103 protein-coding genes, 4 tRNA genes, 3 rRNA genes and 2 pseudogenes (2 of these 112 running past the window's edge) are annotated in these 115,343 nt (G+C 41.3%); 64 read left to right on the top strand and 48 right to left on the bottom strand.

Features of this window, described 5'->3' with window-relative positions; translation table 11 throughout:
* The 8 genes from HH214_RS01900 to HH214_RS01865 all read right to left on the bottom strand — a co-directional run.
* A protein-coding gene (locus tag HH214_RS01900) for an aspartate aminotransferase family protein (protein WP_169605729.1) crosses the window boundary here: on the bottom strand, window positions 1-628 show its 5' portion. 563 nt of this gene lie to the left of the window's left edge; 628 of the gene's 1,191 nt are visible here — the first part of the coding sequence; it begins with the start codon at window positions 626-628; the stop codon falls past the left edge of the window.
* Window positions 629-690: 62 nt separating this feature from the next.
* A complete protein-coding gene (locus HH214_RS01895; protein WP_169605728.1) occupies window positions 691-1,218 on the bottom strand; it encodes a hypothetical protein in 528 nt (175 codons plus the stop codon).
* The gene (locus HH214_RS01890) at window positions 1,199-1,933 is read right to left on the bottom strand and encodes a hypothetical protein (protein WP_169605727.1); all 735 of its coding nucleotides are present in this window, start codon (window positions 1,931-1,933) and stop codon (window positions 1,199-1,201) included. Before HH214_RS01890 ends, HH214_RS01895 begins: the two co-directional genes overlap by 20 nt.
* Window positions 1,934-1,988: 55 nt before the next feature.
* Complete coding sequence (locus tag HH214_RS01885; protein ID WP_169605726.1) at window positions 1,989-2,543, bottom strand: RNA polymerase sigma factor; 555 nt, start codon at window positions 2,541-2,543, stop codon at window positions 1,989-1,991.
* Between the two features lie 91 nt (window positions 2,544-2,634).
* Window positions 2,635-3,102: a thioredoxin-dependent thiol peroxidase gene (gene bcp / locus HH214_RS01880; RefSeq protein WP_169605725.1), complete on the bottom strand. Its 468-nt coding sequence runs from the start codon at window positions 3,100-3,102 to the stop codon at window positions 2,635-2,637.
* A 5-nt stretch (window positions 3,103-3,107) separates the two neighbouring features.
* Entirely contained in the window at window positions 3,108-4,823 is a 1,716-nt protein-coding gene (locus HH214_RS01875) for a M23 family metallopeptidase (RefSeq protein WP_169605724.1), read from the bottom strand.
* Window positions 4,824-4,827: 4 nt separating this feature from the next.
* On the bottom strand, window positions 4,828-5,439 hold the full coding sequence (locus tag HH214_RS01870; protein ID WP_169605723.1) for a fumarylacetoacetate hydrolase family protein: 612 nt from the start codon (window positions 5,437-5,439) through the stop codon (window positions 4,828-4,830).
* 76 nt (window positions 5,440-5,515) lie between these two features.
* A complete protein-coding gene (locus HH214_RS01865) occupies window positions 5,516-6,037 on the bottom strand; it encodes a T9SS type A sorting domain-containing protein (RefSeq protein WP_169605722.1) in 522 nt (173 codons plus the stop codon).
* Window positions 6,038-6,240: 203 nt separating this feature from the next.
* Here HH214_RS01865 and HH214_RS01860 point away from each other — a divergent pair, with 203 nt between their 5' ends.
* Window positions 6,241-8,184, top strand: coding sequence for a KUP/HAK/KT family potassium transporter (locus tag HH214_RS01860; RefSeq protein ID WP_169605721.1), 1,944 nt, complete (start codon window positions 6,241-6,243; stop codon window positions 8,182-8,184).
* A gap of 3 nt (window positions 8,185-8,187) precedes the next feature.
* On the top strand, window positions 8,188-8,817 hold the full coding sequence (locus HH214_RS01855) for a phosphatase PAP2 family protein (RefSeq protein ID WP_169605720.1): 630 nt from the start codon (window positions 8,188-8,190) through the stop codon (window positions 8,815-8,817).
* On the opposite strand, the gene HH214_RS01850 is transcribed toward HH214_RS01855, so the two are convergent.
* Window positions 8,811-9,305 carry a VOC family protein gene (locus HH214_RS01850; RefSeq protein ID WP_169605719.1) on the bottom strand — a complete coding sequence of 165 codons (495 nt, stop codon included), beginning with the start codon at window positions 9,303-9,305 and terminating at the stop codon, window positions 8,811-8,813. The genes HH214_RS01855 and HH214_RS01850 overlap by 7 nt on opposite strands.
* Before the next feature lie 57 nt (window positions 9,306-9,362).
* Between HH214_RS01850 and yihA the strand changes: the two genes are divergently transcribed.
* The 5 genes from yihA to HH214_RS01825 all read left to right on the top strand — a co-directional run bounded on the left by yihA (window position 9,363) and on the right by HH214_RS01825 (window position 14,327).
* The gene (yihA, locus tag HH214_RS01845) at window positions 9,363-9,965 is read left to right on the top strand and encodes a ribosome biogenesis GTP-binding protein YihA/YsxC (RefSeq protein ID WP_169605718.1); all 603 of its coding nucleotides are present in this window, start codon (window positions 9,363-9,365) and stop codon (window positions 9,963-9,965) included.
* A 94-nt stretch (window positions 9,966-10,059) separates the two neighbouring features.
* Window positions 10,060-10,914, top strand: coding sequence for a UbiA-like polyprenyltransferase (locus HH214_RS01840; protein ID WP_169605717.1), 855 nt, complete (start codon window positions 10,060-10,062; stop codon window positions 10,912-10,914).
* The gene (locus HH214_RS01835) at window positions 10,902-11,507 is read left to right on the top strand and encodes a Crp/Fnr family transcriptional regulator (RefSeq protein WP_169605716.1); all 606 of its coding nucleotides are present in this window, start codon (window positions 10,902-10,904) and stop codon (window positions 11,505-11,507) included. The genes HH214_RS01840 and HH214_RS01835 overlap by 13 nt, the downstream gene beginning before the upstream one ends.
* An 84-nt stretch (window positions 11,508-11,591) precedes the next feature.
* The gene (locus HH214_RS01830; protein ID WP_169605715.1) at window positions 11,592-12,524 is read left to right on the top strand and encodes an NAD-dependent epimerase/dehydratase family protein; all 933 of its coding nucleotides are present in this window, start codon (window positions 11,592-11,594) and stop codon (window positions 12,522-12,524) included.
* Between the two features lie 102 nt (window positions 12,525-12,626).
* Entirely contained in the window at window positions 12,627-14,327 is a 1,701-nt protein-coding gene (locus tag HH214_RS01825; protein ID WP_169605714.1) for a M3 family oligoendopeptidase, read from the top strand.
* 148 nt (window positions 14,328-14,475) lie between these two features.
* On the opposite strand, the gene HH214_RS01820 is transcribed toward HH214_RS01825, so the two are convergent.
* Complete coding sequence (locus HH214_RS01820; protein WP_169605713.1) at window positions 14,476-15,132, bottom strand: phosphatase PAP2 family protein; 657 nt, start codon at window positions 15,130-15,132, stop codon at window positions 14,476-14,478.
* Window positions 15,133-15,212: 80 nt separating this feature from the next.
* Between HH214_RS01820 and HH214_RS01815 the strand changes: the two genes are divergently transcribed.
* From HH214_RS01815 to HH214_RS01790, 6 genes are all read left to right on the top strand, one after another.
* Window positions 15,213-16,928 (top strand): amino acid permease, encoded by a 1,716-nt coding sequence (locus HH214_RS01815; RefSeq protein WP_169605712.1) that lies wholly within the window; start codon window positions 15,213-15,215, stop codon window positions 16,926-16,928.
* Between the two features lie 40 nt (window positions 16,929-16,968).
* On the top strand, window positions 16,969-17,307 hold the full coding sequence (locus tag HH214_RS01810) for a cupin domain-containing protein (RefSeq protein ID WP_211166289.1): 339 nt from the start codon (window positions 16,969-16,971) through the stop codon (window positions 17,305-17,307).
* A 131-nt stretch (window positions 17,308-17,438) separates the two neighbouring features.
* Window positions 17,439-17,651, top strand: a complete 213-nt coding sequence (locus HH214_RS01805; protein WP_169605711.1) for a hypothetical protein — start codon at window positions 17,439-17,441, stop codon at window positions 17,649-17,651.
* A 111-nt stretch (window positions 17,652-17,762) separates the two neighbouring features.
* On the top strand, window positions 17,763-18,566 hold the full coding sequence (locus tag HH214_RS01800; protein ID WP_169605710.1) for an SDR family NAD(P)-dependent oxidoreductase: 804 nt from the start codon (window positions 17,763-17,765) through the stop codon (window positions 18,564-18,566).
* A 105-nt stretch (window positions 18,567-18,671) separates the two neighbouring features.
* The gene (locus tag HH214_RS01795) at window positions 18,672-19,544 is read left to right on the top strand and encodes a flavin reductase family protein (protein ID WP_169605709.1); all 873 of its coding nucleotides are present in this window, start codon (window positions 18,672-18,674) and stop codon (window positions 19,542-19,544) included.
* Window positions 19,545-19,613: 69 nt separating this feature from the next.
* Complete coding sequence (locus HH214_RS01790; protein WP_169605708.1) at window positions 19,614-20,129, top strand: GNAT family N-acetyltransferase; 516 nt, start codon at window positions 19,614-19,616, stop codon at window positions 20,127-20,129.
* A gap of 44 nt (window positions 20,130-20,173) precedes the next feature.
* Here the strand turns inward: HH214_RS01790 and HH214_RS01785 are convergent, their stop codons facing one another.
* The 3 genes from HH214_RS01785 to HH214_RS01775 form a co-directional block, all read right to left on the bottom strand.
* Window positions 20,174-20,482: a response regulator gene (locus HH214_RS01785; protein ID WP_169605707.1), complete on the bottom strand. Its 309-nt coding sequence runs from the start codon at window positions 20,480-20,482 to the stop codon at window positions 20,174-20,176.
* 4 nt (window positions 20,483-20,486) lie between these two features.
* Entirely contained in the window at window positions 20,487-21,206 is a 720-nt protein-coding gene (locus HH214_RS01780; RefSeq protein WP_169605706.1) for a pirin family protein, read from the bottom strand.
* Window positions 21,207-21,496: 290 nt separating this feature from the next.
* On the bottom strand, window positions 21,497-22,078 hold the full coding sequence (locus HH214_RS01775) for a Crp/Fnr family transcriptional regulator (protein WP_169605705.1): 582 nt from the start codon (window positions 22,076-22,078) through the stop codon (window positions 21,497-21,499).
* A gap of 325 nt (window positions 22,079-22,403) precedes the next feature.
* Here HH214_RS01775 and HH214_RS01770 point away from each other — a divergent pair, with 325 nt between their 5' ends.
* Both HH214_RS01770 and HH214_RS01765 read left to right on the top strand, forming a co-directional pair.
* Window positions 22,404-22,775, top strand: coding sequence for a response regulator (locus tag HH214_RS01770; protein WP_169605704.1), 372 nt, complete (start codon window positions 22,404-22,406; stop codon window positions 22,773-22,775).
* A gap of 134 nt (window positions 22,776-22,909) precedes the next feature.
* Window positions 22,910-23,326, top strand: a complete 417-nt coding sequence (locus tag HH214_RS01765; protein ID WP_169605703.1) for a BLUF domain-containing protein — start codon at window positions 22,910-22,912, stop codon at window positions 23,324-23,326.
* A 109-nt stretch (window positions 23,327-23,435) separates the two neighbouring features.
* Here the strand turns inward: HH214_RS01765 and HH214_RS01760 are convergent, their stop codons facing one another.
* Window positions 23,436-23,720, bottom strand: coding sequence for a DUF3072 domain-containing protein (locus HH214_RS01760; protein WP_169605702.1), 285 nt, complete (start codon window positions 23,718-23,720; stop codon window positions 23,436-23,438).
* A gap of 176 nt (window positions 23,721-23,896) precedes the next feature.
* On the opposite strand from HH214_RS01760, the gene ubiE reads away from it, so the two are divergent.
* From ubiE to HH214_RS01645, 23 genes are all read left to right on the top strand, one after another.
* Window positions 23,897-24,628 carry a bifunctional demethylmenaquinone methyltransferase/2-methoxy-6-polyprenyl-1,4-benzoquinol methylase UbiE gene (gene ubiE / locus HH214_RS01755; RefSeq protein WP_169605701.1) on the top strand — a complete coding sequence of 244 codons (732 nt, stop codon included), beginning with the start codon at window positions 23,897-23,899 and terminating at the stop codon, window positions 24,626-24,628.
* Between the two features lie 4 nt (window positions 24,629-24,632).
* The gene (gene porT, locus HH214_RS01750; RefSeq protein ID WP_449288822.1) at window positions 24,633-25,367 is read left to right on the top strand and encodes a type IX secretion/gliding motility protein PorT/SprT; all 735 of its coding nucleotides are present in this window, start codon (window positions 24,633-24,635) and stop codon (window positions 25,365-25,367) included.
* Window positions 25,368-25,478: 111 nt separating this feature from the next.
* Window positions 25,479-26,243 (top strand): SDR family oxidoreductase, encoded by a 765-nt coding sequence (locus HH214_RS01745; RefSeq protein WP_169605699.1) that lies wholly within the window; start codon window positions 25,479-25,481, stop codon window positions 26,241-26,243.
* Between the two features lie 108 nt (window positions 26,244-26,351).
* Window positions 26,352-26,801: a GatB/YqeY domain-containing protein gene (locus tag HH214_RS01740; protein WP_169605698.1), complete on the top strand. Its 450-nt coding sequence runs from the start codon at window positions 26,352-26,354 to the stop codon at window positions 26,799-26,801.
* Window positions 26,802-26,928: 127 nt separating this feature from the next.
* Complete coding sequence (locus HH214_RS01735) at window positions 26,929-27,696, top strand: alpha/beta fold hydrolase (protein ID WP_169605697.1); 768 nt, start codon at window positions 26,929-26,931, stop codon at window positions 27,694-27,696.
* A gap of 1 nt (window position 27,697) precedes the next feature.
* Window positions 27,698-28,357 (top strand): CBS domain-containing protein, encoded by a 660-nt coding sequence (locus HH214_RS01730; protein WP_169605696.1) that lies wholly within the window; start codon window positions 27,698-27,700, stop codon window positions 28,355-28,357.
* Window positions 28,358-28,362: 5 nt separating this feature from the next.
* On the top strand, window positions 28,363-29,241 hold the full coding sequence (locus HH214_RS01725) for an NAD kinase (RefSeq protein ID WP_169605695.1): 879 nt from the start codon (window positions 28,363-28,365) through the stop codon (window positions 29,239-29,241).
* 9 nt (window positions 29,242-29,250) lie between these two features.
* The gene (gene porG / locus HH214_RS01720) at window positions 29,251-30,048 is read left to right on the top strand and encodes a type IX secretion system protein PorG (protein WP_169605694.1); all 798 of its coding nucleotides are present in this window, start codon (window positions 29,251-29,253) and stop codon (window positions 30,046-30,048) included.
* Window positions 30,049-30,188: 140 nt separating this feature from the next.
* The gene (locus HH214_RS01715) at window positions 30,189-30,713 is read left to right on the top strand and encodes an ExbD/TolR family protein (protein ID WP_169605693.1); all 525 of its coding nucleotides are present in this window, start codon (window positions 30,189-30,191) and stop codon (window positions 30,711-30,713) included.
* A 301-nt stretch (window positions 30,714-31,014) separates the two neighbouring features.
* The gene (locus HH214_RS01710) at window positions 31,015-31,755 is read left to right on the top strand and encodes an isoprenyl transferase (protein ID WP_169605692.1); all 741 of its coding nucleotides are present in this window, start codon (window positions 31,015-31,017) and stop codon (window positions 31,753-31,755) included.
* 61 nt (window positions 31,756-31,816) lie between these two features.
* The gene (gene bamA / locus HH214_RS01705) at window positions 31,817-34,369 is read left to right on the top strand and encodes an outer membrane protein assembly factor BamA (RefSeq protein ID WP_169605691.1); all 2,553 of its coding nucleotides are present in this window, start codon (window positions 31,817-31,819) and stop codon (window positions 34,367-34,369) included.
* A 9-nt stretch (window positions 34,370-34,378) separates the two neighbouring features.
* Window positions 34,379-34,909, top strand: a complete 531-nt coding sequence (locus HH214_RS01700; protein ID WP_169605690.1) for an OmpH family outer membrane protein — start codon at window positions 34,379-34,381, stop codon at window positions 34,907-34,909.
* A 53-nt stretch (window positions 34,910-34,962) separates the two neighbouring features.
* On the top strand, window positions 34,963-35,475 hold the full coding sequence (locus tag HH214_RS01695) for an OmpH family outer membrane protein (protein ID WP_169605689.1): 513 nt from the start codon (window positions 34,963-34,965) through the stop codon (window positions 35,473-35,475).
* Between the two features lie 66 nt (window positions 35,476-35,541).
* Window positions 35,542-36,372 (top strand): glutamate racemase, encoded by an 831-nt coding sequence (murI, locus tag HH214_RS01690; protein WP_169605688.1) that lies wholly within the window; start codon window positions 35,542-35,544, stop codon window positions 36,370-36,372.
* A 139-nt stretch (window positions 36,373-36,511) separates the two neighbouring features.
* Entirely contained in the window at window positions 36,512-37,582 is a 1,071-nt protein-coding gene (gene nuoH / locus HH214_RS01685; protein WP_169605687.1) for an NADH-quinone oxidoreductase subunit NuoH, read from the top strand.
* Between the two features lie 139 nt (window positions 37,583-37,721).
* Window positions 37,722-38,255 carry a 4Fe-4S binding protein gene (locus tag HH214_RS01680; RefSeq protein ID WP_248282263.1) on the top strand — a complete coding sequence of 178 codons (534 nt, stop codon included), beginning with the start codon at window positions 37,722-37,724 and terminating at the stop codon, window positions 38,253-38,255.
* The gene (locus HH214_RS01675) at window positions 38,252-38,800 is read left to right on the top strand and encodes an NADH-quinone oxidoreductase subunit J family protein (RefSeq protein ID WP_169605685.1); all 549 of its coding nucleotides are present in this window, start codon (window positions 38,252-38,254) and stop codon (window positions 38,798-38,800) included. Before HH214_RS01680 ends, HH214_RS01675 begins: the two co-directional genes overlap by 4 nt.
* Complete coding sequence (gene nuoK, locus HH214_RS01670) at window positions 38,797-39,102, top strand: NADH-quinone oxidoreductase subunit NuoK (RefSeq protein ID WP_169605684.1); 306 nt, start codon at window positions 38,797-38,799, stop codon at window positions 39,100-39,102. The genes HH214_RS01675 and nuoK overlap by 4 nt, the downstream gene beginning before the upstream one ends.
* 16 nt (window positions 39,103-39,118) lie before the next feature.
* Complete coding sequence (locus HH214_RS01665; protein WP_248282181.1) at window positions 39,119-41,176, top strand: NADH-quinone oxidoreductase subunit 5 family protein; 2,058 nt, start codon at window positions 39,119-39,121, stop codon at window positions 41,174-41,176.
* 5 nt (window positions 41,177-41,181) lie between these two features.
* The gene (locus HH214_RS01660; RefSeq protein ID WP_169605683.1) at window positions 41,182-42,780 is read left to right on the top strand and encodes a complex I subunit 4 family protein; all 1,599 of its coding nucleotides are present in this window, start codon (window positions 41,182-41,184) and stop codon (window positions 42,778-42,780) included.
* A gap of 3 nt (window positions 42,781-42,783) precedes the next feature.
* The gene (locus tag HH214_RS01655; RefSeq protein WP_169605682.1) at window positions 42,784-44,280 is read left to right on the top strand and encodes an NADH-quinone oxidoreductase subunit N; all 1,497 of its coding nucleotides are present in this window, start codon (window positions 42,784-42,786) and stop codon (window positions 44,278-44,280) included.
* Between the two features lie 113 nt (window positions 44,281-44,393).
* Window positions 44,394-45,713 (top strand): ammonium transporter, encoded by a 1,320-nt coding sequence (locus tag HH214_RS01650; RefSeq protein WP_169605681.1) that lies wholly within the window; start codon window positions 44,394-44,396, stop codon window positions 45,711-45,713.
* A gap of 154 nt (window positions 45,714-45,867) precedes the next feature.
* Window positions 45,868-47,775 (top strand): amidophosphoribosyltransferase, encoded by a 1,908-nt coding sequence (locus HH214_RS01645; RefSeq protein ID WP_169605680.1) that lies wholly within the window; start codon window positions 45,868-45,870, stop codon window positions 47,773-47,775.
* A 319-nt stretch (window positions 47,776-48,094) separates the two neighbouring features.
* On the opposite strand, the gene HH214_RS01640 is transcribed toward HH214_RS01645, so the two are convergent.
* From HH214_RS01640 to HH214_RS01625, 4 genes are all read right to left on the bottom strand, one after another.
* The gene (locus tag HH214_RS01640) at window positions 48,095-49,069 is read right to left on the bottom strand and encodes a polyprenyl synthetase family protein (protein WP_169605679.1); all 975 of its coding nucleotides are present in this window, start codon (window positions 49,067-49,069) and stop codon (window positions 48,095-48,097) included.
* A 26-nt stretch (window positions 49,070-49,095) separates the two neighbouring features.
* Entirely contained in the window at window positions 49,096-51,234 is a 2,139-nt protein-coding gene (gene rnr / locus HH214_RS01635) for a ribonuclease R (protein WP_169605678.1), read from the bottom strand.
* A gap of 180 nt (window positions 51,235-51,414) precedes the next feature.
* Entirely contained in the window at window positions 51,415-53,139 is a 1,725-nt protein-coding gene (locus tag HH214_RS01630) for an ABC transporter ATP-binding protein (protein WP_169605677.1), read from the bottom strand.
* 54 nt (window positions 53,140-53,193) lie between these two features.
* A complete protein-coding gene (locus tag HH214_RS01625) occupies window positions 53,194-53,898 on the bottom strand; it encodes a 3'-5' exonuclease (RefSeq protein WP_169605676.1) in 705 nt (234 codons plus the stop codon).
* A gap of 170 nt (window positions 53,899-54,068) precedes the next feature.
* Here HH214_RS01625 and HH214_RS01620 point away from each other — a divergent pair, with 170 nt between their 5' ends.
* On the top strand, window positions 54,069-54,794 hold the full coding sequence (locus HH214_RS01620; protein ID WP_169605675.1) for a glycosyltransferase family 2 protein: 726 nt from the start codon (window positions 54,069-54,071) through the stop codon (window positions 54,792-54,794).
* Window positions 54,795-54,909: 115 nt separating this feature from the next.
* On the opposite strand, the gene HH214_RS01615 is transcribed toward HH214_RS01620, so the two are convergent.
* From HH214_RS01615 to kdsA, 7 genes are all read right to left on the bottom strand, one after another.
* Window positions 54,910-55,314, bottom strand: a complete 405-nt coding sequence (locus tag HH214_RS01615; RefSeq protein WP_169605674.1) for a hypothetical protein — start codon at window positions 55,312-55,314, stop codon at window positions 54,910-54,912.
* Window positions 55,315-55,348: 34 nt separating this feature from the next.
* Complete coding sequence (gene topA, locus HH214_RS01610) at window positions 55,349-57,727, bottom strand: type I DNA topoisomerase (RefSeq protein WP_169605673.1); 2,379 nt, start codon at window positions 57,725-57,727, stop codon at window positions 55,349-55,351.
* A gap of 132 nt (window positions 57,728-57,859) precedes the next feature.
* On the bottom strand, window positions 57,860-58,948 hold the full coding sequence (gene mnmA / locus HH214_RS01605; protein WP_169605672.1) for a tRNA 2-thiouridine(34) synthase MnmA: 1,089 nt from the start codon (window positions 58,946-58,948) through the stop codon (window positions 57,860-57,862).
* A 180-nt stretch (window positions 58,949-59,128) separates the two neighbouring features.
* Window positions 59,129-60,496 carry an NAD-dependent succinate-semialdehyde dehydrogenase gene (locus tag HH214_RS01600; protein WP_169605671.1) on the bottom strand — a complete coding sequence of 456 codons (1,368 nt, stop codon included), beginning with the start codon at window positions 60,494-60,496 and terminating at the stop codon, window positions 59,129-59,131.
* A 222-nt stretch (window positions 60,497-60,718) separates the two neighbouring features.
* Entirely contained in the window at window positions 60,719-61,063 is a 345-nt protein-coding gene (locus HH214_RS01595; protein ID WP_169605670.1) for a DUF3140 domain-containing protein, read from the bottom strand.
* A 78-nt stretch (window positions 61,064-61,141) separates the two neighbouring features.
* Window positions 61,142-62,077, bottom strand: coding sequence for a KpsF/GutQ family sugar-phosphate isomerase (locus tag HH214_RS01590; protein WP_169605669.1), 936 nt, complete (start codon window positions 62,075-62,077; stop codon window positions 61,142-61,144).
* A gap of 3 nt (window positions 62,078-62,080) precedes the next feature.
* Window positions 62,081-62,860 (bottom strand): 3-deoxy-8-phosphooctulonate synthase, encoded by a 780-nt coding sequence (kdsA, locus tag HH214_RS01585; RefSeq protein WP_169605668.1) that lies wholly within the window; start codon window positions 62,858-62,860, stop codon window positions 62,081-62,083.
* A gap of 257 nt (window positions 62,861-63,117) precedes the next feature.
* Here kdsA and hscB point away from each other — a divergent pair, with 257 nt between their 5' ends.
* Window positions 63,118-63,645 carry a Fe-S protein assembly co-chaperone HscB gene (gene hscB, locus HH214_RS01580; protein WP_169605667.1) on the top strand — a complete coding sequence of 176 codons (528 nt, stop codon included), beginning with the start codon at window positions 63,118-63,120 and terminating at the stop codon, window positions 63,643-63,645.
* A gap of 17 nt (window positions 63,646-63,662) precedes the next feature.
* Window positions 63,663-63,746: transfer RNA gene (locus HH214_RS01575), tRNA-Leu, on the top strand.
* A 55-nt stretch (window positions 63,747-63,801) separates the two neighbouring features.
* On the opposite strand, the gene HH214_RS01570 is transcribed toward HH214_RS01575, so the two are convergent.
* The 5 genes and pseudogenes from HH214_RS01570 to HH214_RS01550 all read right to left on the bottom strand — a co-directional run bounded on the left by HH214_RS01570 (window position 63,802) and on the right by HH214_RS01550 (window position 66,370).
* Window positions 63,802-63,990 carry a hypothetical protein gene (locus HH214_RS01570; RefSeq protein WP_169605666.1) on the bottom strand — a complete coding sequence of 63 codons (189 nt, stop codon included), beginning with the start codon at window positions 63,988-63,990 and terminating at the stop codon, window positions 63,802-63,804.
* 214 nt (window positions 63,991-64,204) lie between these two features.
* A complete protein-coding gene (locus HH214_RS01565) occupies window positions 64,205-64,819 on the bottom strand; it encodes a hypothetical protein (protein WP_169605665.1) in 615 nt (204 codons plus the stop codon).
* Window positions 64,820-64,832: 13 nt separating this feature from the next.
* Window positions 64,833-65,390 (bottom strand): annotated as a pseudogene (locus HH214_RS22200) (recombinase family protein).
* Between the two features lie 165 nt (window positions 65,391-65,555).
* Window positions 65,556-66,032, bottom strand: a complete 477-nt coding sequence (locus tag HH214_RS01555) for a hypothetical protein (protein WP_169605664.1) — start codon at window positions 66,030-66,032, stop codon at window positions 65,556-65,558.
* Between the two features lie 23 nt (window positions 66,033-66,055).
* Window positions 66,056-66,370: a hypothetical protein gene (locus tag HH214_RS01550; RefSeq protein WP_169605663.1), complete on the bottom strand. Its 315-nt coding sequence runs from the start codon at window positions 66,368-66,370 to the stop codon at window positions 66,056-66,058.
* A 644-nt stretch (window positions 66,371-67,014) separates the two neighbouring features.
* Here HH214_RS01550 and HH214_RS01545 point away from each other — a divergent pair.
* From HH214_RS01545 to HH214_RS01525, 5 genes are all read left to right on the top strand, one after another.
* On the top strand, window positions 67,015-67,701 hold the full coding sequence (locus tag HH214_RS01545) for a DUF421 domain-containing protein (RefSeq protein WP_169605662.1): 687 nt from the start codon (window positions 67,015-67,017) through the stop codon (window positions 67,699-67,701).
* Between the two features lie 11 nt (window positions 67,702-67,712).
* Window positions 67,713-68,624 (top strand): glutamate--tRNA ligase family protein, encoded by a 912-nt coding sequence (locus HH214_RS01540; protein WP_169605661.1) that lies wholly within the window; start codon window positions 67,713-67,715, stop codon window positions 68,622-68,624.
* A gap of 528 nt (window positions 68,625-69,152) precedes the next feature.
* On the top strand, window positions 69,153-72,200 hold the full coding sequence (locus tag HH214_RS01535; RefSeq protein WP_169605660.1) for a SusC/RagA family TonB-linked outer membrane protein: 3,048 nt from the start codon (window positions 69,153-69,155) through the stop codon (window positions 72,198-72,200).
* A gap of 21 nt (window positions 72,201-72,221) precedes the next feature.
* The gene (locus HH214_RS01530) at window positions 72,222-73,982 is read left to right on the top strand and encodes a RagB/SusD family nutrient uptake outer membrane protein (protein ID WP_169605659.1); all 1,761 of its coding nucleotides are present in this window, start codon (window positions 72,222-72,224) and stop codon (window positions 73,980-73,982) included.
* A gap of 328 nt (window positions 73,983-74,310) precedes the next feature.
* Complete coding sequence (locus tag HH214_RS01525) at window positions 74,311-75,936, top strand: amidase (protein ID WP_169605658.1); 1,626 nt, start codon at window positions 74,311-74,313, stop codon at window positions 75,934-75,936.
* 58 nt (window positions 75,937-75,994) lie between these two features.
* On the opposite strand, the gene HH214_RS01520 is transcribed toward HH214_RS01525, so the two are convergent.
* Entirely contained in the window at window positions 75,995-76,423 is a 429-nt protein-coding gene (locus tag HH214_RS01520) for a VOC family protein (protein ID WP_169605657.1), read from the bottom strand.
* Window positions 76,424-76,781: 358 nt separating this feature from the next.
* Between HH214_RS01520 and HH214_RS01515 the strand changes: the two genes are divergently transcribed.
* Both HH214_RS01515 and HH214_RS01510 read left to right on the top strand, forming a co-directional pair.
* Window positions 76,782-76,855 (top strand) — tRNA-Arg (locus HH214_RS01515).
* Between the two features lie 130 nt (window positions 76,856-76,985).
* On the top strand, window positions 76,986-78,206 hold the full coding sequence (locus HH214_RS01510; RefSeq protein ID WP_169605656.1) for a site-specific integrase: 1,221 nt from the start codon (window positions 76,986-76,988) through the stop codon (window positions 78,204-78,206).
* On the opposite strand, the gene HH214_RS01505 is transcribed toward HH214_RS01510, so the two are convergent.
* Window positions 78,203-81,382 (bottom strand): phage tail tape measure protein, encoded by a 3,180-nt coding sequence (locus HH214_RS01505; protein WP_169605655.1) that lies wholly within the window; start codon window positions 81,380-81,382, stop codon window positions 78,203-78,205. The two genes, HH214_RS01510 and HH214_RS01505, sit on opposite strands and share 4 nt — an antisense overlap.
* A gap of 16 nt (window positions 81,383-81,398) precedes the next feature.
* Window positions 81,399-81,557, bottom strand: coding sequence for a hypothetical protein (locus tag HH214_RS01500; RefSeq protein WP_169605654.1), 159 nt, complete (start codon window positions 81,555-81,557; stop codon window positions 81,399-81,401).
* A gap of 49 nt (window positions 81,558-81,606) precedes the next feature.
* Between HH214_RS01500 and istA the strand changes: the two genes are divergently transcribed.
* The 4 genes from istA (at window position 81,607) to HH214_RS01480 (ending at window position 87,087) form a co-directional block, all read left to right on the top strand.
* On the top strand, window positions 81,607-83,136 hold the full coding sequence (gene istA, locus HH214_RS01495) for an IS21 family transposase (RefSeq protein ID WP_248282179.1): 1,530 nt from the start codon (window positions 81,607-81,609) through the stop codon (window positions 83,134-83,136).
* Window positions 83,137-83,152: 16 nt separating this feature from the next.
* A complete protein-coding gene (gene istB / locus HH214_RS01490) occupies window positions 83,153-83,905 on the top strand; it encodes an IS21-like element helper ATPase IstB (RefSeq protein ID WP_169605652.1) in 753 nt (250 codons plus the stop codon).
* A 1,421-nt stretch (window positions 83,906-85,326) separates the two neighbouring features.
* Window positions 85,327-85,560, top strand: a complete 234-nt coding sequence (locus tag HH214_RS22285) for an IS3 family transposase (RefSeq protein WP_169605651.1) — start codon at window positions 85,327-85,329, stop codon at window positions 85,558-85,560.
* Between the two features lie 225 nt (window positions 85,561-85,785).
* Complete coding sequence (locus tag HH214_RS01480) at window positions 85,786-87,087, top strand: outer membrane protein assembly factor BamB family protein (protein WP_169605650.1); 1,302 nt, start codon at window positions 85,786-85,788, stop codon at window positions 87,085-87,087.
* Between the two features lie 518 nt (window positions 87,088-87,605).
* Here the strand turns inward: HH214_RS01480 and HH214_RS01475 are convergent.
* On the bottom strand, window positions 87,606-87,854 hold the full coding sequence (locus HH214_RS01475; RefSeq protein ID WP_169605649.1) for a hypothetical protein: 249 nt from the start codon (window positions 87,852-87,854) through the stop codon (window positions 87,606-87,608).
* Between the two features lie 115 nt (window positions 87,855-87,969).
* Between HH214_RS01475 and HH214_RS01470 the strand changes: the two genes are divergently transcribed.
* Complete coding sequence (locus tag HH214_RS01470) at window positions 87,970-88,386, top strand: ubiquitin-activating E1 family protein (protein ID WP_169605648.1); 417 nt, start codon at window positions 87,970-87,972, stop codon at window positions 88,384-88,386.
* Between the two features lie 280 nt (window positions 88,387-88,666).
* On the opposite strand, the gene fucP is transcribed toward HH214_RS01470, so the two are convergent.
* The 9 genes from fucP to HH214_RS01425 all read right to left on the bottom strand — a co-directional run bounded on the left by fucP (window position 88,667) and on the right by HH214_RS01425 (window position 98,835).
* A complete protein-coding gene (gene fucP / locus HH214_RS01465; RefSeq protein WP_169605647.1) occupies window positions 88,667-89,977 on the bottom strand; it encodes an L-fucose:H+ symporter permease in 1,311 nt (436 codons plus the stop codon).
* 1 nt (window position 89,978) lies between these two features.
* Window positions 89,979-90,425, bottom strand: coding sequence for a MaoC family dehydratase (locus HH214_RS01460; RefSeq protein ID WP_169605646.1), 447 nt, complete (start codon window positions 90,423-90,425; stop codon window positions 89,979-89,981).
* Between the two features lie 209 nt (window positions 90,426-90,634).
* A complete protein-coding gene (locus HH214_RS01455; RefSeq protein WP_169605645.1) occupies window positions 90,635-91,717 on the bottom strand; it encodes a Gfo/Idh/MocA family protein in 1,083 nt (360 codons plus the stop codon).
* Window positions 91,718-91,721: 4 nt separating this feature from the next.
* Complete coding sequence (locus tag HH214_RS01450; RefSeq protein ID WP_169605644.1) at window positions 91,722-92,957, bottom strand: extracellular solute-binding protein; 1,236 nt, start codon at window positions 92,955-92,957, stop codon at window positions 91,722-91,724.
* An 11-nt stretch (window positions 92,958-92,968) separates the two neighbouring features.
* Window positions 92,969-94,105: a CaiB/BaiF CoA transferase family protein gene (locus HH214_RS01445; RefSeq protein ID WP_169605643.1), complete on the bottom strand. Its 1,137-nt coding sequence runs from the start codon at window positions 94,103-94,105 to the stop codon at window positions 92,969-92,971.
* Window positions 94,102-95,256, bottom strand: coding sequence for a CaiB/BaiF CoA transferase family protein (locus HH214_RS01440; RefSeq protein ID WP_169605642.1), 1,155 nt, complete (start codon window positions 95,254-95,256; stop codon window positions 94,102-94,104). Before HH214_RS01440 ends, HH214_RS01445 begins: the two co-directional genes overlap by 4 nt.
* Window positions 95,249-96,412 (bottom strand): ABC transporter substrate-binding protein, encoded by a 1,164-nt coding sequence (locus HH214_RS01435; protein WP_169605641.1) that lies wholly within the window; start codon window positions 96,410-96,412, stop codon window positions 95,249-95,251. The genes HH214_RS01440 and HH214_RS01435 overlap by 8 nt, the downstream gene beginning before the upstream one ends.
* Before the next feature lie 309 nt (window positions 96,413-96,721).
* Window positions 96,722-97,897 carry an FAD-dependent oxidoreductase gene (locus HH214_RS01430; RefSeq protein ID WP_169605640.1) on the bottom strand — a complete coding sequence of 392 codons (1,176 nt, stop codon included), beginning with the start codon at window positions 97,895-97,897 and terminating at the stop codon, window positions 96,722-96,724.
* Window positions 97,898-97,974: 77 nt separating this feature from the next.
* A complete protein-coding gene (locus tag HH214_RS01425) occupies window positions 97,975-98,835 on the bottom strand; it encodes an AraC family transcriptional regulator (protein WP_248282178.1) in 861 nt (286 codons plus the stop codon).
* 214 nt (window positions 98,836-99,049) lie between these two features.
* Here HH214_RS01425 and HH214_RS01420 point away from each other — a divergent pair, with 214 nt between their 5' ends.
* From HH214_RS01420 to HH214_RS01405, 4 genes and pseudogenes are all read left to right on the top strand, one after another.
* Complete coding sequence (locus tag HH214_RS01420) at window positions 99,050-99,262, top strand: hypothetical protein (RefSeq protein WP_169605639.1); 213 nt, start codon at window positions 99,050-99,052, stop codon at window positions 99,260-99,262.
* A gap of 26 nt (window positions 99,263-99,288) precedes the next feature.
* Window positions 99,289-99,507 (top strand): annotated as a pseudogene (locus tag HH214_RS22280) (transposase); the annotation flags it as partial.
* A 37-nt stretch (window positions 99,508-99,544) separates the two neighbouring features.
* A complete protein-coding gene (locus tag HH214_RS01410) occupies window positions 99,545-100,858 on the top strand; it encodes a hypothetical protein (RefSeq protein WP_169605638.1) in 1,314 nt (437 codons plus the stop codon).
* A gap of 356 nt (window positions 100,859-101,214) precedes the next feature.
* A complete protein-coding gene (locus HH214_RS01405) occupies window positions 101,215-102,585 on the top strand; it encodes a glycoside hydrolase family 28 protein (RefSeq protein WP_169605637.1) in 1,371 nt (456 codons plus the stop codon).
* A gap of 132 nt (window positions 102,586-102,717) precedes the next feature.
* Here HH214_RS01405 and HH214_RS01400 read toward each other — a convergent pair whose 3' ends face one another.
* Complete coding sequence (locus HH214_RS01400) at window positions 102,718-103,017, bottom strand: TIGR03643 family protein (RefSeq protein WP_169605636.1); 300 nt, start codon at window positions 103,015-103,017, stop codon at window positions 102,718-102,720.
* A 233-nt stretch (window positions 103,018-103,250) separates the two neighbouring features.
* On the opposite strand from HH214_RS01400, the gene HH214_RS01395 reads away from it, so the two are divergent.
* From HH214_RS01395 to rrf, 7 genes are all read left to right on the top strand, one after another.
* Window positions 103,251-104,042 (top strand): hypothetical protein, encoded by a 792-nt coding sequence (locus HH214_RS01395; protein ID WP_169605635.1) that lies wholly within the window; start codon window positions 103,251-103,253, stop codon window positions 104,040-104,042.
* A 273-nt stretch (window positions 104,043-104,315) separates the two neighbouring features.
* Window positions 104,316-104,519, top strand: a complete 204-nt coding sequence (locus HH214_RS01390) for a hypothetical protein (RefSeq protein WP_169605634.1) — start codon at window positions 104,316-104,318, stop codon at window positions 104,517-104,519.
* Between the two features lie 456 nt (window positions 104,520-104,975).
* A 16S ribosomal RNA gene (locus HH214_RS01385) occupies window positions 104,976-106,493 on the top strand.
* A 162-nt stretch (window positions 106,494-106,655) separates the two neighbouring features.
* Window positions 106,656-106,730, top strand: a tRNA-Ile gene (locus HH214_RS01380).
* 87 nt (window positions 106,731-106,817) lie between these two features.
* A tRNA-Ala gene (locus HH214_RS01375) sits at window positions 106,818-106,891 on the top strand.
* A 272-nt stretch (window positions 106,892-107,163) separates the two neighbouring features.
* Window positions 107,164-110,050, top strand: a 23S ribosomal RNA gene (locus HH214_RS01370).
* A 178-nt stretch (window positions 110,051-110,228) separates the two neighbouring features.
* A 5S ribosomal RNA gene (gene rrf, locus HH214_RS01365) occupies window positions 110,229-110,340 on the top strand.
* The 16S, 23S and 5S rRNA genes sit together here with 2 tRNA genes alongside, the layout of an rRNA operon.
* Window positions 110,341-110,878: 538 nt before the next feature.
* Here rrf and HH214_RS01360 read toward each other — a convergent pair.
* From HH214_RS01360 to ftsY, 4 genes are all read right to left on the bottom strand, one after another.
* Window positions 110,879-111,637: an outer membrane beta-barrel protein gene (locus HH214_RS01360; RefSeq protein WP_169605633.1), complete on the bottom strand. Its 759-nt coding sequence runs from the start codon at window positions 111,635-111,637 to the stop codon at window positions 110,879-110,881.
* An 87-nt stretch (window positions 111,638-111,724) separates the two neighbouring features.
* Window positions 111,725-113,326, bottom strand: a complete 1,602-nt coding sequence (bshC, locus tag HH214_RS01355) for a bacillithiol biosynthesis cysteine-adding enzyme BshC (RefSeq protein ID WP_169605632.1) — start codon at window positions 113,324-113,326, stop codon at window positions 111,725-111,727.
* A 47-nt stretch (window positions 113,327-113,373) separates the two neighbouring features.
* On the bottom strand, window positions 113,374-114,708 hold the full coding sequence (rimO, locus tag HH214_RS01350; protein ID WP_169605631.1) for a 30S ribosomal protein S12 methylthiotransferase RimO: 1,335 nt from the start codon (window positions 114,706-114,708) through the stop codon (window positions 113,374-113,376).
* Between the two features lie 48 nt (window positions 114,709-114,756).
* Window positions 114,757-115,343: the 3' portion of a signal recognition particle-docking protein FtsY gene (ftsY, locus tag HH214_RS01345; RefSeq protein ID WP_169605630.1), read on the bottom strand. It continues 379 nt past the right edge of the window; 587 of the gene's 966 nt are visible here — the last part of the coding sequence; its start codon lies off the right edge, out of view; its stop codon occupies window positions 114,757-114,759.

The raw sequence follows: 115,343 nt of genomic DNA, 5'->3' as shown, positions 1-115,343 counted from the left end.
AACAACGCTGACGTAAGGCTTGCAGGTAGTCAGTATCAGGTACACGTATGCCAGCTTCACCTTGTATGGTTTCTATAATCACACAGGCTGTTTGTCGGGTAATTTTACTTAAATCTTCTTGATTGTTGAAATGAACAAACTGTATGCCCGGCAATAAAGGGCGATAAGCCTGCTTAAAATCTTCATTGCCCATAATGCTCAAAGCGCCTTGCGTACTGCCATGATAAGCGTTATGACAAGCAATAATTTGTTGCCTTCCGGTAAAGCGCTTCGCCAGTTTCATAGCGCCTTCTACCGCTTCAGTGCCCGAGTTGGTAAAATAAACAGATTGCAGTGTTTCTGGTAGTAACGATACCAGCTTTTCAGCAAAGCGTACCTGTGGGGTTTGTACATATTCGCCATACACCATTAGGTGCATGTACTTATCCAACTGTTGTTTTATTGCATCAATTACAGCCGGGTTGCTGTGACCAATGTTGCTTACGCCAATGCCAGATATTAAATCAATATAGGCTTTCCCTTCTGTATTGTACAGGTTGATGCCTTCTGCTCGTTCAAATTCCAGCAAAAGCGGGAAATCAGTAGTTTGGGCATTGTTATTTAAAAAAAGCTGGCGTAAGGTTAACATGGTACAAAAATAAAAAAGGCTTGCCAGTATAAGGCAAGCCTTGTTCAAAATACTATCATATCTTAGTAGGGGTTACCAGAGTCAGGACGTTCACCCAACTGTCTGATCAGCTCATCTTTAAACTCCCGCTCGCTTTTATAAATCAAGCTTACTTTCTGCGGAGGCAGTATTCGTAAAAACTCTTCCGTGTAATGCCTGCGTATATCTACCAACTTCTGGTCATAGTAGGCTTCACGGTCTAGCTGCTCGCGTCCGTTAGGCTGGCTATTGGAGTTGTTTTGACGTTTTAGCATCAGCGTAGTCCTGATTTCGGCCTCATACTGCCTGTACACGGGCCAAAATCGTTGCGCTTGTTCGGGCGACATGCCTAGCTTTAAGTTCATGTAGCCTTCTTTATAAGCTTCTATACGGCGAGCTGGCGCCATGCTACGGTTAGGGCGCTCCATCCGGTTCATGCGGTTATCCCTGAAACTGGCTGGCGGACCACCAAACTGACAAAACGCTTCAAAGCTGGTACACACAAATATAAAAACAAGCACTTGCCTGATTAGCGGCGCAATTCGGGACGTATTATTGTGTTTCCAGTTCATCTTGTAAAGCATTCTGCAAATTAGCATCATTAAAATCAGTACCCTCACTTGCTACCGTATGTTCCAGATCATTGGCATCGGTTTGTGTTTGCAGGTAAGATCTGATATCAGAAGTAGGTATTTGCATCAACTGCTGATGCAGGTAAGATTGGCTATGATCTGCTTGCGGCTTGTTGGTTTGTGTTACAAATATACCTACACCTGCAATCAGCACAATACATGCTGCCGTAGCATACTTAAATGCTGCCGAGCTGTAAAGCTTCCTGATTACACTTCGTTTAAGCTGGTTGTCGTGCTCAACTGTTTTTTGCAGTATACTTTCACTTAACTGATTGAAATATTCATCAGGTACGGTAAAAGCATTGGTATGAACGTCGGCCATTTCTTCCAGCTGAATGCGGCTGCTAATCTGCTCTTCTAATTGTTCAAAATACAAATCGGGCACAGTATGGCCATGAGGTTTGCCTTCCAGCATTTCCTCTATAGCAATCCTGCTTTCAATATTGTTGGTTAATTCAGTAAAGTAGTTTTCCGGAACTGTAAATCCTTCTGCGGCATCAGCCTGTTTTAAATCCTCTAATTGAACATATGATAGTATTCGCTGGCTTAAATCATCAAAGTAACCGGCAGGCACTGTAAACGGGTTACCAGCGTTAACCCCTTTAAGCCATGCTCCATCGTCCGGCCATTCTTTGTTATCCATATCGATTTCCATATCTCTTGTTAGATAGCGTTATTCGGTTAAGGTTTAATTCAATATTAGAAAATTTCTAATCTTTCTCTATTAAAAATGCCTCAATTTTTTTCACAGCCAAATGAAACGAGGCTTTTAATGCCCCAACACTGGTGCCCAACACTTCTGATATTTCTTCGTACTTCATTTCATCGTAGTACTTCATGTTGAATACCAGCCGTTGTTTTTCGGGCAGGGTTAACAATGCCTGCTGTAGTTTCATCTGTATCTTATCGCCGTTAAAGTAAGTTGAATCGGCTAATGATTCAGACAATTCATAAGCTACATCATCTAGCGGTACATTATTTTTCTGTTTCTTTTTGTTCAGAAAAGTAATACACTCATTGGTGGCTATGCGGTACATCCAAGTGTAAAGCTGGGCATCACTGCGAAAACCTGGCAGGTTCTTCCATACTTTTACAAATATGTCTTGTACCAGGTCGTCAGCATCGTCATGGTTAATCACCATACGGCGCACATGCCAGTAAATTTTTTGCTGATATTTTTTCAGTAACAAGCTAAATGCCTGGTTCCGGGTTTTCTCGTCCTGGAACTTACTGAGTATTTCGGTATCACTAACCTGTGCTGACATCGATGCGGCGAATATTTGATGAATTTTTACAGCCCGGGTTTAACGGGCCCGCAATATTTTGCGAAAATAAGTATAATAATTAATTTGTAAGCTATGCCTGCAACAAGCTTAAAACCTGCTGTGAAGCATTCTTAGTATCTACCTTTTCAAGAACTTTACTGATTACTCCTTCCGGATTGATAATAAAGGTAGTGCGTGCAGTACCCATATACTTTTTACCGTACATGTTTTTTTCTACCCAAACGCCATACTGGTTCACAATCTGCTGGTCGTTATCAGCTATGAGTACAAAAGGAAGGTTGTATTTGGTTTCAAACTTTTTGTGCGATTTTTCATCATCGGTGCTTACGCCAATTACTTCATAACCCAATGAAGCTAATGATTGATAATTATCTCGAAAATCGCAAGCCTCTGCTGTGCAACCAGGTGTGTCATCTTTCGGGTAAAAATATAATATTACGGTCTTACCCAGGTAATCAGATAACGAAATGGTTTTGCCATTCTGGTCGGTAGCGGTAAAGTTTGGGGCTTGGTCGCCTTCTTTTAATATTGTGGCCATAGTACTTATCGGTAAAATTCTGCGGTGTAGGTTTTTGTGTTGTCTTTGTTATCAGTAACAGTAAACTCAAAAGTATGTTTACCCTTAGCTAGTGCATCATCAAAGGTGTGCTTGTAAATGCGGGTTTTATAATCCTGTTCTACCAATACCCACTCGCCATCAATTTTACCGACATAGCTTTTTATGCCCGATAAATTATCACTGGCTTTCAGCGTAATACTGCGTACACCAGCCATACTACTGCCATTGTGAATGTTAATAGGTGTAATTACCGGTGCTATGGTATCTATACGAACATAGAAATCACCAAAGCTGGCTGGTTTGGCTTTAACGTAACCATCTTGGTAAATACCGCCTACCGAACCGGCAACTGTATTGAAGATGATTGCTTTATCGGCATAGCGGCCTATGTTACTGTTGGGCTTAATCCAAAGCTGAAAACCCTCGTGCAAAGGCGTAAATTTGTTATGAATACGATGTGTGGCCGAATAAGCGCCCGGCTTTTGCGGCAAGGTAGCATAGTTAAAGTCCAGGTCATCGTACAAATTGCCGACAGGTACAATCACTTTAACAGCATCAGTACTAAAATCGTTTGGCGTATTGTAATGAAACAGCGTACCTGTTGGGTTAAACACCGGGCGGTCTTTCATGATACTGGCTTGTACTTTCAATTTGAGTGTTGAGGTGTTACCTGCCACGTCCTTTACAACATATTCTACATCGTGTAATAAAGTATCGCTAAAATGCATAATACCTCGGTTTACCGATTGCGGATAGATAGTAATATGGCTGCCCGGTAATATAAAGCATTTCTGGATCATGCTTCTGGTAAGCTGAAATTGCGGATAATCAATGTATGCATTAATAGCATGAGTTTGATCAAAAGCAAACCGTTCAACCGCAAAGGTGTAAACTGTTTGCCCATCCAGTTTCATCTCCAGCGAATACAAGCCATTACGGTTGAACGATGTGCTGTTCATATCCGTAGCTGTAATGCCAAAGCCAACATCACCACTCAGGTTCAACGTTTGTGGTTGGGTAAGGTGATAATTACCACCTGCTCCCGTTATACTTAAATGCTGCCGCAAAATCTTTTCGCTGAATGGCTGCCCGTTCAGGTGGTAAATAGTAATGCTGTTCAGTGTAGGCGGAACATGGTCAGGAATAGTTAAGCCGAGCAGTTGTGGGTTAATGGTTTGCTCGGTTGCCGAATCGCGTATTTCAAAGTGCAGGTGCGGACCGGCAGAACCACCGGTATTGCCCGACCAGGCAATAACTTGCCCCTTGGTAACCGGGAACTGGAAAGGATCAAGCTTAAAGTCTACCTCGAAGCTTTGATGCTGTTGCTGATAAGCACGCACTGCTTTAGCCAGTTCCGGGCTTAAATGATCCAGGTGCCCGTACACCGTAGTATAACCACCCGGATGGGTGAGGTACACGGCATTGCCAAAGCCAGCTAATTGTACCCGTAAGCGCGATACATAACCGTAATTAGCGGCATGCACCGGGTACCCAATGCGCTGGTTGGTTTTAAAATCAAGCCCTGAATGGAAATGGCTCGGGCGTAGCTCTCCAAATGAACCGGCCGTGCTGGGTGGTAAATCCAGCGGATACCAGAACATATCTTTAGGATAAGTATGGGTTTGTATCGGCTCTTGAGCGTACAGGTTGAGCGAAAGGCATAGGTATCCCAGTAAAGCCCTAAATACTTTTGACTTCATTCAACTATTTTACGTAAAAATCAAGCATTTTTTGGCCTTCCAGATAGCCTTCCAACCGGTCACCTATGTTTACTTTAGCTACACCTTCAGGGGTGCCGGTAAATATAAGGTCGCCTTTTTTCAAGGTAATATAGCGAGATACAAAAGCAATAATCTGCTCATATGAAAACGATAAATCACGAGTGTTGCCGTCCTGACGGGTTTGCCCGTTTACATCCAGTTTAAGGTTGAGGTTGCATAAATCCTGAAACTGGCTTTTCGGTACAAAGTTACTGATAGGAGCAGAGTGGTCGAAAGCCTTAGCTAGTTCCCAAGGTAAGCCTTTTTCTTTATGACGGCTTTGCACATCACGGGCGGTAAAGTCAATACCCAAGCCAATTTCGTCAAAGTAGTCGGCAGCGTACTTTTCAGCAATGTGCTTACCTTCTTTGCTGATTTTCAATACCAGCTCAATTTCATGATGTACATCTTCAGAAAATTCTGGCAAGTAAAAAGGCTTGTTATCTTTTAACAAAGCCGTATCAGGCTTCATGAATATGACAGGTACGGTAGGTACCGGGTTGTTCAGTTCTTTAGCATGTTCGGCGTAGTTACGGCCTATAGCAATTATTTTCATGGCAAATGTATGGTAAACGCCAAAGCTAAAAATAATTTTGCCCGCTAAAACACGTTAATTTCTGAAAAAAGTAAATTTATAAAATGGTAATTCGCTTAATTACCGATTCGGTGCCGGCCATAACACGTAAGAAATAAAAGCCGCTCGTAAGCCGGTTGGTCATGGATTGCGTAAACTTCTGTTCGCCGGGTTCAACCCTTTGTGAAAAGGTTAAAACAGTATTCCCTAGTACATCCACAATTTTTATGGTCACATTAGCATTACGCGAAACCGTATAACGCAAGTTAAGCTGATCGGTAATTACGTTAGGGTAAGTTTGTACGTTGCTCAGCAGTTTATCATCTTCACGCGGTGTGGTAGGCTTAACGGTAGCATAAACCAGCGGTTTAAGCAACGGCATGGTTTTTAAACCGGGTACAAGTCCGTTGTTACTCAGATTTTTCAGATATGCTATTTTGGCGTTTGAACGGGTACGCTTAAAATAAGTAGAATCAGTTTTCTGAGCTGAGTACGATGGAAAAGTGTAGGCAAAATTTATGGATATCGCTGCCGCAATTAAAATTATCCATAACTGATTAAAAGTATATCTTTGCCCCATTATTCGTATTTGCTATGCAAAGGTATGAATTAAGCTATAATACGTTACCCCAATGTAGCACTTAATAAAGTATTTTTAACAATTTTTAACAAAACATGGTTTTAAAAGTTATGCTAATAACTTGCTGTTACAAAGTGTATAGCACCATATAAGCGTATACATTTACAAACGTTAATTTAGACAAAAAAAATTTTATATTTAAAGTGTCGAGTCATAAAGATCTGCAAAAACTGACATTAGGCGGACTGCTAATCAGTTTGGGAATTATTTACGGCGATATTGGTACCTCACCGCTGTATGTGTTTAAGGCAATTGTGGGTTCACAGCATATTTCTGATGCGTTAGTGCTGGGCGGTGTCTCGTGTATTTTCTGGACACTGACGCTGCAAACCACTATCAAATATGTGGTAATCACCCTACAAGCTGATAATAAAGGTGAGGGTGGTATATTTTCCTTGTTTTCTTTGGTAAGGCGAAGGGCCAAATGGCTCATTATTCCGGCAGTAATAGGTGGGTGTGCCTTGCTGGCCGATGGTATTATTACACCACCTATCACTATTTCATCGGCAATTGAAGGTTTGCAAACCAGGTTTCCGCACCTGCCTACGGTCCAGATTGTAATGGCTATTATTGCCATGCTGTTTTTTATACAGCAATTCGGTACCTCCCTGGTGGGTAAGGCTTTCGGACCTATTATGTTTTTGTGGTTTACCATGATGGGGGTGCTGGGTATTGTGCTGATTGCACAGATGCCTTCAGTTATTAAAGCATTAAATCCGTATTATGCATACCATTTATTAACTACCAACCCTGGTGCTTTCACTATTTTAGGTGCTGTGTTTTTGTGTACTACCGGTGCTGAGGCTTTATATTCCGACTTAGGTCACTGCGGTCGGTCAAACATCCGGGTAAGCTGGATATACGTAAAGGTGTGTTTGATACTGAATTATTTAGGGCAAGCTGTTTGGCTTTTGCAGCGCAATGGTCAAGTTATTGACCTGAATAAGAATAATCCTTTTTACCAGATTATGCCGCATTGGTTCCTGATTTATGGTATCGGTATAGCTACTGTAGCAGCTATTATTGCCAGCCAGGCGCTGATATCTGGTTCATACACGCTGATTGCCGAAGCCGTACGGTTGAACTTGTGGCCTAAGGTGAAAATTAACTACCCTTCAGAACAAAAAGGGCAATTGTATGTGCCAAGTATCAACTGGTTATTATGCTTTGGCTGTTTAGGTGTGGTATTGTTGTTTCAGCATTCCGATAAAATGGAAGCTGCTTACGGTTTAAGTATTACCGTAGCCATGCTCATGACTACCATTTTGGTATCCAGATTTTTGAAACGCCGTAAAGTGCCTAGCTATATTATTAATCTTTTCCTGGCGGTTTACCTGATTGTAGAAGGTATTTTCTTATATGGTAATCTAGGCAAATTTGTAGAGGGTGGCTGGTTTACCCTGAGTATGGGTGCTGTGCTGTTCAGTGTAATGTGGACCTGGCATACCGCGCGTAAAATACGTAACCGTTACATCAAGTTTGTTGAGATAGAAGATTATTACGATATATTAAAAGAGTTGAGTGATGATGAATCGGTGCCTAAGTATGCCTCCCAACTGGTGTACTTAACCAGTGCCAACTTTAATTCGGAAGTAGAATCAAAAATTATTTATTCTATTTTACAGAAACAACCTAAACGGGCTGATATTTACTGGCTGGTGCACGTTGACGTAATGGACGAGCCTTATACCCGTAACTACGAAGTTGACTTCCTGGTTCCCAATAAACTCATTCGGATTGATTTTAAACTAGGCTTCCGGGTTGAGCAGCAGATTAGTATGCTGTTCCGCAAAGTAGTGGAAGATCTGGTGAAAAAAGGAGAGGTAGATATTACCAGTAAGTATGAATCATTGAACAAACGTAGAATTGTAGGTGATTTCAGGTTTGTGGTGATTGAAAAGGTGTTCTCGCGTTCGCACAGTATGTCTCTTTACGAGCGTTTTGTGATGGCTTATTATGCTCAACTTAAAAAAGTGAGCATTTCTGAAGAGCGTGGCTTTGGCTTGGATTTAAGTTTTGTTACGGTAGAAAAAGTACCACTGATGCTGGCTGATCCGGAAGCAGTAGTTATTAACCGTATTGTATAATTCATGCAGAAGGCACAACTAATAGCCTTTTGCGTAGGGTTAATCTGTATTCTGAGTTCGTTTAATGCACGAGCCCAGAATGCAGATATTAATTTGCTTAAGTATATCAATTCAGGTGTACATACCGGGCCCGACAAGGTTTGGCGCTATATAAGCGATAAATCTTACCTAATTGATGCTGCTGTACCCGTAACCTTACTGCTTTGCGGTTATCATTATGAATACCGTTTGCTAAAACGGGATGCTTATGCTGCCGGTGCTTCTCTGCTGGTAGCCGGTGCTGCTACCTTGGTTCTGAAAGAGGCCATCCGTCGCGATCGGCCTGCAACAACTTATCCCGACGTAATTACGCAGAAAACACAGGCCAGTCGGTACTCATTCCCCTCTATGCATACTTCTATGGCTTTTGCAACAGCCACATCATTAAGTATGGCTATACCTAAATGGTATGTGATTGCACCATCATTTGCTTATGCCGGCGCAATAGGTTATTCACGTATGTATCTGGGCACACATTACCCGAGCGATGTGTTGGGGGGAGCCGTGGTGGGCGCTGGTTCGGCTTACCTGAGCTGGAAGGCACAACAATGGCTTATTAAGCGCTGGGAACGCAAACACCCTATAGTTTACTGATGCAATTCGGCCAGTAGGCTTTCTATGTTCAGTTTTTTAGTAAACATGGTTAAGCTGCCATCCGGGTTATGTGGCCACTCTTCACGTGGGCGATCCCAATACAATTCTACACCATTCTGGTCCGGATCATCTAAATAAATGGCTTCTGATACCCCATGATCAGATGCGCCGGTAATATGCGGGTATTTGGCATCCAGTAAGCGTTGCAGTATAGCAGCCAAATCTTTGCGTTCAGGATATAATATAGCGGTATGGTACAAGCCGGGATAATGTTCAGGGGCAGGAACAGAATCTTTACTGTGCCAGGTATTCAATCCAATATGATGGTGGTAGCCACCAGCCGAAATAAAAGCAGCTTGTTCGCCATATTTCATCATTAAATTAAACCCGAGCAAGCCACAATAAAAGTCGAGAGCGCGTTGCAGATTACTTACTTTTAAATGTACGTGACCGATGCGCGTTTGTGCAGGTATCTGATAATCAATCATAATGTAAATATATGTTTGAACATCAAATTTAAGATAAACAACCCTTATCTTTGTGTCATGATTGTAAAATCTGCTGAGTTTGTGTGCAGCAACACGCAAATATCCAAATTACCCCCACCGGAAAAACCGGAGTATGCTTTTATTGGCCGATCGAATGTTGGTAAGTCATCGTTAATAAACATGCTTACTAATAAAAAGGGATTGGCTAAAACCTCGCAAACGCCCGGTAAAACACAGTTGATTAACCACTTCTTAATCAATGAAAATTGGTACCTGGTTGATTTACCTGGTTACGGTTATGCCCGTATTTCAAAAAGCAAAAAGGAAGACTGGGATAAGTTTATCCGCACTTACCTGGACAAGCGCGAAAGCCTGCAATGTGTGCTGGTGCTGATTGACAGTCGGCTAGAACCGCAAAAGATTGATCTGGCTTTCTGTAACTGGCTGGGCGAAAAAGGACTTCCCTTTGTACTGGTATTTACCAAAGCTGATAAACAATCAGGCCTGAAAACCGATCAGAATATAGCCAAGTTCAAGAAAGCACTATCGGCAACCTTTGAAGAAGTGCCGACCTGCTACGTAACTTCATCTGAAAACAAGCTCGGTAAAGATGAAGTGCTGGGGTTTATTGATGAGGTGAATAAAGGATTTACTATGTAGCTGTCAAAGTTATAAGCTACTTTGTTAAACCTGCAACAAGATGCACAAGGCTTATATTCCCCTTTTACGAGGGGAATAACAAATAGATATTGAAATGAAAAAATATTTTTCGCTCGTTACTTTTTCGCATACCATATTCGCCATGCCATTTGCTTTTATAGGCTTCTTTTTGGCAGTTACTACTACCGATTATAAGTTTGAATGGTATAAACTTATTTTGATGTTGCTGTGTATGGTATTTGCACGCAACTCAGCCATGTCGTTCAACCGGTACCTGGACCGTGATATTGATGCCATTAACCCGCGCACCAAAATGCGTGATATACCAGCCGGCCGCATTTCGCCAACAGCAGCTTTAACCTTCACTATCATAAACTGTGTATTGTTTATGGTAACTACTTGGTTTATTAACTTGTTGTGTTTCTACTTAGCGCCAATAGCCTTATTGATAGTATTAGGATATAGTGCTACCAAACGCTTTACGGCATTATGTCATTTTGTATTAGGTTTGGGTTTATCGCTAGCACCTCTTGGCGCTTATTTAGTGGTGACTGGGCATTTTGCATTATTACCCGTTTTCTTTTCGTTGGCAGTAGTATGTTGGGTAAGTGGCTTTGATATAATTTATGCCCTGCAAGATGAAGAGTTTGATCGTGGTCAAAACCTGCACTCCATTCCCAGCCGGCATGGCATTGTGAATGCTTTAAGATTCTCTACCTTTTTGCATGTGCTTTCGGCATTATTTGTCATACTTCCGGCATTTTATACACATGTAAGTATTCCTTATTATCTGGGCATATTGGTATATTGCAGTATGCTGGTGTACCAACATCGATTGGTAAAACCTACAGACTTAAGTCGGGTTAACTTTGCCTTCATGACTACCAACGGTATTGCCAGCGTAGTTTTTGCATTATTCTTTTTACTGGACAGAATATGGATAAGGTAACTGCATTTACTGTTTTCAGGAAGCAACTGAAGAATTTAGTAGTTTTTAATGATGAGGAGTGGACCATTTTTGAGCAGTACCTTCAGCTTTCTACCTTAAAAAAGAAAGATCATTTTATAAAAGCCGATGAGGTTTGTAAACAAGTAGGCTTTATTGTTTCTGGTTCGGTACGTTTGTATCACCTTAAAGATGGCGAAGAAATAACCGGCTACTTTTGTTTTGAAAATGAGTTTATCAGTTCGTACAAAAGTTTTATACAGCAGCAACCCGGCTATGCCTACATACAAGCTTTGGAAGATACTTTGCTGGTTATCTTTGATTATAAAAGTTTACAGCAACTCTTAGCCAACCAAATTACGGCTTACAAAATGGAGCGATTTGGCCGGTTAATAGCCGAATACTTGATTTGCTGTTATGAAGATCGTGTACACTCGTTTGTAACACAAACCCCGGAAGAGCGTTATGCTGAACTATTAAATAGTAATGCGCCACTTTTGCAGCGTGTACCACAGCATTATCTGGCTAATTTTTTAGGCATCACGCCGGTTTCACTTTCCCGTATCCGCAAGCGCATGTTTGAACCGGCACGATAAGGTGCTTGTAATTTTTCTTATCTTTTGTTAACGTTTTGATGGCTAGTAGGCTGGTAGCTTTGGCTTAATCAAAAAGTAAAAGATATGCATACCATTTTTGGCGCAGGCGGACCTACTGCCAATGCCCTTACTACCGAGTTAATAAAGCAAGGTCAGCCTGTTCGGTTAGTTAGCCGCAGGCCAGTAGCTATTCATAATCCACAAGTAACGTGGCAAAAAGCCGACTTGCTGCAATATGCCGAAGTGTTGCAGGCCGCTCAGGGTTCAAGCATCATTTACTTTTGTGCTGGCTTGGTGTATGATAAAAATGTTTGGCAACAGCAATGGCCTGTTATTATGCAAAACATGATTAACGTTACTAAAGAAACCGGAGCCCGGTTCATTTTCTTTGATAACGTTTACATGTACGGGCTGGTAAATGGTTCCATGACGGAGCAGACACCCTACAATCCTATTAGTGTAAAAGGTGAAGTACGTGCTCGTATAGCTACTCAATTAATGGAAGAAGTAAAAGCCGGAAATATTAGAGCTACCATAGCCCGCGCTGCCGATTTTTACGGATCTGAAACAATGAACAGCTTTTATGATAGTATGGTGTTAAATAAATACGCACAAAAACAACGTGCACAATGGTTGGGTGATGTGAACACCAAACATAGCTTCACCTATGTAGCCGATACGGGTAAAGCCATGTATTTGCTAGGGCAAAATTCTGAAGCTGATAACCAGATTTGGCATTTGCCTACAGCGCCTGCACTTACCGGTAAAGAGTTTATTGAACTAGCAGCAAAAGCTTACCAGGTGGCTCCTAAGTATAGTACGGTTAATAAGTTGATGTTGCAGTTAGCTGGTTTGTTTAGTAAACTAATTCAGGGTACGGTTGAAATGTATTACCAGTACAATCACGATTATATTTTTGATTCAACCAAGTTTGAAAAGGCATTTCAGGTTAAACCAACTACCTATGCAGCGGGGATAAAGCAGGTATCAGAAACACTGATTAAGCCTAAAGCATAACTTCTGGGTAGTTTCAATATCCATCCTTGTATCAATTTCCTTGAATTGATTTGTTTTATCATTGGCATAGCTGCACATTTGCACATCTGCATAATATAAAACATGATACAACCTAAAGATAGAACGTATATACCAGCACAGCTGGACATTAAATGGGAAAATTTAGAACCCCTTTTTCAGGAATTACTGAACCGCGAAATTAACTCGGTTGCTGATTTGGAACAATGGCTGCGTGATCGTAGCGAACTGGAAGCCGCTTTAGAGGAGGATTTTGCCTGGCGGTACATCCGCATGACCTGTGATACGACTAATGAAGAGTTGCTACAAAATTTTCAATACTTTGCAACAGAAGTAGAGCCCAAAGTAGCACCTTACAGCAACGAGCTGAATAAAAAGCTGGTTAACAACGGCTTTTTCAACGATCTGGATCAGGATAAATATTTTGTTTACCTGCGTAGTGTTAAAAAATCATTGGAGTTGTTCCGGGAAGAAAATATTCCTATCCAAACTGAAATACAGGTAGAGCAGCAGAAGTATCAATCTATTACCGGTGCTATGTCGGTACATATTGGTGAGAAAGAGTTTACTTTAGAACAGGCTGCTGCTCTATTAAAAGATACTGCCCGCAGTAAACGTCAGGAAGCGTGGGAAAAGATTACTGCCCGCCGCTTACAAGATAAACAGCAATTAAACGAACTTTTTGATTTGCTGCTGGTGCTGCGCCACAAAGTATCCTTAAACGCGGATTTTGGAAACTTTAGAGATTACATGTTCCAGGCACTAGGCCGCTTTGATTATACGCCTCAAGATTGTTATGCTTTCCACGAAGCTATAGAAACTGAAATTGTACCTATTTTACGTGAGCAAGCTGAAAAGCGCAAAGCAGCTTTAGGGTTGGATTCTTTGAAACCTTGGGACATGGATGTCGATACTACCGGCAAGCCAGCCCTGAAACCTTTCTTAAACGGTGCTGATTTGATTGATAAATCTATTCAGTGCTTCCGCAACATTAGTCCGTATTTGGGCGAGCGTTTGGAAATTATGAAAGCTAATGACTTGTTTGATGTAGAAAGCCGCAAAGGTAAAGCGCCGGGAGGCTATAACTATCCGCTGGCAGAAACCGGTGCACCATTCATCTTCATGAATTCAGCTAATACATTCCGTGACCTGACCACCATGGTGCATGAAGGAGGCCATGCGGTGCATACTTTTTTAACCGCCGGTTTGGAATTGAATGATTTTAAACATACGCCTTCTGAAGTAGCTGAACTAGCTTCCATGTCAATGGAGTTGATTTCTATGGATAACTGGGATGTGTATTTCAGTGATGCAGAAGAACTAAAACGTGCTAAGCGGGACCAGTTGGTAGATGTGTTGAAAACATTGCCTTGGGTAGCTGTAGTCGATCAGTTTCAGCATTGGTTGTACACCAACCCCGACCATACTGATGTACAGCGTTATGATGCTTGGAAGCAAATTTATGAGCGCTTTGGTGCTGGCTTTATTGATTGGAGCGAGTACCCTGAAGCAGAAGCTAACTTGTGGCAAAAGCAATTGCACATCTTTGAGGTGCCGTTTTATTATATAGAGTATGGTATGGCTCAATTAGGTGCTATTGCCGTATGGAAAAACTACAAAGAAAATCCGGAAAAAGGCTTGCAGCAATACTTGGATGCCTTAAAGCTGGGTTATACCAAAACCATTAAAGAGATTTATGAAACTGCTGGTATTAAGTTTGATTTCAGCGCCAGCTATGTAAAAGAACTGGCAGTCTTTGTAAAGAGCGAAATGGATAAGCTTTAAAAAATAAAACAGTGTCATTGCAAAGAATGAAGCAACCTCTATGCTGACAGACATACATTCATGTCTATGCAGAGATTGCCACGCTAACGCTCGCAATGACACTGTGTTTTATTGTTATTGATTTCATTTTGACGCTGCCATCCAAAATCTATCTTCTCAACAATCCCTTATTCCACCTTTGTGATTTCATAAATGGAAGGCCGTCCAGCCAGGTAATCCAGATTACGGTACCCATAGTGCCGATAATAGAACCGGCAGTTACATCTTCAAAAAAGTGTTCGCTCAGGTACATGCGCGAGTAAGCTACGGCTATCGCCAGCAACAAATAGATAAAGCCCAAACGCTTGTTAACGGCTAAGTAGGAGAGTACCGTAGCCGCTGTAAATGCCGAAACGGTATGGCCTGACGGAAAGCTGTTCGTCGTCATTAAATGAACACCTTTTACAAAGTGTATGTGATTAAGCTGTTGTGCAAAGTAAATAACGGGGCGCTTAGCATGGTAAATATGCTTTACAATTTGTACCAGTATGCCCGTAAAAGCAAAGCTGGTTCCCAACAGCAAAGCTTTGCGATAGCTTACCAATAAAAATCCAACAGATAGGGTAACCACAGTAATGCCTTCCCCTAAACTGGTAGCGTAAGTAAAAAAGTGATCGGCTAAAGCATCGTAATGCGCATTAATGGCATAATAAATAGCCTCACGCGTGTAGGATAGCTTAATTATTAAACAAGTAATTAATATAATGAGGTAAGGAACAAATAATAGCCTTATTTGGTGTAAAACGTCGGTTATGCGGGTGTTCATGGCGCAAATTAAACACATTTATGCGCAATCAGTTCAAAATTTTGGCTATGTTTGGTGCAGCTTCCGGATAAATTCCCCTTATGTCAAAAAGCATATTTCGAAAAAAATCGCTCGACAAAATTTTAGCTGATGTAGCAACTGGTTTTAGTGATGGCGAACACTCTGGCAATCATCTACGTAAAGAACTTCGTGTTAAGGATTTAACCCTGATGGGTATAGCTGCCGTAGTAGGAGCCGGTATATTCTCAACTATAGGCGAAGCTTCATTCAACGGTGGGCCAGGCGTAACTATATTGTTTGTGCTAACTGCTATTACCTGCGGCTTTTCGGCTATGTGTTATGCTGAGTTTGCATCTCGCATACCAGTAGCGGGTAGTGCCTATACCTACGCTTATGCTTCTTTTGGTGAACTAATTGCCTGGATTATTGGTTGGGATTTGTTGATGGAATATGCCATAGGTAACATTGCCGTAGCCATATCCTGGAGTGAGTATTTTGTAAACCTGTTGGAGGGCTTTCATATCCGCATGCCGGGTTACCTTACCATGGATTACTTTTCGGCCTTTAAAGCGCACGAGCAGCTGCAAGAGTTAACAGCAAAAGGCCAATTAGGTGCTATTACCGAAAAGATGAAGGCTGCTGCCTTAGCCTGGACCAGTGCGCCGGGTATAAACAATTTTAAACTGATTGCCAATATACCGGCATTGTTTATTGTAATCGTTATTACCTATTTAGTTTACGTAGGTATCCGCGAAACTAAAAAGGCTACCAATGCGATGGTTATGCTTAAAATAGCTATCGTGATAGCGGTAATCGTATTAGGCTTTTTTTATGTTACCCCAGCTAACTGGCATCCTTTTATGCCTAATGGTTTTGGTGGCGTAATGAAAGGAGTATCGGGTGTGTTTTTTGCTTACATCGGCTTTGACGCTATCTCTACCACTGCCGAAGAGTGTGAGAACCCGCAGCGTGATTTACCGCGCGGCATGATTTACTCACTGATTATTTGTACTGTATTATACATCCTGATTGCTTTGGTGCTAACCGGTATGGTTAGCTATAAAGATTTGCAGGTAGGCGATCCATTGGCTTTTGTGTTTTCGCATGTGGGCTTAAAAAAAATCAGTTATGTAATTTCTGTTAGTGCGGTAATTGCTACGGCCAGTGTATTGTTGATTTTTCAGTTAGGCCAGCCCCGTATCTGGATGAGCATGAGCCGTGATGGTTTGCTGCCTAAAGCTTTTTCACGCATTCACCCCAAATATCAAACGCCATCTTTTTCAACTATTGTAACGGGCTTTGTGGTAGCTATACCTGCCTTGTTCATGAATTTAACCGAGGTAACCGACCTAACCAGTATAGGCACTTTGTTCGCTTTCGTGCTGGTATGCGGTGGCGTGTTGCTGTTGCCTAAAGAAGCTGCTCAGAAAGGGAAGTTTCAAATTCCTTACATCAATTCGAAATGGATAGTACCTGTTATATTTATTGCAGGTATGTTTATATTCTGGAAGCCGATGATGGGGTTATTTTCAGGTGAAAACCGGCATGAGAATTTTCCTTATTTCTTATTCATCATTCTTTCAGCAGCATTAACCGTTTTGGCTTTTGTTAAAAATTTATCGCTTATACCAGTACTAGGCTTGCTAAGCTGTTTTTACCTGATGACTGAATTGGGTTACACTAATTGGCTTCGTTTTTTAATATGGTTGATTATAGGTTTAGTTATTTACTTTACCTATGGCTACAAAAACAGTCAGTTAGGGAAGCAGGATGGCGTTTGGAAAGAATATAATTGATAACAGCTTACGTTGAAGTAACTAAACTATTAAGGAGTTAATGATGGATGCATCTATATTTCGCCAGTTTGCCGATATTCCCGTAAAAGAAATAGCGCCGGGCTTTTTATCACGTTTTGTACATACGGACACCAATACGTTAAATTTTATTGAAGTAAAAGCTGGCTACAGTGTGCCCATCCACCAGCATGTTCATCAGCAATGTGCTTTTGTGCTGGAAGGGCAGTTTGAATTAACAGTTAATGGTGAAGCACAAATTTTAGATTCAGGTACTTTTGCTGTTGTACCTTCCAATGTGCCTCACGGCGGCCGGGCAGTTACAGATTGTAAACTGTTGGATGTTTTTTCACCTGTACGTGAAGATTACAAGGCTTTATAAATATGGCTTAACGTATGCTGCGTGAAATTTCTTTTTGTTTTACAAGTATTTAGCAGAATTTTAAACTGTTTTGCTTGCATCTAGTCAGATAGTTTAGTACATTAAGCTCACCTTAATTAAACTAAGCGAAGATGAAAAACAACACCAATCCGACCCAAAGTCTGGGCTTTTTCAGCGCTGATGGGTTTTTTCAACCTATTAGTGTATTAACTGCCAACAGTTTAGAATTTGTAAGCAAATCAAAGCTGGAACTGGAAGATTTACTGCAAGATCATTTACTACACGAGCGTTATGAAAAATGTGCAATCATACGCGATGAGCTCTTAAAAAGACAGCAAGCTTAATTTCAATTCAGCTAGTGGATTAGCTACTGTACAACTATTTGTTTTTACAAAAATGTTTGGCATAGTTATGGTTTATTAACTCATGGTTAATAAAGTTAAAAACCACATCCTATGTCAAACACACAAAAATATGCACTGATTACTGGTGCTAGTTCAGGTATCGGCTATGAGTTAGCCAAGATATTTGCCCGCGAAAAATACAATTTAGTATTAGTTTCACGCAATCAACAAGAATTAGATAAAGCTGCTGCTGAATTTAAGCAGAACGGCGTTGAAGTAGTAACCATAGCTAAAGATTTGTTTAGCAATGATGAAGCTTTTTCAGTATATGATGAAGTAAAAGCAAAAGGCATTCAGGTAGATGTATTAGTAAATGATGCCGGTCAAGGTTTATACGGAGAATTTGTAGATACCGATATTAAACGTGAGCTGGATATTGTAAACTTGAACATCGGTGCAACCCTGATTTTGACCAAAAGCTTTTTGAAAGACATGGTAGCACGCAAAGAAGGTAAAATTTTGAATTTAGCTTCTATTGCCAGCAAGCTGCCAGGTCCATGGCAATCAGTTTACCATGCTACCAAAGCGTTTATCTTGTCGTTCTCTGAAGCTATCCGTGCCGAAGTGAAAGACTCGAACATAACCGTTACCGCTTTGATGCCAGGTGCTACCGATACCGACTTCTTTAACAAAGCCGATATGCAGGATAGCAAAATGGTTCAGGATAAGAGTTCAATGTCTAATGCGGCCGATGTAGCACAAGATGGTTATGATGCTTTAATGGCAGGCGATGATAAAATCATTTCTGGTTTTAAAAATAAAGCACAAGTAAATATGAGCAACGTAGTGCCAGATAGCGCATTAGCTGCCAACATGTATGAGCAACAAGCTCCGGTAGATAAAGACCAAAAATAATCAGGATCTCTGAAACTAAACAGCCTGAATAGTTTGAACTATTCAGGCTGTTTAGTTTCAGAGGGTTTGCTATTAACTTTTTACATATCCAGTTGTTAGTTGCCTATGCTTTCCATTAAAACTACAGATATTGAACCTACTAAACTGTACGGCTATTTGAACCATGCAGTCGCACCACGTCCTATTTGCTTTGTATCTACTATAAATGCTCAGGGGCAGGTAAACCTGAGTCCGTATAGCTTTTTTAATATGGTTAGTACCAATCCGCCGGTTTGCGTGTTTTCACCCAGCAATACCAGTAATAATGAGCCTAAACATGCTTTACAAAACGTGCAGGAAGTGCCCGAGTGTGTAATCAATTTAGTCAGCTACCCGATGGTACAACAAATGAATGTAGCCAGCGCTCAGTTTGATAAAGGCGTAAACGAGTTTGTAAAAGCTGGCTTTACCGAACTTCCTTCCGACATGGTAAAGCCGCCACGTGTGGCTGAAGCACCTGTGCAGCTAGAATGTGTGGTAACGCAAATTATACCGTTGGGTAATCAGCCTAACTCCGGCAACCTGGTAGTGGCCGAAATTAAGGTGACGCACATACAAGATAATGTATTAGATGCTCATGGCCGTATGGACCAAACCAAACTGGATTTAGTAGGCCGCCTGGGTGCCGACTGGTACTGCAGAACCACACCGGAATGTTTGTTTAAAGTTCGTCGCCCAATTAAAAGCATTGGTATTGATGATTTACCTGCGTTCATCCGTAACTCGGACGTGTTATCCGGTAATGATTTAGGCATGCTGGCTAATATCGAGCAATTACCCAGTAAAGAAGAGGTGGAAGCTTTTGCCAGTCAGGCATCTATTGCACCTTTATTACAGCAAAACGATACAGCTATATTTCAGCAAGCCAAACAATGGTTAAATGAAAGTAAAGTTGATGAGGCACGGTTATTATTGCTTAGTTCGGGTGCTAACTTGTAAATTCAACGATGCACAAGTTATCCTGATTTAAAACTATTTTTTAGGTTTGCAGCCCAATAAAAACACACTATGCCTATTATACCCGCACAAATTGCCGATGTGCCCGAAATTGCCGCTTTAGTAAACAGTGCTTACCGTGGTGAAACTTCCAAACAAGGGTGGACCAGTGAAAGCCATTTGTTGGACGGTATCCGTATTGATGAAGAAGAGTTGAAAAGTTACTTCGCGCAATCGCACATTACCATGCTAAAATGTGTAAGTGATACCGGAGAAATTATTGGTAGCGCTTACCTGGAGAAAGTGAAAGATGACAAGCTCTACTTGGGCATGCTAACGGTAAAACCTACATTGCAGGCACAAGGCGTGGGTAAGCAGCTACTAACCGCAACTGAAGATTATGCACGCCAGCATGGTTGCACCACTATTAAAATATCAGTTATTACTACCCGGAAAGAATTAATTGCCTGGTACGAAAGGCATGGCTATAAAGCTGCAGGCCAGTTGCTGCCTTTCCCAACCGATACCCGATTTGGCATACCCAAAACAACTATCGAGTTAATGGTGATGGAAAAACCCGTAGGCTAACAAAAAAGGCTATTATCAACCTATAGTTGCAATAGCCTTTTTTGTTACTGCTTATTTTTTAAGGCTTCGTAAATTTCAGCTGTTAACAAGCCGCTGCCACCGCCATAATGCTGTACAATCAAAGTATTAGGCCGATGGTCAATAAAGTAAGCACGTAAGTCATTTTCTTCAGTTTTGTCAATACCACTGCTTAATAATACTAAATCAAATACCTCGTGGTTGAAAAGCTGAATAGCTTCGGCATTAGTTAATGCGCCTACGCCGTGCCATTCCGGGTTGTTATTAATCAGCCTCACTACAGTTTCTAAAATTTGTTCATGGCGGCCTACTACCAAAATTTCTGTTTTATTCATACGGTTAAAATATCATAGGTACTTCCATTAATAAAAGCTCAGCATCACTATCGGCTATAATGTCGAGTTTATATACACCCCAAACACCTAAACCATCGCGAGTGTTTAGTTGCTGGTTATTTATGGTTACATCACCTTTCAAAATAAAAGCATATACTCCACTATTGCTGTCGCCTTTTAAGATGTACTCCGTACTGAAACCTTTATCAATCTTACCCATGTGAAACCATGCATTTTGGTAAATCCAGATGCCTTCATCTTCTTGATTAGGCGATAATACTTGCTGCAAACGATTATGCCTGTCTTCCAGATTCAAAGTTAGTTGATCATAGCGAGGCTCTACATTCTTTTGATTGGGGTAAATCCATATTTGCAAAAATTTAACTTGCTCACCATGGTTCTGATTTTTCTCACTGTGGTAAATGCCGGTTCCGGCGCTCATAGCTTGTATATCGCCTTTTTTAATTACGGCAGTATTGCCCATGCTGTCCTGGTGCTCCAAATTGCCCTCTAATGGAATCGAGATGATTTCCATATTATCATGTGGGTGCTTCCCAAAGCCCATACCGCCACTTACGGTATCATCATTCAATACACGTAGCGCGCCAAAGTGCATACGGTCGGGGTTATAATAATTTGCAAAGCTAAAGGTATGATAGCTGTCCAGCCAACCATGATTAGCATGACCGCGGGTACCAGCTTTATGTAAAACGAAGTTTGCCATAGCGTTGATGTGTTAATACCACAAAAGTACCGTAGCCTTAGTAGCCAGAAGTTAATGTAGGTTAAGAAATGATTTGGTGAATGGGGGGGACAGAATAGGAAATGGTGTGTAGCGAATTGATTGATGGGTTGAACGCAGAATATGCAGAATATTTAGATACCCAGAAATAACTAACAAAAATAAAAACCAACCAAGTCAATTGTACATTAACCATTAACCATTAACCATTAACCATTAACCATTAACCATTAACCATTAACCATTAACCATTAACCATTAACCATTAACCATTAACCAAACTCCTTCTTCATTTTGCTGAAAAATTCAGGCGTAACGCCAATATAAGCGGCAATTTGTTTTTGGGGTAAATGATGAATAAGGGTGGGATAGCGTTGGCAAAAACGGGCATAACGTTCGCTAGCTGTGAGGCTCAAGTTATCAATTAAACGTTGCTGATAGGCAATCAATGATTTTTCGGTCAAAATGCGGAAAAAGCGTTCAAATTTGGGTACTTGCAAGTAAAGTTGTTCTTGATCGTACTTAGATAATAGCCATACTTCGGTATCTTCTAAAGCTTCAATATTCAAGCTACCCGGCTGTTGAGTGAGTAAGCTATACATATCAGCCATCCACCAATCAGATGGCGCAAAACTTAGTACATGTTCAAAGCCGTTACGGTCTAGTGTATAGCCCCGCAAGCAACCACCGGTTACAAACGCCGAATACCGGCAAGTTTCTCCTTGTTGCAGTAAAAAGTGTTTGCGCTTAAACTTTTTCTGAACCAGCATTTGGCTAAAGCAAGCAGTTTCATCTGGGGTAAGTGATAAGTGTTTACCTACGTTAGCCATTATGAGTTGGTGTGCTGCATCCATGCCCGAAAGATAGATTACCTAAAATCAAAAACAACAAAGTTGTTCAAAAAAATGGGAAAAAAATTGAGTCTAAGTGTGTTATTTACACAACAACTTATGTATTATAAAGCACAAATTTTCTTGTGGGTAAATTAAAGCAATTAAATAAAAGAGGAAATTATAGCTTGTGGTTTTTTTATTTAACTTAACGGTTTGATTATGAGGGAAAAGGTGCTTATTTAATAACAGTTTTGAAAGCTGAGTGATGGTTTTGATTAGCATGGATTAACCATCGGTTAATAGGTTGGCATTTTTATTGTAATTTGCATGTTGTAACACGTAGGGTATGAGTAATAAGATACTGGTAATTGATGATAACAAGTTTATATTGGATTTAGTATCCTATATACTGGACAACAATGGCTATCAGGTAGAAGTATTTAACAAGGCAGAAGGTGTGTTGGATCATATTGAGACCAGCCATCCACGTTTAGTTATTTTAGATGTAGGCCTACCTGATGCCGATGGGCGCGATTTGTGCCGCCAAATTAAGCAATCAGCTAAATCGAATAATATACCTGTGGTGATGTGTTCCGGCCGCTCGGATGTTCGAGAATGTTTGAACCAACAAGGAGCTCCCGATGCTATATTGGCCAAACCATTTGATATAAACCAACTGATGCAGGTAGTAATGGAGAAGCTATCGGCAGCAGCCTGATAACTATTTTACTAAAATAAAAAAAGCCTGTAAAGTTTATCTTGAGTAAACTTTACAGGCTTTTTTTATTTAATTGATTAGCGGTATAAACCTCAACAATTTTTTGGTATATCTTTGTCACTAATATTATGCCGATGAAACAACTTGTCTATATCAGTTCTGCCTGTAAATTAATGAATGAAGATGAATTACTGGATATTTTAACAGTAAGTCGCAGAAATAACAACAGCCGAAATTTAACAGGTATGTTGTTGTATGGCGAAGGTACCTTTATACAGGTGCTGGAAGGTGAGCCAGAAATACTGGAGCAAACTTATGATGTTATTAAACAGGATCTGCGACACAAGAATATTATAAAAATGATGGAAAGTACTATTACCGAACGTAACTTTCCTGAATGGGCAATGGGGTTTAAATCAGTAAATGCCGAAGAGTTGTCGGAATTTAGAGGATATGTAGATCCAACCCGATCAGATTTTTTGCATGAAGATAATGTAACTGCGATAATTGGTATGCTTAAAACATTTGTAAGCACCAACCGGATGATTTAAGCTGAGGCTTATTATTCATGATATTTCAGCAATAGTCCTTTAAAACAATAAATAAAAAAGAGAGCCTTAACACAGTTGTATTAAGGCTCTCTTTTTTAAGAGGAGAGTATTAATCGTTGTCAACGCCACGACCAGTTTTATGCTGCAATTCGTCAATCTTTTTTGATGCGTCAGCTTTATTCAGGCTTTCATCAAGTGGCTCATCAGCTTCTTCCGAAAGGGTTTTTAAATAGGAATGCTGTGCTCCAGTCATAGGTTCTTTTCCGGTGGTCCAATCATCCGGATCTTTTACCGTGTTTGAACCTTTAATTTCGTTGTCACTGTTTTGTGAGTTGTTTTTATTATCGTCTTCAAACAAATCTCCTGTTTGATCTGAATTATTTTTAGTTGCCATAATGAATTACTTTTTGCTAATAAACTTAGTAAATAGCAATTTGTTTGCCAAAGCTGAATAAATATTAAAAAAGATAAACAAGTTGTCAGTCGGAGAGATACCATGGTGTTGCCAGTAGGGATTCTGCAATGTTAGTTAGCTATTGAATAAAAGCAAAATATGTATCTTTGAACCTAATGAGTAAAGTTGTTACGCCCTACCAAGATAAGCAAGCCACTAAAAAGCAGCAGGTGGCCGATATGTTTAACAACATATCTAAAACTTACGATTTTTTAAATCATTTCTTATCGTTGGGCATTGATATCATCTGGCGTAAAATTGCTATTAATGAACTAAAAACAGTTCGGCCCAAGCACATACTCGATGTAGCTACCGGTACAGGAGATTTTGCTTTTGAAGCTTTATCTATCCTGAAGCCAGAAAAAATTACGGGAGTAGATATATCGCAGGGGATGCTGGATATTGCCCAGCAAAAAATCAATAAGCGTAAGTTAAACGAAAAGTTTGAAGTAAAGCTGGGCGATTCGGAACAGTTGCCGTTTGCTGCCAGTACTTTTGATGCTGTAACGGTTGCTTACGGCGTGCGTAACTTTGAAAATCTGGAAGCTGGTTTGGCTGATATGCTGCGTGTAACAAAACCGGGTGGTAAAGTCGTAATACTGGAGTTTTCAAAGCCTAAAGGTTTTCCAATAAAGCAATTGTATAACTTTTATTTTAATTATATTACGCCAGGTATAGGTAAGCTGTTTTCGAAAGATGCACGAGCGTACACCTATCTGCCAGAGTCAGTTGCTGCTTTCCCGGATGGTAAAGATTTTACAGCGCTGATGAGCAAGGTAGGGTTCAGCCAAACTAAAAGCCGGCCTTTAGCTTTTGGCATCTGTTCGGTATATACCGGTATAAAATAAGTTTATGATTAAACGTTTAGGGCTTTTAGCAAGCTTTATATTGTGTAGTAATATATTGATGGCACAAGTGCAAGCCTGGGGAGGTGGGGCCGATCAAAATGATCTGAGTTTCGGCTTTAGCTTTCAGTATGTTATGCAGGACTATAAAATTGTTAAAAAGCCTGACTGGCGCAACCCGTACCCTGATCCCGATCATCCTGGAAATTACCTGACCAGTCCGCTAACCAGTATCAGCTCTAAATCGGTGCCCGGCTTTGCGGTAGGTTTTATAACCCGTTACCGTATTAGCGAACATTTGGAAGTACGTACCACGCCTTCGCTGGTTTTTGCCGATCGGGAGCTGGACTATACTTTTGAGAATACTACGCAGAATGATAAACGGCTGATATCAAGCACAACCATGGATGTGCCTTTGCTGTTAAAACTTAAGGCTGACCGGCTTGGTAATTTCAGACCCTATTTGGTAGGGGGAGCTAAATACTCGTTTGCTATTGGCGGTAAAAGTAAGCAGGATGCCAACGATGATTTGTTACAAAAAAGAGTAAAAAATATTCGGGGTTTCGCTTCATACGAAGCAGGTATCGGCTGTGATATCTACTTTGATTATTTTAAAATGTCTCCCGAAATTAAGGTAGCCAATTCATTTGGTAACGTACTGGTGCCAGAAAATCATCCTTTTGCTGAACCCATCAGTAAACTCTTTCTGCATAGCCTGATGTTTAGTTTGCACTTTGAGTAGATTAAGTAGCTGATGCTATGGCTGAAATGAGGTAAGTTACTTTACCTGGAGCCGTACAAGGGCCCGAGTTAAAAATTAAAACATAACTTTGCCGCCAATAGTTATTCACCTATGTCGAAAACCGCATTAATTACAGGTGCCACCGCGGGTATTGGTAAGGCCTGTGCCGAACTTTTTGCCCGTCAGGGCTACAATCTCATTTTAACCGGCCGCCGTCAGGATCGGCTGGAGCAACTGGCCGAGCAGTTAAACAACAGCTATAATATACGTATAGCAGTTGCTGCATTTGATATACGCCGCCAGGAAGAGGTTACTCATCATCTGGAAAGTTTACCTGCCGAATGGAAACAGGTAGATGTTTTAGTTAACAATGCTGGTTTAAGCCAAGGGTTGGATCCTATACAAAATGGTAACTATGCCGATTGGGACACCATGATTGATACCAATATCAAAGGCTTGCTGTACGCCAGTAAAATAGTTTCTAACTGGATGATTGCGCAGGGGCATGGTCATATTGTCAACCTGGGTTCTATAGCGGGTAAAAATGTTTATGCGAATGGTAACGTATATTGTGCAACTAAAGCAGCAGTTGATGCGTTAAGCCAAGGTATGCGCATAGATTTGTTATCACATAACATTAAAGTAACTGCCATACACCCTGGTGCTGTTGAAACCGAATTTTCGGAAGTACGCTTTAAAGGCGACAAAGAACGCGCTAAAAAGGTGTACGAAGGCTTTACACCATTATCGGCAGAAGATGTAGCCGATACCATCTGGTTTGTGGCTTCACGTCCGGCACATGTAAATATTAATGATTTGGTTTTAATGCCAACTGCTCAGGCTAACGCCACCACATTCAATAAGAAAACAAGTTAGTTATTGCGTTGCTAAATTGCTGGTAGTAAACCGATAACTCTCCAGTGCGTGTAGTTTAACTACCAGCTAACTGTTAACACAATTACTCAACAATATTTAACCAAACATATGTCACTCATAACGAAAATAGATCAAGATATTAAACAAGCCATGTTGGGTAAGCAAGAAGTTAAGCTACGCGGATTGCGGGCTATTAAGTCTGCTTTGCTGCTGGCCCGTACTGAAAAAGGTGCTTCAGAAGAAATAAGTGAAGAAACTGAAACCCGTGTGTTGCAAAAGCTGGTAAAGCAACGTAAAGAATCTGCCGACATTTACCAGGCACAAAACCGGCCTGATTTGTACCAGATTGAGGCTGACGAAATGGAGGTAATTGAAAGCTACTTGCCTAAACAAATGGATCGTAGCGAAATTGAAACTTACCTGAAAGAGTTAATTGGTAGGGTAGGTGCAACCTCGGTAAAAGATATGGGGAAAGTAATGGGTACAGCTAATAAAGAACTTGCCGGAAAAGCTGATGGGAAAACTATCTCAGAAGTGGTGAAACAATTATTAGCTTAATTTAATTCATTACCTATTGTAACTCATTACCAAAAAACTAATTTTATAGCCGGAAAAGCCTTGTTTTATACTAAAATTAAAAATGGTATAAAGCAGGGATTTAAACCTAAACAGCTTTTATACTTATATGAATTTTGCGCTTAAAGAAGAAAAGGGTTTTATCTACATCGAAGAAGGTCAGGGTGAAGTATTATTACTGTTGCACGGCCTGATGGGCGCTTTAAGCAATTGGGAACAGGTAATTGAAGAGTTTAAAAATGAGTATCGTGTTATCATTCCTATACTTCCCATCTATGATTTGCCGTTATTAACTACCGGGGTAAAAACTTTAACTAAGTATGTACACCGCTTTGTAAGGCATAAAGGTTTAAGTAATATTACTTTGTTAGGTAATTCATTAGGAGGGCATGTGGCTTTAATTTATTGTTTGTCACATCCTCAGTTGGTTAAAACTTTAGTACTTACCGGTAGTTCAGGATTGTATGAAAATGCGTTTGGGGGTTCGTTCCCGCGGCGCGAGAGTTATGATTTTGTGAAGGAAAAGGTTGAATATACTTTTTATGATCCTAAAACCGCTACCAAAGATTTGGTAGATGAAGTTTTTATTACCATTAATGATCGTAATAAGGTAGTGCGCATATTAGCTATGGCAAAATCAGCCATTCGGCACAATATGAATAAGGAACTGCACAAAATAAAGATACCAGTTGGACTAATTTGGGGCAGGAATGATAAAATTACTCCGCCAGAAGTAGCGGTTGAATTTAATGAACTATTGCCTGACTCGGAGCTGTACTGGATTGACCAGTGCGGACATGCACCCATGATGGAGCAGCCCGAAGAATTTAACCGATACCTGAAAACATTTTTAGAAAACACTAAACTGAAAGTATAGTATGTATGCCACTGAGATAGCCACTGATACAATACCGCCCGTAAGTACTGCGGATACTCTGCAAAAGGCCATTGACCGTATGCTGGAGTTTCGTATCAGGCATCTGCCTGTGGTAAATGAACAGCAGTTTATAGGTTTGCTGGCCGATAGCGATATTATGGAGTCTGATCATAGTTTGCCGGTAAGTTCATTACCGCAGCTCATGATTAACTCGTTTGTATATGAAGAGCAGCATGTGTATGATGTGATTCGTATGTTTTATGAGCATAAACTAACAGTAGTACCCGTGCTAAGCTCATCAAAAGCTTACATAGGTTTAATCGCGCTCAATAACATGAACGATTATTTTGCCACTATTACTGCGGTTACTGATCCGGGTGGCATTATTGTACTCGAGATTAATAACAAAGACAATTCCATGTCGCATATGGCGCAAATAGTGGAGTCAGATAATGCCCAGATATTGAGCTCATACGTGCGTAGCTTTCCGGATTCTACCCGTACTGAGGTTACTTTAAAATTGAACAAACCGGATATTCATACCATTAATGCCGCATTTTTGCGTTACGGCTATGATGTAAAAGCAGTATTTAACTATACTGATGATAATGATGATTCACAAGATCGTTATGATTCGTTTATGCATTACCTGAATATGTAGCCGTGATGAATATTGCAGTATACGGCAGGCAGTTTAATGATTCGGCATTACCTTTTGCTCAGCAGGTATTTGATAGCCTGGCTCAGCATCAGGTGGGGATATTTGTACATTGCCGTTTGCATGAATTTTTGACCGCCAAAACCATCAATACCAATTATCAGCTACTGGATGAAAATGTACCACTTAAAGGGCACATTGATGTGCTGATTACTTTAGGTGGCGATGGTACGATGCTGGATATTGTAACGCTGATTCGGGATACAGGCATACCCGTAATCGGTATTAACTTTGGTAGGTTAGGTTTTTTAGCCAGTGTAAATAAAAGTGATATTGCTGCAGCCATTAATGCTGTAGTAAACCGGCAGTTTACGTTAGAGGCACGCGAGCTCATCCGCATTGATTCTGCATCATCTGTATTCGGTGCCGATAACTTTGCATTGAATGATATTACTTTTCACAAGCGTGATGATGCAGCCATGATTACCATGCACGCCTATCTGAACGATGAATTTCTGAATTCATATTGGGGAGATGGAATTATCATTTCTACTTCAACCGGGTCAACTGCGTACTCATTGAGCTGCGGTGGGCCTATCATTTTCCCAAAATCTAACGCATTGGTGGTTACACCCGTATCGCCGCACAACTTAAATGTGCGCCCGATTGTATTGCCCGATAACAGTAAACTAAGCTTTGAAGTAGAAACTCGCAGTGCTAACTATTTGATTTCATGTGATTCACGTACGGCCGTAATTGAGAATAACATGAAGTTTGATATTTGTAAAGCCGATTTTCAGCTCAACTTAATCAGACTTAATAACGAAAGTTATCTGAATACATTAAGAAACAAATTATTGTGGGGATTAGATGCCCGCAATTATTAAATTTGTTAAATGCCCGCAAGAATAATTGTAATCCTGATTTTCTTATGTTGTGTTGTTAGTAAAGTGCAAGCCCAGAGTTGGGAACTTGGCGTTACTATGGGGGGCGCTGGTTACCTAGGTGATCTAAACCAACGCAATCCGCTAAAGGTAAGCGGATTGGCAACCGGCGCATTCCTGAAAAGAAACTTCAACGGCTATTTTTCTGCCAAAGCAAGTTACATGCATGCCCAGATAGAAGGGGCAGATAGCACATCAAAGTATGAACAGTTTCGTAACCGTAACTTAAGCTTTGCTACACCATTGAATGAAGTAGCTTTAACTGGTGAATTTAACTTTCTGGAATACATACCCAGCATTAGTAAAAACTTATTTACGCCCTTTATATACGCTGGTGTAGGTGCAGTAAAATATAATCCTCAGGCAACTTACCAAGGCGTAGTTTATGACTTAAGGCCACTTACTACCGAAGGGCAAAGCAAACCTTACCGCCAAACTGCTGTCACATTACCTTTTGGTGTGGGCATTAAGTATAATGTAGCTGGCCGCTTAAACCTGATAGCCGATTTGGGGTATCGTAGTGCACGTACAGATTATATTGACGATGTAAGTGGTTTGTATGCTGATAAATCTGTATTTAGCAATCCGGTAGCTGCTGCGCTTTCCGATCGTTCGGGTGAGCGTTTAGGGTATAACATCGGTGCTGCAGGTTCACAACGTGGCGATTTACGTAAGCATGATACTTATTGGTTTTTAGGTTTTACCATATCCTATACCTTCATTACGGAAAAATGTTATTATGAAAAGTAGGTATACTAGAATATTATACTTTTGAAAATTATAATTCAAAATTTAGTTTGGTTAACTTACCTTAATTGAAAACCTAGTTTTGTTTATTTGTGTTAAATAGTTAGTTGTTTCAATTATTTAACCTTCTAAACTTTACTGCTATGGTCGAGCTTAACACTGCTCCTCAAAATGCGAATGGTAAGCCATTACGCAAAAAAGCTAATCTGCGAGTTGATTTAACTGCAATGGTAGATTTAGCATTTCTTCTAGTCACCTTTTTTATGTTAACTACCACTTTATCCAAGCCTCATGCTATGGATTTGGCTATGCCGGTTAAGGATCCTGTTGGTGAACCCATAGGCGAAAGCCGAACGGTTACCTTATGTTTAGGTAAAAACAACAAAGTTTTGGTTTATCAGGGAATGGCGGATAAACCTTTGGGTAATCCCGAAATTACCGATTATAGCAAAGCAGGATTGCGTAAAGTGTTATTACAAGTCAAACAAAACATATATGCCCAAACTGGAAAAAGCATGGTGGTTTTAGTTAAGCCCAGTGATAAATCGGTTTATGGCAATTTGGTAGATGTGTTGGATGAACTGCATATTACACAAATACCCAGCTACGCCGTTGAAGATATTACAGCAGTCGATATTAACCTGCTTAAAAAGCGCATGGCTTATTAAGCTATAAAGTTACTGGTTCCGGTTAACAGCTTTGCTTAAATGGCAAGGCTGTTTTTGTTGGTATTAACCTGAGCCATATCATACAAGAGCATTTTCTTTTTGTTTGCATATAATAAAAAAATCAAAGTATAGTTTTACCTTTGTACCCTGAAAAATTGGGGTTTAAGTAGAGGTAAGCTTGCTTTTAGTCCTGATAGTTTTCGTAGCAATAACATAAAATAAGTAATAGTAGTGCCGTGCAGGCATTAAGCTTAAACAAACTTGGCTGTGCAAAAAAGCCGGGTTTGTAATTATCAATATCATGGGGTATAAAGATCAGATTGATTTATCAAAGTTGCCTGAGCACATCGCTATCATTATGGATGGTAATGGCCGTTGGGCCAAAGGCAAAGGTAAATTAAGAATATTCGGGCATCACAATGGCGTTGTATCTGTACGTGATGTAGTAGAAGGCGCCGGTGAATTGGGTGTTAAATATCTTACACTTTATACCTTTTCGGCCGAAAACTGGAATAGGCCCAGCTTTGAAGTTACTGCTATTATGGAGTTGCTGGTAAGCACAATTAATAAAGAGATTGCCAAGCTGATGAAAAATAACGTGAGGCTTAATGCAATTGGTGATTTAAACCAACTGCCAGGTAAATGCCACAAAGAGTTGATGGGGGCTATTGACAAAACATCAGCCAACACCGGTTTGGTGCTTACTTTAGCTTTAAGCTACAGCTCACGCCGTGAAATTGCTCAGGCTGCACAAAACATAGCATTTAAGGTAAAAAGCGGTGAGTTACAACCTGAAGACGTTACCGAACAAGTGTTTTCAGAAAACTTGTACACCAAGAACATGCCTGACCCTGAACTGCTTATCAGAACCAGTGGTGAATATCGCATTAGTAATTACCTGCTGTGGCAAATTGCCTATGCGGAACTTTATTTTACTGATAAACTTTGGCCTGATTTCCGGCGCGATGATTTATATGAAGCCATTCTGGACTATCAAAAAAGAGAACGTCGCTTCGGAAAAACCAGTGAACAGGTTAACTAATTTTTCTTTTAACAAATTTTAACAACTGTATAAGCTACTTTTAGCCCACTAAAATATTCGGATGAATAAACTATTATTTGCTGTTCTGTTTTCCTTTATAAGTACTGCAGCCTTAGCTCAAATTATCGGCGGTAGGCAAGGTGTCAATAGAGCAGCCATACCTGCTGACAGCTTGAGCTATCTCAATCCTAAAGATTATACTATTGGTGGCATTACAGTAACAGGCACCAAGTATCTGGATAAAGATGTATTAATACAGATAGCTAAAATCAACAAAGGTGACAGAATAAGTCTGCCAGGCGAAGCTTCGGCCAATGTTCTAAAGAACTTGTGGGCCCAAGGTTTGTTTGATGATGTGCAGTTATATGTATCAAAGATTAACTTGGATACTGTATATCTGGAAATAAGCGTACAAGAGCGCCCGCGCTTGTCTCGTTTGCATTTAACCGGTATTCGTAAAGGCGAAATTGAAGATTTGCAAAAAAAGCTGAATGATAAAACCGGGAAAATTGTAAATGAAAACGTGCTGACCAGCACCACCACAATCATCAAAAAGTTTTTTAATGATAAAGGCTTTTTAAATACTACGGTTGATATTAAAGAACGAAAAGATCCGGGAGATGCGAATAGCGTTATTCTGGATGTGGCTATTGATAAAAAACAAAAAGTAAAAGTTAACGAGATTGTTTTTGAGGGTAACAAGGATTTAAAATCACGCGAGTTGCGTAAGTTTTTGCCTAAAACCCGTCAAAGAAAGTTTTATAATATTTTTGGTTCTAAAAAGTTCAAGCGCGACCAGTACGAAGAAGACAAACAAACACTGGTTGAAAAAATGCAAGCCAAAGGTTACCGTGATGCAGCCATTTTGAGCGATTCGGTATGGAAGCATGATGAGCAAACTGTAAATGTTAAAATTAAAGTTTACGAAGGCCATAAATACTACTTTGGTAAAATCACCTGGTCTGGCAATGCACGTTACCCAGCAACAACACTGGATAAAATATTACAGATTAAAAAAGGAGATGTATTTAGTGAAGAAGAGCTAAGCAAACGTTTAGATGGTGGTACACCTGACGGACAGGATGTGAACTCTATTTACTTAGATAACGGTTACCTTACTTACCATGCCGATGCGGTACAAACCCGTGTGTATAATGATACCGTTGATTTAGATATTCGTATTTATGAAGGTGCGCAATATACTATTAACCGCATTATCATTAAAGGTAACGAAGTAACTAACGAGAACGTCATCAGACGTGAGTTAGCTACTAAGCCGGGACAGAAATTTTCAAAGCAGGCTATTGTACGCAGTACCCGTCAAATTACCCAATTAGGTAACTTTGATGAGCAGAAAATTGAGCCTAAACCAACCAACATTAACCAACAAGACGGAACAGTAGATATTATCTACAACGTAGTTGAAAAACCTTCCGATCAGATTGAGCTTTCTGGTGGTTTTGGTGGTGGCCAGCTGGTAGGTACTTTAGGCTTAACGTTTAATAACTTCTCTATCCGCAACATCTTTAACGGTAAAGCTTACCGCCCACTACCTAAAGGTGATGGTGAAAAGCTGAGTTTGCGTGGTCAGGCCAACGGTAAAAACTACCAGAACTTTTCGTTCACGTTTTCAGAACCTTGGTTAGGTGGTAAAAAGCCGATCTTCTTCAGCTTATCAGCTTATACGCAGTTAAGTTCAACCGGTCAGTTTTATGCTAAATCAGATTATCGCTATAATTACTTACGTATTAATGGTATCGGTGTAACTTTAGGTAAGCGTTTGCACTGGCCTGATGATTACTTCCAGTTGAACTACTCGTTGAACTTTGACCACTACAAACTGGATAACTATACCGGTTACCTGTTTACTAACGGTACCTCATTCAATATCAAGTTAACTCAGGAGTTAAGCCGTAACTCATTAGATGCACCTATTTATCCAACAAGTGGTTCAAATATCCGTTTTACAATACAAGTTACGCCTCCATATTCTTTGTTCAACAATACAAACTATACTATTGCTACACCAGAAGATCGCTACCATTTTGTTGAATATCATAAATGGAAATTTGATGCGCAATGGTTTACCCGTATTGCCGGTAAACTGGTGTTGATGTCACAAACCCGCTTTGGTTTCTTGGGTAGCTATAACAAGGCAGTAGGGCAATCACCGTTCGAGCGTTTTAAACTGGGTGGTGATGGTATGGCTACTTATCAGTTTTTACAAGGTAGCGAGATTGTCGGTTTAAGAGGTTACCAAAACTTCTCTATTATCCCGGTTGGTAAAAACTACAGTACTGATACTAACCCAGGTAGCCCGATATATAGCAAGTACACTATGGAGTTGCGTTATCCGGTTATCCAATCACAGTCAGCAACTATCTTTATGCTTACCTTTGCTGAAGGTGGTAACACCTGGGATAGCTTCCGCGATTATAATCCATTTAACATCCGTCGTTCGGTGGGTGTGGGTGCTAGGATATTTTTACCTATATTTGGTCTGCTGGGCTTGGATTATGGTTATGGATTTGATAAAATACCTGGCATCCCGGATGCTAATAAAGGTCAATTCCACTTCTCAATTTCACAAAGCTTGAACGGCGGATTTAATTAATAAATTTGTATGAAGAAGATACTGTTTACATTAACATTTACGTTATTAGGCTTAACAGGTGCATGGGCACAACGTTTCGCCTATGTTGATTCAGAGTATATATTGAAACATATGCCTGAATATGTATCATCACAAAAACAGTTAAGTGCTTTATCAGACCAATGGCAAAAAGAGGTGGATGGCCGGTTTCAGGAAATTGACCGTTTGTATAAAGCCTATCAGGCTGATCAGGTTTTACTAACTGGTGATATGAAAAAACGCCGTGAGGCAGAAATTATTGACAAGGAAAAAGCTGCTAAAGATTTTCAACGTCAAAAGTTCGGACCCGATGGTGAGCTGACTCAACGCAGCACCGCTTTAGTTAAACCTATACAAGATAAAGTAGCGAAAGCTGTGCAGGCCGAAGCCGAAAGCGAAAACCTGGACATGATTTTTGATAAAAACAGCGAAGTTATTATGTTGTATGTTAACCCGCGTTATAACAAAAGTGATGCTGTAATTACCAGATTAGGTTTGAAACCTGGTGCACTTGCTAAGTAATAAAACTATTAAAATAAAATAAACGCTTAAAAACAAAGAACAACAGAACAAAAATGAAACAATTATTTAAAGTTGCTTTAGTTGCCGGATGCATGTTACTGGCGGGAAGTTTTGCCAAAGCACAAACTAAAGTTGCCTACATTGATTTTGGTGCGGTAATGGAACAAATGCCACAAGCCAAAACCATAAACACGCAAATAACTGCTTACCAAAAAACCTTTACTGATCAGTTACAAACTATGCAAAATGAGTTGCAAACCAAAAATGCAGCTTATGAAAAAAGCAGAGCAAGCATGACTGATGCCGCACGTACCGTATCTGAAGGCGAGTTGCAAGATTTGTACAAACGCTTACAGGATTCAAATAATAGCTTTAACCAACAGGTACAAGCTAAAAGCGCTGAGTTGATTAAACCATTAAGCGACCAAGTACGTACTGCTATTACTACTGTTGCTAAAGAAAAAGGTTATAACTACGTGTTAGATTCAGGTCAAACTGCATTAATCGTATCGCCTCCAAGTGATGATTTAATGCCAGCTGTAAAATTGAAATTAGGTATCAAATAATACAGTAAACACATTATTTTACCGGAAAGCGAGAGCAGTGCTCTCGCTTTCGTTATTTTTGCCTGTATGCAATCTCATCATCCTATTGGTATTTTTGATTCAGGCATAGGTGGGTTAACTGTTGCTCGCTCCATTATTGAGCAGTTACCCGGTTATGATTATATCTATTTGGGTGATAATAGCCGTGCACCTTATGGAAACCGATCTTTTCAAACTATTCATCAATATACTTGGGAGTGTGTGGAATGGTTATTTAAACAAGGCTGCCCATTAATTATTCTAGCTTGTAATACGGCCTCAGCAAAAGCTTTGCGTACCATACAGCAGGTGGATATGCCGGGTAAGTATGCTGATCAAAGAGTGCTGGGGGTTATCAGGCCAACAGCTGAGGTAATTGGTGATTATTCAACATCAAAAGAAATTGGTGTATTGGGCACTACCGGAACCGTGCAATCACAATCGTACGTGATTGAAATTGAAAAGTTTTTTCCGGAGTTAAAGGTGTACCAGCAAGATTGTCCGTTATGGGTACCTCTAATTGAAAGTGGTGAGTATACCCAGCCAGGGGCTGATTACTTTATCAAAATGTACCTAGACAAAATGCTGTCACAATCTGCTAAAATTGATACTTTACTGCTTGCCTGCACACACTACCCATTGTTGCAAAGCAAAATTCAATCGTTCCTTCCCGAAAATATAACTGTGGTATCACAAGGTGATATTGTAGCTAAAAGTTTGACTAACTACTTACAGCGCCACCCGGAAATAGAAACTAAATTAACTCAAAAAGGCAATTGCCAATTTTTTACAACAACTGATGACACGGCAGATTTTGACCGGCACGCTTCTACGTTTTTTGCCGCTCCCGTTACATCTGCTTATGTGCACATACCTTAATTATTTATTCACGTATTTCAAAGCTTGTGCTTTGTTTATATTAATGCTCAAAGGTGCAGGTTGTTTAGAATTAATATAAGTAACAATCCGGTTTCTAAACAGAATTAGCTAAGTTTGCATCAGTATAGCTAATTAGGTTTTGAGTTTATTAATTACAGATATTATTGTGGCCGTTGGGCTATTTGCTTTTGCAGCATTATTTGCCTTGGTTGGCGTATATGCTGAACGCAAAATATCTGCTTATATTCAAGATCGGTTAGGGCCAACAGAAACGGGCAAGTACGGTAGTTTACAAACCCTGGCTGATATCATGAAAATGATACAAAAAGAAATTATAACTCCTGCTGCTGCCGACAAATGGTTGTTTGCGCTGGCACCTGTTATCATCTTTGTTACCGTATATCTGGGTTTTGCGGTCCTGCCTTGGGCGCCCGGGCTGGTTCCAGCTAAAATCAATCTTGGTTTGTACTACTTTTTTGCCATCATATCCATAGAAACCTTGGGCATACTTATGGCAGGTTGGGGTTCTAATAATAAGTATTCTATTTTAGGAGCCATGCGATCTGCAGCACAAATTATCTCTTATGAAATTCCGGCAGGCTTTGCCTTGATTTCTGTAGTGATGATTGCTCAAACATTGGATTTACAGCAAATATCGGCTCAGCAAGGTATCTTGTCTTCAGAGTCTGTTAAGTTTTTAGGCTACTGGAATGTGAAAGCTAATGGCGGTATTTTAGCTTGGAATATTTTCAGGGCTCCACATCTGATTATTGCATTTGTTATTTATTTTATTGCTTCATTAGCCGAAAGTAACCGGGCACCGTTTGACATTCCGGAAGCGGAATCAGAACTGGTAGCTGGCTTTCATACTGAATATTCAGGTACCCGATTTGCCTTGATGTTTTTGGCCGAATATTCTATGATGTTTTTGGTATCCATGCTAGCTGTGTTGCTGTTTTTAGGTGCCTGGAATACACCATTTCCAAATATTGCTTCGCTTAAGTTAGCCACGTGGACTACCGGAACTGCTTGGGGAATAGGCTGGACTTTAGTAAAAACATTAGCTTTGGTAGGTGTGCAAATGTGGATACGCTGGACTTTGCCCCGCCTTCGGGTAGATCAGCTGATGAACTTGTGCTGGAAAGTACTAACCCCACTGGCTTTTATCTGCATGATTATATCTGGTATTTGGCGAGTATGGGTAATGTAGTTTGAAGATTAGTGAGTTGAATATTGGCAAGGAGTAGGTTAAGTTAGATAGAGTAATCTTTAATTCTGATTAAGAAAAATTGTTAGTTAATCGTACATATAACGCTTTTGTAACAGCTTGGAAAGGTTTAGTACTTACCATAAAGCACTTGTTTGCGCCTAATCGTAAGCGGGAGGTGTTGCCGGTAACTTCTGATAATTACTTTAAAAAGCTGAATGAAGGTACCAATACTATTCAATTTCCTAAACAGCAATTACCTATACCCGAAGTTGGCCGATACCAGCTGGATGTAGAAATTGACGATTGTATTGTATGTGATTTATGTGCCAAAGCCTGCCCGGTAGATTGTATTAATATTGAATCTATCAAGGCGAGTGAAGCTATTGGAAAAACATCTGATGGTAGTGTGAAGCGGTTGTATGCTGCTAAGTTTGATATTGATATGGCCAAGTGCATGTATTGTGGCTTGTGCACAGTAGTATGCCCAACCGAGTGTATTACTATGACTAATCAGTACGACCGTAGTGTATATCAGCTAGGTGAATTAACTTACCAGTTTTCAGAGATGGCGCCCGAAGAAGTCGCTCTGAAAAAGCAGGAGTTTGAAAAACAACAAGCTGAACGTTTAGCTGCCAAGCAAGCGGCTTTGAAAGCAAAGGAGGGGGGAGCATGAGCTTTGTAACTATAGTGTTCTACCTGATGGCTTTTATAGCTTTGGCTTCTGCGTTATATGTTGCTGCTAGTAAAAATCTGGTACGTTCGGTATTTATGTTTTTTGTAACCTTGTTTGCTCTAGCAGGTTTGTATGTATTATCCTTAGCTGATTTTGTTGCAGTTACCCAGGTGGTTGTATATGTAGGCGGCATCTTGGTACTTATCTTATTTGCCTTCATGTTGTCTGGTCGTGAAACACTGGGCGGTTTACAACAAGTGAAAAACCGTTTGTTAGCGGTTAACCAAGTGCCTGCTTTAGTATTAGCTATAGCGTTCTTCGCAGTATTAATAACCATTGTATTTAAGGCTAACGTTAATCATTTGAATTGGCTGCAATTAGCCGTTGCGCAACATAACGTAATTACCCCAGAAATAATCACTATTAATAATTTGGGTGTAAACCTGATGACTAATTATCTGCTGCCTTTTGAAGCTATATCTATACTGTTGTTAATGGCGCTTGTAGGTGCTGCTCACTTAGCTCGGAAGGAGGACGTGGTATGATTACTTTAACCCATTACATGGTAGTTAGTGCTGCCTTATTTTGCATTGGCTTGTATGTCATACTATCTAAAAAGAACGCCGTGCAGATATTAATAGGTATCGAGCTGATGCTGAATGCTGCTATCCTGAACCTGGTAGCCTTTAGTCGTTTTGATAAGGTGAACAACAGTGGGCAGAGTTTCGCTTTGTTCACTATTGTATTAGCAGCTGCCTCAACAGCTGTGGCATTGGCCATTGTATTAAATGTGTACCGGCGCTACAAAACTATTGATCCGGGGAAAGTTAACCAGTTGAAGGATTAAATTAAATATCATCAATTTGACTACACCCTTACCAAATATTGATACACAAACTATTTACTATACGCTTGCTGCGGTGGTGCTGCCATTTGCTGCCTTTTTCATCAACTTTATACTTCCGGTAAAAGGTAAACTGGCAGGTTGGGTTTCAACTTTGGCTATACTGTTAAGCTGTATCTTAGCCATAACCGTTTTCAGCAGAGTATGGAACGTGAGTCAGCTACATGTACAAACTGTATGGTTTACCATGGGCAGTACACCAGTTTATGCTGGCTTGTTAGTTAATAATCTATCTGTTTTGTTGTTATCATTGATAACCATAATTGCCTTACCGGTACATATTTACTCTACTGCCTATATTAAGGTTGATGAGCAGCAGCGCTATTTCAGGTTCCTGAGTTTATTTTGTTTTAGCATGCTGGCTTTGGTAGTGGTAGATAGCTTAATATTGTTTTATGCCTTTTGGGAGTTAGTCGGCTTTTCATCATACCTGCTTATTGGTTTTTGGTTTACGCGCGATAAAGCCGTTCAGGCTAACAAGAAAGCCTTTATCATGAACCGCATTGGTGATGTGGGCTTATTAACGGCTATCATCATCCTGTTTACTCAATTTCATACTTTTGATTTGGTGCAACTTTTTGGCAGCAATGGCTTGGTGATAAAATCATTATTGCAAAATGGTGTTTGGCAATCACCATTGGGGCAATTACCAGCAGTGTGGCAATACATAGCTTGTGCCGGTATTTTTTTGGCAGTAGCAGCTAAGTCCGCCCAGTTTCCATTACATACCTGGTTGCCTGATGCTATGGAAGGTCCAACTTCAGTGTCAGCCTTAATTCATGCAGCTACCATGGTTGCTGCTGGTGTTTTTTTGTTGGGCCGGGTTTATCCGTTATTTAATGGGGCAGAGTTAGATGCTTTAGCAATAATAGGTTGCTTTACCGCATTTATGGCAGCAACCATTGCGCTTACGCAAAATGATTTAAAGCGCATACTGGCTTACTCTACCATATCGCAGTTAGGGTACATGATTATGGCTATGGGCATTCATGCTTATGGTTCTTCGCTGTTTCATTTGGTTACACATGCCTTTTTTAAATGCTTGCTGTTTTTATGTGCCGGCGTTATCATTCATGAAGTGCAGCATATTAAGGATGAGTATAATTTAGATATTGATCCGCAAAGCATACTCAACATGGGTGGGCTGCGCAAAAAGTTACCTATAACTTTCGTGTGCACTATTGTGGGCTGCTTGGCTTTGGTAGGTTTACCACTCACTTCGGGTTACCTCTCAAAAGATGGCATTCTGATACAAGCTTTTGAGTGGGCTGATAGCCGAAGTTTCTGCTTCAAGTTAGTACCTTGGGGAATTATGCTGACCAGTTGCCTAACGGCTTTCTATGTAGCGAGGTTGATATTTAAAGTGTTTTTCGGCGAGTTTAAATTAAAGCAAGTACTGCCCGATATACACTTGCACATTAGTGATGGAGGCTGGCAGTATCGTGTTCCATTAATGCTGCTGGCTGTTTGCTGTATTTTTCCTTGGTTTTCGCTGCATCCTTTACTGTACGAACATGCCTGGCTATTTAAAGGATTAAACTTGCCCGATTACCAAGCCCGCGAAAACGTGTATCATACCATTATTCCGGCGGGAATAAACTTGTTAAGTGTGTTGGTTGTTTACTGGGCTTTTGCCGTATACATTCAACAACGTAAACTGGTGTTTCCGCAACATAACTTCTTGTTCAGGCTGTCCTATCATCACTGGTATATCGATGTTTTTTATCAAAAAGTAATCGTAAAAGCCGTAGTGCTTTTAGGTAAGGCTTTGTTCTGGCTGGACAGGAATGTGATTGATGGCTTGATTGATTTGCTTACCGGAGTTGTAGGTCTGCTTTCAAAAATTGCCGCCTGGGTTGACCGTTACCTGGTGGATGGTACATTGCACCTGATTGCCCTGCTGGTACAAGCTATCGGGAATTTCTTTCGAGGTTTTCAAAGTGGCCGCATTCAATATTACCTGTTTAGTATGCTGGCAGTATTGCTCGCTGTATTTATTATCAAACTACTGATCTGAACCTGATGAATATTCTATCCTTACTGATTTTTGTTCCTGCATTATTTGGACTGCTTATTCTGGTGCTGCCATCATCATTACGGGGTAGTTATAAGTATATAGCATTGGCCGCTACATTGGTACAAATCGGTTTAAGTATATGGTTGTATATGCATTTCCAAACTGGTGCAGCCCACGCCGGTATCAATCAGGAAAATCAGTTTCAATTCGTACAGAAAGTTCCATGGATCCATCTGGATTTAGGCGGTGCTGGCCAAATGCAAATTGATTATTTTATAGGGATAGATGGTATGTCGATTGCCTTATTGGTGATGTCATCTATCGTAATGGCTGTAGCTGCGTTGGCTTCGTGGGAAATTACAGCTAATGCTAAAGGCTACTTTGCCTTGTTTTTGCTGTTAGACATGGCCGTAATGGGTGTATTCTGTGCCTTGGACTTTTTCCTATTTTATCTTTTTTACGAGCTAATGCTTTTGCCGCTATACTTCTTAATTGGTATGTGGGGCGGAGTTCGGCGCGAATATGCAGCAATCAAGTTCTTCTTGTACACCTTGTTTGGCTCTGTATTTATGTTGTTGGTCATGGTAGGCTTATATCTGTCGGTTACTGATCCGGCTACGGGTAGTCATACCTTTAATATTGTACAGATGATGAACCCTGGTAATTATCAAGCAGGTTCAATATTCTCTGCACTGAGTCATCAAACCTTGTTCGGCTTGCCAGCCAGGGTAGTGGGTTTTGCAGTGTTATTTGTTGCATTTGCTATTAAAGTACCGGTAGTGCCTTTACATACCTGGTTGCCTGATGCACACGTTGAAGCGCCAACACCGGTATCAATTATTCTGGCTGGTGTGTTGTTGAAGATAGGAGGGTATGGCATAATTCGTATCTGTATGGGAATTTTCCCTGAGGTAGCTTTATCTGGGGCTTACTGGTTAGGCTTACTAGGCGTTATTTCTATTTTGTATGGAGCCTTGAATGCATTGGCGCAGCGCGATTTGAAAAGATTGATTGCTTATTCATCCGTATCGCACATGGGTTTTGTATTGTTAGGCTTGGCTTCACAAACGCCCGAAGGTATTAGCGGTGCCATGATGCAAATGGTGAGCCATGGTTTTTTATCATCCATGCTGTTCTTTTTAGTGGGAGTTATTTACAGTCGGGTACATGATCGGGATGTTTACCACTTTAGTGGATTAGCTACCATAATGCCTCAATATACTACGTATGTAATGATTGCCTTTTTCGCCTCTTTAGGTTTACCGGGCTTTTCAGCATTCGTAGCCGAAGCATTTACGCTGATGGGTGCATTTAAATCGATAGCAATACCACATTGGATGGCGGTTTGTGGTTCCATAGGTATATTATTGAGCGCTGCTTACTTTTTATGGACTTTGCAACGCATGTTTTTTGGCAAAGTGCTATTAAAAGGTGGTGACGTTTGGAAACAAGCTTTAAGCGGATTGCTGATTCGTGAAAAGTTAGTACTGTTACCGTTAGCCTTACTGGCCTTGGTATTAGGTATCATGCCATCTTTGGTGTTGGATAAAATTAACGATTCAGTGTTGGCTTTTGTGGATTTTACCAAACAGATTATCAGATAAAGCATGAACGATTTGTTGCCTTATATACACCAGCAACTAAATGATACCTTAGGGAGCTTGCTGCTGTTTAAGCCGGAGTTATGCCTGAGTATATTGTTTTTGCTGGTACTGGTTACTGATTTACTTTTTGCTAAAACATCCGATTGGTTGTGCCGGGCAGTAGCTTGTGGTGGCTTGCTGTTGGTGTTGGTTGCCGATTGGGGCCAATATCCCGTACTGTTGCATGATGCTCCTTTACTTTTTAATGGAAGCTTGATTGTTCATCACAGTGCTGTAGTACTGAAGTTGATTATAGATTTTATATCAATTTTGATATTGCTGTATTTTCCGTGGGACAGAAACTTGCATGCGCATCGTAAAGGGCTTTCGGATGCTTATTCTATTATTATCGCCTCAGTTTTAGGCTTACACCTGATGGTAATGTCGGCTACGTTGCTGACTATGTTTTTGTCTGTAGAAATGGTATCTATAGCTTCATATCTGCTGGTAGCTTACAAGAGTGAAAACGGTTTCAGTGCCGAAGCTAGTTTAAAATATGTGTTGTTTGGTATGGCGGCTTCAGCTGTTATGCTGTACGGCATTTCGCTATTCTATGGCTTTACAGGCACCATCAATTTGTTCGACCGGTACTTGATTATGCGCCTGAGGGATGTAGATGCAACCAGTATGGCTTTTGCTTTAATACTGATTTTGGCGGGAATTGGTTTTAAACTCTCATTTGTACCCTTGCACTTCTGGGTGCCTGATGTTTATCAGGGAGCCGCTACACCAGTTACAGCTTATCTGTCAACCCTGCCTAAAATTGCTGCCTTTGGTTTACTGATTAACTTTTTAACTCCATTTACCAGTCCGCATTGGCAGGCGCTTGATTTTAAGTTACTACTTTCTGTGATCGGTGTTGTTTCCTTAATTGCAGGTAACTTTGCAGCGGTATGGCAGCAAAATGTGAAACGTTTGTTGGCTTACTCCAGCATAGGGCATACCGGCTTTGCTTTGATGGCTATTGTTACCTTTACGGCGCAAGGTATAACCGCGTTAAATTTTTACCTAGCTGTTTATTCTATAGCCAGCATAGGTACTTTAGCATTGGCTACCTTCTTTACCAACACTACAGGGGCACATACGCTGGAAGATTATAGCGGATTAGGTACCCGATACCCCATAGCTTCAGTGTGCTTTGTTGTTTTGCTAATTTCGTTAACCGGCTTACCAGTTACGGCTGGTTTCAATGCCAAGCTACTGGTGTTTTCGTCAGTTTATTCGCAATATCAGCAAAGTCATAATTTATGGTTGCTTTTGTTGTTGCTGACTGGTGCGGTTACTACAGTGGTTGCTTTGGTGTATTATATTAAAGTTCCGTTGTATTTGTTCCTGAGAAAAACAGATAAAAGCCACGAAACACCACATGGACAAACTTTTTTAATAGTTTTAAGTGTTTTAGCTGCTTTGTTTGTGCTGTTTTTTGGTGTATTTCCTTCTTATTTAGCGCAATGGATGTAATAAATTAGCGATAATTGAAAATATGCTAAGTTTTAGCTCTTGCATTTTTGAAATTATCAATGATATTAGTAGTTTCATGCCTGAATTGAATTACATCAGGTCGAATAGTATTTATGAAGCGATTTATACCCTTTTTAGTTTTAATTGTTGTTTTAATCCTGTCGTTTGTTTTTCCCTCTATTGAAATAAGCCAAGTTACCGGTACCCATTTTGACTCTGGCGATATTGCCTGGATGCTGATATCCGTTGCTCTGGTATTAATCATGACTCCTGGTCTGGCCTTCTTTTATGGCGGTATGGTTAACAAAAAGAATGTGATTTCAACCATGCTGCAAAGTTTAATCAGTATGGTTATCATCACAGTAATGTGGGTAGTTTTCGGTTTTAGCCTAGCCTTTGGTAAATCAATTGGCGGCTTTATCGGCAATCCTTCAACTTATTTCATGATGAAAGGCATGCTGGGGAGCGCTGTATGGCCGGGTGCTACAACTATACCGCTGGTATTATTTGCGATGTACCAGTTAAAGTTTGCCATCATTACACCAGCTTTGTTTACCGGGGCTTTTGCCGAACGTATTCGTTTTAACTCTTACCTGATATTTTTGATACTGTTTTCCATTTTTATCTATTCACCATTGGCACATTGTACCTGGCACCCTAATGGTTACTTAGCTAAAATGGGTGTGCTGGATTTTGCCGGTGGTACCGTAGTGCATATGTCGGCAGGGTGGGCTGCACTGGCTTCAGCGTTATATTTAAAACGCCGGCATGAAGCTAACCATGCACCTGCTCGTATTACTTACGTAATTATTGGTACAGGCTTGCTTTGGTTTGGCTGGTTCGGGTTCAACGCGGGTTCGGCATTAAGTGCGTCGCCTTTGGCGGCAACAGCTTTAGCTACTACCACTACAGCTGCATCAGCCGCTGGTTTAGCCTGGGTGTTTTTTGATATGATGCGTGGCCGTAAACCCTCAGCTATGGGTACCTGTATAGGTGCTGTTGTTGGTTTGGTAGCCATTACTCCGGCAGCTGGTTATGTGTCTATACCGCACTCACTGGCTATTGGTATTATATCAGCTGTTGTAAGTAATTTAGTAGTGGAGCTGCGTACTCGTACCTCTATTGATGATACGCTAGACGTATTTCCATGTCATGGTGTTGGCGGTATGGTAGGTATGCTGCTTACCGGTGTTTTTGCTCACCACAACGTAAACCCTTTGGTAAATGCTGATGGTAAAAGCGGTAATGGCTTGGTTTTCGGTGATACACACTTGTTTATTGTACAACTAACCGCTTTGGTAATGGTATCTGTTTTTGCCTTTTTCGGTTCGTTACTGTTATTAAAAATTACCGATATGATTTCGCCTTTACGTGTAAGTATGGAAGATGAAACCGTAGGTTTAGATATTAGCCAGCATGGCGAAAAGCTATAAAGATTTTTTACCCTGTTTTAAAACTATTGTTCTGAAAACCCGGCTCCCTTAGCCGGGTTTTTGCATTTATAATAGCGTTATTAATGCTATTAACATGACAATATGTAGCACTATAAGCCGATAAAAGTTCTACTTTTGCAGCTTATTTCCGATCATGAGTGAGCAGATTAAGCATGAATGCGGCGTAGCCTTTATACGCCTGTTAAAACCCCTCTCATATTATCAGCAAAAATATGGTACAGCTTTGTACGGTTTAAATAAGCTGTATTTGTTAATGGAAAAACAGCACAACCGTGGCCAGGATGGCGCCGGTGTGGCAACCATTAAGCTGGATGTTGAGCCAGGTAAACGCTATATTAGCCGGCACCGTTCTATGGCTTCTAACGCTGTGGCTGACATATTTGAATACATTCAAAAGAAATTTGCTGATGTAGAAAAGGAGCAGCCTGGAAAAATGCAGGATGCCGAATGGCTGAAAGATAATATTAGTTTTACCGGAGAGGTGTTAATGGGGCACTTGCGCTATGGTACTCATGGTAAAAACAGTATTGAAAGCTGTCATCCGTTTTTGCGCCAAAATAACTGGATGACTCGTAATCTGGTAATTGCCGGTAACTTCAACATGACTAATGTTGACGAGTTGCTACAGCAGTTGTATGAACTGGGGCAGCATCCAAAAGAAAAGGCAGATACTGTTACCGTATTGGAAAAAATAGGGCACTTTTTGGATACGGAAGTGCAAGGCTTATTTGATCAGTTTAAACGCGAAGGCAACGACGACAATATTGAGATTAGCAAGATGATTGCTGATAGCATGGATGTTGCTAAAATACTCCGTAAATCAGCCAAAAACTGGGATGGTGGTTATACTATTGCCGGCATATTAGGGCATGGTGATGCCTTTGTAATGCGTGACCCTGCGGGTATTCGCCCTGCGTTTTACTATTGTGATGACGAAGTTGTGGTAGTTACGTCAGAGCGCCCTGCTATACAAACAGCTTTTAATATTCCGTTTGAGAAAATTCAGGAAATTAAGCCTGGACACGCATTGATTGTGAAGAAGAGCGGCTTGGTGACAGAAGAAATGTTCAGAGAGCCGATAGAAAAAAAATCTTGTTCATTTGAACGGATCTATTTTTCGAGAGGAAGCGATGCTGCTATTTACCGTGAGCGTAAGCACTTAGGCCGTTTACTCTGCTCACAGGTGTTGCAAGAAGTTAATCACGATATACAAAATACAGTATTCTCTTATATACCTAATACTGCCGAAATTGCTTTTTACGGTATGGTAGAAGGGGTAAACAAGTATATTAAACAATACCAACGCGAGCGTTTACTGAACCGTGATGATAAGATTTCGGATGAGGAGATAAGCGAGGTTTTAAGTCTGGCTGCACGGGTGGAGAAGCTAGCAATTAAAGATGTAAAGCTGCGTACTTTTATTACCCAGGATGCTGACCGGGGCGAAATGGTAGCCCATGTTTACGACAGCACTTATGGATTGATAAAAAACGGTAGCGATACGCTCGTGCTTTTAGATGATTCTATAGTTCGGGGCACAACTTTAAAGCAGAGTATTCTGAAAATTATGGACCGTTTAGGGCCTAAAAAGATCGTTATCGTATCCTCTGCACCACAAATCAGATACCCTGATTGCTATGGTATTGACATGTCGCGTATGGGAGAGTTTGTAGCTTTTGAGGCTGCCGTAAGCTTATTAAGAGAAAGCGGCCAAGAGGATATATTGGCTGAAACCTACCAGAAGTGTAAAGCTAGCAGTAACTTGCCTAAAGAACAGGTTGAAAATCATGTGAAAGCGATATATGCGCCATTCACCGATCAGCAAATATCTGACCGTATAGCAAAAATTATTACACCGGCTAATACCTCAGCAGAAGTGCAAGTGATTTATCAAACACTAGATAACCTGCATCAAGCCTGCCCAAATCATTTAGGTGATTGGTATTTTTCAGGTAATTATCCTACTCCGGGTGGTAATAAGGTGGTTAACCGTGCCTTCATTAACTGGATGGAAGGTAAAAACCAGCGAGCTTATATGTAAGCTGGTGCTTGGTAGGTGGTAAATAAACAAAGGCGCGTCTGTATGGATGCGCCTTTGTTGTTTTTGTTAAACACTTAGATTACTATTTTTCTGTACTGTTACAGGTGTTACATGTTACAGGGTGTAACACCCTGAAACACTGACAAACCATTGGCAGTGGTGGCACTGTTTTGTCAGTATTACATTTATGTTTATTGACGTTGTTGGTGTTCTCAAAACAATGATAAAAGCTAATTAACATCAGAGTGGATTAAGGCAACAAAGCTTTAAATACGTATTAATAGTTGTTGTATAGACTTAATCGTTCCTAGTAGGAATATTATTTCTCCCTCACCATCAAACTATCAGCAAAATCACGCAAAAACTGTTTGCGGTCACTTGGCAGATTTACTTTGTCCAGAGCACTAAAAGCCTGCGTAGTAAAGTTGTACATTTCCTGTTCGGCATGTTGCCTTACGTCTAATTGGTTGTATATGGTAGTAACCGCTTTTACTTTTTCAATACTATCAAACTGTGTTGCTTCTAACCATTGATGTAAATTAGTTTTAATTTGTGCATCAGCCAGTTCCAGAGCTTTCAATAACAGATAGGTTTTTTTGTTGGATATAATATCGCCGCCTACCTGCTTGCCAAACTTATCAGGATCACCGTACACATCTAAAATATCATCTTGTAATTGAAAAGCAATACCTAATTGTTCGCCAAAAGTGCACAGCAAATCGGCGTCAACCATAGTGGCGCCACCAATCAAAGCTCCAATTTTAAGGGCGCAGCCCAGCAACACAGCCGTTTTTAGGCGAATCATGTTCAGGTAATCGGCAATTTCTACATTAACTTGCCGTTCAAAATTCATGTCAAACTGCTGACCTTCACATACACCCACTGCGGTGTTACTAAAAATTTCAAGTACCTCCCGTAAAATAGAAGCATCTACCTGCATCATTAGCTTGTAGGCTTCAACCAGCATTACATCGCCCGATAGAATAGCAACATTGGGGTTCCACTTTTCATGTACAGTAACTTTGCCCCGACGCAACGGAGCGTTATCCATAATGTCATCATGCACCAAGGTGAAATTGTGAAAAACCTCAATAGCCAGAGCCGGATGCAAAGCATTATTTACATCACCGCCAAATAAATCGCAGGCCATAAGTAATAAGGCCGGGCGCATACGTTTACCACCTACCGACAAGATGTAGGTAATCGGTTCATATAGTTCGGCAGGCTGTACCGGATACTGAAGATCGGTAACAGCTTGCTCAATTAGTAACTGCAAATGTTTTAATGTATTCATAAAGACGAGTCGGTGCGGCTATGCCATTAATCCAGCACCAACGAAAAATCAATCTGTTTTTTAGTAAGATCTACGTTTTTTACTTTAATCCGGACTTCATCACCCAACTGATAAACTTTCTTTTTCCGCTGACCAATGATGGCGTAGTTTTTCTCGTCTAAGGTATAAAAGTCATCCGATATATCACGCAGCCTGATCATGCCTTCGCAATTATTTTCGGTAATCTGTACATACATACCCCATTCTGTTACCCCTGATATTACACCGGTATAAATACTACCGATATGATCTTTCAAGTACTCAGCTTGTTTATATTTTACTGAAGCACGTTCAGCGTCGGCCGCTTTTTTCTCTTTTTCTGAACTATGCTTGCATAGTACCTCGTAATGTTCAGCATTAGCTGATTGGCCGTCATTTAGATAATGGAACAATAAGCGATGAGCCATAACATCCGGATAACGACGGATAGGAGAGGTAAAATGCGTATAATGGTCGAAAGCTAAACCATAGTGGCTGGTGCTTTTGGTGGTATAAATAGCTTTAGCCATAGAACGGATAGCTAGCTGGGTTAGCACGTTCTGCTCTTTTTTTCCCTCTACATCGTGCATCAAATGGTTTAACGACCGGGCAATATCACGGTCAGACTTGGTGCTGATTTTATAACCGAAGCGGGCCGCAAACTGCGCGAAGTTGCCTAAAGTTTCAGGATTAGGTGCATCGTGCGTACGATATACGAAAGTGTACTTCCTCTTACCTTTGCCTTTTTTGCTTACAAATTCAGCTACTTTGCGATTCGCCAGCAGCATGAATTCTTCAATCAGTTTATGGGCATCTTTACGTTCCTTCACGTAAACGCCAGTAGGCTTGCCTTGCTCATCCAACTTAAATTTAACTTCAGTAGTTTCAAAGCTGATGGCTCCGTTTTTAAACTTTTGCTCACGCAGTTTATAGGCTAAATCATTCAGTTGGTGTATTTCCTGTACGTATTCACCCTGGCTGGTTTCAATTACTTGCTGCACTTCCTCATAGCTAAAGCGGCGATTGGAGTGGATGATGGTTTTTCCGTACCATTCTGTTAGTACTTTTCCGGCAGCATCCATTTCAAATACGGCAGCAAAACACAGCTTATCTTCATTAGGCCGCAAAGAGCATAATCCATTCGATAAACGTTCAGGCAGCATCGGAATTACGCGATCTACCAGGTAAACCGAAGTGCCACGCTCAAAGGCTTCTTTATCTAAAGCTGAATCGGGGATGATATAGTGTGATACGTCGGCAATGTGTACGCCAATCTCGTAATTGCCATTATCCAGATATTTAAAAGATATGGCATCATCGAAGTCTTTAGCATCAATAGGGTCGATGGTAAAAGTTAACGTGTCTCTAAAATCTCGACGTTGCGCAATTTCTTCGGGCGTGATCGCTTCTGGTATAGCTTCCGATTCCTTTTCTACTTCATCAGGAAAGGAAAGCGGAAAGCCATATTCTGCCAGAATAGCGTTCATTTCGGTATCATTCTCGCCTTGTGTACCTAATATATTTTTAATACGGCCAATCGGGTTTTTAGCTTCGGCAGGCCAGTCGGTAATTTCAGCAATGGCCTTTACTCCGTTTTTAGCACCGCTTAAATCACTTAACGGAATGAAGATATCATGCAGCATTTTACGATCATCCGGTATCAAGAAGGCAAATCTTTCCGACAGCTTTACAATGCCGGTAAACTCCATTTTATTGCGCCGGATGATTTCAATTACTTCACCTTCCTTATGTTTACCTTTACTTTTGGCATATACATATACTTTAACGCGGTCGCCATTTAGGGCATTACGTAACTTACGTGGGGCAATAAAAATATCATTTTCAAATTCATCGTCGGTCACAATAAAGGCCGATCCATCATTGGTCATATCAACTGTGCCTTCCACAAAGGTTTTAAGTTCCAGTACCTGAAATTTGCCGGGCGATATTTCTTTCAAAATACCTCTTTTAGCTTCTTCTTTTAAAATTTCGAGTATAGTGTCACGGGCTTCGGGCTCGCGAACATTCAGCATCGCCGAAACCTGTTTATAGTTTAATGATTCTTTACCATTACGTTCAAATACATCCAGCACCAGCTGGGTAAGTACTTGTTTGATAGAATGGTTGGTTGTTTTTTTCTTAGACATTCTGTATGAGTATGTGGCTCATATACTGTGCCGCTTGGCAAAGTTGTACAAGCCCTTATGTATTGCATAACAATCGTTAACAAAAATTATTTTAAATATGCTGCGATTTATATAGCTCTATAAATATAACGAAATGCAAGCAAAATGTTGACACATGATTGTCAGGATAACAGCTGGAGCTTAGTATATAATGCGTGGTATAGCGTTGATGAGCTTTTGAGTGTAAGCTGACTTAGGTTGTTGATACAGCTCTTCGGGTGTAGCAATCTCTTCAATTTGCCCTTTGTTGAGCACCATCACCCGGTCAGATATATGCCTGATTACCGACAAATCATGTGAAATAAAGATGTAAGTTAATCCTAAATCTTGTTGTAACTCCTGAAGCAAATTCAAGATTTGTGCCTGAACTGATACGTCTAAGGCTGAAACAGATTCATCGCAGATGATAAATTTAGGCTGTAAGGCTAATGCCCGGGCAATAACAATACGTTGCCTTTGGCCACCTGAAAACTCATGAGGATAACGGTTCAAGTGTTCTGGTAACAGGTTTACCCGTTCTAAAAGCTCGGCTGCTTTTTCCCGCCGTTGTACATCATTATGGTAAAGCTGGTGCACCTGCATAGGTTCAGTTAATGATTGCCCAACGGTAAGGCGTGGGTTGAGAGAAGAGTAGGGGTCCTGAAAAATGATTTGCAGATGTCGCCGTACGCCGCGCAGTTCAGTTTGATTGAGTTTCCGCAGGTCTTGGCCGTCGAATAATATTTGTCCGGCAGTGGGTTCAATCAGCCGTAAAATACTTCTACCTAAAGTAGTTTTACCACTACCAGATTCTCCTACCAAGCCTAAAGTTTCGCCGGCATATACTTTAAAGCTTACATCATTAACTGCTTTAACTACTTGCTTGGATGATCCAAACCAGCCACCTTGTATTGGAAACCAAGTAGATAAATTATTAACTTCAAGTATTGGAAAATCCTTATTAATCAGCCCGTTATCTTTATGACCCTTAAGTTGAGCTTCAGATGATTGTTTTTCAAACTCGTTAGGGTTTAAACCGGTACTTACAATTTTACCATCAGCAGTAACATGCATAAAATCGCTAATAACGGGTAACTTTCCTGAACCAGGGTTAGCTGATGGTCGGCAAGCCAGCAAAGCTTGCGTATAAGGATGCTGCGGATTGGTAAACAAGCTTTTGGCTGATGCTTGTTCCACTGCCTGACCTTTATACATGACCAGTACTTCATCAGCTATCTGGCTAACTACGCCTAAGTCATGCGAAATAAAAAGCAGGCTCATCTTACGTTCTTGCTTCAGCTTAAGTAATAAGTCAATGATAGTTTTTTGAACGGTAACATCTAAAGCCGTAGTAGGCTCATCGGCAATCAGTAATTCAGGATTGCAGGAAAGAGCCATGGCAATCATAACGCGCTGTCGCTGTCCGCCTGATAGCTGATGTGGATAGCTATTGAAGATGGCCTCAGGTCGTGGTAGCTGCACTTCAGCAAATAAGTTTAGAGTTTCCTGATAGGCTTGCTTTTTATCTATCTTGCGGTGCAGCTTGATAGCTTCGCTGACTTGTTTACCACAAGTGATAACCGGGTTGAGGGAAGTCATGGGCTCCTGAAATATCATGGCAATTCGATTGCCTCTGATAGCTTGCATTTCTTTTTCAGGAAGTGAGGTAAGTTCTATATCCTGAAACTGAATACGCCCTTGTATTAAGGTTCGCTGCTCATCCAGCAAGCGCATAATGGCTAATGCCGTTACAGATTTTCCGGAGCCTGATTCTCCTACAATAACTAAGGTTTGACCTTTCTGTATTTTTACAGAAATATTTTTTACCGCTTCAAATAAACCTGAGTGGGTTTTAAATTGAATTATTAAATTTTCAATTTGAAGCATTTGTTTATATATAAGGTGGTTATAATCAGGTGTTTACGGAGATTATCTATATTTCTATCTTTCAGCTATAGTAACCTGATCTTCTCCAATTAGTTCTTCACCCTTAAATCGTTTAAGCAACTGAGCTGTTGTAACCACATCTTTTTGACAGTAGGTGCAAATACGATCCAATTCGTTATTCAACCAGTATACTTCGGCTACCATGCTTCCATCTATATCATCTTTGGGCGTAGGTATGCCGAAAATAGCAGCCAGTAAATTAAGGGAAGTGAAATTTTTAAAATCCCCGAACTTCCACATTTCCATGGTATCCATGTGGCAAATTTCCCAAGGCTTTTTGCAGGATATGTCTAATTGTGGTGGAAGTTTAATGCCATTAATTAACATGCGGCGACAGATGTAAGGAAAGTCGAACTCTTTAGCATTATGTCCGCATAAGATCAACTTTTCAGAGCAGCCACGAAGCATATCTGCAAACTTATGCAGTAAGGAAGCTTCATCATGAGAAGCGAAAGATTTAATCCGAAAGCCATTATCTTTGGTAAATACACCAGCCGACAGGCAAATGATTTTTCCAAATTCTGCTAGTATCCCAGCGCACTTGTAGAATTCTTCAGGTGTTTCATCTTTACGCTGATGTCGTGTTTTTATATCCCATAGTTTTTGCATATGCTCCGGTACCTGATCGTAATTGCTATACTGTGGTACCGTTTCAATGTCAATAACCATTACATTGTTCCAATCTAAATTCTCCAGCATCCTTCAACTTTGTAAAAACAGCTACAAAGTAAAACATTTTACTGAATGTTAAAGGTATGGGTATGGTTTTATGTTATAATTACACAAAGGCCGTACAACATAGAAGGTTGTTTCGTACCAAAGCAGGATTAATTATAATTTTGCTATTACAAAGTTGCACCACAAAAAATATGTTCATTACTAAACTTTCGATTGTTATTCCGGCATACAACGAAGGCAAAACCATTCATTTGATATTAGATAAGATTAAGACGGTTGAACTGATTAATCAGCTTGCGAAAGAAATCATTATTGTTAATGATTGTTCGAAAGATGATACAGAAGAAGCTGTACTACGTTACCGGCAAGCTAATCCGGAGATGAATATACAATACTTTAAACACGAGGTAAACAAAGGTAAAGGTGCTGCTTTACATACTGGCATTGGTAAAGCCACGGGCGAGTATTTGATTATTCAGGATGCCGACCTGGAGTATGATCCTGCTGAGTACAATGATTTGCTTAAACCGGTAGTTAACGGTTTTGCAGATGTGGTATATGGTTCGCGCTTTATGGGCAGTAATCCACACCGTATCTTATTTTTCTGGCATACCATTGGTAACCGGTGGCTTACTTTCTTATCCAACATGTTCTCCAATATGAATTTGACAGATATGGAGACTTGTTATAAGTTATTTAATACCAAGATGCTACAGGGTATTACCTTAAGGGAAAGCAGATTTGGATTTGAGCCTGAAGTAACTATCAAACTATCACGAATACCCAGACTGCGCATCTATGAAGTTGGTATATCTTACTATGGTCGAACGTATGAAGAAGGCAAGAAGATTGGCTGGAAAGACGGGTTCAGGGCTATTTACTGTATTTTAAAATATGGCTTGTTCAAGGCCAAGTAGTAAGCTTAGTGAATAGATAATGGAGAATTTGTTTAGTTGAAGGAATGACTAACGAGCAATTTGAATTTCTCTATTGTATTACTCTCATTATCTATTCAGCATAACAGCTTACTTTCTATTTGATCATCACCCCTGGTTTATTCAATAACGGGAGTTTGATGAAGTTAGACTCAATGATGCTCTCCGGCAGAAAAATAAACTTCTTATCATAAATATCCCGGCCAATGTAGTAGCTGAGCCAATATTCATTTGTGAGGCCAAATGTTTGTTCATCTATAGGTTCAATCAAAGCAAAGCTATTTTCCTGCAATAACGGAATCATATGGCGCAGGGTGGATGTTTTTACTTGCTCTCCATCTTTGCTACCGTAACCTTTTGAGGTGATTAGAACGTTCTCAATAGGATGGTTCTTCAGGTTGATGACATATACATACCATAGCTTACTTTCAGGACTTTCGTTTTCCAGGGCTACAGCAATGGCAATATCTTCAACAATGTTTTCAGGCAAATCTTTTTTCATGTTATAAAAAAAGCGCCTTTTCAGGCGCATGATATTATTTTTTCTTGGTTGTTTTTTTAGCTGCTGGCTTAGTTGCTTTGGCTGCCGGCTTAGTTGATGTTTTACCGGGCGATTTTTTACCATCCTTCGGCATGGCATCGGCTAGGGCTTTACACTCATCGTAGCTTAATACCTGCGGGTCTTTAATCTCTTTAGGTATTTTAACGTTCAGTTTGCCAAATTCAATATAAGGACCCCATCGTCCATTTAAAATTTTAACGTCCGGATCTTCAGCAAAAGTTTTTATGACCTTCTCGGCGTCCTTTTTGCGCTTATCTTCAATAATAACTATGGCTTGCTGTTCGGTTACATTCATCGGATCTATATCCTTACCCAACGAGTAAAAGCTATTGTTATGGCGAATGTAGGGGCCAAATTTACCAATAGCCACGGTCATGTCCTTATCTTCAAATACACCTACCTTTTTAGGTAGTTTAAATAATTCTAAGGCATCTTCGAGCGTGATGGTTTCCAGCATCTGTCCGGCACGTAAACTGGCGTACGCAGGTTTTTCTTCATCATCATTTTCGCCAATTTGTACGAAAGGCCCATAACGTCCAATACGAACCGATACCTTCTTGCCATTATCAGGATGAGCACCTAACTCGCGTTCGCCCCGGGCTTTATCCGCAGTTTGAATGGTACTTTCTACATTTTGATGAAATGGCTGGTAGAAGTTCCGAATCATTTCGGTCCATTCTTTCATACCTTGGGCTATTTCATCAAACTCCTTTTCAACACCAGCCGTAAAGTGATAATCAACAATGCCTTCAAAGTGCTGTATAAGAAAATCATTCACGACGGCGCCAATATCAGTCGGGAACAGTTTGCTACGTTCAGCACCGGTATTTTCAGTTTTCTGCTCTTGCCGTATTGCTTTATCTTTTAGGGTTAAAACATGATAGTTGCGCTGCTTGCCTTCGCGATCTTCTTTAACCACATAGCCACGGTTTTGAACCGTAGAGATAGTAGGGGCGTAGGTTGATGGTCGTCCAATACCCAGTTCTTCCAGCTTTTTAACCAAACTAGCTTCCGTGTAACGTGCAGGCGGACGTGAGTAACGCTCAGTTGCTGTCATCTCCTGTAAGGTAAGCTGCTGGCCTACTTGTAACGGGGGCAATATTGCGTTATCACCATCTTGGGCGTTGTCATCCTCATCATCGTTTGATTCCAGATAAACTTTTAGAAAGCCGTCAAACTTCATGACCTCACCGATAGCTACTAGATCTTCTTTGCGAGTAGAAACATCGATTTTGGCCGTAGTTTTCTCAAATTGCGCTTCACTCATCTGCGATGCAATAGCCCGTTTCCAGATCAAATCATATAAACGTTTTTCGGCATTGTCACCATCAATGGTATGCTGGTTGAAGTAAGTAGGGCGGATGGCTTCGTGCGCTTCCTGAGCGTTGGCTGATTTGGTTTTATATTTACGATGCTGATAATATTGTGAACCGTAGGCTGAGCTAATTTCTTGTGCAGCAGCATTTAAAGCTACGTCAGATAAATTAACACTATCGGTACGCATGTAGGTAATAAAACCGGATTCATACAACTTTTGGGCAACCGACATAGTTCTCGAAACGGAAAAGCCCAGCTTGCGACTAGCTTCCTGCTGCAAAGTTGATGTGGTGAAAGGTGCTGCCGGAGACCTTTTGGTGGGCCGAGTTTCTAACGACTTAATGCTGAATAGGGCTTCGGTGCAGTCTTTCAAAAACTGCTCAGCTTGTTCTTGCTGAGCAAAGCGTTCTGGTAGTTCAGCACGGAATGCTTCACGACCTTTGCCGAAAAGCGCAACAATACGGAAAGAGGCTTCTGCCTTAAATTTATTGATCTCCCGCTCACGTTCTACAATCAACCGAACAGCCACCGATTGTACCCGACCAGCCGAAAGAGATGGTTTAACTTTTTTCCACAATACTGGTGATAGTTCAAAACCTACTAAACGGTCTAACACACGTCTGGCTTGCTGAGCATTTACCAGATTGTAATTGATAGTGCGTGGATTGTCAATAGCCCGCAAAATAGCTGGCTTGGTGATTTCGTGAAAAACGATACGCTTGGTTTTGCTCTCTTTCAAGTCCAACGTATCATACAGGTGCCAGGATATAGCCTCACCCTCACGGTCCTCGTCCGATGCCAGCCATACCATTTCAGCCTCTTTAGCTAGTTTCTTTAACTCACTGACAACTTGCTTTTTATCTGCAGGTACCTCATATTTTTGTGCAAAGTTATTGCCTATATCAATAGCATCTTCCGATTTGATTAAATCACGGATGTGCCCGTAACTTGACTTAACCGTAAAGTCTTTGCCTAAGTACCCTTCAATAGTTTTGGCTTTCGCCGGAGACTCCACAATGAGTAAATTTTTAGCCATTAATGCTTTAGTTTTTTGCAAATAAAGTATAAAGAATGCTAAACACAAATTTGTGTTTAGCATTCTTTATATCTTTTCAACACGAATGTATAAGAATTGTTCAGGAGGCTGAAGGTAGAAATCTTCTCAGTATTACATTAAAAAGCCACCACCTAATAGATCATTACCCTCATAAAATACAGCAGATTGGCCGGGAGCTATGCCCGATACCTGATGGTGAAAATCAACCTTCATATGCTCGCCCATTTGTACGATGGTACTTTCTGCACCGGCATCTTTATAACGTATTTTGGTTACGGCTTGTATAGGCTCCGTAATGCTTTCGTACTTAACCAGATTTAAGTTACGCACCCAAGCTTGTTTACGTTGTAGTTCTTCACTCGTGCCTAGCACTACGGTATTGTCGGTCGGGTTGATTTGCGTAACAAACATAGGCTGACCTAATGCAATGCCCAAGCCTTTACGCTGACCGATAGTATAAAATGGATAACCTTGGTGCCGACCTACAACTGTTCCATCAGACAAAACAAAGTTACCGCCCGATACACGTTCATCTAAGTCAGTTACTTTATGGCGTAAAAAGGAGCGATAGTCATTATCAGGAACAAAACAGATCTCATAGCTTTCGCTTTTGCCAGCTATTTCAGCCTGACCCATGTCAAGTGCCATTTGTCTGATTTCGGCTTTAGTAAAACTACCTAATGGAAAATGGGTACGGGCCAAGTTTTGCTGAGATACTCCCCAAAGTACATATGATTGATCTTTGTTTTCGTCACGTCCTTTAGATACCACGTAACGACCATTATCCTGCAGGCGGATGTTGGCATAATGCCCGGTAGCTATAAATTCACAATCCAATTTATCTGCACGCTTCAATAAAGCATCCCATTTGATATGCGTATTGCACAATACACATGGGTTAGGGGTACGGCCAGCCAGATATTCATCCACAAAATTGTCAATTACATAATTGCCAAATTCATTACGGATATCTAAAATATAATGAGGAAAGCCATAGCCAACAGCTAAAGCACGCGCATCGTTAATGCTATCTAAACTGCAGCAACCGGTTTCTTTTGAGCTAGTGCCTGATGAAGCATAGTCCCAGGTTTTCATGGTTAAGCCAATTACTTCATAGCCCTGTTCATGTAACATGATAGCTGCTACCGAACTGTCAACTCCACCACTCATGGCTACTAATATTCTACCGTGCTTGCTCATACTTTTGCAAAGATAAACTTTCTGCATTTAAGCTTGAAAAAGCACAGTCAGCCTAAGGTAAAACATTATTATAGAAGGATTTCTTTAATTAACTATAAGTTAATTAAAATTTATAATCAGAGTTTTATACTTTTAATATAAAGCTTTGATGTAGATGTGAATTAGCGAACCATAAATGGACTATCGGATATATACTGTTTTGATATTTACAAATTCATGAATCCCAAACAAGCCTAATTCACGGCCAAAACCTGATTCTTTGATGCCTCCAAATGGTAAACGTGGATCTGATTTTACCAGTGAGTTTACAAAGCATGAACCTGCTTCTAATCCTGTTTCAGCTATACGCTGACCTCGTTCTAAATCTTGCGTGAACACAGCAGAGCCTAAACCAAACACGCTGTTGTTGGCTACTGCTAAAGCTTCAGCTTCATCAGCCACTTCAATAATGGAAGCCACCGGGCCAAACAACTCTTCATCAAAAGCTGGCATACCCTTTTTTACCTGAGTTAGAATAGTGGGTGGGTAGAAAGCGTTGGTGCCTTCGGGTACTTCACCTCCCAATAAACACTGAGCACCTTTCTCGATGGAAGCTTGCACCTGCTGGTGTAAATCATCACGCAAATCAATACGGGCTTGTGGCCCAACTTCTGTCTGTTCACTTAATGGATCGCCCATAACTTTAACCTTCATTTTAGCCAGCATTAATTGGGTGAACTTCTCAGCTACTTCTTTCACCACAATAAAGCGTTTGGCTGCAATACAGCTCTGGCCACTGTTAATTAACCGGCTGTCAGTACAAGTGGTAGCTGCCAGCTCCAAGTCGGCATCTTCCAGAATAAGGTAGGGGTCGCTACCACCTAATTCCAATACAGTTTTTTTGATTAGTGATCCGGCTTTTTGCGCAACCTTCATACCCGCCTGCGTGCTGCCGGTTATAGTAACCGCTTTAATGTAGGGGTTTTCAATAATGGCATCCACCTTATCGCTACCTACCAATAAGGTTTGAAACACGTGTTCCGGAAAGCCTGCTTGCTGTACAATCTCTTCAATAGCCAATGCACAACCAGGTACATTAGAGGCATGCTTCAGCACGCCACAATTTCCCGCAGCTAAAGCAGGAGCTAAAAAGCGGAATACTTGCCAGAAAGGAAAGTTCCAGGGCATAATAGCCAGCACTACGCCTATGGGTTGAAAGCTAACATAACTCTTTTGCGCTTCTGTTTCGATAATTTGGTTTTGCAGATGGCTGGCAGCATGTTCTGCATAGTATTCGCATACCGATGCACACTTTTCAATCTCGCTTATACCTTGTGCAACAGGTTTGCCCATCTCTACAGCCATTAGCTTTGCCAATTCCTGTTTGCGGTTATTCAGCACTCGGGCCATTTGGTTAAGTAGGGTAGAGCGTTCCTCCGCTGTAGTTAACTTCCACTTCAGCCAGGCATTGTGAGTTTGTTCAATTTTACCGGTTACCTGATCGTCGTTGTGCGCCTCATAGGTTTTTATAGTTTCACCGTTAGCCGGATTGATAGATGCAATGCTCATAAATATATTTGTTAAAATAGAAATACAAACAGGCATCTAAATGGATTGAGAAGGCTTGTAAAATGGAGGTAATGTTTTATTGGGCGGAAGGTAGTAAAGCACTCTTAATCGACTTTGTGATGAGCAAGAGTGCTATAGAAATACAGGTATCTAAGTGCTTTAAATACCAGGATCAACTACTGAGTTACTTAGGTGGTTGATCCTGGTATTTGAAAAAGGTCTTTATTTTTTGGCGTAATCATGGCCCCAGTTCTTCAATGAATAGCTCCAATGGGTATGGGCCAAATCGCCATCGGGCTGTTGTGCAGAATGCCGTTTGATGTAGCCCACTACTTTTTGCATGTGCTTGTAATCATCATCGGTGAGTTCGTCTTTCTTTTTGTGAAGAATCTCGATAATCTTTTTGCCGGATTTATGCCCGATAGATTCACCATCACCGCTATCCCAGCCTACTTCTTTTGATTCATCAGTTTGCAGCCACTTTTCTAAAGCCGAGGCCGGCATGTTAACTAGGTGTTTAAAGTCAGTATATACTTCTTTTTGTTCCTGATCATCTAATTTGTTCATCGTAATATGTATTAGTTGCTTGAGATGACTAACACATACATGATACTATTGTTGATCTTGTTATAGTACTTGCTATAGCTATCGGGTGTAGATTTGGTAGATACCTTTGATGCATTGATCATTTGATGAACTCACCAAAATGGTGGTTATCTTCTTGTTCATCATCAACTCTTCTGCTTCATGTATAAACTGGTCTTCATGAATAATGACCGGATGATGCGTAATCATATCAGTAACCTGCAATGTTTGCGTATCGGGATTACGCAATAATGCTCGCCGCAAATCACCATCCGTAATAATGCCTTGTACATCATCAGGCTGGCCTACAATCACCATACCCAATCTGCCTTCCGACATACGCAATAGTAATTCAGTAAATGAAATATCCCGACTGACAAAAGGAAGCTCTTCTGTCCGCATCAAGTCTTTAACCTTTATCAACAATTTACGGCCTAAGCTGCCTCCAGGATGAAACCTGGCAAAATCGGAAGGTTGAAACTGTCGAGCCTCCATTAAAGCTACGGCAAGTGCATCGCCCATCACCAAAGTGGCTGTAGTGGATGAAGTAGGCGCCAGTTGCAATGGACAGGCTTCGTGAGTAATGTGCACATTCAAATGATGATGCGTGTTTTTTGCTATGGTAGATGCCGGATTACCTGTGATGCTGATAGTCGTGTTCTGATTCCATTTCAAGAATGGAATGAGCTTGATTACTTCGTCAGTTTCGCCCGAATAAGAAATGAGGATCAAAATATCATTTTTGCCGATCATGCCTAAATCACCATGAAAAGCCTCTGTGGGGTGCATGAAAAAGCTGGAAGTACCTGTACTGGCTAAGGTAGCTGCTATCTTTTTACCAATTAGCCCCGATTTGCCGGCACCGGTAATAACCAGTTTGCCTTTGGTTTGTAATATGGCATTTACGGCTGCTGTAAACTGTTCATCAATTAGTTGACATACTTCCTGAAGAGCAGCAATTTCGGTAGTAAATACACGCTGTGCAATAGCTGTCATATACTAACTAACCAATGGGGCAATTACTTTATCCAAATCCTGTAGTTTAACCATGTTCGGGCCATCACTTAGGGCATGATCTGGGTCTGGATGAATTTCCATAAAGTAGCCATCAGCACCAAAGGCTTTAGCCGCTAAAGCCATCATAGGTACAAAAGTACGATCACCTCCGGTTTTTCCGCCTGCACCACCTGGCCGCTGTACCGAATGCGTGCAATCCATACATACCGGATAGCCAAAGCTTTTCATATCATGAATATTGCGGAAGTCGACAGCTAAATTGTTATAGCCATACATATTGCCCCGCTCGGTTAAAATAACTTGCTGGTTTTCGGCTTCTACCACTTTCTGTGCCGGGTAAAACATATCCTGCCCGGATAGAAACTGTGCTTTCTTCACATTTACAATCTTGCCGGTTTGCGCCGCAGCTACCAACAAATCGGTTTGACGACATAGAAAAGCCGGTATCTGTAAAATATCAACCACCTGGCCGGCTACAGCTGCCTGATGGCTTTCATGAATATCAGTAACTAGTGGCAGGTTAAATCGATCTTTTACTTTCTGCAACATTTCTAAACCTTTTTCCAAACCTGGCCCGCGGTAGGAGTGAATGGAAGTACGATTGGCCTTATCAAACGAGGATTTGAAAACTACCGGCACCTGGTACTGCTCGCCAACTCGGGCAACCTGCTCGGCAACCTGGTACAGTAATTCTTGGTTTTCCATTACGCAAGGCCCTAAAATGAAAAAAGGCTTGCGCTGTATTTGTTCAAACAACGTCATGATCGGAATATATTATAAGGGCAAAGATGAAGTTTTTTAACAAATTAAAAATTCATGTTACCCGAACTTTCTGCTTAACGCCGGTACAGGCAGGAATAGTATAAAATAAGCTTAGGTAATGAACAGTGCCTGCCTAACACTTTAAATTCAGCTTTACAGGTAATCCTAATTATAGCACACATAGTATTACCTTTGCTGTTATTGGTTTATATAAACATATCATTGACAGCAAGTAATCTGCTATCGAATACTATATCATGATTAACTATTTTGAATTCTACAATATACCTGAATCCTTTAACCCGGATACGGCAGCTTTGAAAAAGCAGTTTTATGCTTTGAGTAAACAGTACCATCCTGATTTTTTTGCTAACGAAGATGAAAGCAAGCAGCAGGAAATACTGGAAATATCAACCATCAACAATAAAGCTTTTCAGACGCTTTCTGACCCTGCTAAACGACTGGAGTATATTTTAAAGCAGCATGATTTAGTGAATGAAGGTGCCAAACCCCAGCTACCTAGCGACTTTTTAATGGAGATGATGGACCTGAATGAACGCTTGATGGAGGCTGATGATGCTGAACAACTGGCTCAAATACGTACTGAAGTGCTGGAGGTAGAAGATAATTTAAACCAACAGCTACATGAATTAACTGCTGATTATGAACAGCTTAATGATACAGCAAAAGAGAACCGCTTGAATGCTGTTGCAGATATTTACTACAGAAAAAAATATTTGTTGCGAATTCAAGAGAGTTTGAATACATTTGCATCCCGCTTCTGAAGAAGAAGTAAGGACAGGCCCAGATGGCGGAATCGGTAGACGCGCTGGTCTCAAACACCTGTGGCCGCAAGGCCGTGCCGGTTCGACCCCGGCTCTGGGTACTTATACAGAGGGTATTTCTTCTCGCAAGAGTTTAGAAATGCCCTTTTTAATGCTCTAAAGGCGTTTTTTGATTGCTATTCCCAGTTGACTGAAAGTATTTTGCTCCGAATCTGCTCCGAAGTTAAAAAAATTAGTAAAGTGTACAGCTGCAGTTTCATCCAATAAATCTTTTAAAAACTTTGTTGGATCAATAGGCAACATGTCAATTTGCCAAGCATTCTGATTTACCTGAAACAATTGCATAATTCATCAGCCAGTAAGTTTTGATTGTATTCATCCTAACCACTTTCGAGAATCAGCAGGGTGAGTGTGCCGGGTTGTAATTGCCTAAGCAGTTCTAACCTTTCTGAGTAATTGCGATTGCCATGCAACCAGGTAGCAATTAGGGGATTTACCATGCTACCAAAATGCAACCGGTCAGAGTTGCATTAAAGGACTACTAATACTTTCATATAAATTAGGAAATTATTTTTGTTGTACTTTCATTAGCTTGCTTGAACTCTGCATCATGTTCGCCAATATTTCCAGTAGCTACTAAAATTTTCCATTCTGGATTTAATTCAAGTATAACAGTTCTTAATGCTTCTTGGAATTCACCAAGGCAATAATAACCTTTGAGCTTAATGTTAGAATCGTATGAGTATCTGAACTCTTGAAATGTGTGACTCATCAACTCTAAAATATAATCCAGTTCTATATTTATATCTGGTATTGACTTTCTAATAAAATTCAAATCATTACTGTTTTTACACATAGTGTCATAAACGAGCCGTAAACGCTCTTTACGTACATCAGTTAACAATATAAACAAATCTTTAAGATTATGAATTTTATTAGCTTGTTTGTTATTTTCAATCTGATACAAACATTTTAGATATAATTCAATAGAAAATGCCTCTAATACAATGCAAGGTTGTACCAATAAAAATTGTAAATCATAACTGGCTATAGTGGCTTGCATCCTTTTATATAGTAAAGATGCTGCATCTCGATAAACTTCTGCTGCTTTCCAAATGCTGTATGCACCTTCAAATTTGGGTGGTTCAATACCAACAATCATTGCTCCGTACATTTTAATTTATACTTTAAAGGTTTATATAGCGATATATAGTTGCTCGACTTATTTTCATAATTAAGGCAATTTCTTCCACAGGCATATTGTTTTTCGTATAAAGCTTATATGCCTGTTTTGCCGCTTTTTGTGCAGCTTCAGATAAGCATGGCTTACGGCCTGGAGCTTTACCCCTTGACCGAGCAGCAGTTAAACCAGCCTTGGTTCGTTCAAAAATAATTTCACGCTCGAACTCCGCAAGGGCAGCAAAAAGATTAACAGTAAGACGTCCGGTAGGTGTGGATGTATCGATATGGTTGTGTAGAGATACAAAATCTACTTCTCTACTTTTTAGGTGTTCAACGATTTGTATTAAATCTTTCATAGACCGTCCAATGCGGTCAAGCTTCCATACAATCACCTGATCGCCCTTCCGCGAATGATCTAGCATTTTTTATAGTTCAGGTCTTAAAGCATTTTTACCAGACAGCTTTTCTTTATAGATGATCTCACAACCGGCTAGTTGCAATGCATTCAGTTGCATATCGAGGTTTTGATCGGTGGTACTCACCCTAGCATATCCAATCTTCATATAAGTCTCAATTATCCATCTAAATTACTAATTGATAAGAAATAATTGTGAGACGAATTTATGAGAAATGTCAAAGCATTACCTAATCATCCTGAGACAGGATTCTAAAAAAATAAATGGCGATATTATGTCTCAAAAAACGTTCGTTTAATGAGAACAAATCAGCTAGTCGTTATTCTTAATTATATTAACCCAAAAATCTTTTACAGAAATAATTATTGCCGCCGCATCAAATTCTTTTTCTCCAATAGTAATTGTTCCTCCAAATCTCATTGGAAAAGTATAAGGAAAGTATTGATTTGCCATTTTGATTACGGGAATATCCTTCTTTGGTTTGCTGTGCTTTGCTTGATTACAAACTAGCCTTATCAATCTTAGTTGCTCATCTATATCCGTTTCTAATTTAGAATCGTCGATCTTGTGGCCATTTAGACCTTTCATAATCAATATCTTGTCTCTTGCAATCTGTTTCAATTGCTCACTAGCAAGATCACTTCCTGAAATCCATTCAGGAAGTGCATTTGCTGTTAAAAACCAATCCAAAAGACCATAAGTGTTATAATCATTGACAAACCTTTGTGTGTCGTGTTCAAGTTTTGCAAGTAAATCTTTATAAGTGATTAGGTTAGGGAACAAATTCATAGAGCTATATTGACGCTAATTTCTTAAATAAAGGAATCTATACATTCTGCTAATCCATCTCTGCAATTACATAGATAATGTATCTGGGAGTTATACACTAAGATAAAGTATTCATCTTTGAATTTATGAATGGTAAAATTGTGCGGACCAATGTTGAATAGCCTAATGTTGTACGTGCCGGGATGTCTGAAATTTTCCAGCCGATGATGCTTTCTGACAAATGCAAAATCGTGTTCGCTGAAGTTTTCACGAAGCAAAGTTTTGGCTTCCTTATTGAGAAAGTTGTCATCAATTTTAATGTAGCCAGCCTCTCCAGGAATAAGTTTTGATAAGGTCATGAGGTTATTATTTTGTTTATCAAATTTAATAATTCTTACGTATATTAAAAAATTTCAACATGACGCAATGAGGGAGCAGGTCAGTGTTAATTAAGCCAACTTAGTCTTTAAAAGCCAAGCAATTTCCAGATCACCTATGTTGTCAAACTTAAAGCCGCTCTGTAACATGAAATCTCCTAGTTTGTCAACTTTAATACCCGAGTGCATCCCTGATAGGTTTTCAATGATCTGTTGAGTGGTTAAAAATAGTTCTGTATCCTATATGGATTTTGCCGGTAGATAGTTGTCCTCTATCGCCGTCAACAATAACAGGTAAAATTCCGGTTCTTCGCTTTCCTCTGACATAGCCATGATGTAAAAAGTAGGCAAGGGATTGTTCAAGTATCGTTATTCACGCACCGGTTGGTAGTATTCAATATATATGCTGCCAGTTCCTTGCCATGTTTTAGGCATTCTTTTTTGCAGGAACAAAGTGCTATGCTAAATTGTGGCAATAAGAAGTGTTAGTTTTTTCATACAATAAGGATTGACTCAATTAAGCTACAAAAAAATAAAAAAACACAAAGGGTCAGAGCTCCATTTGTACTCTCAGATGCAAACTATAACAAAAAGCAAAAAATCGGGTTAAGTAGCTATATATCAATATGCGCTTAGACTGGAATAATATTTTTATTAAGGATTTAGAGTGGAGTGTGGCGGGCGAAATTACTTTTCGAACGCTGGTTATGTTTATCCTGATTTTACTGTTTCTGCGGCTTTCGGGTAAAAAAGGGGTCAGGCAACTTTCATTGTTTGAAGTGGCCGTTATTATTGGGCTGGGTTCTGCTGCCGGCGACCCCATGTTTAACCAAGAAAACGCCATTTTACCTGCTGTGGTGGTATTTATCAGTATCCTGCTTTTTTACCGCCTGCTCACTTGGGCAGCCAGCAAAAGCGAAACATTCGAAAAAATACTGGAAGGTGAACCGTTATATATCATTGAAGATGGTTTATTTGTATTAGACACCAATCATACAGAACCTATGTTTGCTAAAGATGAGTTTTTGGCAGAAATGCGGCAGCAAAGTATTGAGCATTTAGGTCAGGTTAAAACAGCTATTTTAGAAACTGCAGGTAATGTAAGTTTCTTTTACTACCCCGACGAAGAAGTAAAGCCCGGCTTACCCGTACTGCCGAAAGCTTATAACAAAAAGAGTAAAGAGGTGCCTGCTCCTGGTAGATACGCTTGCACCTATTGCGGTCATGTGGAAGATATTAGTGCAGGTTGCTGCTGTCAGCGTTGTAAAAAAGAAGAGTGGGTAGAGGCTATACAAACTTTACGGTTAAGCTAATACCAGGGTAGATGAGTACAACACCTGATAGCCTAAACGTAGTTTTTAACAAAACAAGAATAGCGCCTACGCCGAGCGGATTTTTGCATTTAGGTAATGTACTTTCTTTTTCACTGACGGCTGCCCTGGCGCGTAAAACTAACGCTTCTATTTTGCTGCGTATTGATGATCTGGATCGTGAAAGGGCGAACCCACTGTATGTTCAGGATATATTTGATACATTGAATTTTTTGGAAATTCCGTGGGATGAGGGGCCTCGTAATTTTCAGGAGTTTAAAAGCGATTGGTCGCAGGTACATCGGCTGCCTCACTACCAGCAAGCTCTACAACAATTAAAAGAAAATAGAGCCGTATTTGCCTGTACTTGTTCGCGCTCACAGCTTCGGCAACCTGGGGGGAGCGAGGGCATTTATCCTGGCACCTGCCGAGATCACACTGTTTTTAATGATACAGTAAATGCAAACTGGCGTTTGCTTACTGATGTTGTAACTCCGCTTTTTGTTAGAACATTGCCGTGTAGTGAATTAATACAAGCTACACTTCCTGATTCCATGCAAGATTTTGTAATAAAGAAAAAGGATGGATACCCAGCCTATCAATTAGCATCAATGATAGATGATTTGCATTTCGGAGTTGACTTGATTGTGCGTGGAGAGGATTTATGGCCATCTACTTTAGCCCAACTATATCTGGCCCAGCAATTAGGAAACAATAACTTTGCTAGCTGTACTTTTTTGCACCACCGTTTACTCAATGAACCTACCGGGCAAAAACTTTCTAAATCGGCCGGTGCTACTTCCATTCGTTACCTCCGTCAGCAAGGTTACAAGGTAGCAGATGTTTTTTCATCTATTGCCCAAATGTTGGGTTTACATGAAATTAGTGCTACTTGGCAAGATTTGGCTGAATTGATGAACATTTAATAATATTGTTCAAAAGTTCTTAGTACAAAACTATCATAACATATCTGAGAGAACTATCAACCATTCTTGTAAACCAGCTTACCTACATCTAACAAGTACCTGATTTTCATACAACAGCTTTAATGCACACCCACACTTGGTTTTTAGTAGCTCTCCTTTGAGTAATAAGGATGTAATGTAAATTCTATATAATTTATAGAATTAGTTAATTTCTGTGCAATACTTGTATCTACCAAAAAGCTATACAATATAAATTTCTTTTTGCACTCAGGCAATTTACCAGTAGTTCAAAATGGTAATAAAGTATAATAAATTGCAAAAATGCTATATCTATAAAGCGCTGACGAACTTACTTTTGGTCTTACATTAACTGTAGGTTTATAGCTGCTGATTGCCCCTTAAATCTGCAGCAACCTTAAACCATAGTACTGCAGGTTTATTTTAGCCTGCGTACCTATGCATTTGGGTATAGCCTAGGTTTAACCAATTAAGATACGTATAACTTAAAACTAATCTAACTCTTACATTATGAGGAAATTTTATCTCTTATGCTTACTACTGCTATGTATGGTTACGGCACAGGCTCAAAACCGTGCGCTGAACGGGCGTGTGGTTGATGCCAGCAACAGTCAGCCATTAATAGGCGTAAGCGTTAGCGTTAAAGGTACGCAAGCAGGTACAGCAACCGACATTAATGGTAAATTTACCTTGAATGTACCTTCGGGTCAAGCGGTAACGCTAGTAGCCAAATACATTGGTTATGCCGACCAGGAAGTAGCTTATACACCTACCGACCAGGATATTACCATTAAACTACCAGCCCGCGCTAACGACTTGGATGAGGTAGTGGTAGTAGGCTACGGTACTATTAAACGTCGTGACTTAACCGGTTCAGTTGCTTCTGTTAAGGCAAGCGATATTGTGAAAACTCCAACGCACAACGCATTAGAAGCTATTGAAGGTCGTGCATCGGGTGTGGATATTACGCGCAGTTCTGGTAATGCAGGTTCTGGCGTTAATATTCAAATTCGTGGTACCCGGTCTATTCCAAGTTACACACTGAACCCCAACAACCCTAATGCTGCTAATTACCCATTGTATGTGATTGATGGGGTACAAACACTAAATGCCAGTACTATCAATAATTTAAACCCTAATGATATTGAAAGCATTGATGTTTTGCAAGATGCAGCATCAACAGCTATCTATGGTTCACAGGGTGCTAACGGGGTGGTTATCGTAACTACTAAAAAGGGTATTTCTGGCAAGCCTAAAATATCTTACAACGGCTATTATGGGTTTAATGGTTTTACTCAGTTTCCTCAACCACGCCAAGGTGAGGATTACCTGAACCTCCGCCGGGAGGCTTATCGTGGAACCACAGGCTCTTATCAACCAGATAATGTAGTATTCAACAACCCTGGCGAACTGGCAGCTATACAAGCCGGGCAGTTTGTTAACTGGGTAGATTTGGCGACACGCAACGGACAGCAACAGAGCCATACCGTAAGTGTTCGTGGTGGTTCAGATGCCACAAAGGCTTTCTTCTCAGCGGGTTATTTTAATGAACAGGGGCAACTGCGGAACAATGACTACACCCGTTATACCCTGCGCTATAATATTGATCATAAACTAAGTAGCTGGTTTAAAGCAGGTATTACTGGACAGTTAGCTTACAGTAAAACTAATGATCGGCGCGATCCGCTATCTACTGCTTTAACAGCTACACCGTTGGGTGTACCTTACAATGCAGATGGGAGTATCAATTTGTATCCTATAGCTGGCAATACCATATTTACAAGTCCGCTTACCGATGAACGGCCTGGAGCTTCCATTAATGAACTGTTATCTACTGAAATTAATACAACAGCCTATACTGAACTAACACCTATCAAAGGACTTACTTATCGTATGAACTTTGGTAGCATTTTAAGCAATAGTCGCCGTGGGGAGTTTTACGATCAATATTCCCTTACCCAAAACAACGCCAAATATCCATTGGCAAGGGTAACCAACAGCAATTCACGTTATTACAACTGGGATAATATAATTACCTACAACCGTCAATTTGCTAAGCATAATGCAACTGTAACAGTTTTGTCCAGCTATGTACATAGTGATGGCGAGGATGTGCTTGCCCAAGGCATCAGCCAAACCCTTAATGCACAAAATTTTTATGGCTTAGCAGGTACGCAAACCACCAGCAGAACTATTGCTGATCCTTATAGCCGTTATGATCTGTTGGCGTATGCCGGCCGCTTCAATTACAGTTATGATGGCAGATACTTACTACAAGGTACTTTAAGATTTGACGGTGCATCCAGATTAGCGCCAGGGCATAAATGGGATTCCTTTCCATCTGTGTCAGCAGGCTGGGTAGCTAGTCAAGAATCTTTTTTGAAAAATGTATCAACTATTACCAACTTGAAGTTTCGCGCCAGCTATGGTGTAACTGGTAATTCAGGCTTGCCTGTTTACGGAACGCAAAGCTTATTAACGGCTATTCCAATGGGCTTTGGTGATACTCCGGCTAATGCTTATACCTTTAATGGAACTATTGTAGCCGAAGGCCTAGGTTGGGAAAAATCTCATGAGCTTGATTTAGGTATCGATTTTGGTGTGTTAAAAAATCGCATTACTGGTACAGTAGATTTTTATAACACTAAAACCACTGGTTTGCTGTATCCACGTTCATTGCCACAGTCAACAGGTCAGTCTTTAGTCTATCAAAACATTGCCTCTACATCAAACCAGGGTATAAATATTACCTTAACTAGTATAAACATTCAAAGCAAAAGCTTTACCTGGAGTACTACCGCAACTTTCTCACACAATCGTGAAAAGATTTTGAGCTTGGTTGATGGCCGCAACATTATAGATGCCAGTGTTCCGGAAGAACGTTCCTTGTTCATCGGTTCTCCAGTTCAATCTTTTTATACCTATAAAAAAGCTGGTATTTGGCAATTGAATGAAAACCCATCAGCAGTGATGCTGGGCAACACGCCTTTCAAATATGGCGACATTAAAGTGCAGGACCTAAACGGTGATAACATTATTGATGCGACTAATGATCGTACGGTAATAGGCCACGCGCAACCACAATGGTATGGTGGCTTGCAAAATACCTTCCGTTATAAAAACATTGACTTAAATATCTATGTTTTGGCGCGTTATGGCCAAACTATCAAAGCGGAGTTTGTAGGTCGTTACAATCCGTCAGGCACAACCAATGGGCCGGCTAACTTTAATTATTGGACACCAGAAAACCCAACTAATGATTTTCCGCAGCCCCGTACTGGCAGCAGCTTAGCTACCATATACCCAACAACCTATCCATCACTGTACTATATTGATGGTTCATTTATAAAAATTAAGAACTTATCATTAGGCTATACTTTCCCCAAAAGTATAACTGATAAGTTTAAGATTGGCACGTTGCGGGCTTATGCTACAGCATCCAACATATTCACTTTTACCCGCAACAAACTATTACGTGATTATGACCCTGAACGTGGCGGTGCTGAATCAGCACCTATCAGCCGTCAGTTGGTATTTGGTGTAAACCTGGACTTATAAAATATTAAACCTGATTTAAACATGAGAAACGTTATATATAAAGCTGCTTTTGTTTCGGCATTGACAGCCACTTTACTGTCATGTAACAAAAGATTGAATGAAGTAAACCCATCAGGCGCTACTGCCGATGCAACCTGGAGCACACCAGAAGGGTTTATCACCAATGTAAACGGTGCCTACCAGCAGCAAAGGGCTTGGTACGGTAAAGAGGATGGTCCCCTTGTTTCTGAAGCTGGTTCGGATTTATGGTTTAACGCTAATAAATCAAACTATGCCAACCAGGTTACCCGCTATGAAGGGCTTTCGGCAGCCTCGCCAAGTTCAGCAGGTACGGTTTTCCGCCTGTTTTACCAAGCTATCAATGTATGCAATGCCGGAATCGGACGCATCGACAATGCCGGATTTACTAACCAGGACGAAAAAAATCGTCGGTTAGGTGAATTGCGCTTTTTACGCGCTTTTTATTACTGGCACATTGTAGAACAATTTGGTGGCGTAAATTTAAGAACTACAGAGGTAACTACTCCCGAACTAACCGCTACACGCAGTCCGGTAAGTGCATTTTATGATTTAATTATTGGCGATTTGAAATTTGCAGCTGATAACTTGCCCTTAGCTAGCTATTGGGGTACTGAGTATAGCCGTGCATCTAAAAAATCAGCGCTCGGTTTATTAGCCAGAGTATATCTATCCAGAGCCTATTATGCCACCGGAACAGATCGTACTAATTACTTTACCTTAGCTGATAATACAGCCAAGGAAGTAATATCACGCAAGGGTGAGTTTGGCGTTGATTTGTGGACCTCACCAACCGACTTATGGAATCCATCCAACAACAAGAATAATAAAGAGGCACTTTACATCATCAGCAATTCTACCAACACAGCATTAGATTATGATGCCAATGCTAATCGTTTACATGCATGGTTTTTAACGCAGTACAGTAATAAACCAGGCTTGGTGTTAAGTATTCCTTATGGCTACGATAACCAACGCCGATTACAGCCTACCCGTTACCTACTTGATTTGTTTGATGAAACCAAAGATGCCCGCTATGCAGCCAGCTTTCAGGAAACTTGGATAGCTAATAATACCACATCTGGTACTACAGCATACACCTGGACGGCTGCAAACGCTACAACTTACGGTAAGGCAGCAAGCGTGGTGGGAACGCAAGTGGTGAGTGGTCGTGATTTGGCTTTGCAGATTACCAAAAACGTAGTTGCTGATAAAGCGACTAAGCCTTGGGTACTTATTGACCGTAATGATTTGTACAACACCAATGGTACAATTAAATCGTTAACTGATTTTGTGGCACTTAAAAAGTTTCTGGATTATACTCGAACTGTGCCTAACTCTCAACCTGGCTACAATGACATTATGGTGATTCGTTTAGCTGAGATGTACCTGATTGCCGCAGAAGCAGAATTTCAATTAGGAAATTATACAGGTGCTGCAGCACAGCTTAATGTACTGCGTACCCGTGCGGCCATCAAAACTCCTATTGACCAAACTGCGGCTATGCAAACAACGGCTGCAGCTGTACAAACTGGTGGCATAAGTTTTATTTTAGAAGAACGCGCCCGTGAACTTTGTGGTGAGCATCTGCGTTGGTTTGACTTAAAACGTACTTTAAGCCCAACCGATTTTGCCGCGTGGATCAAAGCTAAAAACCCAGACATTACAGCAGTTCAACCATTTCATACCTTGAGGCCTGTACCGCTTGCCGAACTGAATGCCTTAACTAATGGAGCTGAGTTTGGTCAGAACCCTGGTTATTAAGCTTTATGTGAAATCAAAAGCATACAGAAATACAACTACAACCCTGTCCTAAAAAGGCAGGGTTTTTTCATGATATATCACAAGGCTGACTTGACTAGTATAAAGGTGACAGTTCGAGTATGTCTCAATTTAGGCTTGAGCAAAAACGATTGATAAGGCAAGTAGAAAATTAGCCTGCTACAGATAAAAAACGGAGTAACCAGTAACTCTGTAATTCTCAACATGTATTAGTATTTGTCACTTTTTTGTGGGATAACGTTGTTATGCATTGCTGGTATTTTATAGATGTTTAAGATTTTGTTAATTGGATAATCATTTCTATTTTAACATGCAACGAAGAAATTTTATAAAAGCTGGCTCGCTGGCAGGTATATCACTGGGTACACTTATAAATTCATCCTGTAGCCATGCTCCAGAAAAAACAAGTGCTGATGGCGCTTTGGACAACTCGGCTGATGATTTTGAATTAAATGAGGCTACCATTGATGACCTGCAGCATAAAATGCAAAGTAAGCAACATACCTCAAGGTCAATAACTGAATTATATCTGAAGCGCGTTGAAGCTATTGATAAGAATGGCCCCCAATTAAACTCGGTTATTGAAATAAATAAAGATGCTTTAACCATGGCCGACGTAGCCGATAAAGAGAGAGCCAACGGTAAAGTACGTGGCCCTTTGCACGGTATACCAGTTTTGATTAAAGATAATATTGATACCGGAGATAATATGCACACTACAGCTGGTTCATTAGCTTTAGCCGATAATTTCGCCAAGCAAGATGCTTTTATTATCCATCAACTACGATCAGCCGGAGCCGTAATTTTGGGTAAAACCAATTTGAGTGAATGGGCTAATTTTCGTTCTACACATTCTACCAGTGCCTGGAGCAGCAGGGGAGGGCAAACTAAGATGCCTTACATACTGGATAGAAACCCCAGCGGATCAAGCGCAGGTTCAGGTGCGGCTGTTGCTGCCAATTTGTGTGCTGTAGCTATTGGTACAGAAACCGATGGTTCAGTAGTGTCGCCTTCATCAGTTAACGGATTAGTGGGTATTAAGCCAACAGTTGGCTTATTAAGTCGTAGTGGTATAATCCCCATTTCAAAAACACAGGATACAGCCGGACCTATGGCCCGTACAGTTAAGGATGCTGCTATTTTGTTAAGTGCTCTTACAGGTGTGGATTCGAAAGATAGTTACACTTTAGCTAGTAAAGGCAAATTGGAAAAAGACTATACTCGCTTTTTAGACAAAAATGGATTGAAAGGAAAACGTTTGGGCATTGAAAAATCAGCTTTAACCGGCAATGTAGCTATGGTTACCTTACTAAAAACAGCTATGGACATTTTGCGTAAACAGGGTGCTACTATTATAGAAATTGAACTATACAAGCAACTTAAAGAAATTGGTAATGCTGAATTTACAGTTTTGTTATATGAGTTCAAGGACGGACTGAACCAGTATTTGAAACAAGCTAATTCTCAGGTTAAAACGCTGGCTGATGTAATTGCTTTTAACAAAAATAATGAGAGTAAAGCTATGCCGTTTTTTAAACAAGAAACCCTAGAATTAGCTCAACAGAAGGGTGACTTAACTAGTAAAGAGTATCTGGATGCTTTGCAAAAATCTAACGGAATCAGTTGTAAAGCCATTAATACGATACTCAAAATTAACCAACTAGACGCTATTATTGGTCCAACTAACGGATTTGCAGTCTGTATTGATTTAATAAACGGTGATTATGACAATGGTTTCTCATTCTCGTCGCCAGCTGCTATGGCAGGCTATCCGCACATTACTGTACCTATGGGTAATTGGCATGACTTGCCTATGGGATTGTCATTTTTCAGTACAGCTTACACAGAGCCGGAACTTATCAGGTTAGCTTATGCATATGAACAAGCCAGCAAAAAGCGCATAGCACCGAAGTTTAAGACTAATTTGCTGGCTTGATTAAATAAATGGATGTTGGATATTATATAAAGTTCCCTGAATTGCTAACCAAATAACTTTATACGGCAAATAATTGTGCCATATCTTTAAACGATTTGAACTCTAAAGCATTACCTGATGGATCTAAAAAGAACATAGTAGCTTGCTCACCTACTTGGCCTGCAAAACGGATTCCGGGTTCAATAATAAATTCTATACCTATACTCTTTAAACGATCTGCCAATTGGTGCCACTCTTCCCAAGGTAAAACTACGCCGTAATGTGGTACAGGTACATCATGGCCATCAACAGGGTTAAAGTGATGCTGCTCAGTTTCTGCCGGACGAGGTTTCAGGTGGATTACAAATTGATGACCATATAAATTAAAATCGGTCCAAATATCTGATGTTCGCCCTTCTGTGCAGTTTAACACGTCTCGGTAAAAACGGCGAGCTTCTTCCAAGTCATATACAGGTACGGCTATGTGGAAAGGAGTAAGTGTAGTCATGTTAAAACAAATTATACAAAATCGATAATGTTAAAAATAGTAAAGAATCACTAATTACTGGCTGTTATACAACTAAATTTCATAGCGCTTATATTCTAATTAGGGTTCATTATAATGCTAAAACATGTATTTATCGACACAACCATCCCATTTGTCGATACCATATTGAGAATGATCTTGCTTGTTGTACATTTGCTTCCAGTAAGTGAATAACTTACTTATTGTGATAAGGTTTAGGTTAAAAGCCTCCAAGCAGCGATTGCAAGGAGGCTTTTTTATTTTAATGCATGTATAATACCAAACTAAGCTTTGATAATTAAAGTGAATTCCTCATATTTGCACCGCAAAACAAATGCGGGGTTCCGTAGCTCAGCTGGATAGAGCAACTGCCTTCTAAGCAGTAGGTCTTTGGTTCGAATCCAAACGGAATCACTTTTATACTTCCCAAAACAGTATATTTTTTAAAAAAGTGCCTTTAAACGTATTTAAAGGCGCTTTACTGTTTCTGCATTTTTCGTGTTTTCAAGTATCATGTTCCAACATTGTTACAACACGATAAAGCATGGCAGCAAAAATCAGAAAGAGTCACATGAACTCATGTACTGTGCAGCTGTGGTATAATAAGCAGCGCGTGAAGAAAAACGGGAACGTATCTTTATACATTCAAATGATAACTAAGCGTGACAGTATTGAACTACCGCTTAAAATCGAATGGCCCGCTAACAAAATTGATTTGAAGAAAAGAGACCTGCTGGCACGGATGCCGGAAGATCCTGATCTGCTTCCTTTTAAAGCCATTGTTGAAAAGGAAAAAGCTAAGTACTGGAACATCATTCGTAAGTTCCTGCTAAAAGATGTTCCATTTAAATTAACGGATGTGATCAAGGAAGCGCGGCTTTATCAGACCGGTACCATGATTTGTGAGTTTATGGAGCTATCCATTATTGCCCGTCAGAAAGCTCCGCGCATGAAGGACCGTATTAAATATTCCACCTCAAAGGTTCACAAAGTCACTTTAGGCTGGCTGAAGAAATATTTACATGACCAGGATTTTCCGATTGCTCAAATCACAGGCGACTGGATGGACGAATTTGCGGACTATCTGCGGGATCATATGGGGGAGGCTGGTGTATCTGTACGCATCAAGGATTTGAAATCTTACTTGGGATATGCTTATAGTAACCGAATAGAGGTAGATTTAAGTTACAAACGTTGCAAGATCGCCTATGAAGCGCCGGAAGTTAATGCATTGGAAGAATCAGAAATCAACGGTTTGCTTGCCTTATACGAGGATGTTGACAAAATAGGAGAGTATCGGCCATACCTGCGAGCGTTCCTTTTTGCGTGTTTAACCGGTTTAAGAATTTCTGATTTACAACGCTGGAACAAATCATGGATAAAAGATGGTGGCTTTGAATACATACCGAAGAAACGCAGGCTGAGTAAGATACTACCTAAACCATTATTTATGCCGCTGATTCCATTGGCTATGAAGTTTGTATCCAACCTACCAACGGACAACTTAGGGCTGCCCAGTGATCAGGAATATAACCGATGTTTGAAAGTAATTGCCTCCAAGGCCGGTATTACTAAAAAGTTAACGTCGCACGTGGCCCGGCATACTTTCGGAACATCGCTAGCCATTAAAGGTGTACCAGTAACCGTTATCGCCAAGTTGATGGGGCATAAAAATCTGGAAACAACTATGCGCTATATCAACGTAGCCGAGCAGGCTAAGCTCAAAGCCATGCTCCAGCTACAGGATTATTACGTCAATGCTTAAGAAGTTTTGCCCGCTTCAAACCGGGCTCGGTCTATTTTATTTTTAAATTTTTCAAAATCCTGATAGATAAACTTAACCTGTTTATCGTTCGCATCTTTTTGCGCTTGGATCATTTGATCAAATTTATCCATTATGGCTGACCAGTCCATGTCCTGGCTAGTTGCCGAAGGGGTTGGTGCAGCAGCCGGTTGCGTAGTAGCCGTGCTTCCATACCGGTAAGCATCCACACTGGCGGTGAAACCCTGCTGATTAAACCTGACCCCAGCAGCAGTGGCATTCATATTCTGAAAAGCGGCAAGTGCTACCGAGCGCGTATTGTTTCCGGACAGGATCTTCGCCGTATCTCCGGCATTGTAAACGTTAGCACCTTTTTGCAGGTAAGTCAACATCTCATGATCTGCCAGGCGTAGCCGATTGCCTTCTTGAATGATTTCAGGACCTGCTTCGCCTACAGTAGCCAAACCTTCAGGTGCATTTCGTACACCAGTTGCAAACTGAGGCGGCTTCTGGGCTGCTATAATTGCAATTTGAGCGGCACCAGCAACACCTGCTGCTGCTGCATTTTGCCAAATAGGTAAAGCTTTTACAACGGCTAAAGCGGTGTTGATAATGGCTTGTTCCAGAGCAGCCTTTTTATCAGCCTGCCAAGCCCGGAGCTTTTCAGCTTTGACTTGCGCATCATACTTGTCGTTGATAGCCTGCTTTTGTTTTTCCGTCAGGTTCTTGTTAGCCAGTTCCGCATCGCGTTTTTTTTCAATATTTGCGAGGTATGCATCGCTTTCCGCTTTACGATTATTAGCTCCAATCTGGAAAACAGCATTGGATACATCCTGTGCTGATTGAATAGCTAAGTCTTTGTTTTTCTTATCTTGCTCTTTTTTCTTGTCAGCCTTATACGTGTCAGTCTCAGCCTTACGGTTTTTTTGAATCAGCGCCAGCGCATCCTGATAGGCTTGTGTAGCACCCAGTTCCTTTTCATATTTATCTTTTAAAGCCTGTACCTGGTCATCATATTTTTTGTTAATACGGGCCAGCTCCACCTTATCGCGGTTTGCTTCCGCTACTGGTGCCTGTGCCTTGATACCTTCCGTATCCTGCTGCAACCGTTTTTCCGCGCGAAGCTTGGCGTCCGCCAGATCATGGGCGCGATCGGCTTGAATCTTGGCCTTGGCTGCTTCGTTGTTGCCTACTTTTTGCAGCTCCTCATCATAAAACTGGTTGATGCGGTCATACTCTTTCTGTGTTTCGCTCTCGTGCCGGTCGGACATTTCCAGCCGGAGCTTTTCTACCGCCTGCAAGTATTCTTTCTCCTGGCGCAGCCTGATCTGGTTAAGCGCATCCGTTTTCTGCTTTTGGAGCGCTGTGATCTCGTCCCGGTGTTTTTGCAGCTCTTGGTCGCTGAGTAGTTCTTTGACTTTTTTATTGTTCAGGAAGTTCTGCTCATCCTGAATCATTTTATCAAACTTTTGCCCAGTGTCTAGTATCTCTTTTTCGTTCGTGGCCATCAGGTCGGCCAGCTCACCGGCGCTAAACCCCTTGAATTGTTGACTGAGGCGCTTGGATTCTTCCATCAGCTGCTCACGTTTGCGTTTAGTTTTATCATCCTCCTCATCGGTGTAATTACCGGTTCCATGACTGACAGCTGAAGTAGGGGTTTCCAGTGCCTGTTTCTGAAAGTCGGCTCTGAACTCATTCTTGATCGCTGCGATCTGTGCATCGACGGAACTTAGGGCCTTGGCCTTGTTACTCTTTTCGGTGTTCTCCAGATGTTCCTGACCGTTCTTTTGACCGGTGAAAATATCGGCAGCCACAACGCCTATCCAATCGGCTACGCTCATGTTACCTTTGCCGTTTTCCAATCTTCGCTTTTCAGTCTGGAGTTTTTTCAATTCCTCAAAAGCAGCTTCGGCAGCAGCCCGGTGCTCCAAGGTTTTGATATATTCTTCTACGGCAATTTTCGCATCACCGGCCAGAATCCGTTCATCTGTGTAGCCCTTCAAATGATCCGGCATGATGTCCCGCAGCTTTTTAATAGCAAGCAGCTTATCTTCCCGGGCTGCGGTTTCATCCTTAATGATCTCCTGTAACTGGTTGATTTTTTCGGTTTCATCTGCTGCGCCCTCAATACCTTTCTGATGAATTTCGTTTAGTTTGTTCTGGGCATCAGCCATCGCATTCGTCGTGTCTTTAAACAGGATAACCATGGTAACCAATGCGGCAATGGCACCAATAACCAACCCGATTGGATTAGCTTCCATAACGGCATTAAAGCCGGCCATAGCGTTACGGGCCTCGGTGATCCGGCCGGCGAGGACCAGCTTGATCGCTGCCCAGGCCTGCTCGGCCACCATAATGAGTTTAGTTGCTGCTTCACTTTCCAGTAAAGTTTTCCACCATGCGGCCTGTGTTAATGTTGCGATAACGACTACGGCATTATAAGCGACAAATGCAGCAGTACCGGCTATTATCAGTTTAATCAGGCTGCCAAAAACACTCATGACCAGTTTCAGCACATCGATGCCTTTATCCGCCCAACCCATGAATAAGTCGGATAAATCATTAAAGGAGGCGCTGCTGAACAGGCCATTGAACTTCTTGCTGAGCTTTTCCAGGTTCGCCGCCCGGTTATTGTTCTTCAGGTCGAACTCACTCAGGATAGAATCCTGACCTTTCAAAGCTTCGGTGGCCGAGGTCACGCGATCATGCAAGAGCGTCTGGTTACTGCTCAGGCCGGCAATCACCTGGCTGGTACCGGAACCATCCAATTTAAGTTTGTCCAGTAATTTAGCAAAGCCGGTGGCCGAGTCTTTGGATTTACCGGCACCATCTACCACCTTCATAAAGGCTGCGTACAAGTCCGTGTCACACAGCTTTTTAAACTCGGTCACGTTCATGCCGGCTACCTTGGCGAAATCCTTGGAGCTGGTCAGCATGCGCTGGAGGACTGCCACGACCGCGGTAGAGCCTTTTTCCGATTCAATGTTCAGCTCCTGCATGGTAGCCGACAAACCCAGTACCTGCCCGCTGGTCAAACCGAGCGATATACCCACACTACCAATGCGGCTGGCCATATCGGACACCACCGGGGCCGTAGCCAGGCCTTCCGCACCGAGTGTATTCAGGGCATTACCGATATGCAGAATATCCTGATCAATCTTACCCGATTTGATATCCACAAATATGTTACGGAGCTTACCCTGGGTATTCTGCTGAAAATGACCAGGTGTTCTGTCTTAAAGAGGTCAGGCGTTCCGGCGTAAACTGACCACCCCATTCCGGGGCAAACTGACCAGGGATTCCGGGCGAAACTGACCACCCCTGGAATGCAGCTGATGCGGTAGCAGCCGTCATCTTTGTAGGGTTACAAAACTCTCAAAGTATGGCTAACACTACGATCAGTATGAGTAAGATAAGAAAGATCTTAAGGATGTACACCAACGGGCGCAGCATCATGTCTATAGCAGCCCAGGCAGACGCATCCAGAAACACCGTAAAGAAGTATCTGGCCTCTTTCAAGGAGAGCGGCTTCAGCTTTGATGAAGTCAATGCTTTGAATGATAAAGAGCTGGAAGACTTGTTTGGCAAGGCTAAGGAGCGCTCTCCCAACAGCCGTATGCAAGCCATGCTGCGCTGCTTTCCCAAAGTAGACAAAGAGCTGAAACGTACCGGTGTTACCCGTCAAATGCTTTGGGAGGCTTATCGTAAAGAGTTTCCGGACGGTTACCAGTATAGCCAGTTTTGCTTTTATTATACCCAGTGGCAGGCCCGGGTTAACCCTGTGATGCACATCGACCACAAGGCCGGTGATAAGCTGTATGTGGATTTTGCCGGTCAAAAGCTGAGCATCACAAACCGGGATACCGGGGAGATCATTCCTGTCGAGGTCTTCATCGGCATACTTGGGGCCAGCCAGCTGACCTATGTCGAGGCGGTCATGAGCCAGCAAAAAGAAGACTTCATTTCCGCTTGTGAGCATACCCTGCATTACATTGGCGGCGTGCCGGAGGCCATTGTTCCGGACAATCTGAAAGCTGCCGTCACTAAAAGTAACCGTTACGAACCTACGCTGAATGAAACGTTTGAAGACTTCAGCAATCATTATTGCACGACCATCTTACCTGCCCGGGCATTCCGCCCTCGTGATAAAGCGCTGGTAGAAGGTGCCGTAAGAATCATCTATAGCCGCATTTATGTTCCCCTGCGCAAGAGCGTTTATCATTCCTTGCAAGAGCTGAATGCCGCTATTCATGAACTGCTGGAAGCCCATAATAACCGGCTGATGCAAAGCCGGCCTTACAGCAGAAGGCAGCAATTCGAGGAGGTAGAGCGTGAAACGCTTATGCCTTTACCCGTGTTGCGCTATGAGCTTAAAAAGCAGTTTCATGCCACCGTGATGAAAAACGGGCATGTCAGCCTCGGGCCTGATAAGAACTACTATAGTGTGCCTTACCGCTTCATCGGCAAAAAGATCAAGCTGCTGTATTCCAGCACGACGGTAGAGGCCTTCTATCATTATGAACGCATAGCCATTCACAAGCGTACCAAGGGGCTGCACCGCTACATTACGGATAAAGACCATCTGGCTTCCACCCACCAGTTCGTTGCCGAGTGGAACCCGGAAAAGTTCCTGTCCTGGGCCGCATCGATCCATGAGGATGTGCGCCTTTATATCCAGCATATCCTTAGCCGCAGGCACCATGCAGAGCAGGCTTACCGATCCTGCATCGGTGTGCTGGGCTTTGCCCGTAAAGCCGGGAATGAACGCCTGATCCTGGCCTGCAGAAGAGGCCTGAGTTATGGCATGTACAGTTACAAGACCATACAAATGATCCTGGAAAAGAACCTCGATCAGTACGAAGAAAGCTTATTTGCCAATGAACTTACCATGCCCGAGCATGATAACATCAGAGGCGAAGACTATTACCAGTAAACACGAATCAAGTCATATGAATACAAACACTTTAGACAAACTGCGGAAGATGAAGTTCTTCGGCATGTTCCATGCTTTTCAAAGCAGCCTGGAAACCGGGCAAACAGATCACTACACGGCCGATGAACTCTTGGCCTACCTGGTGGATGCCGAATGGGATGACCGGCATAACCGGCGTATAGAGCGCCAGATCTATCATGCCAAGTTCCGCTACAAAGCGTCCATTGAAGAGGTGAACTACCAGGCAGAGCGGAGCATTGACCGCAACCTGGTCATGCGCCTGGCGGACTGCACCTTCATTGAGCGCAATGAGAATGTGCTCCTGACCGGCAGCACCGGCATTGGCAAAAGCTACATCGCCTCTGCTATTGGTTACCAGGCCTGTATGCAGGGCTATAGGGTATTCTATGCCAGTACACCCAAGCTATTTGCCAAACTCAAGATGGCCAAGGCTGATGGCTCCTACATCAAAGAGATCGCAAAGATTGAACGCCAGCAACTGCTCATACTCGATGACTTTGGCTTGCAGCCTTTTGATGCACAAAACAGGGCTGCCCTGATGGAGATCATTGAAGACCGGCATGGTAAAGCATCCCTGATCATTACCTCACAGCTTCCGGTCAGTAAATGGCATGAGGTCATCGGTGAAAAAACAATAGCTGATGCAATATTAGACCGTATCGTACACAGCGCTCACCGGCTGGATCTCAAGGGTGAATCCATGAGAAAAAAACGCAGGGCTGATGAAAAGGAAATCAGTTACCAATAATAACTTGAGATAGCTAACTTTGTAATAATGCTTCTACAGCATTGGCTGCATCATTCCGCCAGTTCTCAGACTGGTCAGTTTGCCACGGAATAGCCTGGTCAACATCCCCGGAATACCTAGCATAGTCCTCCAATACGGTGTCTGTACAGATGGCTCAGTCAGGAAAGAAATACTACTTAAGATTGCTGCAATCAGATTGTTTAATAATACATTAATCCAAATGAATGCCTCTCTAACTGATGAGATGATTTTATTAAATGGAAGGTTTATTAATTATGATAAGCATTAAAAGTCTACACTAATTAATCTCTTATTTTAAGAAAAGTAACCCGTTAATCGAAGAAAGAATTATTCAGGCAAAGTTGCGCTTATAGCTGCTGTAGCGCATGAAAGACTACGGCATAAACACAACCTCATACACGGCCTTTCATTTATTCCGTTTCCTTTCTTGCTTGATTGCCTCAAACCTGAGTGTAGGCAACGTAATTAACACATCGTTTCACTTAATCAACAAGCATATGGATAGTACATGAGATTAGATTTCCAAAACTGGATATTTCAGTTTAACTTGCATTGCAGTTCATTAAATTATTAACAACGTTGCTCTGTTTGCACATAGCTTGCACAAGCATCTATAGATAGCTCAAAAAGGGCTTTAGCAAGGTGAAAACGAATTTATGACCTCTAGCTTCTAAGCAGTAGTGTTTTGTTAGTTCCATTGGTTAATTTTCGATTTGCATTTGGAGTTAATTTGAACTATAACGTCTCTTGGTGTTGGAATTAAGATGGAATATGGATAGATAGTTTTTAATCTACCAATTATACAGTTGCAAAAAATATCGGTATAATCATCACTCTTATCGCTGAGCAGTTGTTTGTATGCTTCTTTTATTGATTTATTAATTAAGGGTGACTGGAGTTTCTACATTTAATTGGAGTGAAAATACAAGCAGATTTAAACAAGAGATTAAATCTCCCGCTATAATGAAAAGCGGGTGTACGATGAATCTTTTAAGAAGATGGCAGTAGAGTTATCTAGTGTTAAAGTGGCAGTAAAGGAGGCGGCTGAGGAGTTGGGCATAGATCCGGGCCGGATCAGATGGGTAGAAAAACCAGTATAAAAGTAATGGTACGGGTGCTGTATTATCCGCAAGCATAAGCGATGAACAAAAAGAGATCAGAAGACTACAAAAAGAACCCAGGGGGCACAGCAGAGCGTAATAATTTAAAAAAAGGCAGTCAGCATCTTTTCCAGAGGAGAGGGCAAGTATTCGGATTTATAAAGGCTCACCGAGCTGAATATACCGTAGAAAAGATGTGCAAGGTGCTGGGTGTAAGTTCCAGCAGTTATTATTACTAGTTAAAACATCCCATTAGTTCAACGGAGCGTAAATTAAAAGAAGTACCCTATTCAGCAAAGCATGAGCCGAAAAAGTAACTGCTGGGACAATGCTGTCGTGGAAAGCTTTTTCAAAACCCTAAAAACAGAAATGGTCTACCACAGATACTTTCTAAATAAAGCCGAAGCCTGTTTGGCTATGTTAGAATATATCGAGGTTTGGTACAACCGCCAAAGAAAGGATTCAGCGCTGACTTATCTCACACCTTGTCAGTATGAACAGCTTTTAATAAAAAACAAAATGTCTGCCTGGTAAATCTCTCCAATAAACTGTTGTAATTCCATTTCGGCCCTGCACATTCGCGCCTACGCAATAGCTACCCGAACCTCCAAAAACTTGCCACCACAAAACCCTTCACGCAACCCGTCCCCCCCCGCATACCTGCACCCAAAGAAACAAACACTCACCCACATAATCCCCCAATCTGGGGGATTGCAAAGGCTTTGTGAATCATTATCTTTGCCCATAAACACATCATTCGTGAAAATACCTTACCTTATCATCCTTTGTATTTTGTTATCGCTGCTGAGCTGTAAGAAAGACAAGGTCGTAAAACCCGATCCCGAAAAACCTGTGAGCGCTGTTCCGCTGCCCGATTCGGTATTGTTTGTTAATACGGTCGATCAAACTTCGGGCGCTACCGTGCTTTTTGTGCTCAATGCGGCCACGGGTGCATCGGTTACCAAATACACCTACCCGGCAGATGCGGGTACCACCTGGAGTTACCCGGTTACTGGGAACGACCTGTTGTATACCCTGCAAACCCATAAAATTAACGCTATTAACATGGCTACCGGCAAACTGGTATGGACTGATGCCCTTAACAACGCCCTTACCCCAATTTTGCACCAGCAAACATTTTTTGGCGTTAAGCAAGAAAACACAACTTCGTACGAGGCGTATGCCCTGGATGCTACCCGGCAAACCAACGATTTTTTATGGAAATATAAATTGCCGGGTGCGCCGGTACAACTGAATTATTACAATGGGGTAGTTTATGTATTAACTGATGTCACGCACCTTACCGCGCTGGATGCCAAAACCGGGACAGCCAAATGGAGCGTTGCTGCCGCAGCGCCGTTGTCGCTCAATGCCATTAACGATGGCGCTTTTATAGCAGGCAATACCATTTATAATGCGGCCACCGGCGTGATCATCGGCACGGCAGGCACGATAAACATACCGTTATTTTACGGTGCAGGCACTATCGTTCGGTCGCAGTTGCTTTATGCTACGCCTACTGTTTGCTATATTAAAACCGGGCATTACAGGCCAAGCGCCTACTCGGGCTATGATTTTAACCAGGATTTTTTGAGCGTAGTAGACATTGCCTCAGGTACAGAAAAACAACGTATTAAGTTTGGTGAAGGCTATATTTTGGTGCCTACTACTAATGTGATCACGCAAATGTGGAACAATAAGCTCATCATTAGTCAAACGCATTCAGAAACAGCCAAGTTTTACGGATATTTAGCCAGTAGTCGGTACGGTATCTTGCCGGCTGATCTGTCGTCTGAGCTGGTCACCTTCGAACAGGAACAAAGAGGAGTGAGTTCTGAGTACCTTATTGCCGGTAATAGGATATTTTACTTTAAGGTTTATTGGCCTGCTTCGGGCATAACTCCATTCGTTCCGGGAACGCCTAATCTATTTTTGTCCGTTAACCTACTCACGGGCCAACAGCAATGGAGCAGCGACAAAAGTTTTGACGATACTAAGGGCCCGGCCATGTCTGCCTGCGTGTATACCGGCGGCAAAGGATTTTCTAAGTATATTCAATAAGTATGGGTGTATAGGATTGTTGAGTAGTGAGGATAGCTGCTTGTTCCTAAGCAGGTAAGTCACGAGTAGCTGGCCACGTTTCTGGCCCTGCATGCTCGCGCGCTAGGGGAAGTGGTAATGAAGTGGAGCAACATTATGCTTTTTAATATATGAAGAAGTTAATTCTATTGTACATGCAAACATTTATGTCTTTGGTGATATATTGATATCATCAACTTTAATTTTAGGAGTACGAGCGCATTTATATTTGTTTCCTTTGGCATTTTAGCCAGTATCACAATATTGACTTTTGCGATATTCCTGAATCGGAGGAATGATATACGTAAGGTTGAAAAGCAGAAAGCTAAGCGGATTGAAGATTTGAAAGCTGCAAAAATTCGCCATACTGTAAAATATGGCCACGAACATGTGGAGGCATAATTTTCATATGTGTTTTTAGAACTAGCTTTTTACTCACCCAAATTCTACTGTAACTCATCTAGTTCATCCTCAACTTCCTTTCCATCCTTAACCTTACCTTAATAATTCGGTATGGTAGCCAGGTACATGCAGTAATTAGCATAACTCAGATCCCACTTGACATAGCTCTCACTTACCCTGAAGTACTTGCAATGGTCGCCTATTGCTCCCCCTGGAAGTGTCGAGGCTATTATCTCCTCGTTCGCTCTCGGGCTCATCTTGATAATGTCCGCTCCTTTGATCAAGATGGTAGATTTGATAAAAACCTCACTATCAATACTGGCCATGATATAATCATAGATGTCCATGATTTCAGCTCAAGTTAATTACTGTTCCAATCAATAACTGTAAAAAGGTTTTCGTTGGCTCTTTCTTTTTATTGCGTAAACACATATCGCCATTGCCACCCTAACGATTATCTGTGTGGACACCGTACACGATAAGTTTGAAATAGCTAAAATGCTGAACTTACTGGTCGGGGAGCATTACGGGCGTAACCGCGTCCAGTACTGGATGGGTTTTGGCAACAGCTGTATCAGTGGGCAGGTTATTTTATCCACTTTAGGCAATATTAGTCAGTCTGCTTCTGAATTGTACTGGTCTGTAGAAAAGTTGCCTTTAGTTACGGAGGAGTTTAAGAAATTGCTGACCTCCTCGGAACAGGATGGCGACACGCCGAGTTGCTCGCTGGCCAAAGCATTGACCAAGCCAAGCAGGACTTGTTCATTAATTCTGCGCTGGCTAACTGCGGGGTTTCCATGTTGTGGCAGTTGTTTCGTGAAGGCATCTTATTTCACCGGAGATTTTTTCAATCTCGGGATTTTCGTACGCAGCTGTTGAAGGTGAGCTGAAATTACGTCGCTTAGGAAGAACGCCAAAATTGTCCGGTAGCAGGCTTCGCCCGTTCAGGATGCTCCCTGTTTTCTTGAGGTCTGATAGATGAATGTTAAAAACAGGGGGTTGCTTTTCTAAGGAAAGACTGTGATTATTCCTAAGCGAAACCAAGCATTTTAACTGGATTTCTCATGTCGTAATAATAATAATGTTCTAAGTACTGTTCATCACACGCGTAAAAGGTCGTTCGGCGTTTTAAGGTAATATTTTCCGGTTATTCTCTCCTTTATTCGGCAATCAGATGCTTTTTAATTTTATAGCCGTTGAGGCCAAAGTAGATGATGACAAGGAAACATAGCAGCGGTATGATATAACCCGGTTGTATTCTATCATGACTTAAATCAACCACCATACCCATGATATAAGGTATTATAGCACCGCCCACAATAGACATAATCATGAACGATGACGCAGGCGCTGTATCTTCCCCTAAACCATCGATACCTAAACTAAAAATGGTTGGGAACATGATGGACATAAAGAAACCGATACCCCAAAGGCAATATACCACGAACACACCTTGTATCAAAATAGTTATTCCGCAAAGCAAGGCCGCCGCCGCCGCGTAAATAGCCAACAATTTTGACGCTTTAACAAATTGCAAAATAGCGGTGCCAACAAAGCGGCCGCCTACAAAGAACGCACCGTAAACAGCCAGGTAATAGCCGGCAGTTTTCTCATCAAAGCCTCCGCCCTGAATGGCCATTTTAATAAAAAAACTGATAACACAAGTTTGTGCACCCACGTAAAAAAACTGCGCTATAACCCCCCAGGTTAAATGTTTATGCCTTAAAGTGCCCAAAAAGCTACCGCCTGTAGTTTGTTCTTTGGTAACGTTTTTAATTTCAGGTAATTTAATTATCCAGAATAAAAAAGCTACTACCAGTAATACAGCTGCCAATGTACCATAAGGTACCTTTACTGATGAAGCCTCGTGCAGTAAGTAAGCTGTACGGCTGGCAGATGGCATTTTATTGAGCTGGGCTTGCGTAAGGCTTTTACCTGAAAGGATAAAGATTGTGCCTACTAACGGACCAACCATTGCTGCCAAGCCATTAAATGCCGCTGCTAAATTTAAACGGGTAGTAGATTTTGCCGGATCTCCAAGCACGGCAGCGTATGGATTAGCTGCGGTTTCCAATATTGCTATGCCGCAACCAATGATGAACAATGCGCCCAAAAAGCCTAAATAAGTAAGCGCATTGGCAGCCGGTATAAATAATGCAGCGCCTACAGCGGCCAGGCAAAGCCCTACCAGAATGCTTTTTTTGTACCCTAATTTTTTGAGCAATATACCTGCGGGGATAGCCATTAAAAAATAAGCCAGGTAAACTGCCGTGTCTACTAAGGTAGATTGTGCGTTACTTAACTGACAAGCCTTTTTTAAATGGGGAATAAGTATACCATCGGTATTGTGTACCATACCCCACAAAAAGAACAAAGAGCAAATAAGCACAAAAGGTAACAGCAGGTTTTTTCCTTTTAATTCGGATTCTTCCATTACAGTGCTTCCTGCGCTGGAGCTAATGTTGGCCATATTATACGTTGATTTTTTTAGCGAGTAACAGGTGGTCACACACTAGCACCACTTCTCCATGCTGGTTTATTACTTCTACGTGTTCGGTTACGGTGCCATATTCAGGTTTTTTGGCATTGGCCTTTTCTGATATGGTAATTTCTGAATGGATGGTATCGCCTATAAATACTGGCTTTACAAAACGCAGCTTATCGTAACCTTTACTAAATGCTTCAGGATTAATTTCAGATGCAGTTAAGCCAATGCCAATAGCAAATATCATGGTACCATGGGCAATACGTTGTTTAAACGGCTGGGTTGCACACCACTCAGCATCCAAGTGATGCGGAAAGAAGTCGCCTGTATGGCCGGCATGTACCACAAAATCAGTTTCGGTGATGGTACGACCAAGCGTAACGCGTTTGTCGCCTAAAGTATAGTCTTCGTAAAAAGTTGATTTAAAATACATGTCTCTTGATTTCGGAAGTCGAATGTTCGATTTCGATCTATTTTTTGTTCGTTAATATTTATATTTAAAATTTGTCATTTTGAGTTATCATTCGAAATCTTGCGCGTCTGTACCGTTCTTTTGCATGGCCTGTCGCTTATATAAGATTTCATCGTTAATCGAAATAACAAATCCCTTTTAGGCCCTCCCTTCGGTGTGATGGGTAAGACTTAGACCACTTCCTTTAATTTATCACTTAATGGCACGCCACCATTATCACTGCTTTGGTAAGCGCTTTCCACCACAGCCATGGTCTTGATTACGTCTTCCACGTTAGTGGGTAGTACATCGGTTTCGCCTGCTTTGTAACGCATCAGGCTGCCCATGGTACCGATAAAGGCATCAGGGAACCAGGAACCTTCCAATTTCACTTCTTTCCACTCGGGGGCTTTGCCTTCTTCTATAATCACATACTCAAACTTGTCGGGCACGCCGTGCGGATAGTCCATCAGCAAACCCATACGAGCTTTGATGGCACCTTTAGTGCCTTCCCATTTAATGAAACTTTCCTGGTTATGCGGACCAAAAGAATGATCGTGATTGGTATTAATAACCGCGTGCATGGTGTCGCCATAATCCAGTAAAATGGTTGACCGTGATGATGAGAGCTTCTTTGCAGGATGCTTCAGTGTTTTAGCCATTACCGATTTTGGATCGCCTAAAAACGAACGCAACAGATCAATGTAATGGATGCTGTGATATTGTATCTCTAACCTTGGGTGCACCATCACGAAAGGAAACAGTTCCCATGGAGTTTCCAAAGTTACGCGTACTTCTAGGTCATAAAGTTTACCAATTAGACCCTGCTCAATCATCCACCGGGCGGCGCTCACGTATGGAGCAAAACGCAACTGGCAGTTAATGGCGGCTACCAGTTTTTTACGACGGCAAACTTCCAGTATCTCTTTACTTTGCCAAAAATAATCGCCCATCGGTTTCTGAATTAGAACGGCACTGCCCTCGGGCAGTTGTTCCAGTGTTTCCACAAACTTTTCGGGCATTATGGTAATATCATAAACGGCATTGGCCGGCGCGTTGGCAACGGCATCGGCAACCGTATCATATACATTCGGAATGTTCCACTCAGCTGCTACTTTTTCGGCGCGGGCACGGGTGCGGTTGGTGATGCCAGCCACTTCGAAACCGGCTTTTCGATAAGCGGGAAGGTGTGCATCGGTCACAATACCGCCAGCGCCGATGATGATGATTGGCGCTGGATTTTGCGGCAATGTGGGTTTATACGGTATTTCCATGCAATTATTCGGTTAATTTGTCTATTTTTTGCTGCCCTTGTTTTAGCAGGTCAATAATCGGTGTATCGGTGTTAATAGCTGCCAGCACCACTTCGTCAATTATTTTAGCGATGTGGGCCCAGTTGCTTTTTTGTGGCAGCGAACGGGCAACCAGGTGCAGCTCTTCCAATTTATAATAGTATGGAATAATGGCATTCACGCCGTAGTCATTCCAGGTAGAAACACGGCAGCCAATGCCTCCCTCCAAAGTAACCAATTTATCATTGCGTTGATTAATGGCAAAACGTAGAAAATCATAGGCCACTTGCTTATACCGGCTGCCCTTGCCAATGGTATACAGCCAGTAAACGTTAAGCGAAGCGGATGCAAATCCTGGCGCTGAAGGTAACGTTGTGATGTCTACCTTGCCTTTCACGTTCGATTCGGGTATTACCTCACACATGGAAGCGAAGCCAAACCAATTTACCATCATGGCTACCTCACCACGGGCAAAAGCCATACCCATCGCTACCGACTCATAATTCAACGAACCGGGGTGAACAGCACCGGCATCATTCAACAATTGTTTATAAAATTGGAGACTTTCTACCGCTTGCGGTGTGCCAATAATGATATTTCCGGCTGTGTTGGTTAGCTCACCACCGCGGGTCCATAATTGCAGCACAAAGTCGAAGACGGTATTATGCCCATCCGGGTAACCTGCAAAAACAGTTCCGTACAAATTCTGCTCAGGCCGGTTAAAAAAGCGAGCTACGGTTTGGAATTCTTCCCAGGTGCGGGGCACTTGCAGCGGTTTGCCATGCAGCTCATGAAATGCTTGTTGCTCGCGGCTGTCTTTAAACAGATCTTTTCGATAAATTAAACATTCCGGGCCATCATGAAATGGAAGCCCGGCTATGCCATCGCCATATTGCTGAGAAGCTCTTAATGAAGGGCTCCACCCGATAGGAAAATCAACTGGCGGTTTTTGATCAATATAGGGTTTGAGGTCTTCCAGATTACCGGTGGTCCAGGCCTCGTAAAGCCAATCGGTTACCACGTGTGCAATATCCCAGTCACCATTAGCCAAACCTCGGTGTTCAATAGCCGAGGCGTAAAGCTCTTCTAAATCCATCGGCACCATTTCAGCCCTCAGGGTGCAGCTCGTTTCTTCACAAAAGCTGTCCCATATTTTCTGCAGGGCAGTTTCAAATGGGCCAAATTTACGCACGGCAATTCTAATGGTATCAGGGCTGCTCATATCTATCGTTTTCAGGATATAATTTCTTTTAAAATGGACTGCGTGTCCTGCCCTAATGCCGGTGAGCCGATATCAGAAGTCAGTAATTCACCATCCATACGAATAGGGCAACGGGTGGTGCGGTATTGATAACCATCCTTCATGGTCACTTTCTGTACCATTTCCAATGCTTTAAAGCCTTCCTGCTCCATGAGCGTGTCCCAGCTTAATACCTCGGCGCACCAAATGTCGGCCGGTTGTAATACTGCCAGCCAGCTTTCGGTGGTACCTGTTTTCAAATGCTCAGCCAGGATGGCCTTGATTTCATCGCGCTGATGAAAAGCTTGCGCAACTTCGCTATAAGGCAACAGTGCATTACACTTTAACAACTGAGCTAATTGGGGAATGGAACCCATAGCCAAAGACATATAACCATTAGCTGTCTGATAAATGCCGTATGGAGCTCCTAAATAAGCATGTGCATTATGCGTTTCTGACCGCTGCGGTAACAAGCCGTCATAGTAATAGGTGGTCACGGCTTCAAACTGCAGGTCGTAAGCCGATTCGAGCATGCTTACCTGCACCAAAGCGCCTTCACCTTTAACCGACCGGCGCACTAAACAAGCTAATATACCTTGCGTTAAATGCGTACCTGCCAGCATATCAATAATAGATAGGCCCATGGGCACCGGGCCGCCGGCATTGCCGCTTAACCAGGTTAAACCTGTGAGTGATTGCAGCAAGAGGTCTTGTCCTGGCTTATCCTTCCAGGGCCCTATGTTTCCATAACCGGATATTTCAGCATAAATGACATCCGGATTTACAGCTTTTACACTTTCATAATCAAATCCTAAACGCTCCATTACACCAGGGCGATAATTATGCATTACTACATCGGCTTTTTTTACCAATTCCCAAACATGGGCACGGTCGGCTTCACTTTTTAAATCGGCAGTAAAGCTTTCCTTGTTACGGTTGATGGCATGAAACACCGACGATTCCCCATTCATAATTACGTTTGAGGTATATAGATGCCGGCAAATGTCTCCCGTTTCCGGGCGTTCAATTTTAATAACACGGGCACCTAAATCGGCCAAACGTAAACCGGCTGAGGGCCCCGATAAAAATTGGCTGAAATCAACCACTATATAATCTTCTAATGGTCTCATGCTTCAGTTAAATGAAATTGTTGATTAATTAAATCAGTATGCACACCAGGACGCGGCGCTGCAACAGAAGAATACAAGCGTGTGTGGTCAATGCGTATTGGGCAGCGCGTAGTATTCAGCGCACTGCCATCGGGCAATAATACTTGCTGTTTAATGCCCATGGCCTCAAAAGCTTCATGGTTCAGGCTTTCGGCGTAGGTTAATATCGCAGAGCTCCAAATGTCCAATGGTTCCAGGATGTCCAGCCATTCAGCCGTTGGTTTCTCTTTCAAGCGGCCCGAAATCAGCTCCATAATCTCATCACGATGCTCGAACCAAGTCGCCCGCTCTTCATATTTTCGCAGGTTGATGCCCAGGGCATCACCAATTTTATGCAAATCGCCCATGGCCAAGGACAGGTAATTGTCTTGAGTAGAGTATATGCCATACGGCGCACTTAAGTATGGGTGACCAGTACCCTTTACGCTACTGCGTTGCGGCAGTTTTTGCCCATCATTAAGGTGCGTGGTAATAACTTCGAATTGCAGATCAAGCACCGACTCCAACAGGCTTACTTCCACTAAAACGCTTTTTTGCGTTTTATTACGTTTAATTAACGCTGCCATGATGCCCTGTGCCAAGTGCGAGCCGCACATGATATCGGCCACAGCTAAACCAAAAGGCACCGGACCGGCATCATGAGTATCTGTCAGATAAGTTAATCCTGAGAGCGATTGGATGAGTAAATCCTGTCCAGGGCGCTGTGCCCATGGGCCTTTGTTACCATAGCCGGTTACTACGCCGTAAACTATTTTAGAGTTAATGGCTTGTACATCTTTATAGGTCAGCCCGATTTTTTCCATAATGCCAGGACGGAAGTTATGCGTCATTACATCAGCTTGTGCAATGAGTTTTTTAACCCTTTCCAGGTCATCAGGATTTTTCAGATCGGCCGCGTATGATTCTTTATTGCGGTTGATGGTATGGAATACTAAACTATCACCATTTACAAAAATATTGCGTATGGCAATCTGCCGGCCGGCTTCACCCTTCACCGGGCGTTCAATTTTAATAACCCGTGCACCCAGATCAGCCAGGCGCAGTCCGGCTGTAGGGCCGGCCATAAACTGGCTAAACTCTAATACTACCAATCCTTCTAAAGGCTTAACCATGTTGTATGTTTCCTTTCGATTCGCCAAATAATTTATTTAAAGCGTTCAGCACATCATGTTCGCTTCCGCCGTTCATCAGATAGTTACGCACTACGTCGCCGCCAAAATCCTGAAAATGCATGGAGCCGTTATAACGTGGGCGCAAGTAGGCACGTTGTAAAGCAGGCAAAGTACTTTTAAAATAATTATGGGTGTAAGCATTGGTATGCTCGCTGGTCCAGGCGCTGAGATGCCCCGGCTGGCCCCCATTATCGGTAAATAAGCCCTGTTGGCAACTTGGCGATGCTACATATTCGGCGTAGCGCATGGCTACATCAACATGCTTGGTTTGTGCGGATACGGCTAAACCTGTACCACCTAATGTAGAGCGCAAATTGGTTTTACCGTCTAGTGTTACCATATCATTAAAGTGCAGCACTCGCCTAGCGTAGCCTTCGCGCGAATAATTAGAGTACCCGTAGGCGAATGGGCAATAAGCGATATCATCACTCATGGTCATACGCTCATACACCTTAATAGGATTGTAGTTAAAGCAAGCCGGATCAACTAATTGCGCCAATTGGCGATACATTTGCAAAGCTTGAACACCAATTTCGCGGCTCACCACCTCATTTTCACGCTGAAAAGGATCTTCGCCCAGTGAGCAGCAAAAGGTATAAAAGGTCATTAATGAATCAATCGGAATGAGCGGACAAGCCACCAGGCCGCGCTGAGCAAGTTCAATCAACTCATCATAAGTTGAAGGACGATCGGTGCCGTGCGCCGTCAACAAATCCGGACGACTGGCAGCTACAGGTGTAGCGGCATCAATAGGCAATGCCCATTGCTGCCCCAAAAAGTTATAGCTGATATAAGATTCGCCTACCGTATTAGCTTTCTGGTCTTCCAGAAACTCAGGCAATAAAAATTCGTCGAATGGTAAAATGGTGCGAGTATTGGCGGCAAAGCCAGCCCAAGGGTGATCAATCACCAAAAGGTCATAGCGCTGGGCCAATTGCTCGATAGAGAAATCGGCAAATTGCTGCAACGAGCGCTTTTCCCATATAATTTCTACACCGGGGTTTAATTCAGAAAAACGCTGGGCAGTGGCCGTCATGGGCACAAAGCCACGGCTGTGGTTCCAGGTTATTCCTTTCAGGATGATTTGTTCAGACATACAGGTTTTTTTCGCTTAAGTACCTTCTAATAATTGAAGCCGGAATGACCGGATAACATAGGAAAGTGTGGTATAAACGAAGTTAGATTTATTGGTGCAACCGCAAAAATATCTGTGCTGATGCTTCAATTTTTATATGATATACGCAAGATACTATGAAATTTTAGCATCAATATGCACATATATTATCATCGCTTATTTAAGCTGCAAATTTAGATAGTCAGAAATAGTACTGTGCACTTCTAATTTTTGCAGGGTCTTTATTTCTTTGGTTTCCGGCTGTTTTGTAAAATCTCTTTTGAAAGTTTTTTAAGTAAACTGTTGTACAAGCTTCTTAATCGATTCATCAGTAGGAGAGGCAAAGTCCTTTATTCCGTCCAGTGCCTCTTTCCCCAGTATGATAGCTCTTTCCCGCATTTGTTTTTCATAAGCAGTGATGGCAGCTTGTACATCTTTAAATTCACTATTGGTTAAACATTCGCTTAGATCTAACGCATCCAGCATAGCCGTATTGACGCCTTCACCTGAAGGTGGCATTAAATGAGCTGCATCTCCAATGAGTGTGATGTTTGCTTTAGTATCCCAATGTTGGTCTAAAGGAAAATAGTTTAATGGCCGGGGAACAAAACGGGTACATGCTTTGAAAAGTGTAAGAAATAGGTGGCTCCATCCTTCATAAAACTTAACCAAATAAGCATACACTTCTTCGGGGTTGTTAAAGTCTATACCGTTGGTTTTAATCCAATTTTCTGGATATAGAGATGCCGCATAGAACGTTAACCCACCGTCACCTCTTGGTTGTACTGCAATAGTTTTTCCTGCACCCATAGCAATAAGATTAGCTTGGTTAACTAACTCGTACATTTCAGGACAATCCTTCTCCGGGTAATCTATTTCACCTTGAATGATGGTAGCACCTGAGTACAGAGCTTTAATGTCTGTTACATGAGAACGAATTCTTGATCTGTACCCGTCTGCACCGATCACAATATCTGCTAAAGCTGTTGTTCCACTTTTAAATTGTAATTCCCAAATGTTATTGACCAACTGCATACTTACAAGTTGACTATTCCAAACCACTGTATCTGGCAATAGCGAATCTATCAAAACGTTTCGAAGTGCTCCTCTGTCAATCTCCGGTCTAAAATGTTCATCACCAAAATCGGCACTAGATTCTTGATTATGTTCATCCATGCAGATATTGGCGTCCTTGTCAACCATGCGGTATTTATCGGCACCTGGCATGTAATTAGCTTTGAAAGTTTCTAATAAACCCGCGGCTTCTATTACTTTCAATCCGGAATCAAAGTGCAAATCAACAATTGCACCTTGTACACGTGCTTCTTTGCTAAAGTCCCGTTCATAAACTTTCACGTTTGCTCCTTTGAGCTGTAATAGCCTAGCTAAGGTCAATCCACCAGGGCCACCGCCTACAATGGCAATTTGCTTATTGTGTAATAGATTTATAGATTTTGGTGCTTCCATTTGTATTTTATTTATGTTGATACAAAGGAATACCATAAGGTCAGTACAAACAATGTTGATCCATAGTAAGTATAGGACTAAACGAGGTTTTTACTTCGAAAAGCCAATGGTGTTATACCTAAAATTTTAACAAACAACCGCGTAAAGTAAGAGTAGTCATCATAGCCCAGTTCACCTGCAATCTCCTTTACGGATTTATTGGAATGATAAAGCAGGCGTTTGGCTTCTAAAATAATACGCTGCTGTATATGATGCGAAACGGAATAACCAGTTGTTGTTTTAATACATTCGTTCAAATAGGGGGTGGATATATTCAAGCTTTTAGCATATTCCGCAGGACTTTTAACTGTTGTAAAGTTATATTCCAGAGATGTTTTAAACGCTCTGGTAATAACTTCAAACCGAGAGTAGGTATCGGTTGACTTATAGTGAGTTAAATACTGCGATGTAATCAGTGCAACTAAAATATTGCAACTTTCTTTTAAGATGGAATCATATAGTTTCTCATGTTTCCGTTCAGATAATTCAATGCATAAAGAAGCAGCTTTTGAAATAGTAGATAGTGTCTCTGCTTTTAAAGGCAATACATCCACCGGTGTGAGGTCTTCCAATAATTTCAGGTATTCTGGCCGAAGATTTTCAGCGGTAATTATCCAATTGCTAATCGTAGCATTTTCAAATGCTATCAGGCGGTGCACTTGATTCGGGTGTATATAAATAACAGACGATGCTTCTATTACATGTTTTTGAAAGTCAATCTCAATATGCGTACTTCCTTTTTCCTGTAAGATAAATAAATGTCCATTGTCTCGGTGCGATTGTTCTACCTCTTTAGCATTTGGTAAACCGTTGAACGACGTTCTTCCAATCATTATTCCTTTTCTGGTACCAGCAGGCAATGTGTTAACAGGAATATGTTGGCTTTTATTTGGCATCATTTATCCGTACAAAAGTAATTTAATATATTTTCAGTTAATTGCTGTACATAAATCAACCAAATATTAAATTAGAATAGCGTGAAGATAATGGCGATTTGCTTTATTGTTTTAACTGAAATTACTTTATATAAATTTCGGTGTCGATATCGCAGTTTGCTGAAAAATTTCAATTACATTTTTTAAACATTTCATACCATATAGAAGTTCTAATCCCATGAATTATTCGATTGAGGAAGGTGATTATGTGAGACATGAAAATCCTTCAGTTAACGGTGGATTACGAATGAATGTAGAAGAAATCAGTGAAGATGGGCAAAGAGCCAAATGCTCACATTTTGCCGGAAATGAAGCAACACACAAGGTTGATTGGTTCCCTTTAACCGACTTGACCTTAGTGCAAAAAGCCGATGGCGGTTTTGTTGATTAACAAACAGAGGGTATCAATCTACCAATACTATAGAAGGTTCATGGACGAGCCTAAAACGTATGTATTACGGCGTATACAGGTATATTAGCTTCAAGCATCTGCAACGATATTGTGATGAAATGAATTTTCGGTATAACAGTAAGGATTTAGATGATTGCAGGAGGTTTGATTTGGCTATCAGAACAACCAATCGGGCAAGGATTAAATATAGAGAGTTGATTGGTAAAAGCGGTTTAGCGGCTTAATATATTTAAATTATCTTATATATCGTACTTTTCGAACGTGATTATAGACGTAACACTTACTAACTTACTCTTCAAAATTTTATCAGACCTAAATATTGATAATCCGGCAGGTCTATTAAAAAACTTGGTGGTTAAAAAAGGTGTATTGATAGTAAAAATAGATACTGCATCAAATCCTAAAAAGCTTGTTGATGCAATAGATTCATATTTTAAAAGCAATTATCAATCGTTTAAAGTTAATCTAACAATTGCTGGAAAAACTTACAAATTAAGATACCCAAGTTTTAAAGATAGACTATTGCAAACTCCATTTATGATGCAGTTAAGTATGCCATTTTATTGGGCAATACTGGTTTCTTGTCTACCACTTTTGACAACCGCTTTCTGCTTAAAATTTTCAGATATATCAATAACTGATTTAGACCATGAAGCAAAAGAGATTAGTAATTACTATGTCAATATATGTTTCTTATTGTCAACATTAATCATCACTTACCTAATTACAAAAGTCGTTGCCATTAAACAAGAGAAAAATAACAGAATAGTAGCAATCAGAGATTATAGTAATCAGCTAACTGAATTTAGAAGAATTTGTCGCAATTTAATTTATGACCCATCACTATTTACTGCTCCAAATTTCGCCCGATATGCCAGGGGAATTACATCTAAAATCACTTTTCAAGAATTGGAGAATTTCAATTCTTCCAATGACGAAGATTTACACTTGAAGGTCAAAAATTATATAGTTGACTCAAATTTTAGTGAGATTCTTCTTAAACTTTACCTTCAATTACACAGTTTTTACATTGAAGGAGGTTATAATCCACCATTCATGTTAGCTACTCATTCAGCCAATTACATATATTCAAGCAAAGAACTTAAAATGTGGGAGTTATTTACTGAAAATAATCTTATCTGGTACGTTTTTGACAACGAAAGAGGTAATTATGAAAACCATTTCGATTTTAGCAATCAAGCACATGCAAAGCCTGTTGTAAGCAGTGCCAAAAGATTTGACAGAAAGAAATATAAGGATGCTAAATACAGCAGCGACTTATTGTTAGATATTTCAATGGACGTTCAAAATGAAGTGTTGCCAAATCTTACAACATTAGTAAAGAAAAATGAGGAAGGTTTACCTTTTGTATTCAAATATTTTATCTTCTGTTTTGCTATCATTGTATTATTTGGAGTAGTCGTAAAAAACTTCTTTGACTTATTTTATCCAACGCCATTTATTGACCTACTATCTATCATGGTTACTATGATGGTTTTGATACACATATTTGTCTCTTTAAAATTTATTTTAAGAGGTGAATTGTATATGAGTCGTAAAACGGATTATTTATGATTTAAATCTAAATTAATATTTTACTTCAAAATGCGATATAGGCACCATAATATATTGTAGCAATTCAATAAGTCAAAATTAGATTTAACTTACAACTATCATAAAAATAATTCGCTTTCATTAGTGGTAAATACAAACAACCCAAATGATTCTCCAATGCAAATCAAAAAAGAGTAGTCGCTCTAACATTGAAGTACACGGGTATGTAATAGGCATTTAGTGGTGCATTTATGATAAGCTACCGAAATAATAATGGAGGGATTAAAAGCAAATATCATCAACTATGCTTTTCGCGAATAGTTATTACCAAATTTCTTTACTTTGAAAACTCGTTAAGCTATTTGCATACATCATTTATGACCTATATTACCCGTAAGATCAAAAAGCCTTTCTTTAACATCATCCTTAAATTGTTATTTTGGATTATACCGTCGTTGTCGTTTGCACAACACCTTCGCTATAATATACAAGATATTGGGGCCAAAGGGGATGATAAAACATTGAATACGGATATCATTAATCAAACTATCACCAAATGCTTTAATGAGGGTGGTGGCACAGTTGTTATTCCCAAAGGGGTTTTTCTGACTGCAACTATTTATTTAAAGAGCAATGTAAATATCGAATTGAAAAAAGGCGCTGTTTTAAAAGGTGTTTCTAATATAAACCTATATCATTCGTTCATTCCTAAAACTGATCTTTCCAGATATAATACAGTAAGCGCAACCGGGAATAATGCTAATAGTGCTTACGATACGGTATGGACCAAAGCTTTGATTATAGGCGAAAGTGCAAGCAACGTTACTATCTCAGGTAGTGGCATTATAGATGGGGAACATGTATTCAACGCTCAAGGTGAGGAAAGTATGCGGGGTCCGCACACTATAGTTTTAGCAAACTGCAAAGACATTAAGTTTGAGAATATCACTATAGAAAAAGCCGCCAATTATGCCTTGCTGGCTTATAACCTGCAAAATGCAACTTTTCAAGGCATTCATATTCAGCAAGGGTGGGACGGAATACATATTCGGGGCGGCAAAAATATTCTTTTGCAGCATTGCGATTTGCAAACTGGCGATGATGCCATTGCTGGCGGGTTTTGGGAAAACTTTCTGGTGAAAAATTGCACTATCAATTCATCCTGTAATGGCATTCGGGTTATCATGCCTGTAAAAGATTTTCAGGTAACAAATTGCCGCTTCATCGGTCCGGGAAAATACCCGCACCGAACCTCCGGTAAATTACACCGAACTAATATGCTGGCAGGCATTTACATTCAGCCAGGTGGATGGGGAATGGTTAAAGGAGATTTAGAAGGTATTCATATCTCAAACCTAAAAATGCACAACATGGATAATCCTTTCATTTTCGAATTGCATAAAGGAAACAACGCTACAGATATTGTTGTTGAAAATATAACAGCAGATTCCATTAAACGCCCTATAGCTGTACATAGTGATGCTGGCTACACTTACAAAAACATTCTTTTTAAGAACCTTTCAATTCACTACCTTACTAATGCAACAACAGAAGCGCCATGGGCTTTGGGAGCATCAAACGTGCAGCATTTTCGATTAGAAAATGTGAAATTTTATGCAAACGGCAAAAAGCCGAAAACTGCTGTAAAGTTGGAGAATGTAAGCTTTCCTGCATTTGTAAACACTAACGTGTACAACCTGAATGATACTCAGGAAGTACAAATGATAAACTGTGGAAAGATCAACTAGATGATTTGACTGATAATTATGTTTCATTCAGGTATCTACCACTTATCGTTTGTTTATAAAATCGCATAGGAGCTACATGCACTCAAAAATCATTTATAGAAATGCTTCTTGATTTATCTACTTAGATTAGTACTATCCTCTTCGCTTACTGATCTTGTTCAGTGTAATTTGCCTTTGTAGATTACTTTTAAATCGAGTTATTGTTTTGCTTAGAAGTTTGGTGTGTTTGGTCTGCCTGCCTTGAACCCTTGCACGCCACATTTTAAAACTTGATAGTTTCATCTCCCTGCGCATCAAATTAATAACGTCCTTCTCAGTTAAACCAAACTGCGCATGTATAGCATCAAAGGGCGTACGATCTTCCCAAGCCATTTCTATAACTCGGTCTATAGTTTCACTATTTAACTGACTTGTAAGTTTAATATCACTCATAATTTACCTAACACTTTAAATCAGTATATTGTGATTGGGTATGACATATTTTATTCAAATAACTATAGTCAATCCGTGTACTGCTACTCACTGCCTTAATCTAACCTGCCATTGGTACATAACTACCAAATAGATGTCGTTTCTATATCTTCGTAGCAAACTTGTAAAACATGGATATATTGACGTGTTAATAGTTGTATAGAAGTATTTCATAATTAACAACATTTTATAAAATGGGACTATTCGACTTTTTAAAGAAAAAGGAGCCGCAACAACAAACTAATCAGCAAACTGAAAATGCTGCAGAACAACATAACGAACCTTATCTTGGCGATTTGGAGAAGACAGAACTGGTGTATAATTTGGTTCAAACTCCAAAGTCAGAACGTGACGAAAATTGGCAAAAAGCTTTTTTACAAAACGTTATACAAGCAAGTTTTCGTTGCGGAGAACCACAGGTAATAACAGGCCCAGATGGGTTTCTATATTTTCAGTTGTTTTTGCCTGAACCTAATAAAAGTTTTCAATGCTATGTAATTGACAAAATGAAAGATGATTTTCTGCTGTCCTCAGGCTTTGGCGTTGTAATCAATCCGACACCGAACAGTGTGGACTGGGTTTTCTCGTATGGCGATATACTGAATTTGCATCTGAATAAAACGTTCTATACAACTGAAAAAACGCCATTTTCAAGACGCGTTAATGATGAAACCATTGACAAAAACGAAAAAGTAATGATCGGCCAACCTTCAGAAGCAATTCTGCCTCAGCAAACACGACAACTGCTTGCAGAATTGTTGAAAATAAATGGAGTTGAGAATCCAAAAGTTTTGTTGATGATGCGAGACAAGCAAGATGGTAAAGACAGTACTCAAGATCTGGTATTCAATTTAACACCACAAACTTTCAAAACACAAGATGAGTATAGAAGTATCATGCAAGCCATTAGCTGGTATTTACCCAAACACTACTCGTTTGTAGGAATAGACGAAAGTGTATTTGGTGAAAATTTCATGCCTTTATAATAGGTAAAACACGCTTGTGTATATATGGATGGTTTATTAATACTTAAACTCTACCATATATATAACTGGGGCGAGAGGCAAGCCCGGGCCATGCAGGCGCACATCAATTAAAGTGACTTAAGTTCAGCGGTTTAACGAGGCATAACAAGAAAAGGCAGGAAATTGTTTGCGGGATGGGGAAATAAATCTACCTTTGCACACCGCAAACGAGAGGATGCGGGTAGTACATTGAAAGGTTAGGGTTGAAGCGAGTAGAGCAGGGGCATCAAATGAATGAAACGTAAGTTTGAAGATGCTGCTAAAACTTTTTTCAAAAAGTACTTGACGGGAGGTATAAAAAGATATACTTTTGCACTCCGTTTCGGAAGCGAGACGGTTAGTACATTGAAAGAGGGGAAAAAGGGAAATGGGACCTGGAAGCTGAAGCGGCGGAAGGGGAGCTGGAGTGCCAGGGATTTAGCTGAGAAAGTAGGCTAAAAAAAACTTTAAAAAAGTACTTGACACGAAAGAGAAAGAAACTTACCTTTGCACTCGCAAACTGAAAGCCAGAAAAGTTCTGAAGTACGCTGAAAAGGCGGAAAGCTCCGAAAAAAATTAAAAAATAAATTTGGAGAAAAAGAAAAAAGCTTTACCTTTGCACTCCCAATCACAACGAAAGGGAAAATAAAAAAAAAGAAATCTTCGCAACGAAGATGGATTAAAAATCAGAAAGTCTATTCATCGCAATGATGACAGATATAAAAGCCTAAGCGAGATGCGGCGGCGAGAAAGTTCTTTTAAGAAGTAACATGTAGCGTAGCGGGAGGTAGTAGAAGTACTACACTCTGTCAAGAAAAACAAACCTTTAAGTTAAACTTCTGAATACTGTATAAAGATACAAATAATCAGATTTCTATTTTGAGTAATAGGGTCTGGATACAAACAAAACATTTTACAATGGAGAGTTTGATCCTGGCTCAGGATGAACGCTAGCGGCAGGCCTAATACATGCAAGTCGGACGGGATTGAGCTTTCGGGCTCATGAGAGTGGCGCACGGGTGCGTAACACGTATGTAACCTACCTTTATCAGGGGGATAGCCTCTCGAAAGAGAGATTAACACCGCATAAAATCACAGTGCAGCATTGCATAATGATCAAATATTTATAGGATAAAGATGGGCATGCGGGACATTAGCTAGTTGGCGGGGTAACGGCCCACCAAGGCGACGATGTCTAGGGGATCTGAGAGGATGGCCCCCACACTGGTACTGAGACACGGACCAGACTCCTACGGGAGGCAGCAGTAAGGAATATTGGTCAATGGAGGCAACTCTGAACCAGCCATGCCGCGTGCAGGAAGACGGCCCTACGGGTTGTAAACTGCTTTTGTACCGGAATAAACCTTTTCACGTGTGAGAAGTTGAATGTACGGTAAGAATAAGGATCGGCTAACTCCGTGCCAGCAGCCGCGGTAATACGGAGGATCCAAGCGTTATCCGGATTTATTGGGTTTAAAGGGTGCGTAGGCGGCCTATTAAGTCAGGGGTGAAAGACGGTAGCTTAACTATCGCAGTGCCTTTGATACTGATGGGCTTGAATGCAGCTGAAGTGGGCGGAATGTGACAAGTAGCGGTGAAATGCATAGATATGTCACAGAACACCGATTGCGAAGGCAGCTCACTAAAGTGCGATTGACGCTGAGGCACGAAAGCGTGGGGATCAAACAGGATTAGATACCCTGGTAGTCCACGCCCTAAACGATGAATACTCGATGTTGGCGATATACGGTCAGCGTCTAAGCGAAAGCGTTAAGTATTCCACCTGGGGAGTACGCCCGCAAGGGTGAAACTCAAAGGAATTGACGGGGGCCCGCACAAGCGGAGGAGCATGTGGTTTAATTCGATGATACGCGAGGAACCTTACCCGGGCTTGAAAGTTAGTGAATGATTCAGAGACGAATCAGTCCTTCGGGACACGAAACTAGGTGCTGCATGGCTGTCGTCAGCTCGTGCCGTGAGGTGTTGGGTTAAGTCCCGCAACGAGCGCAACCCCTATGTTTAGTTGCCAGCATTTAAGGTGGGGACTCTAAACAGACTGCCTACGCAAGTAGAGAGGAAGGAGGGGACGACGTCAAGTCATCATGGCCCTTACGTCCGGGGCTACACACGTGCTACAATGGGCAGTACAGAGGGCAGCTACCTGGCAACAGGATGCCAATCTCAAAAAGCTGTTCACAGTTCGGATCGGGGTCTGCAACTCGACCCCGTGAAGTTGGATTCGCTAGTAATCGCGTATCAGCAATGACGCGGTGAATACGTTCCCGGGCCTTGTACACACCGCCCGTCAAGCCATGGAAGCTGGGGGTACCTGAAGTATGTAACCGCAAGGAGCGTCCTAGGGTAAAACCGGTAACTGGGGCTAAGTCGTAACAAGGTAGCCGTACCGGAAGGTGCGGCTGGAATACCTCCTTTCTGGAGCAGTATTCAACCAAGAAGAGACGAAAGAAGGCCAGTAAGGATAGAGAATTCTGCTACGCACATGTATTTCTTAAGATTAAAAGAAGAAAAGAGAAACCCAAAAGAAAAAGCCATATCAGTACTATAGCAATATAGAGTGGCTGTTATACCAACCAAAGTCTCGTAGCTCAGTTTGGTTAGAGCACTACACTGATAATGTAGGGGTCAGCAGTTCAAATCTGCTCGAGACTACTACTGGCAGGGTTGAAAGTTCAAGGTTAAAAGTTCCAAGCGAAAAGCGCGGAGAGCGAATAACCGGTAACTAACAACTATTCTTATGGGGAATTAGCTCAGCTGGCTAGAGCACCTGCCTTGCACGCAGGGGGTCAACGGTTCGAATCCGTTATTCTCCACGATGTGGTACAGACTCAAGAATATAGAATACAGAGTCAAGATAATAAAAAGTCTTGCATCCTGATTCTAAGCGCTTGATTCTAATCACAAAAAGTTCTTTGACATATTGGAAGAAGTAATTGAAAAACTGAGAAGACAACAGTGGGACAGTTAGTAAGTTACGAGTAATGCGTTGTGCGTTGCGGGTTTACCCGGAACAAACATCGCAGAGCACGCAATAGAAAACTATCCAAATAAAAGCATACCTATCTGAGCAAAAGCAGATAGTGTAGAAGAAAGTAAGAAAGGGCACACGGAGGATGCCTTGGCTCTCAGAGGCGATGAAGGACGTGATAAGCTGCGATAAGCTCGGGGGATTAGCAAATATGAATTGATCCCGAGATTTCCGAATGGGGAAACCTAATCTATTGAAGATAGATTGCAAATAGCGCGAACCTGCTGAACTGAAACATCTAAGTAAGCAGAGGAAGAGAAAACAACAGTGATTTCCTGAGTAGTGGCGAGCGAAAGGGAATTAGCCCAAACCGTTTATGTTACGGCATAGACGGGGTAGTAGGACTACGATGTGGTACAATATAAAGAAGCGGAAGGGCATGGGAAGGCCCGCCATAGAGCATGAGAGCTGCGTACGCGTAATGAGTATTGACCTAGTAGGATCCTGAGTACCGCGAGGTCGGAGACGCCTTGTGGGAATCAGCCGGCACCATCCGGTAAGGCTAAATACTCCTGAGAGACCGATAGTGAACCAGTACCGTGAGGGAAAGGTGAAAAGAACCCCGAACAGGGGAGTGAAATAGAACCTGAAACCGTGTGCTTACAAGCGGTCGGAGCAGACTTTGTTCTGTGACGGCGTGCCTTTTGCATAATGAGCCTACGAGTTACTCTTCTCTGGCAAGGTTAAGCGGTTAAGCTGCGAAGCCGAAGCGAAAGCGAGTCTGAATAGGGCGTGCAGTCAGAGGAGGTAGACGCGAAACCTTGTGATCTACCCATGGACAGGTTGAAGGTGCCGTAACAGGTACTGGAGGACCGAACCGATAAACGTTGAAAAGTTTCCGGATGATTTGTGGGTAGGGGTGAAAGGCTAATCAAACTGGGAAATAGCTCGTACTCCCCGAAATGTTTTTAGGAACAGCCTGGCGGTTGAGTTATTCAGAGGTAGAGCTACTAATTGGGTGCGGGGGAGTCAAATCCTACCAAATCCAGATAAACTCCGAATGCTGAATAACATTACGCTGGAGTGAGGCTCTGGGTGCTAAGGTCCAGGGCCGAGAGGGAAAGAACCCAGACCATCAGCTAAGGTCCCCAAATTACTATTAAGTTGAACTAACGAGGTCCGGCTGCACAGACAGCTAGGATGTTGGCTTGGAAGCAGCCATTCATTTAAAGAGTGCGTAACAGCTCACTAGTCGAGCGGCCGGGCATGGATAATAAACGGGCATTAAATAGTATACCGAAGCTATGGATTACATCATTAGATGTACTGGTAGGGGAGCATTCTGCCGCCGGTGAAGCATGACACGACAAGTGCATGTGGAGGTTGCAGAAAAGCAAATGTAGGCATAAGTAACGATAAGGCGGGAGAGAAACCCGCCCACCGAAAGACTAAGGTTTCCTGATCAACGCTAATCGGATCAGGGTTAGTCGGGGCCTAAGGATCAGCCGAAGGGCGATTTCCGATGGACAACAGGTTAATATTCCTGTACTTTTTACCACTGCGATGCAGTGACGGAGTAGTGACACTTCCGCGTTCTGACGGAATAGAACGTTAAAGGCCGTAGGTATAGATTGGGTTGTAAAGTACGCCCGGTTTGCTGAAAGCTGATAGTACCCAAAGCCCTCGGGTGGCGGGATAGTGAAGGTAATCAGACTTCCAAGAAAACCTGCTAAGCTTCAGGTGGTAAAAACCCGTACCGTAAACCGACACAGGTAGTCGAGGAGAGAATCCTAAGGTGCTCGAGTGATTCATGGCTAAGGAACTCGGCAAAATGGCCCTGTAACTTCGGGAGAAGGGGCGCTGTCAGCAATGGCAGCCGCAGTGAAAAGGCCCAGGCGACTGTTTAACAAAAACACATGGCTTTGCAAAATCGAAAGATGACGTATAAGGCCTGACACCTGCCCGGTGCTGGAAGGTTAAGAGGGGATGTTAGTCGCAAGGCGAAGCATTGAATCGAAGCCCCAGTAAACGGCGGCCGTAACTATAACGGTCCTAAGGTAGCGAAATTCCTTGTCGGGTAAGTTCCGACCTGCACGAATGGTGTAACGATCTGGGCGCTGTCTCAGCCATGAGCTCGGTGAAATTGTGGTATCGGTGAAGACGCCGGTTACCCGCAACGGGACGGAAAGACCCCATGCACCTTCACTACAACTTAACATTGATATCGGATACAGGATGTGTAGGATAGGCGGGAGGCCGCGAAGCGGGTTCGCTAGGACTCGTGGAGCCAACCTTGAAATACCGCCCTTTCTGTATCTGGTGTCTAACCCGGTAACGCCGGGGACATTGTTTGGCGGGTAGTTTGACTGGGGTGGTCGCCTCCAAAAAGGTAACGGAGGCTTTCAAAGGTAAGCTCAGTACGCTTGGTAACCGTACGGGGAGTGCAATAGCATAAGCTTGCTTGACAGTGAGGCAGACAAGCCGAGCTGGGTCGAAAGACGGATATAGTGATCCGGTGGTTCTGCATGGAAGGGCCATCGCTCAAAGGATAAAAGGTACGCTGGGGATAACAGGCTGATCTCCCCCAAGAGCTCATATCGACGGGGAGGTTTGGCACCTCGATGTCGGCTCGTCACATCCTGGGGCTGGAGAAGGTCCCAAGGGTTCGGCTGTTCGCCGATTAAAGTGGCACGCGAGCTGGGTTCAGAACGTCGCGAGACAGTTCGGTCCCTATCTGTTGTGGGCGCAGGAAGTTTGAGTGGGGCTGACCTTAGTACGAGAGGACCGGGTTGGACAAGCCTCTAGTGAATCTGTTATGACGCCAGTTGTACTGCAGAGTAGCTACGCTTGGAATAGATAAGCGCTGAAAGCATCTAAGTGCGAAACTAGCCACAAGATGAGACTTCCATTGAGGGTCGTGGTAGACTACCACGTTGATAGGTTACAGGTGTAAAGGTGGTGACATCATAGCCGAGTAATACTAATTGCCCGAAGCTTTCTTCGTCAACAGATCAGGTGCTGCATTCTTTCCGGATGCAGCACCACAATCAAAAACAATCAGCTGTGTCTTTTCAGCCATCAATCACTTCTTTCAATACTATGTCATTGTTGTATAGTCAGCGTCTTTAGCTACGGGATACCCGGATCTGAAAACCCGCAACGAAAAACAACATTAAAAATATTCAGGTGCCTATATCGGCGGTGTCCACCTCTTCCCATTCCGAACAGAGAAGTTAAGCCCGCCAGAGCCAATGGTACTGCGGTAACACGTGGGAGAGTAGGTCGGCGCCAACTCTTATCAATTACCCCCTCTAGGTCCATCCTACGAGGGGGTTTTTGCTTTTACAAACTTTGGAAATCCTGTAGGCTCACTCCGTACTCCATACAAAGAGCTACTGCCCCTTTGGGGAATGCAGTAGCTCTTTGTATTGGTAAGTAGGCTAGCTTAAGCAGGCAGGCCCGCCAAGAGCTTCTCCGGTGACACCGGTAAGTCCCGTACCCGGATCCCCGTGGCATGGTATACCGCATTCACCACCGCTGCCGCCATCCCCGTAATCCCTATCTCCCCTATACCGCGTGAACCAATCGGCGAAATAATAGTGTCTGGCTGGTCATCAAAAAGCTTTTAAGGTTATGACCGGGAATAACATAACATCATGCTCGTTCCTATTATACATGATAGTTTTTCATAACATAAAGATTCAAGCTGTAGGAGTATCAAGTGATTTGTTGACTAATCATTTAAGCTAACATAGCATATAAACAGAAGAGCCATCTTATTTTTGTATAAGACGGCTCTTCTGTTTATGAGTGTAAATTTTTTAGGACTACTTTATTTCTCTGTTGTTTTTAGATTTATAATTAAGCCCAGAGTAGTTTGAAATTCGCTAATTCGTTGGTTAGTTACTAATCGGCCAGTATTAGTGTTACGTTCACTAGTGGTGATGGCGACACCTGTTGGTGTAGCAACATAGTTTTCACGTAATGCAATGCCAATTACTTTACCAAAGTTATAACGTAAGCCCACGCTGCCCGCATAAGCAAATGCTGTTGATTTTGAACTACTTTGTGTAAAAGATTCAATTTGCTGACCATTGTAGTTGGTTAAATATACTTTAATTTCCGGTGTGGAAAGGCTTTTTACTACACCAGCCATTGCACGTAAATCTAAGTTAAAGCCTTTGTAGGTAAATGTGTATTGAGGTCCTAGCAATGCGTTGATATTATGGTAACGGTTGCTAGCTGTAACTGTAGATTGATAAGAACCAAAGTTTTCTCGGTAACCGTTAGAAAGGTTTGTTTCATCATCAGAGTTTAGCTGACCTTGATCTTGAAAAGAAACCAAGCCAGCTATGGCCAAGTTCTTATAAAAGTAGTATGCACCATCAATTGCAAATACAGGACCTTTTTTAGCAAAGCCAGCTTTATTATTAGGGCTAGTAGTAGTGCCATAATCAGCTTGCTTGAATTCACTATATGGATTCATAACACCTGCCGATATACCTATATAAGTTTTAACCTGTTGGGCTCTTGCAGTAAGGCTCAGCATTATGCAGCCAAATAGTGATAGTGTAGATAGAACTTTTTTCATGTTCAAAGTTAACGATGGTATAATTTAATTATTGGGGGAAGTTGTTAAATTTAGTTAAACTACGACTAGCTTTTAATCGAATAAATATTATTCATTAAGCACGGTAAACTGAAAAGCAAGAGGATCAAAGTTTCTTATCAATTCTTCTATGAGAGTCTGTCCCCATTTTACGTAGAAGAGGCCAAAGTTTTCTTGTCTTTCCTGTAAACTATTTTTGGGGAACAACTCTGTTTTAATAGCATCTATTTGTTGCAAACGGACATCATAGTTATGCTTTTCAGCTTTCAACAACTTTTTTTCCAAGTTGTCCATTGCATTTTTTAATCGAGCTTGTACAGCGCTGGTTGAAGGTTCAAGCGTAGGATCAATTTTGTGAGCCCGTAATTTTATCTTCTCAAAAATACATTGCAATTCGCGCCATTCTTCTTTAAGTGATAAGTCATGCTGCGAATGATTTTTTATCCAGGTAGTTTTAATGTTATCAGGGCTAGTAAATAACTGAGCTGGACTTATTTCCATCTTCTGTATTTTTGCTACCATTTCTTTACGAATAAGCAGGCCCGAGTTTCGCAATATCAGAATAGGGAAAGCAACTTGGTAATAGTCGAAATTAGCTTTTAGCTGCAACCAATATACCACTTCTGCACCACCGCCAATATAGGCAATGTTGGGTAGTATATACTCCTGATACAATGGGCGCATAGTTACGTTCGGACTAAATCGTTCAGGATAGTTGCTGATTTCTTGTTTCAGTTCATCTGCAGTAAAACTGATGTCTGTATTTAGTACTTGGTAGGCACTGCCATTATAAACAATACGTTCGCGTAAATTGTCGAGCAAATAAAAGAAGTTGATTTCGCGAGGATTTACCTGAGTATGTACACCTAAATTTTGAAGTTGCTCACTGCTGGATGTAATTTGCTTATAGCTGTTTTGCTCCAGTATATCTTGCGTGATAATACCAGCAAACTGCTTTTTTAATTGCGGATGATCAGCGTCTACTACAATCAACCCATATTGTCCAAATAGTGCATTAACTAAATAGCGGGTAGCATCGGCTAATTTGTTAAATTTACCATAAGCCGTTTCTACTATAGCAGCCAGTTCAGAGGCATAGCCTTCCAAACCTAAAATGCCTTTGTATTGGTTTAAGCAATCACGAAAAGTTTTCAGGTTCAAACGGCCTGTAGCGCCCGTGGCTGACTCGTTCCATTGTATTTTTTTGTGCCCGATGTTGGTGTAATTAATTTCAGCAAAATCGTGGTCTTCAGATGCCATCCAGTAAACCGGCACAAAGTTTTTGTCTGGAAATGCAGCTTTTAACTGACGTGCCAGCTTAATAGCCGTTACTATTTTATAAATAAAATAAAGCGGGCCTGTAAAAACATTAAGCTGATGGCCCGTAGTTATAGTATAAGTATGATCTGCTTGTAGTAAATCAATATTAGCTTTTACCGGCTGGGCAAAAGGATATTCAACATCGGCATTCTTAAAGTATTGCTCGGTAAGAACTTCACTCAGTAATTGACGATTAGCCGTTACCTTCTTGTTTTCGAATAGCTCAGCAAAGCCTTTTAAATCGGGACGATAGCTGTAGAATGATCTTAGTTCGGGCACATCGTTCAGGTAATCTGTTACCGTTTTTGAAAAGTAGCCAGTTTCTTGGTAATCAATACAGTTTGCGTCCATAGCGTCAAAAGTAGAAGCATTTTGTAATTATGCTTCTGTATGCACAATTATTTTACAATGTTTCCATAAAGGTCAAAATCTTCAGCGGTGTTAATTTTTACATTAACGAAACTGCCGGCAGTAGCATACTGCTGGGTAGCATCAATCAGTACTTCGTTATCCACCTCGGGTGAATCAAACTCAGTACGGCCTACCAGATAGCCATTATCTACTTTATCAATCAACACCTTGTAAGTATTACCTACTTTTTCCTGATTTTTTTCGTAAGATATGCCTTGCTGTAACTCCATTATGGCTTCTGTACGTTCCTGCTTAATATCTTCCGGAACATCATCTACCAAATCATAGGCATGAGTTTTTTCCTCGTGCGAATATGTAAAGCAGCCTAATCGGTCAAAACGGGTATCTTCAACCCATTGGTACATTTCTTCGAAATCCTGCATAGTTTCGCCAGGATAGCCGGTAATTAAGGTGGTACGCAAAGCTATGCCCGGTACTTTGTCGCGTATGCTGTTTACCAGATCAATTGTTTTTTGTTTATTAATACCCCGGCGCATAGATTTCAACATGTTATCTGTAATGTGCTGCAATGGCATGTCCAGATACTTGCAGATATTACTACGCTCGTTCATTGCATCTAATATTTCCATTGGGAAACCTGAAGGATAAGCATATTGTAAACGGATCCATTCAATGCCTTCTACATCGCTTAACCGGCGTAATAGCTCATCCAGGTTGCGCTTGCCGTACAAATCCAAGCCGTAGTAGGTTAAATCTTGCGCAATCAAAATCAGTTCGCGGGTACCTTGCTTAGCCAAATTTTTAGCTTGGTTCACCAATTGCTCCATAGGCGTACTTGCGTGTTTACCACGCATAAGCGGGATGGCACAAAAGGAGCAGGGGCGGTTACAACCTTCAGCTATTTTAAAATAAGCAAAATGTGAAGGCGTAGTCAGCATACGTTCGCCCAGCAATTCGTATTTATAATCGGCGCCCATGTTTTGCAGAACGTTCTGCAATTCGTTGGTGCCGAAATATGCATCCACATTCGGTATTTCAGCTTCTAATTCGGGCTTATAACGTTCAGAAAGGCAACCGGTTACAATAACCTTAGCTATTTTGCCTTGCTCTTTTAGCTCGCTATATTGCAGTATGGTATCGATAGATTCCTGTTTGGCATTGTCAATAAAGCCACAGGTATTAATCACTACCGTATCATTACTGCTTAAAATCTGCGATTCATGTACCACATCAATCTGATTGCCTTTAAGCTGGCCCATCAGTATTTCAGAATCGTACACGTTTTTAGAACAACCTAATGTAATCACATTAACCCTAGGCTTAACTGCTGGTGCGGGCTGCTTAACTATCTTAGTCTTCATCTATGCTTCTCTCACACGTCAGTACAAAATACTAACGTAAATCCTTTTTTACTTCTTAAACAAACTATCTACAAACGCTTTACGGTCAAATAGCTGTAAATCGTTCATGCTTTCACCTACGCCAATATATTTAACCGGAATTTTAAATTGGTCAGATATACCAATTACTACACCACCTTTGGCGGTTCCATCTAACTTGGTTAAAGCCAATGCATTTACTGCTGTAGCTTCCGTAAACTGTTTGCATTGCTCAATAGCATTTTGTCCGGTTGAGGCATCCAGCACCAACAAAATTTCATGCGGTGCACCCGGTATTACCTTTTGCATTACGCTTTTAATTTTGGTAAGCTCGTTCATTAAGCCCACCTTGTTGTGCAAACGGCCTGCCGTGTCAATAATAGCTACGTCTTCCTGGTTGGCAACCGCTGATCGTAAAGTGTCGTAAGCTACTGATGCCGGGTCTGATCCCATTGCCTGGGCCACAACCCGAACTCCTACACGATCTCCCCAAAGCTGTATCTGGTCAACCGCAGCAGCACGAAAAGTATCGGCAGCGCCTAATACTACTTTGTTACCTGCTTGTTTCAGCTGGTGGGCCAACTTACCAATGGTGGTGGTTTTACCTACGCCGTTAA

The sequence above is a fragment of the Mucilaginibacter robiniae genome, from assembly GCF_012849215.1.
GTDB lineage: Bacteria > Bacteroidota > Bacteroidia > Sphingobacteriales > Sphingobacteriaceae > Mucilaginibacter > Mucilaginibacter robiniae.
Note: the sequence above shows the minus strand (reverse complement) of the source record. Positions and strands in the feature narration are given on the sequence as shown.

Bases quoted from the DNA above. Each gene is read 5' to 3' on its own strand.
- HH214_RS01510 (WP_169605656.1), top strand. From the start codon at position 76,986: ATGGCAGCAAAAATCAGAAAGAGTCACATGAACTCATGTACTGTGCAG.
- HH214_RS01440 (WP_169605642.1), bottom strand. From the start codon at position 95,256: ATGGTTAAGCCTTTAGAAGGATTGGTAGTATTAGAGTTTAGCCAGTTT.
- HH214_RS01895 (WP_169605728.1), bottom strand. From the start codon at position 1,218: ATGAACTGGAAACACAATAATACGTCCCGAATTGCGCCGCTAATCAGG.
- HH214_RS01870 (WP_169605723.1), bottom strand. From the start codon at position 5,439: ATGAAAATAATTGCTATAGGCCGTAACTACGCCGAACATGCTAAAGAA.
- hscB (WP_169605667.1), top strand. From the start codon at position 63,118: ATGATTAACTATTTTGAATTCTACAATATACCTGAATCCTTTAACCCG.
- HH214_RS01430 (WP_169605640.1), bottom strand. From the start codon at position 97,897: ATGGAAGCACCAAAATCTATAAATCTATTACACAATAAGCAAATTGCC.
- HH214_RS01855 (WP_169605720.1), top strand. From the start codon at position 8,188: ATGCAGAAGGCACAACTAATAGCCTTTTGCGTAGGGTTAATCTGTATT.
- HH214_RS01875 (WP_169605724.1), bottom strand. From the start codon at position 4,823: ATGAAGTCAAAAGTATTTAGGGCTTTACTGGGATACCTATGCCTTTCG.
- mnmA (WP_169605672.1), bottom strand. From the start codon at position 58,948: ATGAGCAAGCACGGTAGAATATTAGTAGCCATGAGTGGTGGAGTTGAC.
- HH214_RS01630 (WP_169605677.1), bottom strand. From the start codon at position 53,139: ATGCTTCAAATTGAAAATTTAATAATTCAATTTAAAACCCACTCAGGT.
- HH214_RS01640 (WP_169605679.1), bottom strand. From the start codon at position 49,069: ATGAATACATTAAAACATTTGCAGTTACTAATTGAGCAAGCTGTTACC.
- HH214_RS01775 (WP_169605705.1), bottom strand. From the start codon at position 22,078: ATGGATGCAGCACACCAACTCATAATGGCTAACGTAGGTAAACACTTA.
- HH214_RS01570 (WP_169605666.1), bottom strand. From the start codon at position 63,990: ATGCAATTGTTTCAGGTAAATCAGAATGCTTGGCAAATTGACATGTTG.
- bcp (WP_169605725.1), bottom strand. From the start codon at position 3,102: ATGGCCACAATATTAAAAGAAGGCGACCAAGCCCCAAACTTTACCGCT.
- rnr (WP_169605678.1), bottom strand. From the start codon at position 51,234: ATGTCTAAGAAAAAAACAACCAACCATTCTATCAAACAAGTACTTACC.
- nuoK (WP_169605684.1), top strand. From the start codon at position 38,797: ATGATTACTTTAACCCATTACATGGTAGTTAGTGCTGCCTTATTTTGC.
- HH214_RS01600 (WP_169605671.1), bottom strand. From the start codon at position 60,496: ATGAGCATTGCATCTATCAATCCGGCTAACGGTGAAACTATAAAAACC.
- HH214_RS01835 (WP_169605716.1), top strand. From the start codon at position 10,902: ATGGATAAGGTAACTGCATTTACTGTTTTCAGGAAGCAACTGAAGAAT.
- HH214_RS01540 (WP_169605661.1), top strand. From the start codon at position 67,713: ATGAGTACAACACCTGATAGCCTAAACGTAGTTTTTAACAAAACAAGA.
- HH214_RS01760 (WP_169605702.1), bottom strand. From the start codon at position 23,720: ATGGCAACTAAAAATAATTCAGATCAAACAGGAGATTTGTTTGAAGAC.
- HH214_RS01735 (WP_169605697.1), top strand. From the start codon at position 26,929: ATGAATTTTGCGCTTAAAGAAGAAAAGGGTTTTATCTACATCGAAGAA.
- porG (WP_169605694.1), top strand. From the start codon at position 29,251: ATGCCCGCAAGAATAATTGTAATCCTGATTTTCTTATGTTGTGTTGTT.
- HH214_RS01650 (WP_169605681.1), top strand. From the start codon at position 44,394: ATGAAGCGATTTATACCCTTTTTAGTTTTAATTGTTGTTTTAATCCTG.
- porT (WP_449288822.1), top strand. From the start codon at position 24,633: ATGATTAAACGTTTAGGGCTTTTAGCAAGCTTTATATTGTGTAGTAAT.
- HH214_RS01530 (WP_169605659.1), top strand. From the start codon at position 72,222: ATGAGAAACGTTATATATAAAGCTGCTTTTGTTTCGGCATTGACAGCC.
- HH214_RS01740 (WP_169605698.1), top strand. From the start codon at position 26,352: ATGTCACTCATAACGAAAATAGATCAAGATATTAAACAAGCCATGTTG.
- HH214_RS01620 (WP_169605675.1), top strand. From the start codon at position 54,069: ATGTTCATTACTAAACTTTCGATTGTTATTCCGGCATACAACGAAGGC.
- HH214_RS01525 (WP_169605658.1), top strand. From the start codon at position 74,311: ATGCAACGAAGAAATTTTATAAAAGCTGGCTCGCTGGCAGGTATATCA.
- HH214_RS01700 (WP_169605690.1), top strand. From the start codon at position 34,379: ATGAAGAAGATACTGTTTACATTAACATTTACGTTATTAGGCTTAACA.
- HH214_RS01435 (WP_169605641.1), bottom strand. From the start codon at position 96,412: ATGTCTGAACAAATCATCCTGAAAGGAATAACCTGGAACCACAGCCGT.
- topA (WP_169605673.1), bottom strand. From the start codon at position 57,727: ATGGCTAAAAATTTACTCATTGTGGAGTCTCCGGCGAAAGCCAAAACT.
- HH214_RS01520 (WP_169605657.1), bottom strand. From the start codon at position 76,423: ATGACTACACTTACTCCTTTCCACATAGCCGTACCTGTATATGACTTG.
- HH214_RS01790 (WP_169605708.1), top strand. From the start codon at position 19,614: ATGCCTATTATACCCGCACAAATTGCCGATGTGCCCGAAATTGCCGCT.
- HH214_RS01715 (WP_169605693.1), top strand. From the start codon at position 30,189: ATGGTCGAGCTTAACACTGCTCCTCAAAATGCGAATGGTAAGCCATTA.
- istA (WP_248282179.1), top strand. From the start codon at position 81,607: ATGAGTAAGATAAGAAAGATCTTAAGGATGTACACCAACGGGCGCAGC.
- HH214_RS22285 (WP_169605651.1), top strand. From the start codon at position 85,327: ATGAGCCGAAAAAGTAACTGCTGGGACAATGCTGTCGTGGAAAGCTTT.
- bamA (WP_169605691.1), top strand. From the start codon at position 31,817: ATGAATAAACTATTATTTGCTGTTCTGTTTTCCTTTATAAGTACTGCA.
- yihA (WP_169605718.1), top strand. From the start codon at position 9,363: ATGATTGTAAAATCTGCTGAGTTTGTGTGCAGCAACACGCAAATATCC.
- HH214_RS01460 (WP_169605646.1), bottom strand. From the start codon at position 90,425: ATGTATTTTAAATCAACTTTTTACGAAGACTATACTTTAGGCGACAAA.
- HH214_RS01625 (WP_169605676.1), bottom strand. From the start codon at position 53,898: ATGCTGGAGAATTTAGATTGGAACAATGTAATGGTTATTGACATTGAA.
- HH214_RS01400 (WP_169605636.1), bottom strand. From the start codon at position 103,017: ATGAGTGATATTAAACTTACAAGTCAGTTAAATAGTGAAACTATAGAC.
- HH214_RS01645 (WP_169605680.1), top strand. From the start codon at position 45,868: ATGAGTGAGCAGATTAAGCATGAATGCGGCGTAGCCTTTATACGCCTG.
- HH214_RS01425 (WP_248282178.1), bottom strand. From the start codon at position 98,835: ATGATGCCAAATAAAAGCCAACATATTCCTGTTAACACATTGCCTGCT.
- HH214_RS01595 (WP_169605670.1), bottom strand. From the start codon at position 61,063: ATGAACAAATTAGATGATCAGGAACAAAAAGAAGTATATACTGACTTT.
- HH214_RS01730 (WP_169605696.1), top strand. From the start codon at position 27,698: ATGTATGCCACTGAGATAGCCACTGATACAATACCGCCCGTAAGTACT.
- HH214_RS01420 (WP_169605639.1), top strand. From the start codon at position 99,050: ATGAATTATTCGATTGAGGAAGGTGATTATGTGAGACATGAAAATCCT.
- HH214_RS01745 (WP_169605699.1), top strand. From the start codon at position 25,479: ATGTCGAAAACCGCATTAATTACAGGTGCCACCGCGGGTATTGGTAAG.
- HH214_RS01500 (WP_169605654.1), bottom strand. From the start codon at position 81,557: ATGACGGCTGCTACCGCATCAGCTGCATTCCAGGGGTGGTCAGTTTCG.
- HH214_RS01455 (WP_169605645.1), bottom strand. From the start codon at position 91,717: ATGGAAATACCGTATAAACCCACATTGCCGCAAAATCCAGCGCCAATC.
- HH214_RS01695 (WP_169605689.1), top strand. From the start codon at position 34,963: ATGAAACAATTATTTAAAGTTGCTTTAGTTGCCGGATGCATGTTACTG.
- murI (WP_169605688.1), top strand. From the start codon at position 35,542: ATGCAATCTCATCATCCTATTGGTATTTTTGATTCAGGCATAGGTGGG.
- HH214_RS01885 (WP_169605726.1), bottom strand. From the start codon at position 2,543: ATGTCAGCACAGGTTAGTGATACCGAAATACTCAGTAAGTTCCAGGAC.
- HH214_RS01555 (WP_169605664.1), bottom strand. From the start codon at position 66,032: ATGAATTTGTTCCCTAACCTAATCACTTATAAAGATTTACTTGCAAAA.
- HH214_RS01840 (WP_169605717.1), top strand. From the start codon at position 10,060: ATGAAAAAATATTTTTCGCTCGTTACTTTTTCGCATACCATATTCGCC.
- HH214_RS01475 (WP_169605649.1), bottom strand. From the start codon at position 87,854: ATGGACATCTATGATTATATCATGGCCAGTATTGATAGTGAGGTTTTT.
- HH214_RS01710 (WP_169605692.1), top strand. From the start codon at position 31,015: ATGGGGTATAAAGATCAGATTGATTTATCAAAGTTGCCTGAGCACATC.
- HH214_RS01655 (WP_169605682.1), top strand. From the start codon at position 42,784: ATGAACGATTTGTTGCCTTATATACACCAGCAACTAAATGATACCTTA.
- istB (WP_169605652.1), top strand. From the start codon at position 83,153: ATGAATACAAACACTTTAGACAAACTGCGGAAGATGAAGTTCTTCGGC.
- HH214_RS01825 (WP_169605714.1), top strand. From the start codon at position 12,627: ATGATACAACCTAAAGATAGAACGTATATACCAGCACAGCTGGACATT.
- HH214_RS01785 (WP_169605707.1), bottom strand. From the start codon at position 20,482: ATGAATAAAACAGAAATTTTGGTAGTAGGCCGCCATGAACAAATTTTA.
- HH214_RS01770 (WP_169605704.1), top strand. From the start codon at position 22,404: ATGAGTAATAAGATACTGGTAATTGATGATAACAAGTTTATATTGGAT.
- rimO (WP_169605631.1), bottom strand. From the start codon at position 114,708: ATGAAGACTAAGATAGTTAAGCAGCCCGCACCAGCAGTTAAGCCTAGG.
- HH214_RS01675 (WP_169605685.1), top strand. From the start codon at position 38,252: ATGAGCTTTGTAACTATAGTGTTCTACCTGATGGCTTTTATAGCTTTG.
- HH214_RS01660 (WP_169605683.1), top strand. From the start codon at position 41,182: ATGAATATTCTATCCTTACTGATTTTTGTTCCTGCATTATTTGGACTG.
- HH214_RS01450 (WP_169605644.1), bottom strand. From the start codon at position 92,957: ATGAGCAGCCCTGATACCATTAGAATTGCCGTGCGTAAATTTGGCCCA.
- HH214_RS01590 (WP_169605669.1), bottom strand. From the start codon at position 62,077: ATGACAGCTATTGCACAGCGTGTATTTACTACCGAAATTGCTGCTCTT.
- fucP (WP_169605647.1), bottom strand. From the start codon at position 89,977: ATGGCCAACATTAGCTCCAGCGCAGGAAGCACTGTAATGGAAGAATCC.
- HH214_RS01850 (WP_169605719.1), bottom strand. From the start codon at position 9,305: ATGATTGATTATCAGATACCTGCACAAACGCGCATCGGTCACGTACAT.
- HH214_RS01535 (WP_169605660.1), top strand. From the start codon at position 69,153: ATGAGGAAATTTTATCTCTTATGCTTACTACTGCTATGTATGGTTACG.
- HH214_RS01360 (WP_169605633.1), bottom strand. From the start codon at position 111,637: ATGAAAAAAGTTCTATCTACACTATCACTATTTGGCTGCATAATGCTG.
- HH214_RS01550 (WP_169605663.1), bottom strand. From the start codon at position 66,370: ATGACCTTATCAAAACTTATTCCTGGAGAGGCTGGCTACATTAAAATT.
- HH214_RS01830 (WP_169605715.1), top strand. From the start codon at position 11,592: ATGCATACCATTTTTGGCGCAGGCGGACCTACTGCCAATGCCCTTACT.
- HH214_RS01545 (WP_169605662.1), top strand. From the start codon at position 67,015: ATGCGCTTAGACTGGAATAATATTTTTATTAAGGATTTAGAGTGGAGT.
- HH214_RS01890 (WP_169605727.1), bottom strand. From the start codon at position 1,933: ATGGAAATCGATATGGATAACAAAGAATGGCCGGACGATGGAGCATGG.
- HH214_RS01405 (WP_169605637.1), top strand. From the start codon at position 101,215: ATGACCTATATTACCCGTAAGATCAAAAAGCCTTTCTTTAACATCATC.
- HH214_RS01805 (WP_169605711.1), top strand. From the start codon at position 17,439: ATGAAAAACAACACCAATCCGACCCAAAGTCTGGGCTTTTTCAGCGCT.
- HH214_RS01865 (WP_169605722.1), bottom strand. From the start codon at position 6,037: ATGGGGCAAAGATATACTTTTAATCAGTTATGGATAATTTTAATTGCG.
- HH214_RS01815 (WP_169605712.1), top strand. From the start codon at position 15,213: ATGTCAAAAAGCATATTTCGAAAAAAATCGCTCGACAAAATTTTAGCT.
- HH214_RS01565 (WP_169605665.1), bottom strand. From the start codon at position 64,819: ATGTACGGAGCAATGATTGTTGGTATTGAACCACCCAAATTTGAAGGT.
- bshC (WP_169605632.1), bottom strand. From the start codon at position 113,326: ATGGACGCAAACTGTATTGATTACCAAGAAACTGGCTACTTTTCAAAA.
- kdsA (WP_169605668.1), bottom strand. From the start codon at position 62,860: ATGACGTTGTTTGAACAAATACAGCGCAAGCCTTTTTTCATTTTAGGG.
- HH214_RS01795 (WP_169605709.1), top strand. From the start codon at position 18,672: ATGCTTTCCATTAAAACTACAGATATTGAACCTACTAAACTGTACGGC.
- HH214_RS01445 (WP_169605643.1), bottom strand. From the start codon at position 94,105: ATGAGACCATTAGAAGATTATATAGTGGTTGATTTCAGCCAATTTTTA.
- HH214_RS01810 (WP_211166289.1), top strand. From the start codon at position 16,969: ATGATGGATGCATCTATATTTCGCCAGTTTGCCGATATTCCCGTAAAA.
- HH214_RS01820 (WP_169605713.1), bottom strand. From the start codon at position 15,132: ATGAACACCCGCATAACCGACGTTTTACACCAAATAAGGCTATTATTT.
- HH214_RS01725 (WP_169605695.1), top strand. From the start codon at position 28,363: ATGAATATTGCAGTATACGGCAGGCAGTTTAATGATTCGGCATTACCT.
- HH214_RS01615 (WP_169605674.1), bottom strand. From the start codon at position 55,314: ATGAAAAAAGATTTGCCTGAAAACATTGTTGAAGATATTGCCATTGCT.
- HH214_RS01780 (WP_169605706.1), bottom strand. From the start codon at position 21,206: ATGGCAAACTTCGTTTTACATAAAGCTGGTACCCGCGGTCATGCTAAT.
- HH214_RS01765 (WP_169605703.1), top strand. From the start codon at position 22,910: ATGAAACAACTTGTCTATATCAGTTCTGCCTGTAAATTAATGAATGAA.
- ubiE (WP_169605701.1), top strand. From the start codon at position 23,897: ATGAGTAAAGTTGTTACGCCCTACCAAGATAAGCAAGCCACTAAAAAG.
- HH214_RS01395 (WP_169605635.1), top strand. From the start codon at position 103,251: ATGGGACTATTCGACTTTTTAAAGAAAAAGGAGCCGCAACAACAAACT.
- HH214_RS01800 (WP_169605710.1), top strand. From the start codon at position 17,763: ATGTCAAACACACAAAAATATGCACTGATTACTGGTGCTAGTTCAGGT.
- HH214_RS01390 (WP_169605634.1), top strand. From the start codon at position 104,316: ATGAAACGTAAGTTTGAAGATGCTGCTAAAACTTTTTTCAAAAAGTAC.